Raw genomic sequence first — 114202 nt, 5'->3', positions numbered from 1 at the left:
ACCCGGCGATCAGGGGGGCGCTGGAAGCGTCACCCAAGGCGATCAGCCAGACATGATGCGCGAGGACATGATACGCGGCGACGGGAAGCGCGGCGACCGGATGCGGCACCGCGACCGAATGCGGGACATGATGATGCACCGGCAGACGATGCACCGCCAGATGATGAAGATCATGTTCGCCATCACCGATGCGGACAATGACGGCGCTCTTTCCTTCGAGGAGATCAGCACCATTCACAAGCGGGTGTTCGACAAGGTCGATATCAACCGCGACGGCAAGGTCACGCCGGAAGAGATACAGGGATTCTTCCACGATTAGGAAGGCTCCGCTACGCTGAATGAAAGCAGTTTTCCTCGCCGGGGAAGGTTACGGCCGCCCCGGCCCGTCTCGTGGGGGCCCTATGGCATCACTCCAGTTGAAGCGCGTCTACCAGGCGCCGGAGGCGTCCGACGGGACGCGCATTCTCGTCGACCGGCTATGGCCGCGCGGCGTCGCCAAGGAAAAGGCCGGCATCGACCTCTGGCTCAAGGACATTGCGCCCAGCGACGCGCTGCGCAAGCGGTTTCATGGGAAGCCGCAGGATTGGAATGCGTTCTGCGTCGCCTATGCGGAGGAGCTCGAGAGCGGGGCGGCGGGGGCGGCGGTGGCGGAGTTGCGCGAACGGTTGAGTGAGGGGCCGCTGACGCTGCTTTATGCGGCGCGCGACGAGGCCCACAACAATGCGGTTGCGCTGAAGGCGTGGCTGGAGCGGGGAGGGACATAGGCCGCTTAGATCACTATGATTTCAGGTCGGATCGGCCTAAAATCATGGAGGTAATCGATTCTAATAAGCAGGGCGGCACGCGGGCGGAAAACCGCATGCAGTTCTCCTCATCCCGCTCTGAAGACGTGGCCAGTGACCTTCACGGATCATTCGGAGCGTGGTTGCCGGTAGCAGCCCGGCATGCGGTAGCCGCATAGTAGCCATTCCTTGCATTCGCCGTGCCTGATACCGATCTATGCAGTGAAAGCTTCGACCCGTACTCCAACAATAAACCTGGCATACGTCCGCCCGGCCGACCGGCCGCGCCTGCGGAGGCCGCCTTAACGACTAGAGGAGCCAGCAATGCGGGATTCTGCCAAGACCCTGAATGAGATGACGCCTCGCGAGCGCGCAAACCTGATGACCCTCGTCGCAGACGCACTTGAAGCCACCGCGGACGAGGCACAGGAAATCGGCGATGATCGGTTTGCAGCAAACTCGATCAGTCTCGCCAGAATTATCAGCGGTTGCGCCGAAGACGTCGCGACGATGGATTTGCTGGCCGCGGAGCTTCTTTTGCAGCACGGTATCTCGCTGATCGCGCTGTTCCGGCGTGAAGCGCCGCCTGTTCTGCATTAGGTCGTGTGCCTATGCTGGCCAAGCGGACCGGCTGAGAATGTCAGTGAACGCGTTAGCGTGCGGCTCGATCACGGAACTGTGCCCCGGCAGACCCAGGCGACGTTCGCAAAGGAGCGCGGACCGTCGGGCCGGCCGGCCTCGTAGGCGTCGCGCACGGCGGCACCGGTGCGCGCCCGCTCCTCCGCATCAAGCGTTGCCACATATTTTCCGAGCGGCCCTTCGCCGGCGCCAACGGGCGCCCAGTAATCGTCGAAGTTCCCGTAATCCATGCGGATCATCAGCTCGCTTTCCGTAATGTTCGCGAGACCCTGCTCGACGAATGTCCGCTTCATTTCTCCTGGCTGCATCATCGGCTGGAAGCAGTAGCGGGCGCGAAGTCGGCGCCCGCCTTCGCTGAGCGCCGCCACTGTGTCGACCATCATGCGCATACCGGGCATTCCGCCGAGATGGTCCCACACCGCCGCCGCGACGACGCCACCCGGACGCACCACGCGGCGCATCTCGGCCACGGCCTTGCCCGCTTCGGGGACGAAGTGGAGCACGAGAAGGGCGAAGGCGCGGTCGAACGTCCTGTCTTCGAACGGGAGGGCGCAGGCATCCGCTTCTCTTATCTTTATGCGCGGATTGGTGTTGCGCCGGGTCGCCTCCTCCACGAAGACGGGTGAATAGTCGATCGCGGCGATCTCTTTGAGCCTGGCGGCATCCGCGAGCGCGAAGGTGAGACTGCCGGTGCCGCAGCCGACATCCAAGACCTTTTCGCCATCGGCGACGCCGGCAAAGTCTATGAATTTCGGCGCAAGCTTCCGGCTCCAGCGGCCCATAAGCTGCTCATAGCCGGCTGCATCATGCACGTTGAAGCTTGATGTCATCAGGGCCCCCTTCGCCGCGAGTGGTAATCTAGACCTGTGAAGAGGGGTTGCCAAGGCGGCACGCATCACGCGTCCCACTTATCTCAGCGAAGTTCTAGCTAAGCGATTCCCTTGAATGGACCAGGCCGAATAAGCCCCAGCCAGATAAAGAACACGTCGCGATCGGAGCTGCGGCGGACCTGGCCAGTCCATCTGCAACTCTGTTGTGTGGTCACGCCATTTCGCTGTTTGGGGAATGGGGGTTTCCACCGCCCTGGTCATCGTCCGACCACCCATCGTCTGGCCACCAACCCTTCCAGCACCAAGCACCTCTTCCGTCTGCGGCCGCGCCGGATACCGCCGCACCGGCTCAAGCGATCTGCTGAGCTCGGCGCCCTTGGGCGCGCAAGCCTGTTCCAACCCTTTAAAACTAAGCACCTCCGGACGGAAAACCGTTACACATTTTCCTGGAAGTGCTCTACTAAATGTCGGAAAGTCCCGCTTCCTCGATGTCCGCGGCTCCGAGCATCAGGAACTGGTTCAGCAGCCACGCCGCGGCCGGGCCCGGCGGGGTATCCCCGCGCCAGATGCCGCCGAAACGGTAGATGCCCCCTTGTGGTCCGGGATGGAAAGCCGGAGCAGCGCACCACTGCCAGGTCGGGTTGTATGAGTGGGAGAGGCATGTTTCCGCAGCCGATTCCCAGCGCAACCGCGCTGCTTCACGCCAAGATCCGCAAGCCGACGCGGGCTGTGCACGAAAAAATCCCCGCCTGCGGTCCGCTCCATGCGCCCGAGCGGGTGATGGGGTGCCGCCACTGGGGCCATTGATACGGAGCCCGCCGCGATGCACTCACGCCTCGAACGCCGGTCGCCAAGGGACCGGAGATGCCGATGATGGCGTTGTGGTCCAGTACTGCCGCGGTCACCGCCCCGAGCGCCTCGACATGCAGTCGGAGCGCTTCGGCGAAGGCTCGCAGCACCTTTCCCAGCCGCTCCTCGGCAGCATGACGTCGACGGCCATATCCACTTCTACTTCCAGCCCGTCATGCAGGGCCTTGACCTTGGTGCGCAGGCCGTCGATACCTTCGGCGAGCCCATGCGCTTTGGCGAGCACGGCGCGCCCGGCGGCCGTGAGTTGCGGTTTGCGCGTGCCCGTGATCGAATAGTTCAAGGTCCAGCTGCGATTCGAGATTGGCTACACCGTAGGTGATGACCAAGACGGCGTGGTTGAGCTTGCACGCGGCCCCGGCAACGCTTCCGCTATCGACCACCGCCAGAAAGACGCGGAGCTGCTCGAAGGTCGGAGTTCCTAGATTCGACACTTTCCAACCGCGCCACAGGGCGCAGGCCAACCTGGCCGACGACCTAGCAATGTTGGATGTACCGGGTACCTGGGTAGCTCCACGTAAGCCGCTCGCCATCCCTCCTCAAGACTTCTTGCCCCCGGGTTTCTTTTTCTCGAGGCTTCCCTTGAGCGCCGCCATGAGGTCGATGACGTTCCCGGCGTGGACCGGCTCTCCCTCCTTGGCTTTCGGCTTGGCTACCTTCTTCGCCGACTTCCGCTTGCTTTCTATAATTTCGAGCAGCTTTTCCTGAACGGGATCGCTGACCATGTTGGGATTCCACGGTTTGCTGCGCTCTTCGATCAGCGAGGTGACGAGGCTCATCAGTTTCGGATCGTTATCCCCATCGCCGATATCGGCGAAATAGTTCTCCGGCTTGCGCACCTCGTCGCCATAGCGAAGGGTCCATACGACGATGCCTTTGCCGCACGGTTCCAGCATCACGGCTCGTTCGCGGCGGCCGATCACGAGCCGGGAAATGCCGGCGACCTTCTCGGCTACCATGGCGTCGCGGATCACGCTGAATGCTTCGTGGCCGACTTCGTCCGAAGGCGTAAGGTAGTGAGGCTTCTCCAGCCAGATCCATTCGATCGTATCGCGCGGAACGAATTTCTCGATGTCGATCGTCCTCGCACTTTCGAGAGCGACACTCTCCAGCTCTTCGTCCTCGATCACGAGGAAATCGTTTTCACCGCGCTCGTAACCTTTCACCTCGTCGTCTTCGTCGACCTCCTTGCCGGTCACCGCATCGACATACCTGGACACGACGCGGTTGTTGGACGTGCGGTTGAGCGTGTGGAAGCGGACCTTCTCGGACTCGCTGGTCGCCGGCATCATCGAGACGGGGCAGGTGACGAGCGAGAGCTTCAGGTAGCCTTTCCAGTATGGGCGTGGGGGCGCCATCGTTCACCTCCCTAGCTGGCGCGGCGGCGCTGGGCGGGCGCGCTCTTTGCAGCCGTTTTCGTCTTGGTCTTTGCCGCGCTTTCCTTGCCCGCGCGCTTCTTCGAGGCTGCCGGGGGCTTCTTCATCCCTGCGCTTTGGCGGAGCGCCTCGAGCAGGTCATTGGCTTTCGAGACTTTCGGCGGTGCGCGTTTCGGCAGCGACTTGCCTTCGAGCTTGGCCTTGATCAGATCGGCGAGCGCGGCCTCGTAGCGATCGTCGAATTCTTCGGCCGAGAAAGTGCCCTTCTTCATGCCGATGATGTGCTTGGCGAGATCGAGCATCTCGCCCTCGATCTTGATGTCCGGAATCTCCTTGAAGGCCTCCTTAGCGCTCCGGACCTCGTAGTCGAAGTTCAGGGTCGTAGCGATCAGTCCCTTGTCATGCGGTCGAAGCAGAACGGTGCGCATGCGCCGGAAGAGGACCGTTTGGGCGATTGCGGCGACCTTCTTCTTGCGCATGCCTTCCCGAAGCAAGGCAAAGGCATCCGTGCCCATCTTGTCCGGTGTCAGATAATAGGGCTTGTCGAAATAGACCTTTTCGACGTCGTCGCAGGGAATGAATGCCTGGACCCGCAAGGTCTTGTCGCTCTCCGGAACGGCTGAGGCGACTTCCTCCGGCTCGAGCACCACATATCGCTCGTCGCCGATCTCGTAGCCCTTGACCTGATCTTCCTTTTCCACCGGCTTGCCGGAGACGCTGTCAATGAACTCGCGCCGCACCCGGTTTCCGGTCTCGCGGTTGACCGTGTGGAAGGCGATCCGGTCGGAGGTCGACGTCGCGGTATATAGCGCCACCGGCGCAGTGACTTCACCAAATCGGAGATAGCCCTTCCATTGGGCTCGTGCCGAGACTGCCATGGCTAACTCCCTGCATATCCAGGGGAGTCAACCGAATCGCATTCCGCTTTGTTCCGGTACGGGGCAAATCTCTTGAAAGATACGGAGCGAAGCAGAATGGGGATGACGAGGCTTGACAAACGATCGGCTCACAAAGCGTCGTTCAAGAATCTCGTCATCCCCGTTCAGATCAGCCCGCGTCCTTGGCACCGGCGTGTTGAGCAACTGCTGCTCCCAACGGAAGGCGATGCCGCTGCCGGCGGCATGCTGCACGAGCACCTCCGAAAGCTCGGCGGCATGTCCGGGGCCAGCCGCGCTGCCATTCCGCAGCCACCGCCAGCCAGGTCATCATGTTCGCGCCAGCCATGATCATGGGCTGGATGGCGACCTCGTGGGCCTCGACCGAAGTGCCGCCGGACGCATCGGTGACAACCGTCACGTCCCAACTTTCGCCGAGCGCCTGGATCGCCGGCGCAACGCATATCTCGGTCCACAGGCCCGCGAGGATGAGCTGCTTGCGGCCGGTGGCCTTGACCGCGTCCACGACCTTCTCATCCTGCCAGGTGTTGATGAACGTCCGATCGATCACCTCTTGGCCGGGAAACACGTCAGTGATCTGGGGGAAGATGCGGCCGCCCCGATCAGCGATCACGCTCGTCAGAATCGTGGGCACGGCGAAAGCCTTGGCAGCCTTCGCCAGAGCCGCCGCATTGTTGACCAGCATCTGCGGTTCGTGGCTGTTCACGTTTGTGAGCTGATAGGGCTGGTGGTCGATCAGAACGAGGACCGAGTCTTGAGGACGAAGAAGCGAATCAAGTCCGTTACGAGGGTCATGAAGACCTCCTTTCTCCGCCGCTATGGACGGCAATGGGTTTCACGGGAGACATGCGCCAGCGGGCGACGTTGCCTGGACGAAATTTGCTGTTCCTTCTGGTTGCGGCCGGACTCGGCATCGCCTGGCTCCCCGATTGCATCACACACGAATATGTGGCCTCCGGCACGCTCGTTCCGATTATGAGACGCTATCCGCACCTTCGGCAGGCGCGTATGTCGTCCGACCGCCGGGTCAGCACCCCGCTCGCAAAGTCCGGGTCCTCGTAGAAATGCTGATCGAGTACTTCGCACGAAATCCGGACGTTCGAGGTCTCGACCGTTAGAACACGAACAGGGCGAGCCTTATCAACGAATTGCGTTCGACGGTTGCTCCACTGCGAGCCGAATAGGAATTCGGCGATCGGGAGACCAATCCCCGCGTTGGGATGCCGATAGGGCCAACCTGAGGTGGTCTCTCGCACCGGGAACCTGAGCGATAGAATAGCTTGCTATTACTCAAATATTATTTTGGTTTCACGAGTTATAGAGAGGCGCCCAATAACTCATTGTCTGGGCAGCAGGCCGATTGGCCAAATTTCGATGACAACATATTCAGCCGCAAGAGCGCGGTATCTGGGAAATCATGGTCGATCTCAATCAGGGTTTTTCCAATCCGCTTTCCGACGAAGCGCTTTTCACCTGGCACAAGATGCCTGACCGGGGAGGGCGCATTGAAACGATTGGGGCGCACCGCGCCCATAGCGACCCGATGCAGGTGATATCGGGTAGAATCGGCCAGCCCAAAATCTATTTTGAGGCACCCCCATCCAAGCAGATAGATCGATGGCGGCGCCGGCAGCGATAAGGCCTCTTATGCAGGCGCATACGTCGGTGTGGTCGCAAGCTTGGCTAACCCTGCAGGCAGCACCAGCGAGGCGGCGGGCGATGTATCCCGTCGTCCTCGAACCCATCCCATGTTCGGAGATGGGATGAGAAGGGGCTTGCTTTCCAAAACACAAAAGACCCGCGATCCGGGGCCGAGGATCACGGGTTAGCGGTACGCATGATACGAGGTGCGGCTTTATTGGGCGAGGCTCGTCGCCTTCTGCGGTTGGCAACGAGCCTCTGGCCGCCATAAATGAGGCGGCTGCTAACCAGAAGCAAACCACAGATCAGATCCTCCACAGCTATCAGTGTTAACGGGCTCGTCCTTACGGGGAGGAAGAGGGTATCCCCCCTGCGTCTTGGAGCTGAAGCCACAGCCACACATTCATCCAGGAAGGCTTGCTTCAGCCTGATCTTTCGGTTTCGACCAAAAGCGAAATGGGCTCAATCGGTCTTGCGTTCAGAGCCTTTAGATTCTCGGCGGCCTGCGAGCTGCGCTGCAAAGTCCAGCAAATCGTAAGCCGCGCGGTGCGCCGCGATTTCCGAGAGGTCAGAAGCCGGTTCGTCTCGGCCGGCCCATTTCGCATCGCTATCGTCCATGTAGGGCATTGGCCGAAACACAGGAAACCGGAAAAATGGTCGCAACTCTGAAATGGAGGTTTGAATATGACCTCAACACGCTGGTGATCCTGTTCGGCTTTGGCTGCGGCCTCGTAGGGTGGGGCGCGCGACACGGCAGAGGGTGAATGCCAATCAGGATTCGCAGGCAATTCCATCGATGGCCTCGACAAGCGCCTGACGGACGTCTCCCTCCGGTAGATCGATAATCACGAGCCGAATATCGGCGGTGGAGAAGCAGGCGGCCGAAGCGGCTACCTCAATAAAGGCTGTCGAGAACACGCTCAACAGCCTTTCCATCGTTATGCGCGTGATGCGCGAGACCCTGCAGCGGATCGAGGCCAGTCAGCGGGACGGCGCGCAGCTCCGGCGTTAATGCCGGCACTGCTAGTGGTGTAACAGCCACCGTCTGCCGAGATATTCCAACGCTTTCAGGCGGGCGGTATCGCGTTCGTGGTTAACGCCAACCGACTTCCGTCGATATGGAATCGTTCTCTTTGGAGTGTCTGGCGCGGGTTTCTCGTCAGTGGATGCGCTTTCTTCCGGTAGGCTGTGGTCGTCTCGGTCTCGCATCCTTGAAAGTCCTGTAAAGCGTGCGCACCTCAGAGCTTCCCAGAAGGGACGACGCGGGGAGCTCTAAGGCATCACTCACACGAGCGGCAGACGAGAATGCCGCTCCGGGTGACAACTCCAATATGCCTCGATGATTTCGCTCAGCGCTCCGCCTAAGAACCTTTGCCATCGATGAGCCGGACTAAGGTTCGGCCGACATGGACACGAGACTTGCAGACCTAAAACGCAAGCCGCGGCTCCTCATCGAGCTTAACCAGCTCGGATATGAGGTGATCGGGGATGTGCAGCACCTATCCGCAGCCGATGCTCGGTACGGGTGGATGGGACTGCCGACTGCAGTTAGGCCATCGCCCCGGGCCTATGCGAAAACGAAGTCCGCCCTCGAGAAGTTGGCAGCGGTGAGACTGCCGTTGGGATCGTCCACCAGGATGGAGAACGCGTTCCCGGCAGAATTATAGCCCTTCACCAGCACGTCGCCGCCGGTGGCGTCGTAGGCGTAGATCGTACCTGCGGCGCCGGAATTGGAGTACTGCTTGACCCCGAGCCTCTCGATGGCAAGCAAGTCCAGGCCATCCTGAAAATCCATGACGGTATCCTGGCCAGATAGTGCCCCTAAGCCCTTGAAGACAAAGCGGTCGGAATCGGATCCGCCCCAGAGTATGTCGCTTCCCGCGTCGCCTGAGAGAACGTCTCGGCCTGCGTCACCCCGCAGTGTGTCATTGCCAGTGCCGCCAAAAAGGCGATCCTGATGGATGCCGCCGCTCAGATAATCGTCGCCGGCCCCGCTGGTCAGGATGTCATCTCCGTCATCCCCAAAGGCCCGGTCGTTACCGGCCCCCACCGAGATTCTGTCATTGCCGCTGCCACCATGGGCTTCGTCGCTTCCGCCCTCCGAATCCAACACATCGTTGCCGTCGCCGCCATCGAGATAGTTGTTTCCGTTGCCGCCATCGACGATGTCGTCGCCGATGCCGCCATAGACCCGGTCGTTTCCGGATTGGCCCTTTAGAGCGTCGTTGCCCCCTTCGCCATAGATGGTATCGTTGCCGGCGCCACCACCTACCGCCTGCTGCGTCAGCTTGCCCGTTGCGGGGTTCACCCGATTGTTGAAGCCGTCGTCTCCGGACCCAGCAAAAATAATGTCGTCGCCCTCGTCTGCGTCGATGTAATCTTCTCCCGCGCCACCAAAAATCTTGTCGTGTCCCCGACCGCCCAGCATCTGGTCATGGCCATGGCCGCCATCGAGAACGTCGTTGCCTTCCCCGCCGTCAAAGATGTCGTTCCCTATTCCACCCATGAACGCATCGTTCCCGAGGCCGCCGTCGAGCCGATCGTTACCCTCGCCGCCCTCGGCATAGTCATCGCCGACGCCGCCGACGATATAGTCATTGCCATCGCCGCCAAAGATCCTGTCATTGCCGACGCCGCCGTAGAGATAATCGTCGCCTGCATATCCCCATATCTGGTCGTCGCTAAGAAAGCCACGGATGACGTCAGACAGGCTAGTTCCATTGAGGATCATTTCTTCCCTCTAGATTTCGCGGAGCGGTAATTCGTGAGAAGGCTCAAAGTGACTAGCGGATCTTTTAAGGCTTAAAAACAAAGCGCACAATTCGGACAGGTGGACTAGACCACTTGTTTCTTGCTAGCGAAAGTCGAGGGGTGACCGAGCCAGCAGATTAGCCCGCAGACAAAAGCCCGAGGCGAGGGGCCTGGGCCTTCCATCGAGATGGAGTGTAGGGCTGGGGGCCATCCCAAACCCCTTATGGGTTTGTCTGTAATGCTACGGGCGACGGGCGGTGGCTTCAAGAACCTTGTGTGCCGTTCTGGTTAAGTGGTTAAGCGCCTGCCACATTCGGGCAAGAAATGCCTCAAAAAGAGAATTCCGAAGTTTTGCGTCTCGGTTCAGCCTGGCGACCTCTTTTTCGGAGTGTACGAACGAGGTCGACCCGTAACGCGGTGGCAAAGAGCGCCGGCCGTGCTGCAACCGCGTTTCACCTGCTAGTCGGCTTCCGTACCATCCGGCACAATTTCAACGTCCAGCAGAACGTCTCTGGTGACAGCTATCATATGGGCGGTCACGACTATGGCGGCTTTCGTCGCCGGGATCTTTATGAACGACTTCGTCGAGTTCCGGTCGGACACGCGGGCCACATCGAAGACGCGTCTCAACGAGCCATGGACTTACGTTTCTGCCGGAGCATCAGTTATAGGCGCCACTCGGTGGGGCTTGGTTCACTTCATAATGGAACGGGCCCGATGCATTGACTGCAGCATCTACAATGCGAGGCGCGCTCCATAATATAAGAGCCAATGAGACAATAATCGGAAGGGCGGCGGATAGCACATGGGTGTCTGGCCTCCGTGCCGATGCCCTCCGCTGGATAGAAGTAATTGCGGAATTCAGACTTTGTTTCACGCCAGAGAGATCAGTGTCTGCTAAAAGGAAGTCGCGTTCATTGGCCAGTTCGCTGAACTTGCGGGCGACCTCTTGGAAGTTTTCCTGCTCAATGGCAAGCGTTTTCCGTCGTTCTATTAGATATTCTTGAGCATTGCTCTCGATACTCCGAATAATCGCATTGTTCTCTGCGGCAAGCCTATCCAGCAGTGCCGATAGCTTGCTGAGCTTATCGTTAATCTCGTGTGCCTCCTTCGAGAGGGTATCGTTGTACAGATGACGCTTCTCAAGCATGTTTTGGGCGTGTTCAACAGCCCTTCCGACCGCCGCGCTCCTTTCTCCAACCGTCTGGCTCTCGCGCAGCGTCTTCAGAATGAAATGCACCAGGCAATAGAACGTGAACAGCGCTAAACCCAGGATCGTCCACTCCGCTGGAAGCCCCTCAATCTTGAATGGCAGAATGGTGCTGTCGCTCCACTTCGCATAGCCATGCGATATCAGCCCCAATAGCAGGCTCGATAAGAATAGCTCGACTCGGAGCCGTCCATGCCCGGCCGACCAATCGGGCGTCTCTGCTGACATCACCTTTCTCCCGAATTACAACACGACATGCCGTTGCGGGTCATAGATGTGAGTTTCGAGGAAAGCAAAAGGTCCAAAACCGGATCCGCCTAGCCCCGCTTCGGCGGGATTCTTTTCTGCCCTAGGGTAGATACTTTCTCCCAACAGTAAGGTGAATCATGGCTCGGGAAACCCTTTCCGTCGCCCTCGAACTCATGTTCGGGGATGAGAAGAGAAGGGGGCTTTTGCTTCCAAAACACAAAAGACCCGCGATCCGGGGCCGAGGATCACGGGTCAGCTGTACGCACGCCACCAGGGAGTATTTGGGCGAGGCTCGTCGCCACCCCCCGGTTAGCAACGAGCCTCCGGCCGCCGTAAATGAGGCGGCTGCTAACAGAAGCAAACCACAGATCAGGTCCTCCAACCATTCAGCTATCAGGCTTAACGGGCTCGTCCTTACGGGGAGGAAGAGGGTATCGCCTGCGTGCTGGAGCTGAAGCCACACCCACACATTCGTGCAGCCATTCGCCCTTCAAGCTTAATCCACAATCCAGAAAATTTTGGGCACGAGGGCGGCTATTCGATCGCCTGCGTCAGGCGCTCCCCGGGCGAGGCCCGGTCGCAGGAGGCAGGCGCCAGGCCTCTAACCGCCCCGTCCGCTCGAGACGGCGGGACGCCTGCGCGGCGTTACCACAATGCGCCGGCAGTCTCCATTCGCCCATTCGGGCTAAGTCAACTCTCAAACATTCCAATCAGGAGAAACCGATGAGCGCCATCACCGCTCAGCGTTGTTCGGCTGGCGGTCGGCGGTGTGGACCTATTCCACGGCCGAGCTGGGGAAGGTGCTGGCCGGCGAGCGCGCGCAGCCGAGCGCTGAGGAGTTCATCGCCGAACTGCCGGCGTTCGAATGGCCGTCTTAACACCACCGATCGCTCTTCTCTCCGTCCAGCATCGCGTTCGCATCATCCTCAATGCCGCGGCAGATTTGCTCATATTCCGCCAACAGCTCCTCGCGGCACGGGACTTCTTTGCGGAGCTTGTCCACCATCAATGCAGTGACCTCGTAGGTTCTGCAAAGGCTTTGGAAAGCCGGCGTCCGGGTCCTCGGGATTATGTCGCGATGCCGAGGCAGAGCGAGCCGGAGGCGTGCTCGGCCCGCCCTGATTAGGGGGATCCCAGAGTTCATCTGCTCTCGCAGCATGTCATCTTCGTCGGGATGGCTGCTGCTCCCATTAAATTCGTTCATCGCGGTTCTCTCTGAGGCAGTCGCCGAAGCTTTTTCGAAGATGCCGAACGGAGATCGTAGGAAGAAGTTCCGTGAAGCATTCCGACCCCATCAGGTGAGGTCCTCTATCGCCTCCAGGGCGAGGTCTTTTCAAGCAAGAAAGGAAATCAGATGGACAAAACCGTGCCACCCGGCGCGGCGATCCTGCTCGACTTCATCCGTGAAACGGAAGTTGGGCCGAGCTCAATTTCCTTTCCAACAGTACGATGAAAAGTGGCTCAACAAGATCTTCGTCGCCCTCGAACCGGGCACGAGGGCGGCCATTACAGTCGCAAGGCGAGTCCGGTGCAGTGGGTGCTCGTTTTCACGCAGCCAAGCGTCGAAGATTTCACGGCCGAGCTGCCGGCGTTTCAACGGCCGCAGTTGTAGGGGTTGGGTCTCGCGCCCATTCGGCGACAGCAATCGCTGAACTGAGCAATACCGCGGGAAGCGCCAGCGCAGCGAGGAACCTGATCACGCTCGTCCGATGAGATCGCTTGCCGTTCCGATCGTAAGACATTGTGCTTGCCTCTTCGTGAACCGAACGACAGCTCCGGCTCAACCATATGGGCACGGTTTCCGATGCTGGTCGAGTGAATTTCTCGCCATCGCTGTTGAGATCTGTCCATCAGACCAGGCGGGAATTTAGCTACTGGGTTCTTTGAGCATGCGCATCAGTAACCCTTTCAGTTCCGGCTCCTGCACACGTCTGGCGGCCTCCACTGGGGACAGCCACGCCACCTGCCTCTCTCCTTGCTCCGGGAACTTGTGGTGCAGTTCGTCCACCTTCAGCCTGAATACCTCAACGATCGATGCTGTTTTGTGTCCGTCGTCGAGAGTTTTTAAATAGGTGAAATACCCAAGTGCTCGCTTCTTCGCTTTTCCAGCTACGCCAGCCTCTTCCCACGCTTCTCTTTCAGCTGCCTGGTGTGGTTTCAGGTTCTTGATGGGCCAGCCTTTCGGGATCGTCCACCGACCCGAAGCGCGAGTTGTGATCAACAAAACCTCAACGGCGCCCATTTGGTTGGTTCGGTAACAGATTGCTCCGATCTGATGGGCGGCGCCATCCTTTGTTAGGGTGCTCGCATGTGGCGCAAGTCTCGCGAGGTAGCGTTCGGTTTTTTTCATGACGCATCCTCTATCTGCACCAGATAGAGCACTTCGAAATCCAAATAGAGCGTTTGCCAGAGAGGCGTTTATTCACCCTGCAGAAGTTCCATGAATGCTCCGTCTTTGCACCCAATGGAGCAGAAACGCCTTCACAAGTCGAGCTTGAAGGTCGGTGCGCAGATTCAAACCGTCCAAACCCCAAAAGGGAAATTCAGATGGATAAGACCGTGTCCCCGGCGCGACGATGCCGCTCGAGGGCAACCACCTTTGTTGCGGAACGTTTCGTTTTCAGGGGCGCACCGAAGGAGGAGTGCGATGCGCACTGCCGAACGCGTCAAGGTCATAGAATGTATCGCAACTTTCGCCGCCGTCGCTCTTGTCGCGTCGCTTGTCGCGGCGTTGCCACCCTGAATACGTCACTTTCAACGAAGGCCGGAGAATTGCCGCTGTGTCCGAATGTAAGTGACCGCGGCAGCTTCTAGGCTTCTGCATTCAGCTTCGCATCCAATCAGGGCCTCGTCGTCTTTCTCGGCGGCGCATCGAAGGCCGTCGCGGCGCAGACACGCATGCTCGTAAGCCACGCAGAGCTTCAGAAATACGGAGCTATTCATCATCCACGCGCTAGCACGCAGATCTGGGGCCGCCAAAAACAACCGGGCCATTCCTGCCTTCTGCGCATTCATGGCCGTGTTCGCTTTCGTTTGAGAGCCAATTCGTCTCAACGGGTGCGTCAAGGGAAAAGTTCCACCACGGTGACCGGCAACGGGATTGAGCAACCAAAGGAATCAAGTAGTTAAAAGGGGTCCAGCGCGGCTAAGGGGATTGGCTCGATCGGTCTTGCCGCTAGAGCTTTGAGGTCCTCGGCCAGGCCGGCAAGCTGCGCCGCAAAGTCCAGAAGTTTCGAATCCGCGCACTGTGCCGCGATTTCCGAGAGGGCAGAAGCTGGCTCTCTTCGGCCGGCACTTTTCGCTTCGCTATCGTCCATGTCCGAGTCCCATTTCCATTGATGTGGATCAATGTCGAGGCCCGTCAAGGCTGCGGCCGGTGACGAGCCTCGCGGCCGCCTACGAGGGGCGTGACGACCAGTTTCAGTTTAGGCCCAACTTTCATCGGTCACCATTAGCCAGTGTGGCTTAGCCCCGCTGACATCCCCAACGACAATCAGGAGAAACGAATGAGCGCCATCACCGCTCAGCACGTTCGCGCTGCCGCAAAGGGCAAAGTGAACGAGAGCAACCTCACGTCTGTGCTTGTGGCGCTGGACAGGTACGGCGACCGGTTCGGCATGGATCGGCCGCACCGGCTCGCCCAGTATTTCGCCCAGCTCATGCATGAAAGCGGCGACTTCCGATACGATCGAGAGATCTGGGGTCCGACGCCGGCGCAGCAGCGCTACGACACTCGCGCCGATCTCGGCAACACGCCTGAGAAGGACGGCGACGGGTATCTTTACCGCGGTCGCACCGGCATGCAGCTCTGGCAAGGACAACTATCGTCAGTTCCGCAACTGGTGCCTTGCCGCTGGCCTCGACTGCCCGGACTTCGTCAAAGATCCGGATGCAGTCAATTCCGATCCTTGGGAAGGCCTGGTTCCCTTGTTCTATTGGGACACACGCGACCTGAACCGCTGGGCCGACGAAGGGGACTGTGAGACCGTTACGAGAAAGATAAACGGCGGCAAGAATGGCTTGTCCGATCGCTTCGATCGATTGGCGCGGATCTCGCTCGTTCTTCTCGGCTACCGCGCCGACAACGTCCTTCAGTTTCAGGCCGACCAGCGCCTGCAGGTCGACGGCGACGTTGGTCCAAAAACGCGCGCTGCCATGCACACGGCGCTCGTGGCGCTCACCCCGGGCGAAGCTGCACGGCCGGAGGTCAAGGTCGCGCCGGTGACCGAGGAGAGGCCGGTTCCTGTTCCTGTCACACCGCCCAGCCTCGATGCGCCTTGGTGGAAGTCGAAAGAGGTCATCACCCCGTCTGTCATTGGCGGCGGCGCCTCGCTGCTCACCGCGATCGGCGGCATACCGTGGCAGAACCTCCTCCTGATCCTCGTCGCGTTCGGCGGCATTGCCGGCTTCCTATACTGGCGCAAGAACGCCGACCGGAAGGCCGTGGCAAAACAGGTCGAGGGGATGGCGTGATGTTCAGCCACCTCTCTTTGGCGGCTAGCGCTGCTGTCGGCGGCATCCTCGTCTTTATTGGCACGCAGACGGTCAACGCGCTCTGGATCATCCTCGGAGCGCGGGAAGAAGGCCGGAAACTCGAACGCGCCGAACTGGATTCCGCAACCAACAAAGCAATTGGAGAACTGCGTGATGAAGCTGATCGCGCTCGCTTTAACCGCCGCCTGTGCATTGAGCGCGCCGGCTGTACGTCAACGCAACAGGTCAGTGCGTCGAAAGACCGGCTCAACCAGGCGGCTAGGGCCGTCGTGGGAACTGCCTTGATCGGCGCGCAAGGCGCGACGCCGGCCGATCAGGACAAGATCGACGAGACAGTCGCGGGGCTATGCGGCGCCCGCGCCTGGACCCAGAGCGAATGTGCCCGCCACGACGCGGCGCAGCAGTAACCATCCAGCATTGCATACGAGGGGCAGGGCATTGGCTGAAACACAGGAAACCGAAAAGATGGTCGCAACACCGAAATGGAGGTTTGAATATAACCTCAACACCCTGGTGATCCTGTTCGGCTTTGCCGGCGGCCTCGTAGCGTGGGGCGCGACCTGGGAGAGGGTGAACGCCAATCAGGACTCGCAGGCGAATTCCATCGATCGCCTCGACAAGCGTCTTACAGCTGCCGAAGTGTCGCTCCGGCAGATCGACAATCACGAACTCCGGATCTCGGCGGTGGAGAAACAGGGGGGCGAAGCGGCCACCTCAATGAAGGCTGTCGAGAACACGCTGAACAGCCTTTCCTTCGATACATGTGTAATGCGAGAGATCCTTCAGAGGATCGAGGCCAGCCAACGCGACGGCGCGCAGCTCAGGCGTTGAAATGGCAGCGCCCCCGGCAAGGGAAGGCGCTGCCTGCTCAAGTCGGCTCCGGCAGTTGGAGGGCAAATTAGAAGCCGACGCGAGTTCGCGTTAACGCCACCTGTGTCACGCGACGCATGTAACAACAAGGCGCTGAAATGGTTCCAAAAAACTGGGCACCTGCTCAGAGTGCGACCCACGCAACGGCGAATAATGCAGTGACGGTAAGTAGAATTGCGATGCCAGCGACGTCGAGCGGGTCCATCCGGCTGCCTCTGTCTATCGCGCTCAACCCTGCAGGAGCGGTATGTTCCCGCCTGAAGCAGACGAGAGCCCAAGGGCGAGAAAGGCAGCGCCCCCGGCGAAACTGAAAAGGAGCGCTGCAGTTGGTTGACTTGTGCGATTGTCCGCTAAGCCAACATTCAGAGGAGAACATCCACTGATATAGGAACGCTCTTCAAACAGCGCGCTGGTTATAAAGTTCCGAAAAACTGGAACATGTCACTGGGCGTGAGATGCCCGCTCTTGTCCGTGGCCGGTGGCTCCTATCCTTCATCCATGTTTGATGGAGGAAAGCATGGCAGACAATCCAAAGAAGAAAGGCCGCGACCGCGAGCTCGTTTCAGAACAGGAGCACGAGGTCGCTTATCTCATGAGGACGGCGAAGGTGACACGGCAGAAGGCCCTTGAAGCTATCCGGGAAGCCGGGCCGAACCGAAAGAAGGTCATGGACTATCTTCAGAGCAAATGAAGCCATCAAAAAAAGTGAGTGCCCGCGCGAGGGAACGGGCGGGCACTCTGATCAGGTTGGGGGACCTGAATGCCGAAATGCTCGGCGCTAAGGTAATCCGTTCGAGTGCTTATTGCTGCGACGGGCTCAATCTATTTCAATCAACAACGGTCCGAAGTGCCCTCGACCCAAAGAGGTGTTCTACGGTGGTTCCGGGCGCAGACGGATGAGGGAGAGTAGAACGGCTCGGCGAGACAGGGTGAGGGCGGGATTCTTCCCGACATGCAGGAGATGCCATTTCGTGCAGCATTTCCCGATCGTGTACCCCGGATTGGAAGAGTGAAATCAACCTTACGGCGATATGCTCTGCATCCTCGCAGTCCCGGTTAAGCCCTCTTTCAATTACGAGCTGCGTAAAGATTTCCTTCAGAAGACTGACGTCATCAGGCAAAATTGCATCTAAATGCAGATGGTGATAAAGCATCGCGCGACCTCCGCATTGGGGCGAAAGCGCGATGATCTCTCAGCCAGCGGTGCCCGTGTCGTGTGCCGCTGATGGTCGTATGATGCGCCTCGAATGCGACCACAGCAAGACTGCTAATTGGTTCCCTTGAATGTACAGGGCGAACTGTGAGTGGCCCTATCCTTCATTCGTAAAGCGATTCAGGCAGTCTTCGCCCTTTCGAATTAATCCGGACGTCTTGCTGGACGGAGAAAGCCATTTGGCAAATATTGTATGTGCTCGCAGCGCGCTAAGGCACGAAGGTAACGAGATAGCTTTTCAGGAGCAATTTAGAGCAGACCCCGCCACGAGCCACGGGATGTTGGTGGCGGGGTTGCTTGCGCGGCGAAGGTCAATGCCGCGGCTGTGCCTCGTGGCGCGACTTCCACTCAGGCTGATGCTCAGAGCAGAACCAGTGCGGTTCCGCTCGACCGACGGCGACGCCGAAGCTGCCCCATCGGGTGCAGCCCGGATGCTCGCAGTAGTGGACATACGGCCCGGCTTCGTCGTGGGGCTTTGCGCCAAGTTCGTCACTCAATGGACGATCTCCTGTGGTCGCCTCCCCGATTTTTAAGGAGTTCGAGCATCGGTTGATTGTTCTTCTTTTGTTCTTGCATTATCTCATCCTCATGGTCGAGACCCGATGCAGTCAGGTTGCAGACCGTCATCGGCGGCGATCCGGATCACGACTGGGGGTACACCTCAGAAAAGGGGTGGGGCGAGCGGTCGTTCGCCGTACCCCGTGGAAAGGTCCTCGGCGGCTCCTCGGCCGTGAACGCTGGCGTCTGGATGCGGGCACCCGCAGTGGATTTCGTCCGCTGGGCGAAAGCTGGGTTGCCCCACTGGTCCATCAAGGACGTGCTGCCCTTTTTCCAATCGAGTGAGAGAACGGTGTCTGGCTCCGACGGATGGCACGGACGGTCTAGGACCCGAGCCGATCCATCAATTGGGCGACGACGAAATCTCGGATATGCAGCGCGCTTTCATTGCTTCGGCCGAGATGCAGTTCTGTACTGAAATGGCGCGCCGCGCCGGGTGAAGACGAGAACTATATCTACGCTATCGCCCTCCTTTAAGCACGGTTCGAATCCCGCACACTCCGGCCATTGTCACGGGCCGGTTCGTGGGTCGACATTCATCGAATGAGGGTATATACACGCACTATGTCTCGCTGCTACTGTTCCATGCTGCGCTTGGCGACCCGAAGGATAGGCTCGGTCTACGATCGGGCGCTCGCGCCGGTTGGCATTAATATCGCCCAGTTCTCCCTGCTGCGAACCATCCAGCGTCGGCAGCCCGTGAGCTTGACGGAGCTGGCCCGGAGCGTCGAGCTGGATCGCTCGACGCTCGGGCGCAATGTTCGGGTCTTGGAGCGTCTCGGCTTAGCGGCGATGGACCGCGGAAAGGATGATCACCGCGAGGCCGCCGTGAAGCTCACAGCCCGTGGAGTCGATATTCTCCAGCAGGCCGTTCCGCTCTGGGAGGACTGCCAACGCAAGATCGAGACCCAGCTCGGTCCTGTGAAGGTGACGGCATTGCAAGAGATACTTCGTTCCGTCTGATTTTTCGCCCATAAGCAGGCATATGCCCGTGTCTGGAGACATTCGTGACAGGTCGAACGCAGCAATCCTCGCAGTCATCTCCCCTGGCGGACCGTCGCCTGACAGACACCATTCCACTCCAATCGGGAGAAACCCCATGAGCACCACTGATATCATCCTCGCCCATCCGGTTCGCACCGCCATCGGGGCCTATAACGGGACGCTGAAGGGCGTGGCCGCCACCGAGCTCGGGGCGGTCGCCGTAAAGGAGACGCTCAAGCGCGCCGGCCTGTCCGGCGACGACATCGGCACCGTCGTCATGGGCAACGTCATCCAGGCCGGCAACCGGATGAACCCGGCAAGACAGGCGGCGCTCGGCGGCGGCCTGCCGGTGTCCGTGCCGGCGCTGACCGTCAACCGCGTCTGTGGCTCCGGCGCTCAGGCGATCCTGAGCGCCGCGCTGGAGATCGCCGCCGGAGCGAGCCATGCCGCCATCGCCGGCGGCATGGAGAACATGGACCGCGCGCCTTATCTCATGGATGGCGGGCGCTGGGGCTACCGCATGGGGCCCGCCCAGATCCTCGACAGCATGCTGACGGACGGGCTCAACGATGCGTTTTCCGGCGAGCACTCCGGCTGGCACACCGAAGACCTCGTCACCCAGCTCAAGATCACGCGCGAGGCGCAGGACGCCTTCGCGGCGCGTTCCCAGCAGTGTTTCGCTGCGGCACGCGATGCCGGAAAATTCTCGGAGGAGATCGTGCCGGTCGAGATCAACGGCCGCAAGGGAACCGAGATCTTCGACACCGACGAAGCGCCGCGCCCCGATACGACGGCGGAGACGCTCGCCAGGCTGAAGCCCGCCTTCCGCAAGGACGGGACGATCACCGCCGGTAACGCGCCCGGCCTGAACAGCGCCGCCGCTGCGATGATCGTCGCCGAGCGCGGCTTCGCCGAGACCAAGGGCATCGAACCGTTCGCGCGACTGGCCGGCTTCGGGGTCGCCGCCGTCGAGCCGGGTCTGTTCGGCCTTGGACCCGTTCCCGCCGTGCGCAAGGCGCTCGACCGCGCCGGCTGGACGCTCGGCGACATCGAGCGGATCGAGATCAATGAGGCCTTCGCGGCCGTGCCTCTGGCGATCATCAAGGAACTCGGGCTGCCCGAGGACATCGTCAATGTCGAAGGCGGCGCCGTCGCCCATGGCCATCCCATCGGCGCGACCGGCGCGATCCTGACCACGCGTCTCCTTTACTCCATGAAGCGTGACGGGCTGTCGAAGGGCATCGTCACGCTGTGCATCGGCGGCGGACAGGGCATCGCGCTCGCGCTCGAAGCGCTCTGATACCGCAGCGAAGGATCCTGCCATGCCCGTTTTCAACGCCCATATCCCCGCCGGCCGCTATTCCAGCGACCAGAAACGCGCCCTTGCCGACGCGCTCAACCAGTCCCTTGTCCAGGGCCTCGGAATCCCGGAGGACGACCGCTTCGTCATCCTCAGCGAGCACGGCCCCGACGAACTGTTCATCCATCCGACCTTCTTCGGCATGAAGCGCAATCCGGCCAATGCGATGATCGTCACCGTCATGGTTGGCGCTCATCGTCCCCTGGACGACAAGCGCAAGCTGGTGGCCGCCATCAACCGCCTTGTCGTCGAAGCCGTCGACATTTCGCCGGACGATATCTTCATCACGCTCATCCCGATCCCGAACGAGAACTTTTCATTCGGCCGGGGTGAGCTTCAGTTGGCGGACGCAGCACCGCGCTGGTAGGCCGCCGAGCCGATACAATTCGCCAGGGACCGGTGCTGAGCCCGCCTTTGCCCGGCGGATAAGGGAGTTAGACCGCATGACGACACCACCCTATCTCAATCGCCAGGTGCTCCTGGCTTCTAGGCCGGAGGGCGCGCCCACGCTTGAGAACTTCCGCTTCGAGGACCGGCCAGCGTCTGATCCGGCCGAAGGCGAAGTGCTGCTGAAGACCCTCTATCTCTCGCTCGACCCCTATATGCGCGGCCGAATGAGCGCCGCAAAGTCCTATGCCAAACCGGTCGAAGTCGGGGACGTGATGGAGGGCGGCACGGTCGCGCAGGTTCTTCTGTCCCGCCATCCTGGCTTTGCGGCCGGGGATATCGTCCTCTCCTATTCCGGCTGGCAGAGCTTCTCGGTCTCCGACGGCAGCGGCCTGCGGAAGCTCAACCCCACACAAGCGCCCATTACCACCGCGCTGGGCGTTCTCGGCATGCCCGGATTCACCGCCTATTCCGGCCTGCTCACGATCGGGCAGCCCAAGCCCGGCGAGACCGTCGTCGTCGCGGCGGCCAGCGGCCCGGTCGGCTCGCTGGTCGGGCAGATCGCGCGGATCAAGGGCGCGCGGGCCGTGGGCATCGCCGGCGGGGAGGACAAATGCGCCTTCGTGCGCGACGAGCTCGGCTTCGACGCCGTGGTCGATCATCGCTCTGCGGACTTCGCCACGGAACTCGCTTCCGCCTGTCCCGACGGCATCGATGTCTATTTCGAGAATGTCGGCGGAAAGGTCTCGGATGGGGTCTTTCCGCTCCTAAACGACTTCGCCCGCATTCCGGTCTGCGGCCTCATCGCTCAGTACAACCATGCCGGAGAGAGCTTTCCCGGCCCCGACCGCCTGCCCGGGCTGATGCGCGCGATCCTGAGCAAGAGCCTCCTTCTGCGGGGCTTCATCCAGCGCGAGTTCGTCTACCAGTATCCGGATTTCCTGTGCGACGTCTCCGCCTGGATCGCATCGGGTGAGGTTCGCTATCGGGAAGACGTTGTCGACGGACTCGACAACGCCCCGTCAGCCTTCATCGGCCTGCTCGACGGCCAAAACTTCGGGAAGCTCATCGTCCGGGTTGGTGACGCCGAATGACGGCCGCCAAAGCCGCATTGCGGTCTGCCCTCGGGTGAAGAAGGAAAGCGAGATGATATCCAGTTCGGAACCAGGGGACGCGGCAATTCGCGGAAGCATCCTGATTGCCGGTGTCGGGTCCGTCCAAGGCCTTGGGGCGGCCATCGCGCGCCGGTTTGGCAGGGAGGGCTATCCTGTCGTGCTCGCCGGACGCAATGCCGAGAAGCTGGAAGCGACCCGGTCCCGGTTGGACGCCGATGGCATCACCGTCCGCGCGACATCAGGCGATGTGGCGAACCAGGAAGATGTGAAGCGCTTCGTCGCCGCCGCCGAGGAGCAGGCGCCGCTCGCGGTCGCCGTCCACAACGCCGGCAGCAATCGCCCCGCGCCGTTCCTCGAGTTGGCGCAAGAGGAATTCGAGGCGCATTGGCGCGAACATGCGCTGGGAGCATACCATCTGGCGCGCGCAGCCTTGCCCGCGCTCCTCGCCCGCCAGAACCGCGATCAACCCTTCAGCCATGGGCCGAGCCTCATCTTCACGGGTGCGAGCGGCAGCCTCCGGGGCAAGGCGAATTACGCGCCGTTCAGCGCCGCGAAGGGCGCGCTTCGCAACCTCTCCCAGTCCCTGGCGCGCGAATTTGGCCCTTGGGGGGTGCATGTCGCGCATGTGGTGATCGACGGGGGAATCGCCGGCGAGCGCCTGCTGTCGAAGCGCCCGGAATTGCAGGACAGCCGTGGCCCGGATGGTCTTCTGAACATCGACGCGATCGCCGACGCCTACTGGACCCTGCACCATCAGCATCGCAGCGCCTGGACGCAGGAGCTGGATTTGCGGCCGTGGTCGGAGAGCTTCTGATCCCTCACCCATGGGCTGGATGGCTTACGTGATCAGATATGGAAGCTGACGACGACATTGACGGCCAGAGTCGAAGAACATTGTAACCGCGCACTGTTCGACCAGCCAGGACTCGGCGACACCGCAGTGAACATGCGGCTGGTTACTCAGCAGGTCGCATCCGAAGCACGACAAGGTTGCCGACTGAAATCTGCACTGGATCGTTATTCTGGTTCAGCGTTTTGGTCCGGACCTTGATCATGCCCTGATCCGGTTTCGACTTCGACGGTCGAACTTCGAGGATTTCGGCTTCGATCCGCAGTTCATCATCTGGCCGGACAGCGCGCGGCCACCGCAGTTCGTCAAATCCGGCGCCGATAATCCCGCCGGCAGGCTTCAATTCGCTCTCCACCAGCAAGCGCATGGTTATTGCGGCAGTGTGCCAGCCGCTGGCCGCCAGTCCGCGGAAAAAACTGCTCTGCGCCGCTTTGCTGTCGAGATGGAACGGCTGGGGGTCGAACGCGCCGGCGAACTGCTTGATCTCACTCTCCTCGATCCGCACTGGTCCGGCCGTGAAGGTCTGACCCACTGCAAAGTCCTCCAGATAGCGCAGGGACATCGCCGCTTTCCTCTTCCGTTTACGTCGTCATGGGGTCGATCAGGAGATTGGTGACGTCGGCTCCGGCCCGCAGCAGCCAGCGGCCCGGCGCCCTGGGATGTGAAATAGAGGGCAAAACCCATGGCGAAGAAGCCGTAAACGGCCGGTCCGGCCGAGCGTCATATCGTTCATCATGTGTATCCCTGTCGGATCGAGCCTCACCTGTCAGGCGGCCAGGAAGACCTTTGCCTTCGTCAGGAAGGCATCGTTGTACTGGAAGATGCCGCCATGCCCGGCGTCGGGGTAAAGGACGAGCTCGGCTCCGGGGATGCGGCGCGCCAGGTCCGACGAGTTCTCGCTCGGCACCATGATGTCATGATCGCCGTTCGCCACGAGGACGGGCTTGAGGATGGTGTCCAGCGGCTGCGACGCCTGTTGGCCCCCAGGCCTTGATCGCCTTCAACTGGCGCAGGAAGGCTGTTAGCGAAACCGCCTTGTCACGATCCCTCGTCCGCTCCTTCAATCGAGCAAGGAATTCGGAGGCGGCATGTCTGCCTGCCGCGCTTGATGTGAAGAAGAGATAGAATTTGGGATCGCGGAAGGTGAGCAGGCCTTTGATGATGAGCGGCCACGATACGGCGCCGACCCGTTCGATCCCGGTCCCACCTGCCGGACCCGTGCCGGCAAGGATGGCACGACGGACGAGATCGGGCGCGTCGAACAGGATCTGCTGCGCGACGAAGCCGCCAAGCGAAAAGCCAATCAGGTCGACCGATGTCAGTCCCAGCGCGCGGATCGTTGCGATCGTGTCGTTCGCCATCTCGGCCACGCTGAGCGGCGCCGTGCCGCCGGATGTGCCGATGCCGCGATAGTCGAGTGCATAGACAGGCCGATCGGCCGCCAGACCCTCGACGATGGGGAAATCGAAATTTTCGAGGTTCGCGCCCCAGTGGTTGAGCAACACCACCGGCACCCCGCCGTCAGGCCCGAGACGACGATAGGCGAAGCGCGTGCCGGCAGCCTCAACGTGACGGGTGGGCGCCGTCTTCCAGTCTGCACTGCGGATATGGGTGGCCATGGTGGAATCCTTGTTTCGGGAAATCGCGTCACTTCAGCGTGACGACGACCTTCCCCTTGGCGCGACCGGTATCGATGGTGGCGAAGGCTTCGTTCAATTGCTCGAAGGGGAAGACGCCATCGACCACCGGACGGATCGTGCCATCCTCGATCAGCTTCGCGATCCGGCCCAGTTGCCCGCCGTCGGCGTGCATGAACAGGAACGAATAGTCGACACCTGCCCGCTTAGCCTTGCGCCGGATACCAGCGCTCATCATGCGCAGCACGAGCCGAATCGCCACATTCAAGCCCCGGGCGCGTGCGAAGGCAGGGTCTGGCGGGCCGGAGATGGAGATCAGCTTGCCGCCGGGCTTCAGGACCCTCAGCGATTTCTCCAGCGTCGCGGCGTCGAGGCTGTTGAGGACGACGTCGTAGCCCGAGAGCTCTTCCTCGAACTTCTGGCTGCGATAGTTGATGACGATGTCCGCCCCCAGCTCCCTCACCAAAGCGGCGTTGGCGGCACTTGCCGTCGTCGCGACGGTCGCGCCGAGATGTTTGGCGAGCTGGATGGCGGAGGTGCCGACACCGCCCGATCCCGCATGGATCAGCACTTTCTGTCCCGGCTTGATCTGCGCGCGCTCGACCAGCACCTGCCAGGCGGTCAGCCCGACCAGCGGGATCGACGCCGCTTCCGCCATCGTCAGATTGGCGGGTTTGAGCGCGAGATCGGCTTCCTTGACGGCGATGCGTTCGGCGAAGGTGCCGATCTGTCCATCACGGGGACGGGCATAGACCGCGTCACCGGCTTTGAATCGCCGCACCTTCGCGCCGACCTGGACGACCGTCCCGGCCAGATCATGGCCGAGCACGAGCGGCGGCTTGTAGGGCAGAATCGGCTTGAACGCGCCGTCCCGGATCTTGGAGTCGAGCTGGTTGAGGCCCGCCGCCTCGACCGCAACCAGCACGTCGTCGGGACCGGGCACGGGCTCGGGCATGTCGCCGAGACGCAGCGCCTGTTTCTTGCCGTAGCGGTCGAGGATGAAGGCCTTCATGCTGTCTCTCCCATCGGTTCGAGAACCCTGACGGAATTCTCAGGCATTGACGTCGACGACAGTGCGTCCCTGGATCTTGCCTTCAAGGACGCGCCTCGCGATATCGGGCACGTCGGCGAGGCCGACCACCGTCGTCGTGCGGGCGAGCTTGTCGAGATCGAGGTCACGGGCCAGACGCGACCAGGCCTCGATGCGGACCTCCCGCGGCGCGTTGACGGAATCGATGCCGGCAAGCGTGACATTGCGCAGGATGAACGGCAGGACGGTCGCGGGAAGATCGAGGCCCTGGGCCAGACCGCACGCCGTCACGACGCCGCGATACCGGGTCTGGGCCAGCACATTCGCCAGCGTATGACTACCCACGGAGTCCACCGCACCGGCCCAACGTTCGCTCGCGACGGGCTTTCCTGGCTCCGAAAGCGTGCGGCGATCGATGACTTCGGCCGCGCCGAGCTCGCGCAGATAGTCAGCTTCTTCGAGACGGCCGGTCGAGGCGACCACGCGGTAGCCGAGATCAGAGAGCAGCGCGATCGCGATCGATCCGACCCCGCCGTTGGCGCCCGTGACGATGATATCGCCGCGATCGGGTGTGATGCCGCCATGTTCCAGGGCCAGCACGCACAGCATGGCTGTGTAACCGGCCGTGCCGATCGCCATGGCGTCCTTCGTTGAAAAGGGTTCTGGGATCTTGACCAGCCAGTCGCCGCTCAGCCGCGCCTTCTGAGCATAGCCGCCGTGGTGGGTCTGGCTGAGGCCCCAACTGTTCGCGACGACCTTGTCGCCCACCGCGATGCCGGGATAGGACGAGGCTTCCACCGTACCGGCAAGATCGATGCCCGGGACCAGCGGAAACTGCTTGATGACGTCGATCCGGCCGCTCAGCGCGCCCGCGTCCTTGTAGTTCACGGTCGAATAGTCGACCCTGACCGTGACATCGCCCGGCATCAGATCGGCGTCGTCGAAGTCGGTCACCTTCGTCGAGAGCGCTTCGTTCTCTCGCGTGGCCAGAAGTGCTTTGAAAGTCATTGCGCTATTCCTTTTGGGGTCGTTGATCACCGCGCGCATGCGATGACGGCGTCGATTGGGTTGCGTCGAAGGGGGATCGAAGCGTTGCGCCGGGCCGAAGCCCGACACCGCACCTGTCTCCGACCCAGCGTCACGCCTTGTCCAGGAACAGGCCGGTGTGTGCCACGAACAACTCGGGATACTGGAATTGCGATCCGTGCCCGGAATCGGGATAGACGATCAGCTGCGCATTCGGGATGTGCTGCTGCAGGTGGAAGGAATTGATCGTCGGCACCATGATGTCGTCATGGCCGTTGACTACCAGCGTCGGCTGACCGATCTCTTTCAGATAGGCGAAGCGCTCGCCACGTGGCTGGGTCCATTCTACGATCGCTGCCATCTGTGCCTGCATGGCCTCGGGCGAGGACGGCGGATCCTGGTCGTGACGTGCGTGCCGGCGTTCCCAGAAGGCGCGGCCCGCTGCCTGACTCGCCTCGGATGGCGAGAAGAACAGGAACAGGAAGTCATCGACGGTCGGAACGGGGTTGCCAGCGACCTGGAAGATGCGCGGATCGGGATTCTGGTCGCCGTTGCGCGGTCCTGTGCCGGTCAGAACGAGGCGACGGACCAGTTCAGGACAGCGATGGGCGAAGCTCTGCGCGACGAAGCCGCCGATCGAAAAGCCGAGCACGTCGACGATGGTGAGGCCAAGCGCTTTCACGAAGATCGCGACGTGATCTGCCATGCCGTCGATCGTCGTCGCGCTCTCGCCGGTTGAACTGGCGACGCCCGCATAGTTGAACAGGATCGCCGGCCGGCCGGCGGCAAGACCGTCGGTGACCAGCGGGTCCCAATTGTCCATCCCGCCCCGGAAATGCTGGAGAAACACAAGCGGCGTGCCGCTTTCGGCGCCGAAGCGGCGATAGGCGTAGCGGATGCCGTTCGCCTCGACGAACTGAGTAGGTGCGGTGAGATGGTTGTTGCTCGACATTGCAAAGATCCTTCCTTCAATGGGTTCGACGGCCACCTGTTCAGGCGGCGGTCGCCTCGGCCGAGATGGAGGGATAATCGGTGTAGCCCTCCGCGCCGCCGCCATAGATCGTGGCGGGGTTCATCTGGGCGAGCGGGGCACCGCTTTTCAGCCGTTCGACCAGATCGGGATTGGCGATGAAGTGGTGGCCAAAGGCGAAGAGGTCGGCCTTCCCCTCGCTGAGACGCGACTTGGCCAGCTCAAGATCGTAGCCATTGTTGGCGATGTAGGTGTTGCGGAACCGCTGCCTCAGCGCATCGAAATCGAAAGGCCTCGCATCGCGCGGCCCGCCTGTCGCGCCCTCGACCACGTGGATATAGGCGATGCCGAGACCGTCAAGCGCTTCGACGACGTGGTTGAATTGCGGCTGCTCGTCACTCGCCGGTACGATGCCGCTGGCCGGCGACACCGGCGAAATGCGGATACCCGTGCGCTGCGCGCCGATCTCGTTCGCCACCGCGGCCGTCACTTCGACCAGCAGCCGGGCCCGGTTTTCGATCGAACCGCCATAGGCGTCGGTACGCACATTGGCGGTTTCGCGCAGGAACTGGTCGAGCAGATAGCCGTTCGCGCCATGCACCTCGACCCCGTCGAAACCGGCATCAATCGCATTGGCGGCGGCGCGGCGGAAGTCCTCGACGATGCCAGGGATTTCCGTCAGTTCCAGCGCACGCGGCTCGGACACATCGGCGAAACCATTGTTCACGAACGTCTTGGTCTCGGCGCGGATCGCCGAGGGGGCGACCGGAGCCTCCCCGCCGTGAAGATCGACATGGCTCACGCGGCCCACATGCCAGAGCTGGACGAAGATGCGAGCGCCCTTGGCATGAACCACGTCGGTCACCTTGCGCCAGCCTGCGACCTGCTCGGGCGTATAGAGGCCGGGCGTATTCTGGTAGCCCTGGGCCTGCTTCGAAACCTGCGTCGCCTCGGTGATGATGAGCCCGGCGCTCGCGCGCTGCGCATAATAGTTTGCTGCAAACTCGCTCGGCACGAGGCCGGCGCCGGCGCGGTTGCGCGTCAGCGGCGCCATGACGATGCGGTTTTTAAGCGTGAGGCCGCCGAGGTCGTAGGCGCTGAACAGATCTGTATCGGTCATTGTCGCTGTCTTTCGTTTTGATGATCTAAATTCGCTCGGTTCGAGCGGCCCTCAGGCGCCGACCAGATAGCGTTCGGCTGGCCGGGACTGTCCGAAGCCTGAGATCATGGATTGCCGGGCTGCCTCGAAGGCCTCCCATTGTCCGAGGTCGTGCAGCGGCGGGATGGTGACGGCTTCGCGGCGATCGAAGCCAGCCAGCGCCGCGTCCACCAGATCGTCCACTTCCATCACGGCCGGCAGCGTGTCGACGTCGACCCCGGCGTGGCCCCAGATTTCGGTGCGGGTCGCCGCTGGAAGCACAGCCTGGACATAGACGCCCTGGGGTCCGAGCTGGAGGCTGAGCGCCTGGGAGAGATGCAGGACGAAGGCCTTGGTCGCACCATAGACCGGCATGCCGTATTCCGGCGCCAGGCCGACCGCTGAACCGATGTTTACGATCGCGCCTTCGCCCGCTGACGCAAGGCGCGGCGCTATGGCATGGGCAAGCCGCACCAAAGCGGTCGTGTTGAGCGCCACAAGCCGGTCGATGTCCTCCACGGCGTGCTCGATGAAGGTTCCCGCAAGGCTCGTTCCGGCATTGTTGATGAGGATTCCGATCCGCGCATCCTCGCCCAGCCGCGCCTCGACCGTTGCACGCTCCTGCGGATTCACGAGGTCCGCCGCCATGATGTCGATCGCGACGCTTGTCTCGCTTCGCAGCCGTTCCGCCACCGTCTCCATTCGCGCTGTGTTTCGGGCAACGAGCACGAGGTCATGGCCGCGCCGTGCGAAGCGCTCGGCATAGGTCGCGCCGATGCCGGTGGAGGCGCCGGTAATGAGGACGGATGGTTTGGCGGTCATGGCATTGCCCTTTCACGGCATCGAAACTATATTCATGATGATAGTCATCAATGTGCCAAATATGATAACCATCATCAAAATGTCAATGCCGCGCGGGAGATCAACGGAAATGAAAGTGAGCCAGGACCAGAAGGCGCAGAACCGCAGCCGCATCCTGACCGAGGCGGGACGCCTGTTCCGCGAGAAGGGCTTCGATGCCGTGAGCGTCGCCGAAGTGATGAAGGCGGCCGGGATGACCCATGGCGGCTTCTACGGACATTTTCAGTCGAAGGACGATCTGGTCGCCCAGACCATCGCTCATGCCGTCGGCAGCCAGTCAGTGATCGACGATCTCAGCGCCTGGATCGACACCTATCTCTCGGAACCCCATCGCGAGCATCCGGATCTGGGCTGCCCCATGGCCGCCCTCGCGGGGTTCATGCGGCAACAGGCCCCCGAGGCCCGCGCATCCATGGCGCAGGTCCTCGCCTCACAGATCGGCACCCTCACAGAGATCATGCCGGGTGAGGATCCCGCCACGCGCCGCAGAGCGGCGATCGGCAGTTGGTCGGCGATGGTCGGCGCGCTCATCCTCGCCCGGTCGATCGACAACCCCGCGCTGTCGGCCGAACTCCTATCCGAGACACGGGCATGGATCGACGACAGAAAGGCACCCGACAAGCCGATCCCGGCGCAGAAGGGCCGCGCGGCATGAATATGCGGGCGTTCAACGTTAGCGTGGAATCGGCAAGAATATCGGGTTGCCGACGGTAAGTCGTTCGCCAAAAAAGGCGATTTTTTGGAATTGGCGGGCAGCGCCCGATGAAAGTGAGCACTACGAAATCGTCATAAGTCTATGTTCTCATTCAAGGCATCAGGCTTTGTGCGGCAATCGGCGGCCATCGGCGGGGAATGTGTATTTAATGGCGGCTCTATCGGACAATCGGCGGAGCTTATCCGCTTCAAATCCGATCTTTACCGCCGAACGCACCAGCATTGCTGTAAGCTTGGAATGCCTCTGACGTGCCCCCCTGATTTCCACCAGCGCCGATTAGAGCCCGGCGGCTTTGTTGCGCATGAGCGCGGGGTGAGCAATGGCCTGCGGAGCGGAGCCCGTATGGCGTAGCGCAGCAGGCCATTGCTGATGCAGTTCAGCGGCGAACGCCGCTGGGGTCTCGTATCCCAGGGCTGAGTGCGGGCGCTCCTGGTTGTGGTCCTCCGCCCAGGCGGCGATCACCACGCGGGCATGATCCAGGCTGAGGAACAGCGTCTCGTTGAGCAGCTCGTCGCGCATGCGGCCGTTGAAGCTCTCGACGTAGCCATTCTGCATTGGCTTGCCCGGGGCGATGTAATGCCACTCGACGCCGAACTCCCCGCACCAGGCCAGGACCGCGTTCGACGTCAGCTCGGTTTATCACTGACGATCATCCCTGGCTTGCCGCGCTCAGCGATCAGATCCGTAAGCTCCCGCACGACCCTACGCCCCGAGATCGACGTGTCCGGCACCGCACGCAAGCACTCGCGGGTCACGTCGTCGACGATGTTGAGCACTCGGAACCGGCGTCCCGAGACCATCTGATCATGCACGAAATCCAGGCTCCATCGCTGGTTGGGCAACGCCAGCACAGGCGCCGGCGCCCGCGCGCCGACGGCACGACGGCGGTTGCGTCGTCGTCGGACCGCCAGCTTCTCCTCGCGATAAAGCCGCTGGGTCTTCTTGCGGTTGATCACCAGGCCTTCGCGCCGCAGCAGGATGTGCAGCCGGCGATAGCCGAACCGGCGGCGCTGCTGCGCAAGCTCGCGCAGCTTCAACCGAAGGTCGGCATCATCATCCCGCTGCGACCGATAACGCATGCTCTTCCGGTCAGCGCCGATAACACGGCACGCCCGCCGCTCGCTCATCCCTAGGGCTGCCTGGAGACGAGCGACCGCCTCTCGCTTGGCAGCGGGCGTCACCAATTTTTTGCGAGAAGGTCCTTCAAGCCGGCGTTGTCCAGCATCGCCTCGGCCAGAAGCCGCTTGAGCTTGGCGTTCTCGTCCTCGAGTGCCCGCAGCCGCTTCGCCTCGGAAACCTCCAGGCCGCCATACTTGGCCTTCCAGTTGTAGATCGTCGCTTCAGACACACCGTGCCGCCGCGCCAGGTCGCCGGTCTTGGCGCCAGCCTCGGCCTCCTTCAGCACCGCAATGATCTGCTCTTCAGACCATCGGCCAAGTAGCGCGGCGGCGTCCACTCGGTGTTGCTGATCGCGTAGGTCAGCGCGAACGTTGACTTCTTATGCTTCTTTGCCAGCTTACCAGCAGCCACGGCCCGCTCGTCGGCGGTGGCACCGCTCACCCCAAACATCCCAGCATTTGCCAGAATGAAGGCGTCCTCGAAGGTCCGGCCACACGGCCCTGCCGCGACCAGTTCTGTATGCCCTTCCCGAGAGATGGGTGACATTTCATTCCGGAGACATGGGTTACACATTCGGCCTTTGCGAGGAGAGCAAAGGTGCCTTTGCAGGAGTGCAACCGCATGGACGAACGTCTCAAATTCGTTGCGCGGGTTCTGGATGGCGAGAAGATCGCGGTGCTTTGCCGCGAGTTCGGCATCTCCCGCAAGACCGGCCACAAGATCATCAGCCGCTATAATGCCTGCGGGCTGGAAGGACTGACCGACCGCTCGCGGCGTCCTTACCGGCACGCCAATCAGCTTCCATTCCAAATCGAGAAGCTGATTGTGCGTGCCAAGCAGGAGAAGCCGAATTGGGGCGCACCGAAGATCAGGGAACGACTGGCGCGGGCTTTACCCGGACGTGCAAATGCCGGCGATCTCAACCGTGCACGCGGTGCTCGACCGCAACGGGCTGGTCGAGCACCGCAAGCGACGGCGAAACAGGGCACAGGGAACACCACTCTCCCAACCGTGTCGAGCGAACGACTTGTGGTGCGCCGATTACAAGGGTGAGTTCATGCTCGCCGACAAGCGCTACTGCTATCCGTTGCCGATCACCGATTTCGCCAGCCGCTACCTCCTGGCCTGTGAGGCGCTTCACACCACCAAGGAGGTTTACGCTTTCACCGTGTTCGAGCGCAGAGTTCGGCTTACCCCGTGCGATCAGAACCGACAACGGCGTGCCCTTCGCCAGCCCCAATGCACTGTTCAATCTTTCCCGGTTATCGGTGTGGTGGCTCAGGCTTGGCATCGACATTGAACGTATCAAACCAGGCAATCCGCAGCAGAACGGCCGCCATGAGCGCATGCATCCGGCCTTGAAGCTAGAGACAACCAAACCGGCCGGTGCCAATTTCCTGCAGCAGCAGGCCCGCTTCGACGACTTCGTCGAAGAATTCAACATCGAACGGCCCCATCAGGCCTTAATATGGCCTGCCCAGCCGAGTGCTACAGCGTTTCACCGCGCCCCTACCGCGGACTGCCGAGTCTGGGCTAGCCTTTCCACGACCAGGCGGTGACCGTCACCACATGCGGGCGCATCTGCTACAAACGCAAGAAGATCAACTTAAGCCAGGTCTTCGCCGGGCAGACCGTCGGAATCAAACAGGTCGAAGACCAAATATGGCTCACCAGCTTCATGCAGTATGATCTGAATTATTTCGATGACGAGACATGCAGACTGGAACCACTTCAAAACCCGTTCGGGCCGAAAGTGTTACCTATGTCTCAGGAATAAACCGTAACCTATGTGTCCAGAATGGACCGGCGATATTTGGCGCACCCGACAGGATTCGAACCTGTGACCTTTGGAATCGGAATCCAACACTCTATCCAGCTGAGCTACGGGTGCATCCGTTTGGCGGCAGGGCCGCCGAAGCAGGCTGTGAGCGGTTCTTAGCCTAGCTTGCGCGCCGCTTCAATGGTGATTGACTGAGTTTGCAGCGGAAATTTGCGTTTGGTGTCCGCGCGAAGCGGCTTGCGCGAAGAAAATGCCGCGTCCGTCGACGCGGCATTGGGGGCGTTCGTGTCGCCTCACGCCATCTGCATGGCGCCGGGGCCGGGGATGGCCTTGGGGGGCACCTTGCCCATGATGATCATGCCGAGCACCTCGTCCTTGGTCACGTCCTCGGTGCGGGCGTGGCCGACGACCTGGCCGTTTTTCATGACGGAGACGCGGTCGGCGAGGTCGAAGACGTCGTGGATGTCGTGGCTGATCAGGAAGATGCCGATGCCCTCGCGCTTCAATTGCTTGATGAGCTCGCCCACCTGCGCGGTTTCCTGCGGCCCGAGCGCCGCGGTCGGCTCGTCCATGATCAGGATGCGGGCGTCGAAGAGGATGGCGCGGGCGATCGCCACCGATTGCCGCTGGCCGCCGGAAAGCGCCTTCACCGGCTCCTTGAAGCGCTGGAAGTTGGGGTTGAGCCGGCCCATCACTTCGCGGGCCTTGGCTTCCATCGCCACGTCGTCGAGCGTGCCCCAGGGGGTGCGCAGTTCGCGGCCGAGATAGAGATTGGCGGCGGCGTCGACATTGTCGGCCACGGCGAGCGTCTGGTAGATCGTCTCGATGCCGTATTTCTTGGCGTCGCGCGGATTGTTGATCTCGGCCGGCTCGCCGTTGATCAGGATCTCGCCTGCATCGCGCTTGTAGGCGCCGGAGAGAATCTTGATGAGCGTGGACTTGCCGGCACCGTTATGGCCGAGGAGGGCGACCACCTCGCCGGGGTAGAGATCGACGGAAGCATCGTCCACCGCGTGGATGCCGCCGAAGGAGATGGAAATGTTCTTCATTTCCACGAGCGGAGTGCGTTGTTCAGTCATGTTCGAACTCCTGATTATTTTGCGCGGGCGCGGTAGACGGTGTCGAGCCAGACGGCGGTGACGAGCACGACGCCGACGACGATCCGCTGGAAGGGCGTATCGATCCCCAGAAGGACCATGCCCGACTGCAGGGATTGCATGACGAGCGCGCCGATCATCGCGCCGGCAATGGTGCCGACGCCGCCGGCAAGCGAGGTCCCGCCGATGACTGCGGCCGCGATCGTGTAGAGCTCGTCGAGCTCGCCCTGGGCATTGGTCGCCGCGTTGAGGCGCGCCGTCGAGATGGCCGCTGCGATGGCGCAGAGCACGCCCATCAGCGTGAAGATCTTGACGGTGACCCAGCGCGTCTTGATGCCGGCGAGCTCGGCCGCTTCGGGGTTGCCGCCGAGTGCGAAGACGTAGCGGCCGAAGCGAAGGCGGGTGGCGATGAAGGTCATGACGATGCCGACGACGATCGCGACCAGGACAGGAATGGCAATGCCGTGCGAGATCTGCAGGCCTCCGTCAGGCCAGTCGATGCCGTTCGCATCGGCATATCTGCGGGCGATATTGACCGGCCAGTAATAATGGTTGGCCACGGCGACTGCGCCAAGCACCAGGGCGCAGCCGAGGATCGACAGGAAATATTCGGCCCAGACAGGGCGCAGCGGGAAGCCGAAGCGCTTGCGCTGCTTGCGCGAATTCAAAATGGCGCCGACGATGGCGATACAGGCGAGGAAGCCGACGATCCAGCTTGCCGTCGCGCCGATGGAACCCTCGGTGCCGCCGCCCATGAGACGGAAGGTGGCGTCCATCGGCGCAACCGTCTGGCCGCTCGTCACGAACCAGGTTGCGCCGCGCCAGACCAGCAGGCCGCCGAGCGTCACGATGAAAGCGGGAACGTTGAGGAAGGCGATGATCGATCCGTGAAGCGCGCCGATGGCTCCGCCGACCGCGATGCCGCAGGCAAGGGTGATCGCCCAGGTGGCGGGATGGCCGAGGCCGAGATATTGCGGCAGGACCTGCGCCTGCAGGACGCCCATGATCATGCCGCAGAAGCCGAGCACGGAGCCGACCGAGAGGTCGATGTTGCGGGTGACGATGACCAGCACCATACCGGTCGCCATGACGGCGACGGATGAGGTCTGGACGGTCAGGTTCCACAGGTTGCGCGGTTTCAGGAACAGGCCGTCGAACAGTCCGCCGGTCATCACCTGGAAACCGAGCCATATGATGATCAGCGCGCCGACCATGCCGAGCAGCCGGGTATCGATTTCGGTGGCACGGAAGAAGCGTTTCACCGGGTTTTCGTCCGTCGTGCGGGCGCGGCCGGCCTGCGTGCCCGGTATCTGATCGGCCCGTGTCTGGTTGGCTTTTGTGATGTCGGCCATGGCCATGCCATCCCCCACTTATCTGTCGATGTCGTTCGATCCGCTTCGCACCTTGCAAGAGCGCCGCAACGGTGTGCGTTGCGGCGCTCTTGAAGACCAGAGATCGGCCATTTCGTTGCGGTTATTTGCAGGCAGCAACGTCGCTCTTGGCGCCCTGGCAGGCTTCTTCCTTGGAAATCCAGCCGGCGTCGATGACGACGTTCAGATTGTCCTTGGTGATCGCCAGCGGCGCGAGAAAGACGGACTTCATGGCGACGCCCTTCGGCCCGCCGTTGAAGGTCTGCACGCCTTCGACTTCGTCCATGGTTTTGCCGCCGGCAAGCGCCACGGCGATTTCGGCTGCCTTCTTGCCGAGCTCACGGGAGTCCTTCCAGACCGAAACCGTCTGCGTGCCGAGCGCCACGCGGTTCAGCGCAGCCTTGTCGGCATCCTGGCCGGAAACCGGAACCGAGCCCGCAAGGCCCTGGGCGTCGAGTGCCGCGATCGCGCCGCCGGCAGTGCCGTCGTTGGAGGCCACGACCGCGTCGACCTTGTTGTCGTTGGCGGTCAGGAACTGCTCCATGTTCTTCTGGGCGTTCTCCGGCTTCCAGCCATCGGTATAGGCTTCGCCGACATTCTTGATCTTGCCCGCGTCGATCGCTTCCTTCAGGACTTCCAGCTGCCCGGAGAAGAGGAAATCGGCGTTCGGATCGGCGGAGGACCCCTTGATGAAGACGAAGTTGCCTTCCGGCTTCTGCTTGAATACCTCGCGCGCCTGAAGGCGGCCGACTTCCTTGTTATCGAAGGTGATGTAGAAGGCGTCGGGATTTTCGATCAGGCGATCATAGCCCACGACCGGAATTCCCTCGGCGGCTGCCTTCTCGATCGCCGGGCCGATTGCGTCGGAGTCCTGCGCAAGCACGATGAGCGCGTTGGCGCCCTGGGCGATCAGCGACTCGATGTCGGTGAGCTGCTTGGCGGCGGAAGACTGCGCGTCGGCCGAGATATACTTGTCGCCCGAAGCTTCGAGCGCGGCCTTGATGGCGGCCTCGTCGGTCTTCCAGCGCTCTTCCTGGAAATTGGACCAGGAAACGCCGATGACCAGATCCTTGGCGATCGCCGCGGAATGCATGGACGCTATGATGGCAGCCCCCGCCATCAGCTTCAAAATGGATTTCATCCTATCCTCCCAAATGGCCCGGCCGCGCGCACGAACCTCCCGCACGCATCCCCGACGAGCCTCCAGATGCTGCCGTCTATCGCGTCGCCGCGTTTTTTCTCGACAGTCGAGAAAATAAATGTCAGAGTTTCCGCAAGCTGTCAACAAGGCCGCCGAAACGTGTGTTTCATTGCCGCAGCGCGTTGAAATCGCTACGGAAAACATGAATGCGCCTTGTCTTCTCGGCCGTCAGATGCTTTGGGAGGGGCATGTCTTCGAGGGACCCGCTAACGCTAATGCATGTTTCACTTGATCGCACCGGTTCAGGGATTGAACATGCGGCACCTTGAAGAGCTGCAGCGCCCTTTGAGCGCCTCGTCGGGCGCGCGGCGCTGCAAGGCGAACCGATGCTGACCAAATCCAGCACCGAGCTTGTGCGTCAGCAGAACAGCGCCCTCGTTCTCGCGGCGCTCCGCCGTAAAGGCTCGCTCTCCCATACGGAGATTGCGGCTCAGACGGGTCTTGCCTCGGCGACGATCTCCGTCATCACCGCTGAGCTGGAGCGCTCCGGGATCATCGCCAAGACCGAGCAGCACGTCCAGGGCGGCCGCGGCCGCCCGCGGGTTCTTTTCGAGCCGAGACGCGGCTGCGGCTACGTGATCGTCGTGCGCATTTCCTCCGACGTCGTGCAATACTCGCTTGCGGACTATGGCGGCATCCTGCTCGACCGTTTCGAGGATGCGCGCAGCCATGATCTTCGCGGCACTGCCGCTTTCGGGGAGGTTCTGGCAGCAGCGCTCGAACGCCTGCTCGTCCGCTCGAATATCTCGAAGGACGAGGTGCTTGCCGTTTCGATCAGCAGCAAGGGGCTCGTGGCGGGCGGTGGCGCGCGGCTCATCTGGTCGCCGGTTTTCGGCAGCGAGCAACTCGACTTCGTGGAACTGCTCCGGCCCGCCTGGCGCGCGAGGATCATGCTGAGCAACGAGTCGCTGCTGGTGGCGCACGCCCTCGCGGTAAGGGAAGAGGAAAGAGAGAGCGGTTTCCATGCGCTTGCCGCCGTCTCGCTCGGTCACAGCATCGGGCTTGGGCTCGCCAGAAGAGGCAAGTCCGGCGAGCTCGATGTCTCGGCGCCGGATTTCGGTCATATGCTGCATCAGGCGTCCGCGGGGCTTTGCCGCTGCGGCAGCTATGGCTGCATCGAGGCGGCAGCGGGCTTCTACGGGATCCTGCGCACGGCCTTCGAGGTGCCCTCCGACACGATACCGGCGAAGTTCGTGCCGCTTTCGGAGATGGACAAGATCGCCGCGAGCGCGCGCCAGGGGAATCGGATGGGCGGCTATGCCTTCCGCCAGGCCGGCTTGGCGCTCGGAAACGGCATTTCGCGGATGCTCAGTCTCTACGAGCCGATGCCGATCTTCGTGACGGGGCCGGGCACGCGCTATTTCGATCTTCTGGAGAAGGGATTGGAGGAGGGCCTCGCGCATTCGCTGCAGGTCCGCCTGCAGGGCATGCCGCAGATAAGGGTGGTCCCGGACGAGCAGCGGCTTGTTTTCGACGGTCATCTCGATCGGGCCCTCGGTGCGATCGACGGAAACATTGCAGCAGCGGGACATCCGTGAGGCGGCCGGTCTGCCGGGTCGCTGTCGCAGAGTTCCGGCTGACGCGAGTGCTGCGCAGTCTTCAATTTACGGTTATTTAGAGTCTCGTTGCCAAGCTGTCTTCGGCGTGGGGGACGGCGATGTTTTCAGCGATTGCATACATACGCGATGATCATGACTGGCGCCTGATCGTGGTGGCGGCGGTCGTCTGCCTTGCCGGCAGCGTCGCGACGATGCTGCTTCTCGAGCGCGCCCGGCGCAGCGCAGGCAGTCAGCGGCACCTCTGGATTGCGGTCTGCGCCTTTGCCTGCGGCGTCGGCGTATGGTCGACGCATTTCATCGCGATGCTCGCCTATGACGGGGGAATCCCCATCGCCTACGGCGTCGGCGGCACGAGCTTTTCCATCGCGGTCGCGATCGCGGCGTCCTGGGTTGCCTTTTCGGTCGGTCTGGCTGGAACCTCGCGCCATGCTCCGGCCGTTGGCGGTTTGCTGCTCGGGCTCGGATTTGCCGCCATGCACGTGAGCGGCATGCGCGCCATCGAGGTCCAGGGACGGGTCGCATTCGATCCGGAAACGAGTTTCGCCGCCGTTCTTCTCGGCACCTTGATCGCCGGGCTCGCCCTGCATTCGTTCCAGGCGCTGCGCGGCGTGCGCGCCCTCGCCGCATCCATCCTGCTCCTGGTGGCCGCGATATGCGTCCTGCACTTCACGTCGATGAGCGGCGTCGTCCTGATCCCCGACCCGAGCGTCGCGGCAACGCACGTCTTCGATCCGTTCTGGCTGGCGGGCGGCGTCATCGCCGCATCGACCACGCTCATTCTCATGGCCTTCGGCGCTCTCTTCGTCGACAGGCACCTGACGGACCTCAAGGGGCTCGCCAATGCCTCGCTGGAGGGCATGGTAATCCTTCGCGGCGGCGAAGTCATCGAAGTGAACGAACGCTTCGCCACTCTCAGTGGTCGAAAGCCCGCCGAGCTCGTCGGCAGGCAACGGCGGGAGCTGTTCGCCGAGGCGCCCGAAAGACGGAGCCCGAACGACCTCGGGGCCGGAGAGGGGGCAAGCGAGGGAGAGCTCCTTCACGCGGACGGCGGGTACGTGCCCGTCGAAAGGCTCTGCCGAACGATCGAATACAAGGGCCGGCAATGCGACGTGATCTTCGTGCGGGATCTGACGGCGCGCAAGGATGCCGAACGGACGATCGAACACCTCGCTCACCACGATGCGCTGACGGATCTTTCCAATCGAAGCTCCTTCGACCGCCGCCTGAGGCAGGCCTTGGCCGCCGCCGTTCACCACGATGACGCGCTGGCGGTTCTGTGTCTCGACCTCGATCGCTTCAAGGCCGTGAACGACATTTTCGGCCATGGGGAAGGCGACCGTATTCTCAGGAAGGTGGCCGATATCCTCCGGGCGGCGGCAGGAGAGGCCGACACGATCGCGCGGCTGGGCGGCGACGAGTTCGCCATCGTCCAGACCGGGGCGGCGCAGCCGGAAGCGCGACTACTGGCGGACCGTATCCTCAAGCTCTTTTCGGAAGAGATGGATACGCGGCGCGATCCGATGGCGGTCGGGGTCAGCATCGGCGTAGCGATCTGCCCGGGCGACGGCACCACCGCCGAGCGGCTTTATGGCAATGCCGATACGGCACTCTATCGGGCGAAGCAGACCGGCAAGGGCATCGCGTGTTTCTTCGACGCCGAGATGGACGCAGCCGTGCGCACGCGCCGGCAGATCGAAAACGATCTGAGGCATGCGGTCGTCAGGCGGCAGCTCTTCCTCGAATATCAGCCGCTGGTCGACGTGCGGGACGACAGGATCGTCGGCTATGAGGCGCTGTTGCGCTGGCGCCATCCCGATCGCGGTCTTGTCGGGCCAAATTTGTTCATTCCGATCGCCGAGGAGAGCGGCTCGATCATTCAGATCGGCGAATGGGTGCTGGAAGAGGCCTGCAGTGAGGCGGTGCGTTGGCACGAGCCGCTGCCGGTCTCGGTCAACGTCTCACCGGTACAATTCCTCCTCCCGAACCTTTTCGACCGGATCGAATCCATCCTGATGCGGACCGGGCTGGAACCGAGGCGGCTCGAACTGGAGATCACCGAAGCCGCGCTGATGCATAACCGCGACGACGTCCTTGCAACTCTGGTCCGGCTGCGTCTCCTTGGCGTCCGGATCGTGATGGACGACTTCGGCACCGGCCACTCCTCGCTCAGCAATCTCCAGACGTTTCCATTCGACAAGCTCAAGATCGACTGCAGCTTCACCGCCTCGCTCGACAAGGATCCGGCAGCCCATGCCATAATTCGCGCGATCATCGCTCTCGGCCACAGTCTCAACCTTCCCGTCGTCACCGAAGGCGTCGAGACCGAGCGGCAGAGACAGATCATCGTCGACGAGGGTTGCCGGCACATCCAGGGGTTTCTGACGGGCCGGCCCGGGCTGGCGCCGAGCGTGGACGCGGCCTCATCATCCTCCACGATGCCGCATCGGGTAGGGGCTTAACTCGTCATGAGACAAAAAGGCCGGCCAGCGCCCGGCCTTTCTCCACGATAAGGCGGCAGGCCGTCAGGCGATGCTGATCTGGCGCTTTTCCGCAACCGAGCGGACCGCCGCATCGGCGAGCGCCAGCGCGGCAAGGCCGTCGTTGCCCGACGGCGCGATCTCGGCGCCTTTTTCTATTGCGGCTATGAAGCTTTCGATCTCGTTGGCGTAGGCTTCGGTATAGCGCGTCATGAAGAAATCGTGCAGCGGCGGGCGCGTGTAGCCATCGCCGGTCGCGATCTCGATCGAAACGGGGCGCTGGTTTTCAGCGGCGACGGCGCCCTTGGAGCCGTGAACCTCGATACGCTGGTCGTAACCATAGGTGGCGCGGCGCGAGTTCGAGATGATCGCCTGCTTGCCGGATGCCGTCTGCAGGATGACCGAGACGCTGTCATAGTCGCCGGCGTCGCCGATCGCCTTGTCGATGAGCACGGCCGCAGTCGCGGTGACCGAAACGGGCTCCTCGCCGAGGAGGAAACGCGCCATGTCGAAATCATGGATCGTCATGTCCCGGAAGATCCCGCCCGAACGCTTGATGTAGTCGACCGGCGGCGCACCGGGATCGCGCGAGGTGATCGTCACCATCTCGACCTCGCCGATGCGCCCGTCGTCGATCGCCTTGCGCACGGCCATGAAATGCGGGTCGAAGCGGCGGTTGAAGCCAACCATCAGCTTGGCCTTGGTGTCGGACACGACCTTCAGGCAGGCCCTGACGCGCTCGGCGTCGAGATCGATCGGCTTCTCGCAGAAGATTGCCTTGCCGGCACGGGCAAAGCGCTCGATCAGATCGGCATGAGTATCCGTCGGCGTGCAGATCACCACGGCGTCGATGTCGGCGGCAGCTTCGATCGCATCGATCGTCCGGACTTCGCATCCATAGGCGCCGGCGATCGCTTCCGCGGCGGCCGGAAAGGCATCCGCCACCGCGACAAGGCGGGCATCGGCATTGCCGCTGACGGCTTTCGCATGAACCTTGCCGATACGCCCGGCGCCCAGAAGACCAAATCTCACTGTCATCACTGTCGTCCTTGAATTCCGGTGTGCGACCGGGTTGGCACACGATGATTGACGCTCATCGCGCGAAGGCGTCGCGGGGCATCCGCAGAGGAACTGGAATGAAACGGCCAATTGTTGAATACACGGAATATTTATTCCAATCGCCTTGGCACCGTCAAGTGTCAACCGCCTGGAGCTGGGTAGCAACTACCCATGCGTCCGGAAACCGACCAATGTTCGGCCCAACTTTTATGATTGTGATCTAGCAACTCAGAGGCGATCAGGGCTTCTTGTCATCGAGGAACGGCGGGACTTCCGGCCGTTCGACGAACCTTCGCGAGGCCATGTTTCCCTTCCGTTTAAGACGCGAGGCTGCATCAAATCACATCCAAACCTTTGTCGACCAGAGACACAAAGGGCCGTACAGCTCGAACGCCTGGTGATAGAGCGACACAACAGACTCAGGCGCGGCCCCGCGAAGGGCCCCACTACCTGCTACCTATTTGCAGAAATATGCAGTAGATGAACTTGCCATAAGTCTCCCCAGAGGAACCAGAATGATCAAATTCATCGATCCGGATCATCCCTTCTATCGTCCCTTGTGGATCCGGCTGCTGATCATCCTGTTCTGCGCTGTATGGACGGCGGTGGAGTTCTACGGGGGGCAGGTGATGTGGGGGACGATCTTTCTGGTCGTGACCGCCTATGCGGGCGCGTCCCTCCTCGTCTTTTACCGGCCGAAGGAGGAGAGCCAGAGCAAAGGCGAAACCACCGGCGAAACCACCGGCGACACGACCGACGGCACGAACTGACGCTTATCCAGTCACCGTCGGCTTTTCGATTCGCCTCAAAGCCTCGTCGATGAGCATGTTGGCGAGCTTCATGCGCAAGGTCGCATTGAGCCGCGCTTCCACTGGCAGCCTGTCGGGATGATTCGCGGCGGCGAAACGCCTTCGCTTGGCCGCGAGCGTCAGCGCGGTTTCCGCTTCTCCGAGCGCGAGCTCGGAAGCGACTTCCGCAAGGCTGGTGCGCTTGAGATAGTCGGGCATGGAGAAAGGTTCGGATCGCTCATCCGCCGCCAGTGCGCGATAGGCCTGTTCCACGGCGCCGCGGGATGCCCAAGCGTGGGCCGAGCTTTCGGCAATGAAGCCCGGCGCCGCGCCGATGACGGTGCCCCGCCATCCGTCCCTTGCCTCGTTCGTCAGCTCTTCGTCCCGCTCGGCCTTGAGGCGCTCGAGCACCGAGTGGAATACCGACATGCCGAACATCAAGTCTCTCCGGGCAGGCACTTGGTTGGCAGGATCTTGCGATATCAAGATTATGCGGACCTGATCACGCCCTGCTCTGCTTCAGGATCAGATCGTAAAGCAGCTTTGCGCTCGGGGGGAGAGCCCGGCCTTCCGCCGTGATCAGCCCATAGGGTTTGATGCGGATCGGAAATTCGGTCGGCAAAATCCGGATCTCGCCGGCTTCCGTGCCGTTGCCCGCCACCAGCCTGGCGACGTCGAGCGCAACCGGAGCGATCGCATTGGTGTTCCGCACGATCGACAGCGTCAGGATGGTCGATGAAGTATTGATGACCGTTGCCGGAAGCCGGACGCCGGCGGAAGCGAAACTGTCTTCGACCGCGCGTCGAAGCAGTGTACCGGGCGGCTGGAACACCCAGTCGTAGGCCGGGAGGTCGTGGGCGCTGGCTGACGCCTTGTCCAACAGCGGGTGGCCCTCCCGGACGATGAGGCAGACCTCCTCGAAACCGATTTCGACCAGGTTGAACAGCCGCGGATTGAGGTCGTCGGGGATCCGCCCGACGATGAAATCGTGCCGCGCCGCCAGAAGCTCCCGCGTCAGCACGTTGCTGTTGTCGATCTGCACGTTGATCTCGATGCCGGGATAGGCCGTCGACACCTGGCGGATCGCCGGCACTGCGAGATTGAGTCCCGGGCCGGTGACCGATCCGAGCGAGACCGATCCGCCGCTGCCGGTCTTCAGCTCGTTGATCTCGCGCGCAGCCTCGCGCAACTCGAGAAAGATGGTGCGGGCCCGGCGCGCCAGGGCCTCGCCGTAGCGGGTCAGTTCGACGCCGCGCGCCACCCGCTCGCAGATCGGCGCCTTCACGATCGCTTCGATCTCCGCGAGCATGCGCGATGCCGCCGGCTGCGAAATCCCGAGCGAATCGGCCGCGGCGCTGATGCGCCGATGGTCGTCGATCGCCAGGATGAGCCGCAAGTGGTTGATCTTCAATCCGGAGCGGAAAAGCCCCGTTTCCAGCAGTTCTCCTGTGAGCCCGGCTGCATTCTGCCTGCCATCGAGCATCGCATTCGGTTCCGTTTTCAAGAGTTTCAAAAATCACACTCTTTTAGGGTGGTATATCAATTTTGGTATGCGTGCAAAGCGATATTGTATTTGACAGTTATGGCAATTGATTCCAGTTTCCCAGCATATGCGCCAGCGCATGCGGGAGTATGATAAGACGGGGAGGGCTTCCTTTATCTTGAACCACCGCCGGGGGTCACGCTCCGCGACGGTGGTCGCTGCGCATAGACGGAGGCCCCGTGCCTGCCGGTTCAACACTCAGGGAGAGATCTGATGAAATTCTTTACTTCGCTTCTCGCGGCTGCGGCGATCACGGTCGCCGGCTTCGCTGCGCCGGCAGTCGCCCAGGAAAAGGGCATGGTCGGCATCTCCATGCCGACCAAGACGTCGACGCGCTGGATTTCCGACGGCGAGACCATGGAGAAGCTGTTCAAGGAGGCCGGCTATACGCCGGACCTGCAGTTCGCCGACGATGACATTCCGAACCAGTTGGCGCAGATCGAGAACATGGTGACCAAGGGCGCGAAGGTCCTCGTCATCGGCGCCATCGACGGCACGACGCTCTCCGACATCCTGCAGAAGGCTGCCGATGCCGGCGTCAAGGTCATCGCCTACGACCGCCTGATCCGCGATTCCGGCAATGTCGACTACTACGCCACCTTCGACAACTTCCAGGTTGGCGTGCTGCAGGCGACCTCGCTCGTCGAGGGTCTGAAGCTCGACAGTGCCACCGAGCCGAAGAACGTCGAACTTTTCGGCGGCTCGCCGGACGACAACAACGCCTTCTTTTTCTACGACGGCGCGATGTCCGTCCTGCAACCTCTGATCGACAGCGGCAAGATCGTCGTCAAGTCCGGCCAGATGGGCATGGACCAGGTCGGCACGCTGCGCTGGGATGGCGCCGTGGCTCAGGCCCGCATGGAAAACCTTCTGTCGTCCGCCTATACCGATGCGAAGGTCGATGGCGTTCTGTCGCCCTATGACGGTCTGTCGATCGGCATCATCTCGGCTCTGAAGGGCGTCGGTTACGGCTCCGGCGACATGCCGATGCCAATCGTCACCGGTCAGGACGCCGAACTGCCGTCGGTCAAGTCGATCCTCGCCGGCGAGCAGTATTCCACGGTCTTCAAGGACACCCGTGAACTGGCCAAGGTCACCGTCAACATGGTCAACGCGATCATGGATGGCAAGGAGCCGGAGGTCAACGACACGAAGACCTATGAAAACGGCGTCAAGGTCGTTCCGTCCTACCTCCTGAAGCCCGTTTCCGTCGACAAGTCCAACGCCAAGGACGTTCTCGTCGGTTCCGGCTACTACACGGAAGATCAGCTCAACAACTGATGCGGCGAACCGGGAGGGTGCGCGACACGCTCGCGCACCCTCTTAATCCAGGCGGCATGCGTCTCGTGGCAATGTCGCTGTAGCACTTTGGCCCGCCGCGTGGTTTTATTTCGTATCGGAGCCGGTCGAAACAACCGCGCAGCACGGGAGAGCGCCTGCAGTCTCTCGGACTGCAGCTGGAATGGCTGAGTATGGACAATATCATTCTTGAAATGCGGGGCATTACGAAGACGTTTCCGGGCGTCAAGGCCCTGGACAATGTCTCGTTCAAGGTCCGCGAAGGCGAGATCCACGCGCTTGTCGGGGAAAACGGCGCCGGCAAGTCGACCTTGATGAAGGTGCTGAGCGGAGTCTATCCGGCCGGCACCTATGAGGGCGAGATCCATTACGACGGCGAGCTTCGCCAGTTCAGCACGATCTCGGACAGCGAAGAGCTCGGCATCATCATCATCCATCAGGAACTGGCGCTCGTTCCGCTGCTTTCGATCGCCGAGAACATCTTTCTCGGCAACGAGGTGGCCGAAAAGGGCGTGATCCACTGGCCGCAGACCTTTGCCCGCACCCAGGAGCTCCTGAAGAAAGTGGGCCTGAACGAGTCCCCCGCGACGCTGATCACCGACATCGGCGTCGGCAAGCAGCAGCTGGTGGAGATTGCCAAGGCGCTTTCGAAGAAAGTCCGCCTGCTGATCCTCGACGAGCCGACCGCATCCCTCAACGAAAACGACTCCGACGCGCTTTTGAAGCTGCTCATGGAGTTCCGCAGCCAGGGCATGACGTCGATCATCATCTCTCACAAGCTCAACGAGATTAAGAAGGTTGCCGACCAGATCACCATCCTGCGTGATGGCGGAACGGTAGAGACGCTCGACTGTCACAAGGAAGACATCAGCGAGGACCGGATCATCAACGGCATGGTCGGCCGGGCCATGGAAGACCGCTATCCGCCGCGTGAACCGAAGATCGGCGACACGCTGCTCGAGGTGAAGAACTGGAACGTCTACCATCAGCATCACCGCGACCGGCAGTTCCTGCATGACGTCAGCTTCAAGGTTCGCGCCGGCGAGGTCGTCGGCATCGCCGGGCTGATGGGCGCCGGCCGCACCGAGACGGCGATGAGCGTTTTCGGCAAGTCCTGGGGCCACAAGATCACCGGCGAGGTGACGATGCATGGCCGGCCGGTGGACGTGAGCACGATTCCCAAGGCCATCAAGGCAGGTCTTGCCTATGTAACGGAGGACCGCAAGCAGCTCGGTCTCGTGCTGATCAACAACATCATGCACAACACCACGCTCGCCAATCTGCATGCGGTCGCATCGAACGGCGTCATCGACGAGCGCAAGGAACGGAAGGTCGCCGCCGAATATCGCTCGAAGCTCCGCATCCGTTCCCATTCGATCTATCAGGAGACGGTCAACCTCTCTGGCGGGAACCAGCAGAAGGTCGTCCTGTCCAAGTGGCTGTTCACCAATCCCGAAGTCCTCATACTCGATGAGCCGACGCGCGGTATCGATATCGGCGCGAAGTATGAGATCTACACCATCATCAACCAGCTCGCGGCCGAGGGCAAAGGCATCCTGATGATCTCGTCGGAGATGCCGGAGCTGCTCGGGACCTGCGATCGCATCTATGTCATGAACGAGGGGCGCATGGTGGCCGAGCTTTCCAAGGAGGAAGCAAGCCAGGAATCCATCATGCGCGCCATCATGCGTTCAGGGGAGAAACACTAATGGTCGCCGATACGAGCACCGAAACCACCAAACCGTCGATCGGTGACTACCTCAGGAACAACATTCGCGAATACGGCCTGCTGGTCGCGCTCGTCATCATCATGCTGTTCTTCCAGTTCGTCACCAACGGCGTCCTCTTCAGGCCCGTCAACATCACGAACCTGGTGCTGCAGAACTCGTTCATCGTCATCATGGCGCTGGGCATGCTGCTGATCATCGTTGCCGGGCACATCGATCTGTCGGTCGGCTCCATCGTGGCCTTCATCGGCGCGATTTCGGCGATCATGCTCGTCAAATGGGGCTTGCCTGCCTTTGTGGTCATTCCCGCCTGCCTGATCGTGGGCGGTATCATGGGCGCGGCGCAGGGCTACTGGGTCGCCTATCAGAAGATCCCGTCCTTCATCGTCACGCTCGCAGGCATGCTGGTGTTCCGGGGAATGACCTATGTGGTCCTCGGCGGCCGTCCGATCGGACCGTTTCCGAAGGACTTCCAGATACTTTCGACCGGATTCGTTCCCGACTTTCTTTACTTCCTCAGCCCGAGCCCGGAGACGATCAAGAACATGGTCGCCCTGGTCGCCGTGCTGTTGCTCGTCGGCTATGCGATCTTTGCCGGGGTTCGCAATCGCCGGATCAACGAGCAGCACGGCACGGAGAACGAGCCGTTCGTGTTCTTCGCGATCCAGATGGCGGTCATCAGCCTGGTGGCACTGTTCCTCGGCTTCCAGCTTTCGACCTATCGGGGCCTGCCCAACGTCCTGGTCGTCATGGGCGTGCTGATCGCCGTCTACACCTTCGTCACCACGCGTTCGACGATCGGCCGCCGGATATACGCGATGGGCGGCAACGAGAAGGCGACCAAGCTCTCCGGCATCAATACCGAACGGCTGACCTTCTACGCCTTCGTGAACATGGGCGCGCTCGCGGCGCTTGCCGGCATGATCATCACGGCCCGTCTGAACTCGGCGACCCCGAAAGCCGGCGTCGGCTTCGAGCTCGACGTGATCGCGGCCTGCTTCATCGGCGGTGCGTCCGCCTCGGGTGGCGTCGGCAAGATTACCGGCGCGGTGATCGGCGCTTTCATCATGGGCGTCATGAACAACGGCATGTCCATCATGGGCATCGGCATCGACTACCAGCAATTGATCAAGGGCCTCGTGCTGCTCGCAGCCGTGTTCTTCGACGTCTACAACAAGAACAAGGGCAAGGGCTGACCGGCTTCCGCTCGGCCCCCGATGATCGCAACAGAAAAACGCGGCATGTTTGCCGTAACTGGGTGGCGTGAGCCACTCTCGGGCGAAGCGCTGCTTTTCCGCAAGGGAAGGCATCGTGGAAGCCAATTCATCAGGAAGGACAGAACGTGCTGATTTCTCAGGTCAGGAAAGAAGACGGTTCGGTTATCGTCGCCGTGCGTGCCCCGGGCGAGACGGCGCGTGCCGTCAGGGGAGCGGAGAGCGTCTATGCTCTGGCGATGGAAGCGGCCAATAGCGGCCGGAGCCTCAGGGACGTCGTCGACGCCAAGGGCTTTGGCGAAACGATCGATCTCGAGGAAGCCTATTCCCAGGGGCGGCTGCTTTCGCCGATCACGCATCCCGATCCCGCCCATCTGCATCTGACGGGGACCGGGCTCACGCATCTTGGCTCCGCTGCAACGCGCGACGCGATGCACAAGAAGGCGACGGAAGCCGCCGAGGAAACGCTGACCGACTCGATGAAGATGTTCCGCATGGGCCTCGAAGGCGGTAAGCCGAAGTCCGGTGAGAAAGGCGTGCAGCCGGAATGGTTCTACAAGGGCAACGGCACCACGGCCGTGGCCCCGGGCGAGCCGCTCGTGTCTCCGTCCTTCGCGGAGGATGGCGGCGAGGAGCCCGAAATGGCCGGCATCTATGTGATCTCCGACAAGGGCGTCCCCTTCCGGCTCGGCTTTGCGGTTGCCAACGAGTTCTCAGATCACAAGACCGAGCGGGTCAATTATCTGTGGCTCGCACATTCGAAGCTCCGGCAGGCGAGCTTCGGGCCGGAAATCCGCATCGGCGCGGCTCCCGAGGATATTCGCGGGGCATCGCGCATCCTTCGCGGCGGCAAGGTGCTGTGGGAGAAGCCTTTTCTTTCCGGTGAGGCGAACATGTCGCACAGCTTCGCCAATCTCGAATATCACCATTTCAAATACGGACTCTTCCGCGCACCGGGAGACATCCACGTCCACATGTTCGGCACGGCGACGCTCTCTTTCGGTGACGGCATCCGCACGGAGGAGGGAGACGTATTCGAAATCGAAGCCAAGGAATTCGGCCTGCCCCTGCGCAATCCGCTGGCGATCGCGGCGGAGGAAGAGGTCGCTGTCCATCAGCTCTGACATATCGCCAATGGCAAGCCCGAGGCCGTGAACCATCACGGCCGCTTGCGGCAAGAAGACAAGGAGGCTGAAGCCCATGACACTTCACCAGAACCTGATCGCCGGCGAATGGGTCGGCGGAGACGGCGTTGCGAACATCAATCCGTCGAACACCGATGATGTCGTCGGAGAATATGCACGCGCGAGCGCCGAAGACGCGAAAGCCGCGATCGCGGCGGCAAAAGCTGCCTTTCCCGCGTGGTCGCGCTCCGGCATTCTCGAGCGCCATGCGATCCTGAAGAAGACCGCCGACGAGATCCTGACGCGCAAGGACGAGCTGGGGCGCCTTCTCTCGCGCGAAGAGGGCAAGACGCTCGCCGAGGGTATCGGCGAGACGGTCCGCGCCGGCCAGATCTTCGAGTTCTTCGCCGGCGAGACTTTGCGTCTTGCGGGTGAGGTCGTCCCGTCGGTCCGGCCGGGGATCGGCGTCGAGATCACCCGCGAGCCGGCCGGCGTCGTCGGCATCATCACGCCTTGGAATTTCCCGATCGCCATTCCCGCCTGGAAGCTCGCCCCGGCGCTTTGCTACGGCAACACCATCGTCTTCAAGCCGGCCGAGCTGGTTCCGGGCTGTTCGTGGGCGATCGTCGACATCCTCCACCGCGCCGGCCTGCCGAAGGGTGTGCTGAACCTCGTCATGGGCAAGGGCTCGGTCGTCGGCCAGGCGATGCTCGACAGCCCGGACGTCCAGGCGATCACCTTCACCGGCTCGACCGCGACGGGAAAGCGGGTCGCCGTCGCCTCGGTCGAACATAACCGCAAGTACCAGCTGGAGATGGGCGGCAAGAACCCGTTCGTCGTGCTCGACGATGCCGATCTCACCGTCGCCGTCGAAGCGGCGGTCAACTCCGCTTTCTTCTCGACCGGCCAGCGCTGCACCGCCTCGTCGCGGATCATCGTCACCGAAGGCATCCATGACCGGTTCGTCGCCGCCATGGGCGAGCGGATCAAGGGTCTCGTCGTCGACGACGCGCTGAAGGCCGGCACCCATATCGGACCGGTGGTCGATCAGAGCCAGCTCAACCAGGACACCGACTATATCGCCATCGGCAAACAGGAAGGCGCCAAGCTTGCCTTCGGCGGCGAGGTGATCTCGCGCGACACGCCCGGCTTCTATCTGCAGCCGGCGCTGTTCACCGAGGCGACCAACGAGATGCGCATCTCGCGCGAGGAAATCTTCGGGCCGGTCGCGGCCGTCATCCGCGTCAAGGACTACGACGAGGCGCTCGCCGTCGCCAACGACACGCCGTTCGGCCTGTCTTCGGGGATCGCCACCACCAGCCTGAAGCATGCGACGCATTTCAAGCGCAATGCCGAGGCCGGCATGGTGATGGTCAATCTGCCGACGGCGGGCGTCGATTTCCACGTGCCGTTTGGCGGCCGCAAGGCTTCCTCTTACGGCCCTCGTGAGCAGGGCAAATACGCCGCAGAGTTCTACACCAACGTCAAGACAGCCTACACGCTTGCCTGAAGAAAACAGGGCGTAAAGCCGGCGTGTCCAGCCCGCGCAGGGCGCAAGGAAGGAAGAAATGAAGAAGAAAGCTGAGTGGCCGCGCAAGCTCCGTTCGCAGGAGTGGTTCGGCGGTACTGGCAAGAATGCCATCATGCATCGCTCCTGGATGAAGAACCAGGGGCTTCCCGCCGACACCTTCGACGGGCGGCCGATCATCGGCATCTGTAACACCTGGTCGGAACTCACGCCGTGCAATGCGCATCTGCGCGACCTCGCCGAGCGCGTGAAGCGCGGGGTTTACGAGGCGGGAGGCTTCCCGGTGGAATTCCCGGTCTTCTCGACCGGCGAAAGCACGCTCCGCCCGACGGCGATGATGTTCCGCAACCTGGCGGCGATGGATGTCGAGGAATCGATCCGCGGCAATCCGGTCGATGGCGTCGTCCTGCTCGGCGGCTGCGACAAGACTACGCCCAGCCTGTTGATGGGTGCGGCAAGCGTCGACATTCCGGCGATCGTCGTCTCCGGCGGCCCCATGCTCAATGGAAAGTGGCGCGGCAAGGACGTCGGGTCCGGCACGGCGATCTGGCAGTTTTCCGAAATGGTGAAGTCCGGCGAGATGTCGCTTGAGGAGTTCATGGACGCCGAGCAGGGCATGGCCCGTTCCGCGGGAAGCTGTATGACCATGGGCACGGCCTCGACCATGGCGTCGATGGCCGAAGCGCTCGGCATGACGCTTTCGGGCAATGCGGCCATTCCCGCCGTCGATGCGCGCCGCCGGGTGATTTCGCAGCTTACCGGCCGTCGCATTGTCGAGATGGTCAAGGAGGACTTGAAGCCCTCCGATATCCTGACCAAGGAGGCCTTCGAAAACGCCATCCGCGTCAACGGCGCCGTCGGCGGCTCGACCAATGCGGTGCTGCATCTGCTCGCGCTTGCGGGCCGTGTCGGCGTCGATCTTTCGCTGGACGATTGGGACAGACTCGGCCGCGATGTGCCGACCATCGTCAACCTCCAGCCTTCCGGCAAATATCTGATGGAGGAGTTCTATTATGCCGGCGGTCTGCCGGTCGTGATTAAGGCGGTCGCGGAGATGGGCCTCCTGCACAACGACGCCATCACCGTCAGCGGCGACACGATCTGGAACGACGTCAAGGGCGTCGTGAACTACAACGAGGACGTAATCCTGCCGCGGGAAAAGGCGCTGACGAAATCGGGCGGCATCGCCGTCCTGCGCGGCAATCTGGCGCCGCGCGGTGCTGTTCTGAAACCTTCGGCCGCTTCGCCGCACCTTATGCAGCACAAAGGCCGTGCGGTCGTATTCGAAAGCATTGAGGACTATCACGCACGCATCAACCGTGAGGATCTCGACATCGACGAGACCTGCATCATGGTACTGAAATATTGCGGCCCCAAAGGCTATCCGGGCATGGCCGAGGTCGGCAATATGGGCCTGCCGCCGAAGGTCCTGAAGAAGGGCATCACCGACATGATCCGTATTTCGGATGCTCGCATGTCGGGTACGGCCTACGGCACCGTCATCCTTCATACCGCGCCGGAAGCCGCGGAAGGCGGACCCCTGGCGCTCGTCGAGAATGGCGACCTGATCGAGGTCGACATCCCGAATCGCACGCTCCATCTCCATGTCTCCGACGAGGAACTTGCACGACGCCGTGCGGCCTGGGTATCGCCGGTAAAACCGCTCACGGGCGGTTATGGCGGCCTCTATATCAAGACCGTGACGCAGGCTGACGCCGGCGCCGATCTGGACTTCCTAGTCGGCGCGCGCGGATCGGTGGTCGAGCGCGACAGCCACTGATGCCGTGAACCCGGGGAGCCGTCGGGTACGAATCTCCCCGCGACGTCATCACCAGACGGGGCAGTCGCATACTGCCCCGCCTTGAACAGTTGTATGCTCTACGCCAGTTCGTGAAACTTATGCGCGTGTTGGGAAGTTTCCTCAATCGGGCAATCGCATCCCCGTCGCAAGAGGAAGTGAACATGCGGAAGAAAGCCTTCGTTCTCTCTGTCGGTCTCATAACGAGTCTGACCTTTATTCCCAGGACCCCCGGCTTTGCACAAAGCGTCGGAGGCAATGGTGGCCTGAACGTCGGGGTGTCTCTCGGAGGTTCGAGGGGCGTCAATGCCAATGTCGGCGCATCGCTGGGCGGATCCAGAGGTGTCAGCGCCGATGTCGATGCGTCCGTCGGAGGATCGCGCGGGGTCAACACTTCGGCCACAGCATCCGTCGGCGGCAGCCGCGGCGTCAACGCCAATGCCAATGCAAGTGCGGGCGGCAGCCGCGGCCTCAATAGCACTGTCAGTGCATATGTCGGCGGCGGCAACGGCATCGACGCCGATGCGGACGTCTCGCTCGGCGGCAGCCGCGGTCTCAACGCCAATGTGAGTGCGAATGCCGGCGGCGGAAGCGGAGTCGGACTGGACGTTGGCCTCGGGCTTGGCGGTGGCAGCTCGGGCGGCGGCGGAGGTGGACCCGACAACGGCGGCGGCGGTGGCGGACCGGGTGCCGGTGGCGGCGCGGGCGGAATAGGCAACCCCGGCCAAACTCCGATCGCAGCTTTCAACGCCATGTCCCCCAACGAGCGGCGCACGGTGCTGAAGCGCTGCCGCGATGTCGTCAATGGCGGCTATGACCGGGGATTGGTCGCACTCTGCCGTATCCTGCAGTCCAATGCATCGCGCTGAGTGGAGCGGAAGACTTACCTGGATCATTTCACGGTTTCATTGAAACGGTGAAATGATCCAACCTCTCTTCGATAACACCGCGGGCCAGTTCCGCTTCAATTCTGAGCTTGGCTCTGCCCTTGTTGCTCGACCGTCACGGCCACCTTCAGAGTCTCGGTGCCTGTGCCGTGCACCAGTCCCGACACCGGCGCGGCATCGCGGTAGCATAGCCCCGAGGCGATGCGGACATAGCGGTCGTCCGGGCAGACCTTGTTGGCGGGATCGAATCCCACCCAGCCAAGGCCGGCAATGTGCACGTCGGCCCAGGCGTGGCTTGCGGTCTGCTGCGGATGGTCCTCCATCATGAGGTAGCCAGAGACGTAGCGTGCGGGCAGGCCAAGGGTCCGCGCGGCAGAGATCAGGATATGGGCATGATCCTGACATACGCCCTTGCCGCGCTCCAGTGCCTCCTCGGCGGAGGTCCCGACCTGGGTCTCACCCTGTTCGTAGCGTACGGTCTCGTGAATGATCGTCATCAGCGCGTGCATGCGCTCGAGTTCGGTGGCGCCTCCGGCGGCTTTCGCGAGCTCGCGGATCCGCTTGCCCGGCTTGGTGAGCGGGGTTTCGCGGGCGTAGAGCCACAGCGGCACATAGGACTGGTGAGCGCCGACTACGCCGGCCCGGTCTTCCGTTTCGACTTCGCCTTTCGCCTCTATGCAAAGGGTCGTCCGATCGGCGTCGAGGCTGACGAGATGCGTGCGGTTGCCGAACTGGTCGTCATAGCTCACTTCTATGGCGGCGCCGTCCACGAGCGTCTTCCAGTTCCGGACGGTCTGGCCCGGCAAATTTACCGGCGTGAGGCGCAGGCGCTGCAATGCATATTGTACCGGTTCGTCGTAATGATACTCGGTCGTGTGGCTGATTTTCAGATACATCTACGCCCCCTGAAGCTCATTGATAGAACCGGTAACCATCGGAGATTTCCCGGCCGAGGCGATTGTTCTGGTTGATGAACTCCTTGAGATATTGGTGTAGCCCCTGATCCATAATTTCCGCGATCGACTGGCTGCGCAGCAAGCCGAGCGTCTGCTCGGCGGTCTCGTGGGCCGCGTGCCGCTCGCCGTATTCGCGCGCGAGATAACCGAGATTGGAGACTAGCTTGTCGTAGCAATAGGCCAGCGAGCGCGGCATGCGGCCGTTTGCGATCAGGAAGTCGGCGATATTTGCGGGCCTGAGTTCGGCATCATAGACCCAGCCATAGGAGCGGTGTGCGGAGACCGAGCGCAGGATCGACTCCCATTGGACGTTGTCCATGGACGATCCGACCGCGGAGACTGCCGGCAGAAGCACGTAATATTTGACGTCGAGGATGCGGGCGGTGTTGTCGGCTCTCTCGATGAAGGTGCCGATGCGAGAGAAGTTGAATATCTCGTTCCTGAGCATCGTGCCGTGGAAGGCGCCCCGGATAAGCCCGGCCCGCCGCTTAATCGTGTCGATGATCTCCGGCATGTCGGTGGTCTTCGCCCTCCTGGCGAGGATTCCCTTCATTTCGATCCAGCATTCGTTGATCGCTTCCCATGTCTCGCGCGTGAGCGCCGTGCGGACCATGCGGGCGTTGTTGCGGCCGGCCTCGATGCACGACATCACGCTTGACGGGTTGGTGCGGTCACGCAGAAGGAAGTCGATCGCGTCGCCGCTCGTCAATCCTTCGTGGACCTGATCATAGAGTTCGCGCACGTCCGCGCTTTGCAGCACCCCGTCCCAGTCGTCCTCGGCCGCTTCGCTGCGCGTGAGCGACATGCGCAATCCGGCATCGATGAGGCGGGCGCTGTTCTCCGCGCGCTCGATATAGCGGAACATCCAGTAGAGGCCGTTTGCAGTTCTTCCCAGCATGGCCTCAGTCCTCCAGCACCCAGGTATCCTTGGTCCCGCCGCCCTGGCTGGAATTCACCACCAGGGAGCCTTCTTTCAGGGCCACGCGGGTCAGGCCGCCCGGAATGATCTGAACCTTGTCGGAGACGAGCACATAGGGACGCAGATCGACGTGGCGCGGCGCAATGCCCTTGTTGACCATGATGGGCACCGTCGAGAGCGACAATGTCGGCTGGGCAATGTAGTTGCCGGGACGGGATTTGAGCTTCTCGGCGAAGGCTGCACATTCCTTTTTTGTCGCGGTCGGGCCGACGAGCATGCCGTAGCCGCCGGAGCCGTGAACCTCCTTGACGACGAGCTCGGCGAGATGTTCGAGCACGTATTTGAGACTCTCTGGTTCCGAGCAGCGCCAGGTGGGCACGTTCTCGAGAAGGGGTTTGCGGCCGGTATAGAATTCGACAATTTCCGGCATGTAGGAATAGATCGCCTTGTCGTCGGAAATGCCGGTGCCGGGGGCATTGGCGATGGTGATATTGCCGGCGCGATAGACATCCATGATCCCCGGTATCCCGAGGGCGGAATCCGGGCGGAAGGTGAGGGGGTCTAGGAAATCGTCGTCGACGCGCCGGTAAAGCACGTCTATCGCCTCGTACCCGCGTGTCGTGCGCATCTTTACCCTGCCGTCGATGACGCGCAGGTCCGAGCCCTCCACCAGTTCGACGCCCATCATATCCGCCAGGAATGCGTGCTCGTAGAAGGCCGAGTTGTAGATCCCGGGCGTGAGGACGGCAACGCGCGGCTTGCCCTCGCAGCCGGCCGGAGCGAGCGAGGAAAGGCTCTGGCGAAGCAGATTGGGATAGTTCTCTACCGGCCGCACGCGGTTCTGGTGGAACAGCTCCGGAAACATCTGCATCATCGTTTCCCGGTTTTCCAGCATGTAGCTGACGCCGGACGGCGTGCGGGCATTGTCCTCCAGCACATAGTACTGGTCTTCGCCGGTGCGTACGATGTCGGTACCGACGATGTGGGTGTAGACGCCGCCCGGCGGCCGGAAGCCGATCATCTGCGGCAGGAAGGTGTCGTTCTTCTCGACCAGTTCGCGCGGGATGCGCCCGGCGCGGATGATTTCCTGCTTGTGGTAGATGTCGTCGAGAAAGGCGTTGAGCGCGATGACGCGCTGTTCGATGCCTTGGGCGAGCCGGCGCCATTCGCGCCCGGAGATGATGCGGGGTATGAGATCGAAGGGGATCAGTTTTTCGGAGGAATCCGCGTGTCCGTAGACTGCGAAGGTGATGCCCGTCTTACGAAAAATCTTTTCGGCTTCCTTCGATTTCGCGATGAGCCGGTTTCTGTCCTGACTGGCATACCATTGATGATAAGTCGAATATGGCTGGCGCGGGCTGCTGTCCGCATTGATCATTTCGTCAAATGCCAAAGGCTGGTCCCCTTATTTTCGACCATTTGAATACAACGCAGAGTGCAATGCAAGAAGCGTGCACATTTGCCGTCGAAGAAATTTGGCGGGTGGCGGCGCGGCCGGATGCGGCCGTATTCGGCGTTTCCGGGCGAGAACCGGGGCAGCGGCACGCGCAGCCTGGGCTTCCGCTGCGCAGAAAAAACGGGCTGATGCCCGGATTTTAGGCCCTTAGGATTCGAGGAGACGCGTTCAGTAGGTTGTGGAGCGGCGGTTCCTATTCGCTGATGCTATCCATCAGAAAAATTCCTTTGACGGGGCGCTATCGCCGCTCTATCGCGGCAGCGGCGATCCTGCGCGGATCGTCGTGAATCCATTCGCTCAGGAAAGATTTCATGCTCGCCCGCCTGGCCCCGGCCATCTTCGTGCTGCTCTGGTCGACAGGCTGGGTCGTTGCAAAATATGCGGCCATCTTCGCCGATCCGCTGACCTTCCTGGCGCTGCGCTACAGCTTCGCCATTCTGCTCTTCATCGGCTTCTGTCTCCTGAGCGGTGCGCGGTGGCCGCGCTCCGCCACGGCGATCGGCCATGCCGTCGTGTCCGGCATCTTCCTCCACGGCCTCTATCTCGGTGCCGTATGGTGGGCGATCGGGCAAGGTGTGCCCGCGGCGATCTCCGGCATCATTGCCGGCTTGCAGCCCCTGATGACGGCTGCGGTCGCGCCTTGGCTGATCGGCGAGAAGCTGGCGGGTCAGCAGAAGTTGGGTCTTATCCTCGGCTTTTGCGGCATCGCGCTTGCGGTTGCGCCGAAAATGCTGGCGATCGACGCGGCCGCAACGCCGATCCACCTGCTGCCGCTAGCCGTCAACGTTCTCGGCATGGCCGCCGTCACCTACGGGACGCTCTATCAGAAACGTTATCTGCAGACTGGCGACATCCGGTCGATTGCAGCGCTGCAATATGTGGGAGCGCTCCTCGTCACCATCCCCCTGGCGCTCATGCTCGAGGACCTGCGGGTCACCTGGAATATCGAACTTGTCGCGGCGCTCGCCTGGTCGGTCCTGGGCCTCTCGATGGGAGCGATCGCGCTCCTGCTCTATCTCATTCGCCGCGGGCAGGTATCGCGCGCGGCATCGCTCATCTATCTGGTGCCGCCGCTTGCCGCCGGCGAGGCGGCGCTGTTCTTCGGAGAAGCGCTGACCTGGCCGATGATCATCGGCACCGTAATTGCCGTGACAGGGGTCTATCTCACCAACCGAACGGCCGCGGGGGGAACAGCGGCGAGCGAGCCTGCAAAGGAAATGCCGGCGGTTTGACGAGCTCTATGGCGAGGTGCACTCGCACCACTGAACGCGCGCCGTCCGGTGTCGTCGGTCGCAACTTTCCGTGACCGGCTTCCATTGGACGCCGACCTGTGCCAGCTTACGCGCATGTTCGTCGTCGTCGCGCTCCGGCGCTTCCTGTGTCTGCTCGTCTTGCTCGCGGTCGTGATCGGCCCCGTGAGCGTCGGCGCGGCCACGAGCGCGATGGCCCCGTCGGACATGCAAATGGAGGCCATGGCAAGCACGGGTGTCTCCGAGGACATGTCCTGCTGCCCGCGGCAACCGCCCCTAAAGAACGACTGCGGAAGCGCATGCCCTCTAGGGCTGGTCTGCGCCGGCAACATCCTTGCACACGCGAACCGGGCCGAAGGCTGGAGCGTCTACCGCGACGCGCGCGACGCGTCGCACGCCCTCCTGGAGGACAGCGAACTTTCGTCGGCCACCATCGACCCCCCGGCGCGGCCTCCCAAAGCCTGAATCTCACTCTTCGAATCGACGGAACTGCTCCGCCCGACAGAGGTGGGGCGTCCGACCATCGACGTTTTCCAAGGACGCGGCCGACAGGCCCGTCGGGTGAGAGTTCACATGACTGCAATCCATCTTATGCCGAGAGCAGGCCTCGCCTGCCTTGCCCTGGCGCTTTTCTTCACGAACGCCTACGCCGCCGCTACGGACTACCGGTTCGAGCTCGTCGAGCCCGAGATTGCCGAGGGACCGGAAGCGATCGTCGCCGTCCGTCTCATCGACGAGAGGACGAAAGAGCCGCCGGTTTCCGGCGCGATCATTTTTGCGACCCGGCTCGACATGGCGCCGGAAGGTATGGAGGCGATGACCACCGCCGTCGAAGCCATGCCTTCGACAGAGCCCGGAGTTTACCGGTTCAGGACCGATCTCGGCATGGAAGGTGGCTGGCGCTTCAAACTGGCGGCCAAGCTCCAAAGGGAGGCCGAAACCGTTCAGGGTGAACTCCTTCTGAAGGCGATCCCGTGAAGACGCTCAAATTCCTGGTTCTGGTCGGCTCCCTCGTCCTGGCAGGCGAAGGAGGCTACGTAGCCGGGACAGGCGGCCTTACCCAACAGTTCTTCCTTGGGCAACTGCACGAGAACCCACGCCGCCTGCGGCAAAGCCGGCGGGCAAGATCATCTACTACCGGCACCCGGACGGGGTGCCGGAATGTTCGGCGGCGCCGAAGCAAACGGCGGACGGGCGCCCGTTCGTCGCGGTCAGGCAAAGCGAGGATGTCTCTTTCGAACCGCTGGAGGCGGTTGCGGAGGGTCCGGCCGCCAGCGAGCGAAAAATCCTCGATCTATCTCGATCAGGTATTGCGGGAGCGGCGCGCGGCTTGCGCGGCCGAGGGGCGTTCCCTGACGCATTCCGATCTGCAGGAGGCAATCATGGTGGGGGCGGTCGAGCGTGTCCGGCCGAAGATGATGACCGTCGTCGCCATCATGGCGGGGCTTGTGCCGATCCTTTGGAGCACCGGGTCCGGGTCGGAGGTCATGCAACGGATCGCCGTCCCGATGATCGGCGGAATGGTATCCTCGACGATCCTCACCCTGGTGGTCATTCCGGCCGTTTACGGCTTGGTGAAGGGCTGCCGGCTGTCCTCGTCGAGTGCACCGAAGAAAGTCAGTCAATTCAATGCCGCACAACCAATGTTCAAAGGAGAGCAACCATGAGAAGAAGAGAGTTTCTGTTTTCCGCGGCCGCGGCCGCGTCGGCTTGGACGATCGGGCCTGCCTTTGCGGCCGGCCGGGAAATGGTCGTCTACAAGGACCCAGATTGCGGTTGCTGCCATGCATGGGCCGAGGCGATGAAGGGAGCCGGCTTTGCGGTAGGCATAAAGGACGTCGACGATCTGTCTGCGGTAAAGCAGCGCTATGCGATACCGGATGAGATGCAAGGCTGCCATACGGCTGTCGTCGGCGGCTACTACGTGGAAGGCCATGTACCGCTGGATGCCGTGGAAAGGCTCCTCGCCGAGCGCCCGGACATTGCCGGCATCGCGGTCCCGGGCATGCCCGTCGGATCGTTGGGCATGGGGGACGACCCTCGCGCATCCTATGACGTGTTCGCGGTGAAGAGAGACGGCACCAGCGCGATCTATCAGTCCGTCAGACCCAAAGGCTAACTGGCGCAGGTGACGCAGGGCAGTGTCGAAACGGCGGGCATCTACCCGCCGTTCCACGACGTCATTGCGCCTAAGGGCGTTCAGCGCATGAAACACCAAACGCTCTAAGTCTTTGACGCTGCGCACTTATCCTCGAAGTGCTCTCGAGCGGGATGAGGAAAAGTGTGTGCGGTTTTCCGCCCGCATCCCGCGTCTCAACTTCTTGGAACCGATCACGTTCATGTTTTTAGGTCGACCCGACCTAGATCTAGCGCTGATGGCCGCGACCGTCGGCACGCTGCGGTCGATTGCCGCCGCCGTTGCGTTCGCCTGACTGTTCGCTCCCACGGCGGCCGGCCTGCTGAGGTCCGGGCCGCCCATGGTGCTTCTGCGCCTTGTGATTGCGGTGGCCTTCCGGCCGTCCGTCCGCCGGTCCATGCCCGGCAGCACGCTGGTCGCGGCGCTCGTGCGAGCGCTCGTCGCGCAGCAGTTCATCGCCGGCGAATCCGCCGGCTGCCGCCTGGCGCTGCGGCCGATCGCGGCGGGGTCCGCCCTGGCGCTGCCCTGCGCTATTGGCGCGAGGCTGGCCGTTACCACGAGGCTGACCGTTGCCGCGACCGCCACGTCCCTTGGAGGGGCGCGCCTGGTCGGCGGGTGCTTCGCCGCTGGCGACGGCGATCTGGATGCCCATCAGCTTTTCGATGTCACGCAGCAGGCGGATTTCGTCCGGCGCACAGAATGCGATCGCGATGCCGTCGCGGCCGTTACGGGCCGTGCGGCCGATACGGTGCACATAGGCGTCGGGCACTTCCGGCAGGTCGTAGTTGTAGACGTGGGTGACGCCTGGAATGTCGATCCCGCGAGCGGCCACATCCGTCGCCACGAGCACGCGGATCTCACCGTCGCGGAATGCCTTCAGCGCGCGCTCCCGCTGGCCCTGGCTCTTGTTGCCATGGATCGAGGCGGCCTTGAAGCCGACATGGTCGAGATGCTTCATCAGCTTCTCGGCGCCATGCTTGGTGCGGCTGAAAATCAGCGACAGCCCATCGGGATTGGCAGTCAGCGTCTGCTTCAGGATCGTCGTCTTCAGGTCCTTGCCGGGGACGAAATGCACATATTGTTCGACCTTGTCGGCGGCCTTACCCGGAGGCGAGACTTCGACCTTGACCGGATCGGTCAGGTATTCGCCGGCAAGCTCGGCAATCAGCTTCGGCATGGTTGCGGAGAAGAGCAGCGTCTGACGATTCTTCGGCACCAGCTTGGAAATCTTGCGCAGGTCGTGGATGAAGCCGAGATCGAGCATCTGGTCAGCCTCGTCGAGAACGAGGTAGCGAGCCTGTGTCAGCGTCACCGCCTTGCGAGAAACGAGGTCGAGCAGGCGGCCGGGGGTCGCGACGAGAATGTCGACGCCACGGGCGAGCTGTTCGGTCTGCTTGTTGATCGAAACGCCACCGACGACGAGGCCGATCTTGAGCGGGCTCTTCTTTACGAAAAGCTTCAGGTTGGCCGCGATCTGGTTCACCAGTTCACGGGTAGGTGCGAGCACGAGAGCGCGAATGTTGCGCGGATCGGGACGTCTGCCATCGGCTACGAGCTTTTCGATCATCGGCAGGCCGAACGCAGCGGTCTTGCCGGTGCCCGTCTGCGCAAGACCGATGAGGTCATGGTCTTTCAGGACCAGCGGAATGGCTTGAGCCTGGATGGGCGTCGGCTTTTCGAAACCATTGGCGGAGAGTGTCGCCACGATGTGCTCGGAGAGGCCAAGCTCTTTGAAAGTGGACAATGCATATACCTTTCGGGGCGCCAAACGCTCTCGCCGGAACGGCAGGATGCGGTTCCGGTGTCATCTGGCGTCAAGAACCCCGCGTGAATTGGGAACTTGTGGGTTAATAGAAAATCGTCAGGCGCCTGTGCTGCCGCGGAGGGCGGCGATGTTTCGCGCTTTTCCTTCTTCACGGCTTCGAAGTGATGCCGAGGGCGCGCTCACGCGGCGGCCGGAAGGTGACGCAGGCCTTAGATCGTTGTTTTGCGCCGGAAAGTCAAGCCGCATCTTTTCGCCGCTGCGAAGGCAGCGCCGTCTATCACGCCGGCAGGCGCAAAACATCGTCACGGCGAAAGGGCATGACCACGCGCCGAGTTCCGCGGCGATAGCCGGCAAAGAAGCAGCGCGTCATGTATGTTCCCCTTGCAGAAGAAGGGCCTGAGCGTACAATCTGGCCGCTTGGCCTCGCCGATTGCCGGCTGCTGACGGGCTCGTGATGCGAGCAGGCCACGCCGACACGGAATGCGCAGATATTCGGCGGCAAGGAACCTGACGCGGCCTCAGCCGTTCTGTCCGTGAGCCTCGCCAACCTATCTGCCATCGACACGGGGAGACAATAGTGCGGAACCGAATCTGGATACTGACAGCCGATGGAAACACGGCGCGCATCGTGAAGGACGTCAACCTGCTGAAGGATGGCAGGCAGCAGCCGGAGGAGGAGACATTCCAAATCGAGACCAAGCGTCGTCAGGACATCATGGCCGACAGGCCCGGGCGCAGCCATTCGTCGGTCGGTCACGGCCGCTCGGCGATGGAGTATAGCAGCGACCCCGTACGGGAGGAGCAGCATCGCTTCGCCATGGAGATCGCCGGGAAGCTCGACCACTATGCCCACGACCATGCCTTCGAGAACCTCGTGATCTGCGCGGCGCCCAGGACGCTCGGCGACCTGAGGAAGCTGCTCTCGCACCAGGTCAAGGAAAAGACACTTGCCGAAATCGACCGCAATTGCGTCGCCGTCCCCACCGATCAGTTGATCGCGACGGTCAAGTCCGTGGTCTTTCCGGGATAAGCCCAACCGGATCCGGGAAATCAGGATTTGTCGCCGCGCAGCATCTCACGCTTGCCGGCAAAGCCGGGGCGGCGCTCGACGGTGAAGCCCGCGGCCGCCAGGTTGCGGCGGACGAAGCCGGCTGCCGCATAGGTCGCGAAGCTGCCGCCTGAGACGGTCGTGTCGAACACCAGCCGCATCAGTTCTTCCGACCACATGTCCGGATTGCGAGAGGGGGCGAAACCGTCGAGATACCAGGCGTCGAAGTCCGGAGGGGACGCTGAAACGCCGTCGAGCGCCGCGCCGATCACGACGGTGAGCCGTACCTGCCCGGTAAAGGCGATGTCTACCTGGCCGGCCGGGTTCGTGGGCCAATTGGCAACGAGCGCTTGCCGCTCCTCGTCGATTTCCGGCCAATGCGCCAGCGCGCGGTCGATCTCCCCGGCTTGCATGGGAAAGCGCTCGAAGGAAACGAACTGGAGGCTCCCCGCCGCCGGCGACTGTTTCCACTGGCGCCAGGTTTCGCAGAAATTGAGCCCCGTGCCGAAGCCGAGTTCGCCGATCGTGAATGTGCCGCCCGCTTCCCAGCGTTCCGGCAGCCGGTTGCCGGCAAGAAAGACGTGGCCGCATTCGAGCCGTCCGTCGGTGCGGCAATAAAAGTGATCGCCAAATTCCTTCGAATAGGGCATATCGCCCTCGTGCCATTCGAGGTTTTGCCGCGAGGATGAAGGGCTCTGGCCGGGATCGGTTCCTGTCATGGTGAACCCGATAATTCTCCGGCCCGGGAAGGTCAATCGATGTGCGAAGTTTTGATCGTGGGCGGCGGCGTCATGGGGCTCTGGGCCGCCGTGATGGCTGCCCGCGCCGGCCTCGCGACGCGGCTTCTCGAGCGCAGACTGATCGGTTCCGGCGCCAGCGGCGGTCTCCTCGGCGCGCTCATGCCGCATATGCCCGACCGCTGGAACGACAAGAAGCAGTTCCAGTTCGATGCCCTGGTGTCGCTCGAAGGCGAGATCGCCGCCCTTGAAACAGCCACGGGCCTCTCGGCAGGCTATCGTCGCTCCGGCCGTGTCATGCCCCTTGGCAAGCCGCATCTGCGGGAGATCGCCCTTGGTCGCGAGCAGGATGCGGCGCAGAATTGGCATACTCCGGCACGCCGGTTCCATTGGCATGTCCGCGACGCCGATGCAGGCGGTTGGCCGGCCGCCGATGCGGCGCCCTTCGGTGTCGTCCATGACACGCTGGCCGCCCGGCTGGCGCCGCGCAGCCTGCTTGCGATGCTGCGGGCCGCATTGGAGCAATTTCCGCATGTCCGGCTCGAGGAAGGGGCGGAAGTCGTCTCGCTCGATCCGGCGCGCGGCCGGATTTCACTCGCGGACGGGCGCGATTTGACCTGCGATCGCCTGATCCTCGCCGCGGGCGTCGAAAGCTTCTCCTTCATCGACGGTTTGACCGAGCCGCTGCGGGCACCGAGCGGCGGTGCGGTCAAAGGCCAGGCGGCGCTGCTTCGCGCCGATATCGATCCGGCTTTGCCCATCATCTTTGCCGACGGGCTCTATGTCGTCCCGCATGAAAGCGGCCAGGTGGCGGTCGGCAGCACGAGCGAGAACCGGTTCGAGGAACCCTATTCCACCGATGGCCAGCTCGATGCCCTGCTTGCCCGCGCAACGGCTCTTGCGCCCGCTTTGCGCGGCGCCCCGGTGGTCGAGCGCTGGGCGGGCCTGCGCCCCAGATCTACGGGGCGCGAACCCATGGTCGGCCGTCACCCCGATCACGAAAGGGTCTTCGTGTTGACGGGCGGATTCAAGGTGAGCTTTGGACTGGCGCATGCTCTGGCGCGATCCGCGGTCGACGAGATTGCCGGCCGTCCAGCCAGCGCGCTCCCCCAAACTTTCCAATGTGCGCACCATATCGCGGCATTGCGATAGGCGAGGCTGGCTTCACGACCCCGTATGGCCTGCGTAATTCGTCAATCTGTCACGCAAATCACTTAACACGCCGCCATTGGATCTCGAACGGGACGCGGGCGGAGCGCACGTTTCCTTATTCCGCTTCCACGGACTTCCGGAGCTTGCGCCATGCGCTATGCGATCTGTTTCACCCCGCCGATGGGAGACCCGCTTTCTGCGGCAGCTGCCAGCTGGCTCGGCCGCAGCGTCTATTCCGGGGAGGCCGTGGAACTGCCGTCGATTGCCGGCCTTGCGGTTTCGGAGATGGCCTTTTACACGGCCGTTCCACGCCGCTTCGGCTTTCATGCAATGATCATGGCGCCCTTCCGCCTGAGGCCGGATATGGACGAAGCGCAATTGCTCAAGGCCATGATGCTTTTCACGAGCGGGGAGACGCCGTTCCAGATCGAGCGGCTGGAGGTTGCGCGCCTCAGCCAGTGCTGGGGGCTGATGCCAGAGGTGCCCAGCCAGTCGATGCATCTGCTCGCCGCCCGAGTCCTGCAGGCGCTCGACCGGTTTCGCGCTCCGCTGAGTGAGGACGATATCGAACGGGCGGACCCGGACAGGCTCACGGCTCCGCAATTCACCAACCTGCATCGCTGGGGCGATCCCCATGTGATGGACGAATATCGCTTCCACATGCCGCTGACCGGCCCTCTGAACGTCGATGTGGGGCGGCGGGTTGAGGCCCCCTTGCGCGGATTGTTCGAACCGCTGCTGACCGAGCCGCTCCTGATCGGCAGCCTCGCCCTGTTCATCGAGCACGAGCCCGGAGCGCCGATGCGCGTGCATTCGCAGCATCCGCTTGGAAAGATTTCAGCGCGCCCGCGGGCCAAGGCAGGACTCTCGGTCGGGCAGCGCCCCGGCACGGACACTCTTGCCACGCCGCCGGTCGCGGTGACCGCCTCGCTCCCCGGCAGGCCGTAACCTCGGAATCGCCATTTTTCTCATCTCGACAATCCGGTGCGGGATGCTACCGTTCCGGAAAAGTCGAAGGGTGAAATCATGTCCGAGAATTCCTATCCGCGCGACCTCGTCGGCTACGGGCGCAGGCCGCCTGAGGTGCGTTGGCCGGGCGACGCCAATATCGCCGTGCAGTTCGTGCTGAACTATGAGGAGGGCGGCGAAAGCTGCATTCTCGACGGCGATCCGGCGTCCGAGTGTCTGCTGTCGGAGATCGTCGGCGCTCAGCCATGGGCTGGACAGCGCAACCTCAATATGGAGTCGATCTACGAGTATGGCGCCCGCGCCGGCTTCTGGCGGTTGTGGCGGATGTTCACGAACCGGGGCGTGACGCTGACGGTCTATGGCGTGACGCTCGCCATGGCACGCAATCCGGAAGCCGTCGCCGCCATGAAGGAGGCCGGCTGGGAGATCGCCAGCCACGGCCTGCGCTGGCTCGAATACAAGGACGTTCCGGAAGACATCGAGCGCCAGCACATCCGCGAGGTCGTGCGGCTGCACACCGAACTGACCGGCGAGCGCCCGCTCGGCATCTACCAGGGCAAGCCCTCGGCAAATACGCTCAAGCTCGTGCTGGAGGAGGGCGGTTTCCTCTATTCCTGCGATTCCTACGCGGACGAGCTTCCCTATTGGGTCCCCGGACCGACGCCCGGCAATCCGCATCTCATCATTCCCTATACGCTCGACGCCAACGACATGCGCTTTGCGACCAATCAGGGCTTCAATTCCGGCGACCAATTCTTCACCTATCTCAAGGACACGTTCGACGTGCTCTATGCGGAGGGCAGGGAAGGCAGCCCGAAGATGATGAATATCGGCCTGCACTGCCGTCTGGTCGGGCGGCCCGGTCGCGCCGCGGCGCTTGCGCGGTTCATCGACTATGTGATGTCCCACGACAAGGTCTGGGTGCCGCGCCGCATCGACATCGCGCGCCACTGGTACGAACACCACAAGCCCAACGGTACGCGCTGATGTCGGAGCGCGATGATTTCATCCGGCGCTTCGGCGGCATCTTCGAGCACTCGCCCTGGGTCGCGGAACGCGCCTATGATCGCGCGGCTTCTTCCGGATTGACCGCTGGCAACGTCCATTCGGCGCTCTGCAACGCGTTCCGCGCGGCTTCCCCGGCCGAACGGCTTCGGGTATTACGGGCTCATCCTAATCTTGCAGGCAAGCTGGCGGTGGCGGGCGAGCTCACGGCCGCTTCGAAAGCCGAGCAGGCGTCTGCCGGTCTCGACCGGCTCTCCCCCGAAGAGCATTCGCGCTTCACCGGGTTGAACACGACCTACACCAAGAAATTCGGCTTTCCCTTCATCATCGCGGTGAAGGGGCTGACGAAGGAAGACATCCTCGCCGCTTTCGAGAGGCGCATTGACAATTCCAAGGAAGAGGAATTTGAAACGGCCTGTGCCGAGGTGGAGCGGATCGCCCGCCTGCGGCTCCGATCCATGCTTCCGGGAGACGACAATGCCTGACACCATTCCTGATCTGTCCGTCTGTGCGGCCGGGACGCCACGTTTCGCGTCCGGGCCTTCGCGCGTCAACGCGCAGAGAGCCGGAACGGCAGGCTGATGTCGCATATGCTTTCGATCGAGCCTCTGACCAGGGAGGCTTTCGCGCCGTTCGGCAGCGTCATCGAGGCCGACCCGGCCTCGATGCGCTTCATCAATGGCGGCAATACCGAACGGTTTCACGCGCTCGCGCGCGTCGATGCGGCGGGAGAGGGTGCCGGCGTCATCATCAACATCTTTCGCGGGCAGCCCCGGGTATTTCCCTATTCCGTGACGATGATGGAGCGCCATCCGCTCGGCAGCCAGAGCTTTTCGCCGCTCCGGGACCGGCCGTGGCTGGTTGTAGTCGCCGAGGATGAAGGCGACCGTCCGGGCCGGCCGAGGGTCTTCATTGCGGGTGGCAGGCAGGGCGTCAACTACGGCCGCAATGTCTGGCATCATCCGCTGATGTCAGTGGGCGCCGTCAGCGAGTTCATCGTCGTCGACCGCGAGGGGCCGGGTAACAACCTGGAAGAATTCCACTACGACGAGGCTTTCGTCATTCCCGATCCATCCAAAGGGTGAATGCGATGAGCAAGCCAGGCCGCCTGACGACCCACGTCCTCGACACCGCGCTCGGCAGACCGGCCCACGGGCTGAAGATCGATCTCTACCGCCTCGAAGGCGATGCGCGGCACCTGATCCGTAGCGTTCATACCAACAGCGACGGCCGTGTCGGTGGACCGCTCATGGAGGGGGCCGGGTTGACGACCGGGACCTACGAACTCGTCTTCCACGCCGGCGACTATTTAAGGTCAACCGGAGTTACGCTTCCGGATCCCGCCTTTCTCGAGCTCGTTCCCCTGCGCTTCGGCATTGCAGATGCCGACAGCCATTACCACGTGCCGCTGCTGCTTTCGCCCTACGGGTACTCCACCTATCGCGGCAGCTGATGGCGCGTCGGTAGGCCGCAACCCGATCACGGGCTGACAAAACGCGCTACGAGAAGAAAAGTTACGTAAATCATTATCGCATGAATACATATAAGTAGCCACCGTGGAATGTATAATTATGTATACTTGATGATAGCGTCTATTAGTTAAAGCATTAAAAACCAAGCAAGTAGAAAGAACCAGATATAAAGTCATCCCCGTTACCTCGCTTCGTGGCTCTGCAGGCGCGCACTCGCCATATCCCGCGAGTTAACAACTTCCGGCTACGCGACGATCGACTCATGAGGGTTGATGGTGCGGCTCCGGACGTGCCTACTCGGCGATGATGTCGCGGCCGACCTCGGTGATGCGGCGTTTGCCGCAGAGCGCCATGGTGGTGTCCATCTCTTTGCGGATGATGTCGAGCGCGAGCGTCACGCCTTCCTTGCCGAGCGCGCCGAGGCCGTAGAGGAAGGGGCGGCCGATATAGGTGCCTTTCGCACCGAGCGCGATCGCCTTCAGGACGTCCTGGCCGGAACGAATGCCGCCGTCGAGGTGTACCTCGATCTGGTCGCCGACGGCCTCGACGATGCGCGGCAGCATGCTGATCGAGGAATGCGCGCCGTCGAGCTGGCGTCCGCCATGGTTCGAAACGATGATTGCGTCGGCGCCGGTCTTCGCCGCAATTTTTGCGTCTTCCGGATCGAGAATGCCCTTGAGGATCAGCGGACCGCCCCAGCGCTCCTTGATCCACTCGACGTCCTTCCAGGAAAGCTGCGGGTCGAACTGTTCGTTCGTCCAGGCCTGAAGCGAGGAGAGATCGGCGACGCTCTTGGCATGGCCGACGATGTTGCGGAAGGTACGGCGGTTGGTGCCGAGCATCTTCATGCACCAGCCGGGCCGCGTCGCCATCATCCAGAGGTGTTTCGGCGTCAGTCGCGGCGGCGCGGACAGGCCGTTGCGAAGGTCCTTATGGCGCTGGCCGAGGATCTGCAGGTCGAGCGTCAGGACGAGGGCGGAACACTTCGCGGCCTTGGCCCGGTCGATCAGATCGAGCACGAATTCGCGCTCGCGCATGACATAGAGCTGGAACCAGAACGGCTTCGTCGTCACCGAGGCGACGTCCTCGATCGAGCAGATGCTCATGGTCGACAGCGTGAAGGGAACGCCGAAAGCCTCGGCCGCCTGAGCCGCCAGCATCTCGCCGTCGGCATGCTGCATGCCCGTCAGGCCGGTGGGGGCGAGCGCAACCGGCATCGAGACCTTCTGCCCGATCATCGTCGTTTCGAGCGAGCGGTCGGACATGTCGACCAGCACCCGCTGGCGCAGCTTGATCCCGGCGAAATCCTCCTCGTTGGCGCGGTAGGTTCCCTCCGTCCATGCGCCGCTGTCCGCATAATCGAAGAAAAGCTTCGGCACGCGCCGTCTGGCCAGGGCCTTGAGGTCCCGTATTTCGAGAATCTGCGTCATGGATCGGCCTCATCGAGTGAATGACAGCCGAGCCCTTATCATGATTTCGGAGGGCTTGTAATAGTTGCAGAAAGCGAGAGGTCAAAAAATCTTACCTCTTGTTTTCAACTCTGCTCAGGCTGCGCCATGGGTTGATTTGCAGGGCCTGCCGGCGACGTAGGTCTCGACCACGGCGCGGTCGTCGCCCATCGTCTGCAGGAGAAAGAGTTCGTCGGCCAGCGAATTGACCACTTCGGCTCTGAGCGCCATTGCAGGCGTTGCCGCCATGTCGAGTACCGTAATGTCCGCATCGGTGCCGGGCTCCAGCGTGCCGATACGGTCGGCGAGAGACAGTGCCTCGGCATTGCCGCGGGTCATCATGTAGAAGCTGTCGAAGGGGTTCAGCCTTTCGCCCTGCAATTGCAGGATCTTGTAGGCCTCGTCGAGCGTCTTCAGCATCGAGTAGCTGGTGCCGCCGCCGATGTCCGAGGCGACGGAAACGCGCACCGGTTTTTGCCGGCGCTTGAGCGCCCGCAGGGGAAACAGGCCGGAGCCGAGGAAGAGATTGGACGTCGGGCAGAAGACGGCGACCGAGCCGGTCTCGCTCATCGCATCCGCTTCGCGCTCGGAGAGGTGGATGCAATGTCCGAACAGGCTTTTCGGCCCCAGCAGCCCGTAGCGGGCGTAGACGTCGGTATAGTCGGTCGCTTCCGGATAGAGTTCCGAGGTATAGGCGATTTCGTCGCGGTTCTCGGAGAGATGCGTCTGCACATGCAGGTCGGGAAACTCGCCGACGAGAAATTTCGCGACCTCCATCTGCTCCGGCGTGGAAGTGATGGCGAAACGGGGGGTGATGGCCACATGGTTGCGGCCCTTGCCGTGCCAGTCGGCGATGACAGCGCGGGTCTCGTCATAGCTCATCTCCGGCGTGTCGAGCAGGCCCTGCGGCGCATTGCGGTCCATCATCACCTTGCCTGCGATCATGCACATGCCGCGCTTCAGGCTCTCTGCGAAGAAGGCGTCGGCGGAGGTCTTGTGGACCGAACAGTAGGCCGTCGCCGTCGTCGTGCCGTGGCGGATCATCTCGTCGAAGAAATGGCGGGCGATCCGCTCCGCATGCGCCGTCTCGACGAAACGGCATTCCTCGGGAAAGGTGTAGGTGTTCAGCCATTCGAGCAGATCGGCCGCGTAGGAGGCCATCACCTGCATCTGCGGGAAATGCAAATGCGTGTCGATGAGGCCCGGCACGATCAGGTGCGGGCGATGGTCGATCTCGGGGACCTCCTCAGGCGCTGCCGCCTTGACCGCTGCATAGGAGCCGGATGCCATGATCACGCCGTTCTCGACGAGAAGGGCACCGTCGCTTTCGTAGGCATAGGCGGCACTGTCGTCGATGCCTTGAGGTTCGCGATGGAAGCTCAGCAGGCGGCCGCGAATGAGGGTGGATGTCATCGTGTCTCCCCGACGGCGCTTTCGAACCAGGCCGTCACCAGCCTGCGCTCTTCCGCCGTCATGTCGCTTATGTTGCCGGGCGGCATGGCATGGCTGCGCCCCGCCTGGATATAGATTTCCCGCGCGCGGGCAGCAATCTCGGCGTCGCTTTCGAGCGTGACGTCGTTGGGAGCCCGCACAATTCCTTCATAGACCGGCTCGGCCGCGTGGCACATGCTGCAGCGGGTCGAGATCGTCTCCTTGATTGCGGGAAAATGCGCGTTTTCGGCAAAGCGCCGGAAGGCCGGTGCCGTGTCGGCCCGTTCTTCTCCCGTCAGTATTTTCGGCGCCGTCGAGAGCCACATGATCAGGATGAACAGGAGCGTGGTGACAAGCCAGGTCCAGGTGGGCCTGCCCTTGCGCGCATGCGTGGTGTTGAACCAATGACGGATCGTAACGCCCATCAGGAAGACGAGCGCCGCGATGATCCAGTTGAAGGCCGTCGCGAAGGCGAGCGGATAGTGGTTCGATAGCATGAAGAAGATGACGGGCAGCGTCAGATAGTTGTTGTGCAGCGAGCGCTGCTTCGCCTGCGCGCCGAGCCTTGGATCCGGCATGCGGCCGGCGATCAGGTCGGCGACGACGATCTTCTGGTTGGGGATGATGATCAGGAAGACGTTGGCCGACATGATCGTGGCGGTGAAGGCGCCGAGATGCAGGAAGGCGGCGCGGCCGGTGAAGACCTGGGTATAGCCCCAGGCCATGGCGACCAGTACCAGATAGAGCAGCGCCATCAGTCCCCAGGTGCTTTTCCCGATCGGCGATTTGCAGAGAAGGTCATAGAGGACCCAGCCGAGACCGAGCGAGGCAAGCGAGATCAGGATCGCGGTGGTGGCCGAAATGTCCAGGACATGCCGGTCTATGAGGAAGAGGTCGGCGCCGCCATAATAGACGATGCAGAGCATGGCGAAGCCGGAGAGCCAAGTCGCGTAGGACTCCCACTTGAACCAGGTGAGGTGCTCCGGCATGGCGGCTGGCGCCACGAGATATTTCTGGATGTGATAGAAACCCCCGCCATGGACCTGCCATTCCTCGCCATAGGCGCCCGGGGGCAGATGGTCGCGTTTTACGAGACCGAGATCGAGCGCGATGAAATAGAAAGACGAGCCGATCCAGGCGATGGCAGTAACGACATGCAGCCAGCGGACGGCGAAGGCCAGCCATTCCCAGGCAATGGCGAATTCATACATTCGAGGTCCCTTTTCTCTCCGTTCGCACAACCTTGCGAGAAAAACGGGAAGCGGGGAAGGGGCGATCTCCGTAGTTTCACGGTGTTGGGCGTCCTGTCCGAAAGTCGCTTCCGATACTTCAGTGCGGGTCTCGACGAGCGTCCGGAGCGAGCTTGCCAAGAATCCAGTCTCGGAAAGCGCGGATCTTCGGGGTGTTGCGGCGGGCGTGCGGATAGACGAGCCAGTAATCGTGGCCGTCGCTGCATCGCAGTTCGAACGGCTGGTAAAGCCTGCCAAGCGCCACGTCGTCGGTATAGAATTCAGGCATCAGGATCGCGACGCCTTGGCCGGCGACCGCCGCCCTGGCTTCGAAGGCCTGGGCGCCGAGCCGGCTTGCCGGACGGCCGTCGAGATCCGGATCGTCCACCCCCGCAGCGCGAAACCACAAGGACCACCACGGATCTCGAGGGTCGATGATGCGGAGCTTCAAAAGGTCCCGCGGCGTCCGCACGCCGCCGATCGTCTCCGCAAGGGCTGGGCTGAGCATCGGTGCAAACTCCACCCGCATCAGCCGATGGCTGACGAGGCCGGGCCAGTCGCCCTTGCCGGAGCGGATCGCGACGTCGACCGACTCCTTGTTGAAATCGATGATCGCGTCGTTCGCCACCAGACGCACTGCAATATTCGGATGATAGAGTTGGAACGTTCCGATTTCCCGGGCGAGCCATTGCGAGGCAAAGGTCGCCGTGGAGTTGATCAGCAAGGCCGCTTCCGTATTCCCGCGCGCCGAGGCGACCGCCTCCTGCAGCATCTCGAAGGCTTCCGTCACTTTCGGAGCCAGGTGCTGCCCAACCTCCGTGAGCGTGATCTGCCGCGGACGTCTCAGGAAGAGCGGCTCACCGATATTCTCCTCGATCAGCTTGATCTGGTAGCTGACCGCCGTCTGGGTCATGCCGAGTTCGTCGCCCGCCTTGGTGAAACTGCCGAGCCGCGCGGCCGCCTCGAAGACCTTCAGCGCATTCAGCGGAAACTGCTTCGACATCTTCATGGATAAGTTCTCTTGATGCATGCAGACGGATGTTCGATTGGAATCGGAGCATCTATCCGGGCATCCTGCAAGTCAACTTCACCGCTTTGAAAAGGTGCTCAGATGTCCTGCGATCTTACAGAATTTACTGAAAGAAAGCCGATTCTCCCACTGAACGGGATCATCCGGTTTGCCGCTTCGGCACTGCGCCGCATAAGAGGCCGGAGCTTAAGCCTCGACCTCGAATCCACATCCGAATACATGAAAAAGGACTTGGGGTTTCTCGACGGCCGCATGGCCCGGCAGGACGACGACCTGCTGCGGTAGAGAGGCTGTTCATTCGAACTGTTCGCTGCAGTTCAAGGCCTGTTGAGATTCGGGATACCCCGCCGTGGCTTGTTTGATCTCCTCATCCCTGTGCTCGTCACAGGGATCCAGCCACACCAACTCCTTGGGCTGAAAGAATTCCTCCCGCGCCGCAGACGCGGGGCTGCTCCCATCTCTGTGACGAGCACAGAGATGAGGGTGAGGAGAGATTGCAGTTCTCCATCTCGCAGCAGCCGTCATAAACTCAAGATGAATCTCAACGGGCCCTAGACCGCATGCGGGCGGAAAACCGCACTCCTCATCCCGCTCTAAGCCGCTCCACCGCCATCAGGACGCGCTCGGGCGTTGCCGGCGTATCGAGCCGGGGGCACTCGCGATAGCCGGCGATGCTGGCGACGGCCATCGACAGAGCCTCGACCACCGAAATCGGCAGCATGAGGGGCGGCTCTCCTACGGCCTTCGACTTGCCGATCGTCTCTTCCACATTTTCCGACCATTCGGCGAGGCGCACGTTGAAAGTCTTCGGCCGATCCGAGGCAAGGGGTATTTTGTAGGTCGAGGGCGCATGCGTCCTCAGCCGTCCCTTCTCGTCCCACCAGAGCTCTTCCGTCGTGAGCCAGCCCATGCCCTGAACGAAGCCGCCCTCGATCTGGCCGAGATCGATCGCCGGATTAAGCGAACGGCCGACGTCATGCAGCACGTCGACGCGATCGACCATGTATTCGCCTGTCAGCGTATCGATCGAGACCTCGGAAACGGCCGCGCCATAGGCAAAGTAGTAGAAGGGTGTGCCGCGGCCGGCGGCCCGGTCCCAATGGATGCCAGGCGTCGCATAGAAGCCGGCGGCGGAGAGCTGGACACGTGCACCGTAGGCCTCCTGCACGAACTGCGCAAAGGGCACGAGCTCGTCGCCGATCCGGACATGATTGGCCACGAAGGTGACGTTTTCGGCCGTTGTCTGCCAGCGCTCGGCCGCAAAGGCGACGAGCCGCTCCTTGATCTGACGCGCAGCATCGAAGGCGGCCATGCCGTTGAGGTCGGAGCCGGAGGAGGCGGCTGTCGCAGACGTATTCGGCACCTTGCCGGTCGTGGTCGCGGTTATTTTCACCCGGTCGATGTCGATCTGGAAACTGTCTGCAAGGACCTGCGCCACTTTCGTATAGACGCCCTGGCCCATCTCGGTGCCGCCGTGGTTGAGGTGAACCGAGCCGTCCGTGTAGATGTGGACGAGGGCGCCGGCCTGGTTCAGATGTGTGAGGGTGAAGGAGATGCCAAATTTCACCGGCGTCAATGCAATCCCCTTGCGGATAACCCGGCTCGATCTGTTGAATTCGATGATCGCCGCCCGGCGCGCCTGATAGTCGGCGCTCGCTTCCAGCTCATCGACGATCCGGCGGATGATGTTGTCTTCGATCTTCTGGTGATAGGGCGTGACGTTGCGGCCGGAATGCGGGTCGCCATAGAAGTTCAGCTTGCGGATTTCGAGCGGGTCCTTCCCGAGCGCGTAAGCGATCTCCTCGATGATCCGCTCGCCGCCGAGCATGCCCTGCGGCCCGCCGAAGCCGCGAAAGGCGGTGTTGGAAACCGTATTGGTCTTAAGCGGTTGCGAGGTGAGCTTCACATGCGGATAGAAGTAGGCGTTGTCCGCATGGAAAAGGGCGCGGTCGGTGACGGGACCGGAGAGATCGGCGGAGAAACCGCATCGCGCGGCATAATTCGCCTGGACCGCCCGGATGCGTCCCTCCTCGTCGAAGCCGACATCGTAATTTACCAGGAAATCGTGCCGCTTGCCGGTGGCGGTCATGTCGTCGTCCCGGTCCGGGCGGAACTTGACGGCGCGGCGAAGCTTGCGCGCGGCGACGGCGGCGAGTGCTGCAAACTGGTTGCCCTGCGTTTCCTTGCCGCCGAAGCCGCCGCCCATGCGGCGGACATTCACCGTGATGGCGTTGGAGGGAACGCCGAGCACCTGCGCGACCATACGCTGGACTTCGCTCGGATGCTGCGTCGATACCCAGACGGTCATTTCGTCATCCTCGCCGGGAATCGCGAGCGCGATATGGCCTTCCAGATAGAAGTGCTCCTGGCCACCGATTCGCATGTGCCCCTGGATGCGGCGAGGCGCCCGCTCGAGCTCGCCTTCGGCGTCGCCGCGCTCGAGCGTCAGCGGCGGGGTCACCAGCTCGCCGCCGGTTGCCACGGCATCGATGACATCGATCGCCGGCAGGAAGTCACGATAGGTGATCCTGGCGAGCCGCGCGGCGCGGCGGGCGACGTCGCGCGTTTCGGCGATGACCGCGAAAGCCGGCTGGCCATGGAACTCCACCCGCCCGTCGGCAAGCACCGGCTCGTCGTGCAGATGGGTGGGGCTGATGTCGTTGGAATGCGGCATGTCCCTGGCCGTGAGCACGCAGACGACGCCGGGCACGGCGGCGACGGCGGCGAGGTCCATCTCCAGGATTTCCGCATGCGCCCGGTCCGTGAGGCCGAGCGCGCCATGCAGGGTGCCGGCGGGTTCCGGCATGTCGTCGATATAATCGGCGGTGCCCGCCACATGCTTGTGGGCGCTGTCGTGACGGAGCGGTGCGTGCATCGGTCCGGTGATTGTGGCGCGGCTCTCCAGGGTGGACTTATCCATGCCGGGGCCTCCTGACGAGGAATTTGCCCCTCATCCGCCTGCCGGCGCCTTCTCCCCGCAGGCGGGGCGAAGGGATAAGCGGTGCGCGCTCGTCCTCTCTGCGAGCCCGTTCGTCGACTGGGAGGAAGGAAGCGGCGTACTCGTCCCCTCTCCCCGCAAGCCAACCGGTCAGGGGCAATTCCGATCCGCCAATATCGCGACAGGCGCTCATGCCACTTCCTCGAGCCGCTGCAACCGGACCGTCTCTCCGATGCTCTCGAGGAAGAAGCGCATCAGCAGGTTTTTTGCCGCAAGCATGCGATAGGCACCGGTGGCCCGCAAGTCGGTGATCGGCTGATAGTCGGTCTCGAAGGCGGCCTGCGCAGTGCGGACCGTCTCCTCCGTCCAGGCCTGACCGATCAGCGCTGCTTCGACGGTCTTCGCCCGCTTCGGAGTTGCCGCCATACCGCCGAAGGCTATCCGTGCGGTTTTCACCCGGTCGCCGTCGAGCGAGATGCGGAAGGCGCCGAGCAGGGCGGAAATGTCCTCGTCGCGGCGCTTCGAGATCTTGTAGGCGGCAAAGCGCTCGTCCGCGGGCAGAGCCGGGACGAAGAGGCTCTCGACGAATTCACCGGGCCTGCGATCCTGCTTGCCATAGGCGATGAAGAAATCCTCGAGCGGCAGCGTCCGCTGGCCGTCCTTCGAGCGCAGCGTAACCGTCGCGCCGAGAACGATCAGGGGCGGCGGGCTGTCGCCGATCGGCGAGCCATTGGCGATATTGCCGCCGATCGTGCCCATGTTGCGCACCTGGTCGCCGCCGATGCGGTCGAGCAGCCGGCCCAACGACGGATAGGCTGAAGACAGGGCCTCGTGCGCCGCCGTATAGCTCACGCCTGCACCGATCGTCAGGCCTGCTGTCGAGCTTTCGATCCGCTGCAATTCGGCGATGCCATTGATGAAGACCACCGGATTGAGCGAGCGCATCTGCTTCGTCACCCAGAGCCCGACATCGGTGCAGCCGGCGACGATGGTCGCGCCTGGATGATCAGCGAGAACACCTGCCAGGTCCGCAGCGTCGACGGGTACGATCAGACAGTCCGTGCCGCTGCGGACGACGATCGTCTCCGTTTGCCCCATCGCCTGAAGGCGCGCCGTAACCGCTTCCCGCGTGCGGGTGATCGGGTCGAAGAGAGCGGCCGGGCGCTCCGCCGCCGCGGCTTCCGCCGCGCGCACGATCGGTTCGTAGCCGGTGCAGCGACAGAGATTGCCCTGCAGCGCCTTTTCTATCGCCGCGCGGCTCGGTTTTTCATTGGCAAGCCAGAGCCCGTAAAGCGACATCACGATCCCCGGAGTGCAGAAGCCGCATTGGGAGCCGTGAAAATCCACCAGTGCCTGCTGCACCGGATGCAATGTGCCGTCTGAGGCAGCCAGGTGCTCGACCGTCACGACATGCGTGGCATTCAGCGAGCCTGTGAAGCGGATGCAGGCGTTGACGCTTTCATAGACGAGGTTTTCGGCTCCGCCGCCGTCCTTCGAAAGCCGGCCGACGAGCACGGTACAGGCGCCGCAGTCGCCCTCCGCGCAGCCTTCCTTGGTGCCGGTGAGGCGGCGCTCCAGCCGCAGAAAGTCGAGCAGCGTCGCTGTCGGCGCGACGTCGGAAAGGGCGATCTCGGTGTCGTTCAGGATGAAGCGGATGCTGTCGGATGCCTGTGCCATGCCACTTCCTTATCCCTCAACCGGCTTTCCCTCAGCCGTCGATTACTGCGCCGTCCAGCCGCCATCCATCGAGACATGCGTCCCGGTGATCTGGGCGGCATCGTCGCTTGCAAGATAAAGCGCCAGGGAGGCAACCTGTTCGACGGTGATGAACTTTTTCGTCGGCTGTCCCTTGAGCATCACCTCGTTGATCACCTGCTCCTCGGTGATGCCGCGCGTTCTCGCCTGATCCGGTATCTGCTTTTCGACGAGCGGCGTCAGAACGTAGCCGGGGCAGATCGAGTTCACGGTGATGCCGCTCTCCGCCACCTCCAGCGCCACGGTCTTCGTCAACCCCATGATACCATGCTTGGCGGCGACATAGGCGGACTTGAAGGGGGAGGCCACGAGGCCATGAGCGGACGCGATATTGATGATCCGGCCCCAGCCCTTCTTCTTCATCGGCGGAATGGCGCCACGAATGGTGTGAAAGGAGGAGGAGAGATTGACGGCGATGATCCGGTCCCATTGCTCGACCGGAAAATCCTCGATCTTTTCGACGAACTGCACGCCGGCATTGTTGACGAGGAGATCGGCGCCGCCGAAGCGATCGGCAACCATCGCCGTCATGTCGGCGATTTCGGAGGGCTTGGTCATGTCGGCCGGGTGATGAAGCACCGTACCGGAGCTCAGGCCTGCGACTTCATCCGTGACTGTCCTGATCTCGTCCGGCGCACCGAAGCCGTTCAGCACGATATTGGCACCGGTCTTCGCCAGGGCCCGGGCGATCGCCAATCCAATGCCGCTCGTGGAACCCGTTATCACCGCAGTCTTGGTCATTCCCGCTCTCTCCGTCCTGATGCCGCACAGGTCTTTTGCGACGCAACAGCGTCAGCCTACGCGCAAATGCGCGGCAGTGACAATTGTGTTTTTCCGCCCGGCAAAGCAGAGTCCGTGTCCGCGGGAGCACTTGGCAAAAGTTGCGTTTTGTTTTCGTTTGACATTCGTTTTTCTATCGTATTGAAGTCGTTCGAATGTCGCCCTCGAGGAAGGGCGAAGGGGGCGGAGTGAGGAAAGCGTATGCGGGCTTCCGGTCGCATTCCGGTCGGCCTTTTCAATCGCGTGCCGAGGAGGGGCATATGGGCGGATATATTCTCGCGATCGATCAGGGCACGACGTCCACGCGCGCGATCGTCTTCGACGGCAACCAGAAAATCGCGGGCGTCGGGCAGAAAGAGTTCAAGCAGCACTTTCCGAAGTCGGGCTGGGTGGAGCACGATCCGGAGGAGATCTGGCAGACGGTTGTCAGCACGGTCAAGGAAGCGATCGATAAGTCCGGCATCACCGCGAATGATATTGCCGCGATCGGTATCACCAACCAGCGGGAGACGGTTGTCGTCTGGGATCGCGAGACCGGCAAGCCGATCCACAATGCCATCGTCTGGCAGGACCGCCGCACTGCCGCCTTTTGCGACAAGCTCAAGAAGAAGGGACTGGAAAAGACCTTCGTGAAGAAAACCGGTCTGCTGCTCGATCCCTATTTTTCGGGAACGAAGCTCAACTGGCTGCTTTCCAATGTGAAGGGCGCGCAGGCGCGCGCAGCCAAAGGCGAACTCTGCTTCGGCACCATCGACACCTTCCTGATCTGGCGGCTGACGGGCGGCAAGTGCTTCTGCACCGACGCGACGAATGCCTCGCGTACCCTCTTATACAATATCGCCGAGAATGCCTGGGACGACGAGCTCACCGAGATCCTGCGCGTGCCGAAGGAGATGCTGCCGGAAGTGAAGGACTGCGCGGCCGACTTCGGCGTGACGGAGCCCTCCCTCTTCGGCGCGGCGATCCCGATCCTCGGCGTTGCCGGCGACCAGCAGGCGGCAACGATCGGTCAAGCCTGTTTCAAGCCGGGCATGCTGAAATCGACCTACGGTACCGGCTGCTTCGCCTTGCTCAACACCGGCAAGGACATGGTCCGCTCGAAGAACCGCCTTCTGACCACCATCGCCTACCGCCTCGACGGCGAAACGACCTATGCGCTCGAAGGCTCGATCTTCGTAGCCGGTGCTGCCGTGCAATGGCTGCGCGACGGGCTCAAGGTAATCAAGGCGGCCCCCGATACGGGCTCGCTTGCCGAGAGCGCCGATCCCTCGCAGGAGGTCTATCTGGTGCCGGCCTTCACCGGTCTCGGAGCGCCCCATTGGGATCCGGATGCGCGAGGCGCGATCTTCGGCATGACGCGCAATACCGGCCCGGCAGAGTTCGCACGGGCGGCACTTGAGGCCGTCTGCTACCAGACCCGCGACCTGCTCGAGGCCATGCACAAGGATTGGCGCCGCAACGGCAATGATACGGTCCTGCGAGTCGATGGCGGCATGGTCGCCTCAGACTGGACGATGCAGCGCCTGTCGGACCTGCTCGACGCTCCGGTCGACCGCCCGGTCATCCTCGAAACCACCGCGCTCGGCGTCGCCTGGCTTGCCGGTAGCCGCGCCGGCGTCTGGCCAAACCAGGAGGCGTTCGCCAAGTCCTGGGCGCGCGACCGCCGCTTCGAGCCGCACATGGACGAGGCCACGCGCAAGGTGAAGCTCAAGGGCTGGCGCAGCGCAGTCAAGCGGACGTTGATTGCTGCCTGAGTGTTGAACCTTCCACGTTGCGCTTCAGCGCTGCGGCAGAAGCCCTTCCCAACGATCCTCTTTCCTGTGGCAAGCACAGGAATGAGGGAAGAAAACACACGCCCGGACCCATATCCATGGAAATATATGGAGCCCGCGCTGTGCGCGTGCTGCCGTCCGGGACCTTTGCGCGTCGTCACGCTCGCCTGAGTTCCCCCTTGACTCATTCATAGCCCGGTGGCTATACATCAACCCAGAGCCAACCGGGTATATGTCCCAAATGTCCGACGCGCACGACATGCTCTTCAGAACGCTTGCCGATCCCACTCGCCGGGCTCTCTTCGAGCGGCTGTGCCGCGAAGGGGAGAGGACGGTCGGGGCTCTGACGGCTCGCGCCGGTGTCTCGCAGCCGGTCGTCTCCAAGCATCTCGGCGTCCTGAAGCAGGCCGGATTGGTGCGCGACCGCCACGAAGGCCGCCACACCTATTATAGCGCGCAACTCGGTGCGCTCGCGCCGCTGGTCGACTGGACGCGTGAGATGGCCGGGTTCTGGCAGAGCCGCTTCGACGATCTCGAAGATCTACTGAAAAGGATGGACCAATGAACGAAACACGTTCCGTCGTCGTCGAGCGGGAGATCGCTCATCCGCCAGAGAAGATCTGGCGCGCGCTCACCCAACCACACCTGATGGAGGAGTGGCTGATGAAGAACGACTTCAGCCCTGTCGTCGGGCACCGTTTCAACCTGCGCGGTGAGTGGGGTGGCGTGTTGGACTGCGAGGTCCTCGTCGTGGAGCCGAACAAAAGGCTGAGCTACGCCTGGAATTTCGCCCATGAGGATCCGGCCTACGACTTGAAGAGCGTGGTGACCTTCACCCTCGTCCCGACAAGCACGGGAACCCAGTTGCGCATGGAGCAGGTCGGATTCCGGCCGGATCAGCGGCAGGCCTATGGCGGCGCCAAGGCCGGATGGCAGCAGTTCTTCGAAAATCTGGAGCGCGTTCTCGCGGGTTTGAACTGAAACCCGCCTGCCGGGCCGGTCGGGGCTGGCTCGCTTCATGTCAATGGGAGATCATTCAATGGATTGGAACGCCTGGATACGTCAGATCCACCGGTGGTTATCCATCGTCTTCACGGTAACCGTCATCGCCAACTTCGCCGCCATCGGATTGGGAGAACCTCCTGCATGGGTGGTCTATTCCCCGCTGCTCCCGCTCTTCCTGCTGCTTTTCACCGGCCTCTATATGTTCGTGCTACCCTATGCCGCGAGGTGGCGCAGCGGCAGGCCTGCGGCGCAATGAGGTGAAGAGATGGCCAGCAAGACCCCGGTGAAGAGCGAGAATGTTGCACAGAAGGCGGCCGCCAAGCCGGCCTCGGGACAGCCGACCCTGCTCTCGGGCGGCAACCCGCAGATCGCGAAGGGCTATGGCGATGCCCCCGTGCAGGCCTACATCACGGCCATGCCGGGCTGGAAGAGCCATATCGGGCGCCGCCTCGATGCTCTGATTGTGGAGGCCGTTCCCGGCGTGCACAAGGCGGTCAAGTGGAACTCGCCTTTCTACGGCGTCGAGGACGATGCCTGGTTTCTCAGCTTTCACTGCTTCACCAAATACATCAAGGTGACGTTCTTCCGCGGCGCTGCGCTCGATCCTGTCCCGCCCGGCAAGTCCAAATATCCGGAAGTACGTTACCTCGACATTTACGAGGGCCAACTAGACCAAGCTCAATTCTCCGCCTGGGTAAGGCAGGCCAGCCGGTTGCCCGGTGAACGAATGTGAGCGACAACAACCATCAGGAAAGTGACGGCCATGGACAACAGGACGAGCGGCTCGAACGGAGAAGAAGCACCTCCCTCCAAACTGATAGATGCGAAAATCGACGCCCTTGACGATTGGCGTGGCGAGACGCTCGCCCGGATCCGGAAACTCATCCGGCGGGCCGACCCGGAAGTGATCGAGGAAGTGAAGTGGAGAGGGGTCCCCGTGTGGGAACACGCCGGGATAATCTGCACCGGCGAAGTCTATAAGGCGGTCGTGAAGACGACCTTCGCGAAAGGTGCCTCGCTGGAAGACCCTTCAGGCCTTTTCAACTCCAGCCTGGAAGGCAATACGCGGCGTGCCATCGATTTCCGTGAGGGCGAGGAGATCGACGAAGAGGCGTTCATCGCGCTCATTCGCGCCGCGGTGGCGCTGAATACGTCAGCACGCCCAGGCGCCCGTTCGCAAAAGAAGCCGAAGAGCGCCTGACCCCGATGGACATGGGCTGGAAACAGTGCGTTTTCCAAAGGCGCATTTGCGGCCTGGTCCTGCGCCGATTATCTCTAGCGCAACGCTAGATCTCGCAGGAAGCCAGCCATGGAACTCGGACTCTATACATTCGCCGACGTCGATCCGAATGCAGCCGACAAGGGAGCCGAGGGGCGCCGGCGTCTTGCCGATCTCCTGGAGGAGATCGAGCTTGCCGATCAGGTGGGCCTCGACGTTTTCGGCCTCGGCGAGCATCACCGGCCGGACTATGCGGCGTCGGCACCCGCGGTGATCCTCGCGGCGGCTGCCGCGTGCACCAGCCGCATCCGGCTGACGAGCGCGGTGACGGTGTTGAGCTCCGACGATCCCGTCCGCGTCTTCCAGCAATTCGCCACCCTCGACCTCCTGTCGAACGGACGCGCCGAGATCATGGCGGGACGTGGCTCCTTCATCGAATCATTCCCGCTCTTCGGCCAGTCGCTGGACGATTACGACCAGCTTTTCTCCGAAAAGCTCGATCTGCTTTTGGCGCTGCGCGATAGTGAAAGGGTCACCTGGTCGGGTGCGCTGAGATCTCCGATCAACGATCGCGGCGTTTATCCGCGCCCGCTGCAGGACCCGCTGCCGCTCTGGATCGCGGTCGGCGGCACGCCGCAGTCGGTTGCGCGTGCCGGTGCGCTCGGTGTGCCGATGGCGCTGGCGATCATCGGCGGCGAACCGGCACGCTTTGCGCCGCTCTTCCAGCTCTACCGCGAAGCTGCGCGCCGCTCGGGGCAGGATCCGTCGAAGCTGAAGACGAGCATCAACGTCCACGGCTTCATCGCGGATACCACGCAAGAAGCTGCAGATCAGTTCTATGGGCCGCAAGCCGAGGTGATGAACCGCATCGGACGCGAACGCGGCTGGGGGCCGACCAACCGCGCCCACTTCGATCAGGCGATCAGCCCGACGGGCAATCTCTTCCTCGGCGATCCGGAAACGGTTGCCAGGAAGATCGTTGCGCATCGGAAGCTCTTCGGAAACGACCGCTTCCTGCTGCAGATGGCGATCGGTCCGATGCCGCATGACCGGATCCTGCACGGCATCGAACTCTACGGCACCAAGGTCGCGCCTCTGGTACGCGAGATGCTGGCGGAGGAGCGCGCTTCTTAAGCCGCGTCGCCACTGGCATATGCGGCGTCGTAGCGCTAAAAGTGGCCGCGAAAGCGAGACATCCATGACCCTCAACAACGACGAAGACCTCGAAAGGCTGAAGGAAATCGGCCGCATTTGTGCCAATGCGCTCCAGGCGATGGGCGAGGCGCTGGAACCGGGCATCACCACGGCCGAGCTCGACGCGATCGGCCGCAAGGTGCTGGAGGAGGCCGGCGCCCGTTCGGCACCCGAGCTTTGCTATGATTTTCCCGGCGCGACCTGCATCAGCGTCAACGAGGAAATCGCCCACGGCATACCCGGCCGCCGGGTGATCCAGCCGGGCGATCTCGTCAATATCGACGTTTCGGCCGAAAAAGGCGGGCTCTTCGCCGATACCGGTGCGTCCTTTCCCGTGCCGCCGGTCAAGACCGAGATCGACCGGCTCTGCCGCGACGGCAAGCGGGCGATGTGGGTGGGCCTGAAACAGGTCAAGCCGGGCCAGTCGCTTGCCACGATCGGCAATTCGATCGGCGAGTTCGCGCGCAAGAACCGCTATTCCCTCGTCGCCAATCTGGCGAGCCACGGCATCGGCCGGTCGCTGCACGAGGAACCGAGCGAAATTGCAACCTGGCCGGACCCATCCGAGCGGCGGCGGATGACCGAGGGCATGGTTTTCACGGTCGAACCCTTCCTGTCGATGGGGGCGCAATGGGCCGAAGGCGGCGACGACGACTGGACCCTCTACAGCGAACCGCGGGCACCGACTGTCCAATATGAGCACACGGTGGTCGTCACCCGCAGCGGGCCGCTGGTCGTGACGCTGCCGGGTTAGGGCGACTTAGGAGAAGTGTGCGACGGAAGTCTCACCCCCCTCTGCCCTGCCGGGCATCTCCCCCGCAAGGGGCGAGATCAGATGGTGGAAGCGCTCTGCGTCAACGTCAGTCTCGCAACAAGTTTAAGCTTATTTTAGAGGCAGGGAGATCGCCTCCCGGCAGGGCAGAGGGGGGTATCACACCCGCTCCCGCTTTTCTCAGCGCGCATCATTCGATTCCATCAATGAACCGTTCAATTATAATGATTTGCCGCTCTCTTGCTGCGATGCAATAAAAGGGCATGAGCACTCTCCAAAGGCAGGACCGTAGCGAACCGGCGTCCAGGCACTCGACAGAGCCGAGCGGCTTCGAGTCCGCCGGCAGCGGTTCGAGGGGAAGTCTCGCAGCGACCGCGATCGCCGGTGCGATCGCCATGGCGGTGGCCATGGGCTTCGGCCGGTTCTCCTATACGCCCATCCTGCCGGCGATGATGACCGACACCGGCCTTTCGCCTGGTGATGCAGGTCTAGTCGCCTCGGCGAATTTCATCGGATATCTCGCAGGCGCGGTGCTTGCCGGCTATGGCTGGGCGCACGGCCGCGAACGCGGGGTCGGTCTTGCGGCGCTCGTCGCGACGACCCTGCTGCTGGCCGCCATGGGGCTTACATCCTCTGTGCTCGCCTATTCCATCATCCGCTTTCTTGCGGGCCTGGCGAGCGCCTTTGCGATGATCTTCATCTCGGGGATAGTGCTGGGGCAGGGGCTCGCCGCCAGGTCCGAGCACGTTCCCTCGGTGCATTTCGGCGGCGTCGGTTTCGGCATCGCGCTTTCCTCTATCGCGGTCTGGGCTGCGCCGCTCGCAGGTGTCGCCGGCTTTTCGATGTCGCAGGCCGACTGGTTCATGGGCGCGCTGGTTGCGCTCGCGGGAACTGTCCTGGTGGCCGCGCTGCTGCCGGCGAGCCGTCATGCCGCCAATGGCGGCCGACCGGAGGTGCCGCTCGTCCGTTCGCGATCGCTCATGGCGATGACGCTCACCTATGGCTTTTTCGGCTTCGGCTACGTGATCACCGCCACCTTCCTCGTCGCCATGGCGCGCGACTCAAGCGGCGGCCACAGCGTCGAGTTCCTCGCCTGGCTGATCACCGGCGTTAGCGCTGCGCTGTCCGTCTATCTCTGGCGTTTCGCCGTGCCGCGCTTGGGGCTGGCCGGCGTCTATGCGATCGGCCTGCTGGTCGAGGCGGCGGGCCTCGTGCTGACGGTCTCCTTGCCCTCGCCTTATGCGCCGCTTGTCGGCGGGCTGATGCTCGGCGCCACCTTCATGATGGTCACGGCCTATGGCCTGCAGATCGGCCGGCAACTCGCCCCCGAAAGCCCGCGCCGGGCGCTCGCCTTCATGACCGCCGCCTTCGGGATCGGCCAGATTGTCGGGCCGCTGGTCGCCGGCTGGCTCGCGGAGCGGACCGGAAGCTATGCTTTGCCGACCTTGGTCGCGGCCTTCGTTCTCATGATCTGCGGGATCGTCGTTCTCGCCGAATTGCGCAGGATAAATGAAGCCCTGGCACGATGACGGGTCCTCACTAAGCCGGGCAGACAGCGTCGGCAGCCACATGAAATAACAGTAACATTCGCATTCCGTAATTGTTGCGCAATGTGAATTGCCCTAGTTTCGGCGCATCAGGAGGCAAGTCCTTGACCTCCCCGAAACGAGAGTGCCGTCCCTTGTTCCAATCCTTCTTCCCCAAGCCGAAGCTGTTTTTCATATCATCCGCCGTCTGGAGCCTTCTTGCCGTTCTCGTATGGTATGGCGGCGGACGGGATATCGGCGCCTATCTCGGCTTGCCGCCGCTACCGCCCGGTCAGGAGCCTATCATCGGGGTGTCCGTTTTCTGGTCGGCACCCTTTCTCTGGTTCTACATCTATTATGCGGTGGTCGTAGGATTATTCGCCGCGTTCTGGTTCGCCTACAGCCCGCATCGGTGGCAGTATTGGTCGGTCCTCGGCACGGCGCTGATCATCTTCAACACCTACTTTTCCGTTCAGGTCAGCGTCGCCTTCAATGCCTGGTACGGCCCGTTCTATGATATGATCCAGCAGGCGCTCGCGCGAACGGCACCGATCACGGCAGAACAACTCTACATGGGTATGATCGGCGTCTCGGGCATTGCCTTTCTGGCGGTGACCGTAGGCGTGCTGAACCTCTTCTTCGTCAGCCACTACATCTTTCGCTGGCGTACCGCGATGAACGAATACTATGTCTCGCATTGGCCGAGGCTGCGGCAAGTCGAAGGCGCATCGCAGCGTGTACAGGAAGACACGATGCGATTTTCCAGCACGATGGAAAGGCTGGGCGTCGGCCTGGTGAGCTCAGTTATGACGTTGATCGCCTTTCTCCCGGTTCTCTTCAAGTTTTCCGAGCAGGTAAACGTGCTGCCGGTCGTCGGCGAAATACCGCATGCGCTCGTCTGGGCCGCCATCTCCTGGTCGCTGTTCGGAACGGTCTTCCTCGCCGTGGTAGGTATCAAGCTTCCGGGCCTCGAATTTCGCAATCAGCGCGTCGAAGCGGCATACCGAAAGGAACTCGTCTATGGCGAGGATCATGAGGACCGCGCCGATCCGATAACGCTCGCGCAGCTTTTCGACAATGTCAGGCGCAACTATTTCCGCCTCTACTTCCATTACATGTACTTCAATATCGCGCGCATTTTCTACCTGCAGGCCGACAACATATTCGGCACTCTCGTGCTGATACCGGCGATTGTGGCGGGAAAACTCACGCTCGGCGTCATGAATCAGGTTTTGAACGTTTTTGGGCAGGTTCGGGAGTCATTCCAATACCTGGTCGGTTCCTGGACGACGATCGTCGAGCTCCTGTCGATCTACAAACGCCTTAAAGCCTTCGAGTCGGTATTGGTCGACGAGCCGCTGCCGGAAATCGACCGGCAGTTCATCGACGCTGGCGGTAAGGAAGAGCTGGCTCTGTAACGGCGGGCATCAGAAGGCGGAGCGATCCGCCTTCCTTCTCGCAGCCTCGATAATCGGCAACGCTTCGGCATAGCTGACGCAGGCGACGTCCGGCTTGCTGCAGGTTTCCGAGAGAAAGCGATCGAGCGCCCGCCAATAGGCGCCGCCGTTCATCTCGACGAAGTGGAAGCCGAGCTGAAGAGGGATCCGCTCGCCTTCATATTCCTTCCGGAAGGCATTGCGGAACGCCGCAAGCGTCCGCTCCTCGAAGCGGGCGCTGTCGCGTTTGTTCTCGACTCCCATCGAATGGCGGACGAAGAGATTGTAGTCCATGCCGATAACCGGCCGGTGGGAAGGACCTTCGGGAATGAGCGGCAGGCCGAAGCGCGGCAGACCGCCGGCGAAGCTGGGCCAGCCGGGCCCTTTGGTCACGAGGCTCGCATCATAGCTGAAACCGAACGCCTCGAGTGCAGGCACCAGGCCGTCGCTGAGTGACAGGTAGGGTGCGCGAAAGCCCTTGATGCCGTTCTTCGCGAAATCGGCCCAGCCTTCCGGCTCGGCCTCCGGCTTGCCGGCTTTCTTCCAGGCTTCGGCGAGCGCCACGCGGAAGGCGGAAAACTCCCGCTCCCAATCGGCCTTGCTCCAGCCTTTGCCGTCGAAATGGCCGCAGGCGTGGCTGCCGAGGTCGTGACCTTCGCGATGCGCCTGCCAGATGTGGCCGACGCGGACCGCGATCTCTTCGCGGCTTTGTGCGAAGCCGACATTCGAACGTCCCTGCTTCTGTCCGGGCGCCCGGTAGGTCTGCTTCCCGTCGGCCTTCGTCATCAGGAAGGTGCAGGAGAGGAAATAGGTGAAATGGGCGCCCGTTCGCCTTGCCATGGCAAGGCTTTTCTCCCAAAGCGCGTTGTCGTGCGCGCCGTCGAAGGAGACGACGACGAGCTGTTTGCCGCTCGGCGACGGGGGTGCCGGCGGCGGATCGGCGAGGGCGAGAGCGGGAAAAAGAGCGAGTGATAAAGCCAGAGAAATACGAATCATGTTTCAACTGTGACGTTTGGTTTCGTCGCAGTTGTCCGCAAATTGCGGCAATCCTTTGATTGGGCTGGAAAATAGGCGCTATCGAAGGTAGTGCGTAGTTAGGTGGACCGGCAAAGCGCGGCGCTGTAGCGGTCCGACATCTCGAACAAGCGGTGACCCATGGCCATACTCGTTCTCGGCATCATCATATTTCTCGGCATGCACCTCGTCCGCGTGATTGCGCCCGGCTTTCGTGCCGGCATCATCGAAAGCCGCGGCAAGGGCACATGGATGGGGCTCTACACGATCGTCAGCCTAGTCGGCCTCTGTCTGATCATCTACGGCTTCGGTCAGGCGCGTGGCGAAACGGGCATGCTCTACGATCCGCCGATATTCCTGCGCCATATCGCCCTTCTGCTGATGCTCATCGCCTTCATCGTGCTTGCCGCCGGCTTCCTTCCGGCGGGCCGCATCGCCGTCGCGCTGAAGCATCCCCAGGTCCTCTCGATCAAGATATGGGCGCTGGCGCACCTCCTTGCGAATGGCGAGACGTCCTCGGTCCTGCTCTTCGGTTCCTTTCTCGCCTGGGCGGTGATCCTGCGCATCTCGCTGAAACGGCGCGAGCGCGCGGGCGAGAAGGTGCTTCCAGTGTTCAAATCGGCGCGCAACGACGTCCTGGCGGTCATTATCGGCCTCGTCGCCTTTGTGCTCTTCGTCTGGAAGCTGCATGAGCTTCTGATAGGCGTTCAGCCGGTCGTCCTCTAAATGTCGATCTCCCCCTTACATCAGGCGTAAAATCGGGTAGAACGCGCCAACTTCTTCAGATCAGGGCCGGGTGGCCGGGACGGGACATGGTAAACCAGGACGACAGCTTTATCCGCGAGGTCAACGACGAACTCCGTTCGGACCAGATGAAGGCCGTCTGGACGCGCTTCGGCGGCATCATCATCGGGATTGCCGTTCTGATCGTGCTCGGCACCGTCGGCAAGGTCGGATACGATTACTGGCAGGAGGCCTCCTCGTCGCAATCGGGCGACACCTTCCTCGCGGCGCTCAACCTTGCCCGGGAGAACAAGTCGGACGAGGCGCTCGCCGCTCTGACGGAGCTCGAGAAGGACGGTTACGGATCCTATCCGGTTCTGGCGCAGCTGCGCGTTGCGACGCTGCAGGCGCAAAAGGGTGAAACGGATGCGGCAGTCGCCGCGTTCTCCGGGATCGGCAGGGATACGCGTATTCCGGCCGCGCTCCGCGATGCGGCTCGGCTGCGGGCGGCTTATCTGCTTATCGATGCGGGAACCTACGAGCAGGTGTCATCCGAGGTCGAGCAACTGGCCGTTCCGCAGAATGCCATGCGTCATTCGGCGCGCGAGGCGCTCGGCCTTTCGGCCTACAAGGCCGGCGACTATGCCAAGGCGAAGAGCTGGTTCCAGCAGATCGTCGACGATGCGCAAAGCCCGCGCAGCATCATGAATCGGGCGCAGATGCTGCTGGATGTGATCGCGTCGACAGGCAAGGCCTGACGCTAGAAGCATGTCGCCCAAAAGTGCGCAGCGGTTTTGGGATGACGACATGCACAAGAAAAGCATGTCGCCCGAAGTGCCTAGCGGTTTTCGGGTAGCGGCATGCACAAAAACAGAAACTTAAAGCGCGTCGCGTGAATTCCACTGAACGCGAGGCGCTTTAGCATGGATGTCAAGATGAGCTTCACCGTCGCCATTATCGGGCGCCCCAATGTCGGCAAGTCCACCTTGTTCAACCGCCTGGTTGGCAAGAAGCTGGCGCTCGTCGACGATACGCCGGGGGTTACCCGCGACCGGCGTCCGGGCGACGCGAAGCTGGTCGACCTCAAGTTCCGCATCATCGATACGGCCGGTCTCGAGGAATCGTCACCCGACAGCCTGCAGGGGCGGATGTGGGCGCAAACCGAGGCGGCCATCGACGAGGCGGATCTGTCGCTCTTCGTCGTCGATGCCAAGGCCGGCCTGACGCCGGCAGATCAGACGCTCGCCGAAATGCTGCGCCGCCGGGGCAAGCCCGTCGTCGTCGTCGCCAACAAATCCGAGGCCCGCGGCTCCGAAGGCGGCTTCTACGACGCCTTCACGCTCGGCCTCGGTGAACCCTGCCCGATCTCGGCCGAACACGGCCAGGGCATGCTCGATCTGCGCGACGCGATCGTCGCCGCACTCGGCGAGGAGAGGGCGTTCCCGCCGGCGGAAGACGTTGCCGAGACGAATGTGGATATCCGCCCCGTTGCCGGTGAAGGTACCGAGGACGAGGAGGTCGAGTCCGCCTATGACGAAACCAAGCCGCTCCGGGTGGCGATCGTCGGCCGGCCGAATGCCGGAAAGTCGACTCTGATCAACCGGTTCCTTGGCGAAGACCGGCTGCTGACGGGGCCGGAGGCGGGCATTACCCGCGACTCCATCTCCGTCGAATGGGACTGGCGCGGCCGCACGATAAAGATGTTCGATACGGCCGGCATGCGCCGCAAGGCGAAGGTTCAGGAGAAGCTCGAAAAGCTCTCGGTTGCGGATGCGTTGCGGGCGATCCGCTTCGCCGAGACCGTCGTCATCGTCTTCGACGCCACGGTCCCTTTCGAGAAGCAAGACCTGCAGATCGTCGATCTGGTGCTGCGCGAGGGGCGTGCAGCCGTGCTTGCTTTCAACAAATGGGATCTCGTCGAGAACTGGCAGGCACTGCTTGTAGACTTGCGCGAAAAGACCGAGCGGCTGTTGCCGCAGGCGCGCGGCATCCGTGCAGTGCCGATTTCCGGGCACACCGGCTATGGCCTCGACCGGCTCATGCAGGCCATCATCGAAACGGACAAGGTCTGGAACCGGCGCATCTCCACGGCGCGCCTCAACCGGTGGCTGGAATCGCAGCAGGTGCAGCATCCCCCGCCGGCCGTCTCGGGCCGCCGCCTCAAGCTCAAATACATGACGCAGGTCAAGGCGCGGCCACCGGGTTTCATGGTTTCCTGCACACGCCCCGAGGCGGTGCCGGAGTCCTACACCCGCTACCTCATCAACGGTTTGCGAAACGATTTCGACCTGCCGGGCGTGCCGATCCGCGTGCATTTCCGCGCGTCGGAGAATCCCTTCGAGTCGAAGGCGCGCAAAAGGCGCTGAGAGCCCGGCGGCAGCAGAAGAACTCACGATTCGTTTCGCACTGCGGCGTTTTTTGATGCGATATGCGGCGTAATTAGAGTAAATCTATGTAGCAGGTGAATTGATTTCCTTGCCGCCACTTTAGGCTTGATCTATAACTGAATCCTAGGATGCCGAAGTAAGCGAGCCGTGGCAGATTGGCTCGGCAGGCTGGGAAACGGCACTTGGCTCTCGAGAGTTGGACGATCCGCGTGATCGGGATCGATGTGTCTGGGTCGCGGTCGCGGATAAGATCGCGTGCTTTTCTCGTTTTGCCGTGATCCTTCTCGAAAGCGATGTTCTCATGCTGACAAAAAAAGGAAAGTACGGGTTGAAGGCGATGGTCGATCTTGCCCAGCTTCAGCCGGGCGAAACGGCTTTCATCACGGAAATCGCCCTTCGCAACAACTTGCCGAAGAAGTTTCTCGACACGATCATGCTCGAACTCAGGAATGCCGGCTTTCTTCGCTCGAAGAAAGGCCCGGGCGGCGGCTACGCGCTGGCGCGGCCCGCATCCGAGATCCGGGTCGGCCAGGTGATACGAACGCTCGACGGACCGCTGGCGCCGATCCGTTGTGCGAGCCGCACGGCCTATGAAGTCTGCGACGACTGTTCGGACCCGGAAACCTGTCACGTGCGCCGTTCGATGATCGTTGTCCGCGATGCCGTGGCTGACATCCTCGACAACATGACGCTCGCGCAATTTGCAGCAAGCGAGAGAGAAGCCGCCGTAGCCCCGCTTCTCAGCGAAGCGGGCTGAGCGCGCGGCCCCTTCGATACGTCTTATAAGCCGGGCCCATGCCCGTTACATCGGTGTAACGCCACTCCTCCCCAACGCCTCATTCCTGTGCCCTGTCACAGCATCCGGACAGCTCAAGTCCTTGGGCTGAAAAGACTCTTCCGCGCCGCAGATACGGCGCTGCTGGATCCCTGTGACGAGCACAGGGATGAGGGCGGAGGTGCGGTCCGTCGATCCGTCCTATAAGCCGGCCTTTCATACCCGCAGCAGACATCGGTGTAACGCCACTCCTCCCCAAACCCTCATTCCTGTGCCTGTCACAGGAATCCAGCCAGCCCAAGTCCTTGGGCTGAAAAGGCTTTTCCGCGCCGCAGACGCGGCGCTGCTCTCATCCCTGTGACAAGCACAGGCATGCGAGCGGAGGGCGCTGTCCCCCGCGGCAGACATTGGTAACGTCCACTCCTTGAAGTCATCAATGCGACCGTTCGTCCTCACAGCAACCCGCTGCGCGGCTTTACGCCCTTGAGGTGGTAGTTGCCGACGAGGTGATGTTTCCAGCGCACCGGGTCCTGCAGCGTGTGGGCGCGGGCGTTGCGCCAATAGCGGTCGAGATTGAGCGCGACTTTCGCAGAGGCGGAGCCGGCGAGATCGAAAAGCGCATTGGCTGCCTCCAGCGCGGCCTCGGCGGCAAGGACCTTGGCGGCGGTAACCGAGAGGCTGGCTTCGACCGCGTGTTCCTCGGTCGGATCGACCTGAGCGGTATCGACCTTGCGACCGGCATGCTCGATGAGCGCGGTGGCCGCCTCGAGGCGTATTGCGACTTCGCCGACCCTGGCGGTCGTCAAAGCATCCTCCGATGCCCGCTCCATGCCGTTTCCCTTGGCAGCTGCCGCGTCTCGGACGAGATCGAGGGTCTCCCGGAAGGCCGCCCGCGCGATACCGAGATCAACGCCGGCATGGATGATCTGGCCGACGGAACCGATCGTATTCGGTCGCTCGAAGCCGCGGTGATGCGGCACGACAGAACCGAGATCCACGTGAACGTTTTCAAGGACGGCGGTGCCGCTGCCGGTGACGCGCTGTCCGAAACTGTCCCAGTCGTCGATGATCCGGACGCCGTCCGCTGCGCGCGGAACGAATGACATGGTCATGCGGTCGGCGGCGTCGAGCGCGGAGATCGCGAGCCAGTCGGCGAAGAGAACGCCCGTACAATATTGCTTCCGGCCGTTGATGCGGTAGCCCGCGCCATTCCCGGTGATCCGGGTTTTGTCGTCGCCGATGATCTTGTCGCCGCTTTCCGAAAGTGCGCTGCCGAATCGGTCGCCTGCCATGGCGCGACCGAAGAAGAACTGTTTCTGCTCTTCGGTGGCATGCTGACGCAGCGCCTCGAGGACGTAAAAGTGGCCTTGCGGAATCTGACCAATGGAGCTGTCGGCCTCCGACAGGATCGCCGCTATCTCGGCAAGCACGACGTTGGAGACGTCGATGCCCTCGTATTCCGATGGAATGCTGATCGCCAGCAGTCCCGATTGGGCCAACTGGTCGAGTTCGTCGTGAGGAAGGACGCGCTCCAGGTCGCGCTCGCTGGCGCGGTCGGAGAACCGGAGCGCCAACTCCCTTGCAATCGCCAGGGCCTCTTCCTCGCTCTCGATGCGGTGCGGCGTCGGCTTGGTCTTTCCGGCGAATTGCGAGATGTTCCCCATCCTTGTCCCTCCGTGGAGCATTGCCGCCGCCCTTTAGTATGGAGCAGGCGCTATTTTCTTCCAGTCCCTCCCGGAGGCGGTCGCGCAGGTGGACGCTCGGTAGGGGTGATTGCTTTGGAGAAAGAAAATTCCCTCGCAACAACAGAGGGTTATGCGTGACTACGGCGTGCCGTTGCCGTCCCCTCGACAAAATAGCTTGCCGTTAGGTAACTTTGCAATAGAATACAAAAATTATAGATTACTCCCGAAAAGGATGACCATAGGCCGAAACGTTGCCGCATGTTTCTTACGTCGGAGTCGATTTGAGGGTACAACATGCAAGAACTGGAAGCCCTGCAACGGTCATTGCGCGCTAGGCGGTATTCGGCCGGAGAATTATTTCGCTTGAAGCGGGAAGGAGGCGGCGCAAGGCGTTCTTTGGCCGGCGCGTCGTTCCGGAAAATCCCGACGGGCGAGCGGTATACGACCCCGTGAAATTCACTTGAGCTTTTGTGTGTCTCGAAGTCCTGCTTAAGAGTTGCCCCGATCACGGAGCGACAGCCAGCTCGCGAAAGGAGCTCACATGACCGTTCTTGGATTGTTTGCCGGCAGGTCAGCAACGGCCGCCTCGTCCTCGAAGCCGGAGATTGCGATCGTCGGCCGTGGATTTTCCGGCATCATGATGGCGATCGCGCTGATGAAGTCGATGCGGGGATCTTTCCACCTCACCATGTACGACCCGCATCCATCCATCAGCGGCGGCCAGGCCTTTTCCGCGGCGCAGCGCTGCGAGATTCTCAACAGCCGGGTGCGCGACCTCTCGGTCGCGGCCGGCCAGCCCGACGATTTCAACGACTGGCTTTGCGCCAACGATGAGTTCCGAACAGCCGTTCCGGCGGCCATTCCGGGCTTCCGGCAGATTTTCGTGCCGAAAGGCATCTTCAGCGACTACGTGCATCAGCGCTTTTCCGAGGCGCTTGCCCGACGTTCCGACATCACGGTGAGGTTCTCCCACGAGCCGGTCACAGGCTTGCGGAAACTCGCAAGTGGTCGCTTCAGCCTTGTGCGCGACGGCGGACATGACACATGCGACATCGTCATTCTTGCAACGGGCTTCGGCGTGCATCCGCGCGACCTCGAGGTTTCTGACGAGGAGCGACCGCTTGTGCGGACGCGCCGCCTCGTCGACCCGCGCCACGCGGTCCTGCTCGGGAGCGGCATTCGCGTGGTCGACCAGCTTTTCCAGATGCGCGATAACGGTTATGCGGGAAAAGTCACGCTCGTTTCGCGCCACGGCTTCCTGCCGCAGAAGCATACGCAGCTCGCGGCGGCCCCGAGTTTCCCCGTCGATCCGATGCCGCAGGGCCTGCGCCGGATCGTTCGGTTCGTGCGTCAGGCCTGCGCCGAAGCCGAAGCGAAGGGGCAAAGCTGGCAGTCCGCCATGAACGGCCTGCGCCGGCGGGCGCGCTCGCTCTGGCAATCGCTCTCGGCGCAGGAAAAGCGGCAGTTCAACCGTCACCTGCGGGCCATCTACGACAGCCACAGAAACCGCCTCCCGGCGGCTGTCCACGCGCGGCTGCAGCAGGAACTTGCCGAGGGGCGGACCGTGCTTCGCCGCGGGCGGGCGGGGCGGCGACTGCCGGAAGGCATCATGGTGCGCTGGGCGGGCCAGCATGCTGAGGAACTGCTCAGGGCCGATCAGGTGATCGAATGCCGCTGTTCCGCCCCGGACCTTGGCACGCCCTTGCTCCGGAGTCTTTTTGCGGGTGGGCTTGCCGAACCCGATGAGCTCGAACTCGGCATCGCGGTCAGTCCGACGGGAGAAGTCTTGAGCCCAGGTGGACGCACGCCGAACCTCTTCGCGATCGGTCCGCTCGGATTGGGGAGCCTGCCCGACATCGACCTCGTACCTGAGATCGTCACCCAGACCTATGCGGCGGCACGGCTCATCGCGACAGGCAGGCGGCTCGCGCTGAAAGCCGGATAGACGCGACCTCGGCGGCCGGATTGGTGGTCGACGAATGCCGATCACCCGGACCGCTGTGGGCAGTAGCGGCCAGGCAAATTCACACGGTAGACTCAACGACGGCACGGTCGTCGCTGCGCAGCAGGTCTTCGATATGATGGATGCCGTCGACCATTACATCACGCGCCCGACCGTCGCAATCATCGGCGGCGGCTTCACCGGTGCCGTGGTCGCGACGCACCTGGCGCGGGATCGCGCCATGGATGGCTGGCAGATCGCCGTCTTCGAGCCGCGGGAGCGGCTGGGATGCGGCCTTGCATATGATACCGCGGAGCCCGCGCATCGCGTCAATGTCCCGGCCGCGCGCATGAGCATCGATCCGGACGATCCCGACCATTTCATGCGCTGGCTCGAGCTTCGGGGCGAACCGCGCGACGATCCCGAGGCGCTTGCCCGCGACGGCCATCTCTATCCCGCCCGGCAGCTCTTCGGTCGCTATGTCGCCGAGGCGATCGCGCCGTTCCTGGAACACGGGCGCATCGCACACCATCGCGAGAGGGTGATCGCCGTCGAGCGTCAGGGAGCGGCCTGGGCGGTTCGCGGCGACGGCGGGACGCTAAGCCGCGCCGACGTGCTGGTGGTGGCGACCACGCATCCGGCCCCGGAGGCGCCCGCGGGCATCGGCGCTGTCCTCGCCGGGCACCCACGTTTCGTACCGGATTCGACCGAGCCGGATGCGCTCGACAGGATACGGTCCGGTGACCGCGTGCTGATCATCGGCACGGGACTGACTTCCGCCGACGTGATCGCCACTCTGCGCAGGCGCGGGCACAAAGGGCCGATCACCGCCTTTTCCCGCAGGGGTCTGCGTTCGCGTGGACATGCCGACCGGGCGCAGGACCCCTATGGCGACTTCGTCTCGCGGCCTTGGAGATCGGCAGCGAAGTTGCTCTCCCAGGTGCGCCGGACGATCCTCGATGCGGAAGCGGAAGGCTTTACATGGCATGCGGTCCTCGATGCGCTCAGAGCACAAGGCGGTGAGATCTGGCGCAATCTGCCCATGACCGAGCGGCGGCGGCTTGTCCGTCACGTGCGGCCTTTCTGGGATGTGCACCGTTTTCGTGTAGCTCCGCAAATCGATGCGGTCGTGAGCGCGGGGCTGAGGGACGGCGATATACGCGTCCTCGCCGGTTCGATCGCTCATATTGCGCGCGTCGGCAAGAATGTCGCGGTTACTTTCCGGAGGCGGCGGGCCGGCGGAACGGAAGAAGGGGAATTCGACGCCGTGGTGATCACCACCGGCCCGGCGCACCGGTCGATCCTGCAAAGCCAGTCCTGGCTGGAGTCGCTCGGAGCCGCAGGCTATCTGCGCCCCGACACGGTCGGACTGGGCCTCGCCTGCAGCGAAACCAGCAGGGCGCTCGACAGCGAAGGCAGGGAGGTGGACGACCTCTTCGTCGCCGGTCCTCTCGCCCGCGGCACCTTTGGCGAACTCATGGGCCTGCCGCAGGTCAACGACCACGCCATTTTCGTGGCGGCGCAGATAGCCGCGCTGGCACAGGCGCGCCGGTTGCACCGGGGCGCGCGTCCGCACTCGGCCGCGGCACCGGCCGGCTGACGCCCGTCCCGGCAACGCCGATGCAACTTCTGCGGCAGCATGCCTGCGGCATCGCTTACGCTTTCCGCGATTCTGCACTATATTGGGATGCGTTGATTTTCGACGAAAGGTGGAGCGGGCGAGGTGGTTTGCGGCTATCCGCCTGCGCCCGCAGACGAGAAGCCGTGAGGTATCGACGGCGAATGGCCCGCATCCTCATCCTGTTGTTCAGTCTCCTGTCGGCCTTCGCATTTCCTGTCACGCCGGTGCCCGGAGCCGAGCGCACGGCGCTCGTCCTGCACGTCAACGGCGCGATAAGCCCCGCCGCGGCAGAATATGTGACGCGCGGCCTTCAGCAGGCCAGGGATCGCGGCGCCGCGCTGGTGGTCCTGCAGATGGACACGCCCGGCGGACTGGATACGTCGATGCGCGACATCATACGCGCCATCCTCGATTCTCCCGTGCCGGTCGCGAGTTTCGTCTCTCCCAGCGGAGCGCGGGCGGCAAGCGCCGGCACCTATATCCTTTATGCCAGCCACATTGCGGCCATGGCGCCGGGGACGAATCTGGGCGCCGCGACGCCGATCGCCATCGGCGGAGGATTGTTTGGCAATGACGAGCAGGAAGGCGAGGAAAAGCCTGGCGATCCGGACAAGCCGGAGCCTCGCAAACCGGCCAATGCCGGCGAAGCGAAACTCATCAACGATGCGGTCGCTTATATCCGCGGCCTCGCGGAGTTGCGCAACCGCAACGTCGACTGGGCGGAGCGGGCCGTGCGCGAGGCCGCGAGCCTTTCCTCCGCCGCAGCCGCGCGCGAGCAGGTCATCGACTTCACCGCCGTCAGCGTCGACGACCTCTTGAAGCAGGCCCACGGCCGCGCCGTCCGCATCGGCCAATCCGACGTTCGGCTCGATACGTCCGGGCTCGCCATAGAGGATCTGCCGCCGGACTGGCGGACGCGCCTGCTGTCGGTGATCACCAATCCGAACGTCGCACTCCTCCTGATGATGGTCGGAATCTACGGGCTCATCTTCGAGTTTCTCGCGCCCGGCACAGTGGTGCCGGGTACAATCGGCGGCATAAGCCTCCTGCTCGGTCTCTACGCGCTTGCGGTGCTGCCGGTGAGCTATGCCGGCGTCGGCCTCATCCTCCTCGGGGCGGGGCTGCTGGTGGCGGAGGCGCATGCGCCGTCTTTCGGCGTGCTCGGCCTCGGCGGTACCGTGGCCCTGGTGCTGGGCGCTGCCATTCTCTTCGATACGGATATGCCCGGACTGCAGGTGTCCTGGCCTGCACTGAGCGGTATTGCGATAGCCAGCCTCGCGTTCAGCCTGCTGGTCGCCCGTCTCGCCCTTGTTTCGCGTCGGCACAAGGTCGCCACCGGCGCGGAAGAGATGATCGGCATTTCCGGCAAGGTCGACAGTTGGGCGGGAGCGGACGGCTACGTGATCGCGCATGGCGAGCGGTGGAGGGCCGTCAGCAGTGAATCGCTTGGCCCGGGAGAGGACGTGATGGTCGTCGGCCGTGAGGGCCTCACGCTCAAGGTGGCGCGCAACGCTGCGCCCGGAGGAGATGGAGACCGCTCATGACCTGGCTTGGAAATCTTGCGCCCTTTGCCGCCGCGCTCCTGTTCCTGCTGATCGTCGTCGCCTACGCGATCAGGATCCTCAGGGAATATGAACGCGGCGTGATCTTCACGCTCGGCCGTTTCACCGGCGTCAAGGGGCCGGGGCTGATCCTGCTCCTTCCCTATGTGCAGCAGATGGTGCGCGTCGATCTCAGGACCCGTGTTCTCGACGTGCCCAGCCAGGACGTTATCTCGCGCGACAATGTTTCGGTGCGGGTCAGTGCAGTGATCTATTTCCGGGTCATCGACGCGGAGAAATCGACGATCCAGGTCGAGGATTTCATGGCCGCGACGAGCCAGCTCGCCCAGACGACGCTGAGATCCGTACTCGGCAAGCACGATCTGGACGAGATGCTGGCGGAGCGCGACCGTCTGAACGAGGACATTCAAAAGATCCTCGACGTGCAGACCGACGCATGGGGCATCAAGGTCGCTACTGTCGAGATCAAGCATGTCGACATCAACGAATCGATGATCCGGGCGATCGCGCGCCAGGCCGAGGCCGAACGCGAAAGGCGCGCCAAGGTCATCAATGCCGAGGGCGAGCAGCAGGCCGCGGCGAAACTGCTGGAAGCGGCCGAAATTCTCGCCCGGAAACCGCAGGCGATGCAATTGCGCTATCTCAGCACCTTGAATGTCATCGCCGGCGAAAAGAACTCGACGATAATCTTCCCGTTCCCGATGGAGATCGCCGACATGCTGGCGACGAAGAAGGAGGGTTCCTCCTAGAGCGGGATGAGGAAAAGTGTGTGCGGTTTTCCGCCCGCGTCCCGTCCAACTTTTTGGAATCGATCACGTTCATGTTTTTAGGTCGACCCGACCTAAAAACATCGTGATCTAAGGCCTGTTGAGATTCATAGGTGAGGTCAAGCCGCTTGTTGTCTCCCCCCTTGTGGGGGAGATGGCCGGCAGGCCAGAGGGGGTTGAACGCCAAACTCTGCATGCCGCCGAAGACGATTTGCCGGGAGGATACCCTGCGGCATTCCGAAGATGCGGTCATACGACTGCGTCACGTAGTCCTGATGGGCGAGCGGGAGAGCAGACCCCCTCTGGCCTGCCGGCCATCTTCCCCACAAGGGGGGAGAATATATGCGGCGGGCCCTCGCTCCCACTTCTGCGTTCTGCCCGTGGCATCGTTTTGGGCATGCGAAGTCAAAACCGCTTATCCGTCCCAAGGCAATGGCCGTGAGAGGATCAGATGTGTATATGCCCTAGTGTGCTTGTCACAGGGATGAGGAGAGCAAACAAGCCGCTGCGGGTTGCCCGAATCTCAACAGGCCTTAGAGCGGGATGAGGAAAAGTGTGTGCGGTTCCGTCGCAAGTGCGCAGTTTCAAACGGACAGGTCGAAATGCCGAAGAAAAGTGCGGGCGTTCTGCTTTATCGATACGAAGCGGGCAACCTCCTGGTTCTGCTCGTCCATCCGGGCGGGCCTTTCTGGATGAACAGGGACCTCGGGGCCTGGTCGATCCCGAAGGGTGAGTATGATGCCGATGAAGAGCAGGAAACCGCTGCGCGCCGGGAGTTCCTCGAGGAGACCGGCATCGCGATAACCGGCCCCTTGGAGTTTCTCGGCGAGGAGCGCCAGAAGGGCGGCAAGCTCGTCACGGCCTATGCGCATGAGAGTGAATTCGACGTAGCCAGCCTGCGCAGCAACGTGTTCGAGACAGAGTGGCCGCCGCGGAGCGGCAGGATGCAGGTCTTCCCGGAGGTCGACCGCGCCGGATGGTTCACGCTCGAGGAGGCGCGCAGCAAGATAAATGTTTCGCAACGGCCGTTCATCGATCGGCTGGAGGCATCGCGGAACGCCAACCGCTCCGCGGGCTCCGCCTCCTGAGCGGTTGCGTTCACCCGGTCTGCATCAATGGGCAGCGCGCAGGCCCGGTTGCGAGACCTCCCTCCGGCGGAAGGCCACCTGGATCACGTCGGAACGGCAAGGTGCCGCCTCGACACCCGGCACGATCTCGACAGGAACTCCAAGGCCTTCAAGCGCTGCGATCTCCTCGACGGTACCGGCAAGCGCCATCGGGTTCCCGGACCGAAGGCGCACAACGCGCTTCCCTTCCCCGACGAGAGCCGCGATGTCTCTGCTTCGACCCTTGACGCTCGGCGCGACGGGGACGCGCCTTGCCTCCCGGCGCGCCAGTTCCAGGACGTCGTCAGGGATCCATTCGTCAAAGAGGATCACGTCGGCGGCTTGCAGGGCGCGAACCGCCTTCAGGGTAAGGAGTTCCGCGTCGCCGGGTCCGGCGCCGACGATGGTGACGCGGCCGATGGCGGAGGGGCGCGTGACCAGACGATCCATCTCCGCCATCAGCCGCGTCTCTACACCCTCCTCCGGTGCATCCAGAAAGACCCGGTCGACGAAGCGCTCCCAGAAGGCGCGGCGCGCGGCGCCTGGTTTCAGCCGCGCGTTCACGCGGTCGCGGATCGCCTGCGCCACCGTCGCCCAATGTTTGAGTGCCGGCGGCAGCAGGGCTTCGATCCGCCGGCGGATCGCCTGTGCCAGGATCGGTGCCGCCCCGTCGGTCGAGATCGCGACGACCACGGGCGAGCGGTTCACGATCGATCCGAACTGGAACGCGCAGAAGGCCGGTTTGTCGATGACGTTAACGGGTACCCCGGCGCCCCGCCCGGCTCGGAAGAATGCTTCTGCTTCGGACCGATCGTCGCAATCGGCAATGGCGATTGCCGCGTCGCGAAAAACACCCTCATGCCACGCCTGGTCGTGGTGAATGATCAAGCCGTGCTCATGCGCGGGCCCACGGGCGAGGAGGTCTAGAAAGACATCGCTCAGCGACGCACGTGGCGCGTAGACGTGAACTTCCGCGCCGCAGGCCGCCAGCAGCTCTGCCTTCCACGCGGCCGCATCGCTGCCGCCGGCGACGACGGCCTGTTTGCCGTTCAGGGGCCAGAAGAGCGGCAGCGTCGCGAGTGCGGTCACGCGCTGAGGCTTTTGGGCCAGATCACTCCGCAGCGAGGGTGAGGCAGCCATTTATGATCCCCTTGATCTCGGCGCGGCAGGAGCCGCAGTTGGTGCCGGCGCTGAGCCTCTCGCCCACCGCTTCGACGCTGTGGCAACCGTCGCGGACGGCGGCAGTGATCTGGTTGACGCCGACGCTGAAGCACGAGCAGACGGTCGCGCCCGGATCGGGCGTGTCGGCGCCCGGGCGGCCGGCGGTTACCGCGAAGCGCTTGGCGAGATTGTGGTGTGAAGCGTCGAGCTGCGATACCGCCCAGCTGCGCGCGACGGCGACCGGCCGCGGAGAAAGGAACAGGGAAGCGAGCAGCCGGTCCCCTTCGAAAAAGGCCAGGCGAAGCTCGCCGGAGGTGCGGTCCGTATAGCCGATCGGTTCGATCCCGGCGGCGATCGCAAAGGTCTTCCGGCACCAGTCGAGCCAGTCGGCATCCGTTTCGGCGAAGGCGAGTTCCACCCGCCACCCGCCCTCGGCCCTGGCGAGCGCCCAATAGGCGGCGTCGAGTTCCCTTGGTTTACGCGCCGAAACCGCGAAGCCATAGGCGGCGGCCGCAAAGCGGCTCGCACGGACCGGCATGTTCTTCGACGCCGGCTGGCCGGAGACCGGGTCGGTGACCGGCGCCACCAGCGCATCGATCCGCGCCTTGGAGGCGAACTGGTCGTTCCAGTGCATGGGCACGAAGAAATTGCCTTCCGCCTGCCGGTCGGTGACCAGCGCCCGGACGATCGCCGCCCCGTGCGGACTTTCCAGGGTGACGAGGTCGGCGTCGCTGATGCCGGCGCCCTGTGCGTCACGCGGATGAATCTCGACGAATGGCTCGGCGAGATGGCCCGACAGCCGGGCGCTCTTGCCCGTGCGCGTCATGGTATGCCAGTGGTCGCGCACCCGGCCGGTGTTGAGCGTGAAGGGGAAGGCATCGTTAGCACTTCTTGGCTGTGGCACCTCGACCGCGACGAGGCGCGCGCGGCCATCCGGATGATAGAACGCGCCCTCGGCAAAGAACCGCTTCTTCTGCGGCGCGCTGCCCTGGGGCTGCGGCCACTGAAACGGCCTCAGTCCGTCATAGGCGGGGCCGTCGATCTCCGCATGGGCGCTGATGTCGAAATCGCGGCGTCCTTCGTTTTCGAACCCCGAAAGCGCGGCATGCTCGGCGAAGATCTCGGCTGGTGAACCATGGGTGAAGGCCGCGGCGAAGCCCATGCACCTTCCGACTTCGGCGAGTTGCCACCAGTCGGGCCGCGCTTCGCCGGGGGCTGCGAGAAAGGGGCGCTGGCGCGAGATGCGGCGCTCGGAATTGGTGACCGTACCGTCCTTCTCGCCCCAGCCGAGCGAGGGCAGGAGCACGTGGGCGTGGCGGGCCGTGTCGGTATCTCTCACGATGTCGGAGACGACCACGAAGGGACAGGCTTTGATCGCCGCTTCGACGGCATCGGCGTCGGGCATCGAGACGACCGGGTTCGTCGCCATGATCCACAGCGCCTTGATGCGCCCGTCTGCGACCGCGCGGAACATGTCCACCGCCTTGAGGCCGGGCTTGCTCGCCACAGAGGGCGCGCCCCAGAAGCGCCGTACCTGATCCCGGTGGAGCGATTTCTCGATGTCCATATGGGCGGCAAGCATATTTGCCAGCCCCCCGACCTCCCGCCCGCCCATCGCATTGGGCTGCCCGGTCAGCGAGAAGGGTCCCATGCCCGGCCGGCCGATGCGGCCGGTCGCGAGATGGCAGTTGATGATGGCATTGACCTTGTCGGTCCCGGCGGCAGACTGGTTGACGCCTTGACTATAGCAGGTCACGACCTTTTCGGTCGTTTCGAAGAGCCGGAAGAAGGCGCGAAGCTGCGCCACAGTCAGCCCGGTCGCCGTGGAAAGTGCGGGAAGATCGAGCCTTGATGCGGCCGCGACGGCCTCGTCGAAGCCGCTCGTGTGATTCGAGATATAGTTCCGGTCGACCGCACCGCTTGCGGCGAGATGGGCAAGCAGGCCGTTGAAGAGGGCGACGTCTCCGTCGGGCGCGATCGCCAGATGCATGTCGGCGATGTCCGCGGTCATCGTGCGCCGAGGGTCGATGACGACGATCTTCATCTCCGGGCGGTTTGCCTTGGCTGCGGAGAGACGCTGATAGAGAACCGGATGGCACCAGGCCAGATTGGAGCCCGTCAGCACCACGAGTTCGGCGAGCTCCAGGTCCTCGTAAGCGCCCGGCACCGTGTCGGAACCGAAGGCCCGGCGGTGGCCCGCGACGGAGGAGGACATGCAGAGCCGGGAATTGGTGTCGATATTCGCCGAGCCGATGAAACCCTTCATCAACTTGTTGGCGATGTAATAGTCCTCCGTCAGCAATTGTCCCGAGACGTAGAAGGCAACCGAATCGGGACCGTGCTCGGCGATACTGCGCGAAAAGCGTTCGGCAACGAGGTCGAGCGCCTCGCTCCAGCCTGCGCGACGGCCGCCGATTTCCGGGTGAAGGAGGCGGCCGTCGAGATCGAGGGTCTCGGCGAGCGCCGACCCTTTCGAACAGAGCCTGCCGAAGTTGGCGGGATGTTCCGGATCGCCCTTGACGCTCACTGCGCCGTCATCCCCCACACGGGCAATGACGCCGCAGCCCACGCCGCAATAGGGACAGGTGGTCTTGATCTCCTGCGCCATTCTTATTCCGCCGCTGCCAGTGCGAGGCTCTCGAGAGCGACGAACAATGCGCCATTGTCGTTGCGGATGGGGATCGTGCGCACCTCGCCCTCGTCGGCACCGAGCGCCTTGCCGGTCTCGAGCGAGATCACCCAATTGTGCAGGGGGCAGGTGACGGCCGTGCCGTGCACGATCCCCTGGGAAAGAGGGCCGCCCTTGTGCGGGCAATGGTCCTCGATAGCGAAGACCTCGTCATGGGCGGTCCGGAAGACCGCGATCTTGCCTGTGGGCGTCCTGACGCAGCGGGCGCCGCGCAGCGGGATGTCGTTGATATCGCCAATTGCAATCCAGTTCATCGTCATCGATTACTCCGCTGCCTGATTGAAGCCGACCGTCGCCATCGGCCGGAACTCGTGCTTGTCCTTGCCGGAGACCCGTTCCGACCAAGGGTCGACCTGGGCGAATTTCTGGCTGAAGACGAAGCGGTCGAAATAGGCCTTGCGCTTTTCCGCATCGTCCATGATCTGTCGGCGGATCTCGTCGAGGCCGACGCGCTTTGCCCATTTGTAGATGCGCTCGAGGTAGCGGGCCTGCTCGCGATACATCTGCGTCAGCGCGACGATATGTTCGAGCGCCTCGTCCTCGGTCCTGACCAGACCCAGAACCTCGGTGCCCTTGATGTCGAGGCCGGCGGCACCTGCGAAATGGATCTCGAAGCCGGAGTCGACGCAGATGACGCCGACGTCCTTGCAGGTCGCCTCCGCGCAATTGCGCGGGCAGCCGGAGACGGCCATCTTCAGCTTGGCCGGCGTCCAGGAGCCCCACATGAATTTCTCGATGCGGATGCCGAGGCCGGTCGAATCCTGCGTGCCGAAGCGGCACCAATCGGAGCCGACGCAGGTCTTCACCGTTCTGAGCCCCTTGGCGTAGGCCTGACCCGAAACGAAGCCCGCCTGGCCGAGATCGGCCCAGACGGCGGGCAGGTCCTCCTTCTCGATGCCGAGCAGGTCGATGCGCTGACCGCCGGTCACCTTCACCAGCGGCACGTTGAACTTGTCGACGACATCGGCGATGGCGCGAAGTTCCTTCGAATTGGTGACGCCGCCCCACATGCGGGGTACGACGGAATAGGTGCCGTCCTTCTGGATATTGGCGTGGACACGCTCGTTGATGAAGCGCGACTGGTAATCGTCGGCATATTCATCCGGCCAATCGCAGACGAGGTAATAATTGAGGGCGGGGCGACACTTCGCGCAGCCGCAGGAGGTCTTCCATTCCAGTTCCTGCATGACGGCGGGAATGGATTTCAGCTTCTTCGCCTTGATCAGGCGCCGCACGTCGTCATGGCCGAGATCGGTGCAGTTGCACATCGGCTGCACCGCAGCCGGATTGTAGGTGTCGCCGAGCGTCAGCGACATGATCTGCTCGACCAGGCCGGTGCAGGAACCGCAGGAGGCGGAAGCCTTGGTGTGGGCGCGCACGTCGTCGAGCGAGGTCAGGCCCTTGGAGGTGATCGCTCCGACGATCTTGCCCTTGCACACGCCGTTGCAGCCGCAGATTTCCGCATCATCCGGCAAGGCTGCAACGGCCGCCGTAGGGTCCAGCGGAGATCCCCCCTGATAGGCCTGGCCGAAGATAAGGGTGTCGCGCATTTCGGAGATGTCCGTCCCGCGCTTCAAAAGGTCGTTGAACCAGGCACCGTCGGCGGTGTCCCCATAGAGCACGGTACCGATGATGCGGTTGTCTTTCAGTACCAGCCGCTTGTAGATGCCGGCAGTGGCATCACGCAGCACGATCTCCTCGCGTCCGTCTGCATCGGCGAAGTCGCCGACCGAATAGAGGTTGATGCCCGTCACCTTCAGTTTCGTCGGCGTGTCGGAATGCGCGAAGGCGGCGCGACGGTCGCCGGAGAGGTGGGAGGCGGCGACGCGCGCCATTTCGTAAAGGGGCGCGACGAGGCCGTAGACCATGCCGCCGACTTCGGCACACTCGCCGAGTGCCATGATGTCCCCGTCGGACGTCTGCATTCCGGCGTCGACGACGATGCCGCGATTGACGGCGAGCCCGGCTTCCTTGGCAAGACCGGCATTCGGCCGGATACCGACGGCCATCACGACCAGCGTCGCCGGAATGATCCGGCCATCGTCGAGTTCGATGCCCTCGACCTTCTCCTCGCCGAGGATGCGCTTCGTGTTCGCCTTTGTGACGACTTTGATGCCGCGCTCTTCGACGGCCTTCTGCAGGAGGTAGCCTGCGGCCGGATCGAGCTGGCGTTCCATCAGTGTCGGCATGACATGCAGAACGGTGACGTCCATGCCGCGTGCCTGAAGACCTGCTGCCGCCTCCAGCCCGAGCAGGCCGCCACCGATGACGACCGCCTTTTCGCGAGATTGCGCCGCGAGCAGCATCGCCTGCACATCGTCCAGGTCGCGATAGGTGATGACGCCGCGCAGTTCCTTGCCCGGCACGGGGATGATGAAGGGCACCGAACCGGTGGCGATCACCAGCTTGTCATAGCTTTCCGTGACGCCGTGGTCGGAGGTGACGGTCTTGGCGTCGCGATCGATCGCAATGATCTTGTGGCCCTTGTAGAGGGTGATGCCGTGCTTGATGTACCATCCGTCGCCATGGATGATGATCTCCTCATACTCCTTCTCGCCGGATAGCACCGGCGAGAGCATGATGCGGTCGTAATTGACGCGCGGCTCGGCGTTGAAGATCGTTACGGCATAACGCCCGGGCGCCTTTTCGAAGAGCTCTTCCAGCATCCGGCCCGGAGCCATGCCGTTGCCGACGATGACGAGTTTCTCGCGTGCAGTTTCAGTCATGTGGTCACTCCGCAGCTTCTACGAAGCGGGCGCTCATAGAAAAATTCGAGCAGTGCTTCGCGGCAGTTCAGGTCGGTTCGATTTGGCCGGCCGAAACCGGCATAAAAAAACGCCGCTCGGAAATTGCGCTCCGGGACCGGGAGGAAACCCTTACGGAGGCAAAGACCTTGCGACGTCGGTGTCTTCGGCAGGCGTATGCGGCGCCTGAGCTCGCTTCAATCGCCATTGACCGAAGCAGTTGTAGGAATGCAAATGCTGTGCCAGATCTCCGCCCTTCGGCTATTACCTTGAAAACTCTGAAGAAGACGGAAAACGCCCTTTGTCGCGAAGTAAGCCGTTTGCTTTAAAAGTAAGCCGTTTGCACTCGGTGATGAAATTTTGTGCCGTTCGCAATGATCAGCCGATTGGTGCACCGGTCTCGCCGCGCCCTTTCTTGTGCCAGCGCAGTCATCCTCGGCGTGACCCTGGTCAAGGATGACGCGCGGAGGAGCCCAGGATCGCGGGCCGAGGATGGATCGACTGCCGGGCTCTCCGAGATCCGGACGGTCCGAAAATTTATTTAGGAATAGATTGTTCGCGCGAATTGAGCCGTCGCGATGTGGAAGCCGTCGAGGTTTTCTCTGTTTTGAAGGCCATCGAGCGACGATTCATCGCTTGACGCCATTCGTTCATTTGTGAATATATTATTCAAACTTGTGAAAGTCCAGAGGCGGAGTCCGGAATAGGGAGGACAGCATGAAAACCTTGATCGCTGCGGCCGCGATGGCTGCATTGTCGTTCTGCGGCATTGCCAACGCGCAGGAATACAGCCTGCGATTCTCGACCTCGCAGGTGAATCCCAACGAGCCCATCATCAAGGCGATGAAGACCTATGCTGAGCGTGTCGGTGAGCGTTCCGGCGGACGCATCGCCATTACCGTCATGACGGGCGATCAGCTCGGCGCGCAAAAAAAGGTCAATGAGATGGTGATGAGCGGCGCAAGCCTGCTCAGCGCCACCGATTATGGTCAGCTAGGCCAGTTCGTGCCGGATCTGTCGATCCTCGCCGGCCCCTATGTCTATCCGGATCTGGCGGCGACGGACCGTCTCTTCGCTTCGGATCTCTACAAGGACCTTTCCGGCAAGCTGGAGGCGCGGGGCATCAAGATCATCATGCCGAACGGCCTGTTCGGCTACCGTCACATCATCGCCAACAAGCCGGTTCGCTCACCCGCGGACCTAGCCGGCGTCACCATTCGCGTCCCCTCGTCGCCGATCATGATGGCGACCTTCGGCAACTACGGAGCAAGGCCGACGGAATTGCCGTGGGGAGACGTCTACAATGCGTTGCAGACCGGAGTCGTCGACGCGGCCGAGGGTCCCTTCGGCTCGATCGCCGGGGCGAAGCTGAACGAGACCCGCAAGGTCATTTCGAAGACCGGCCACCAGATCATGTTCACGGCCTGGGTGGCCTCCAGCCAGTTCTTCAACAGCCTGCCCGAAGACCTGCAGAAGATCCTCCTGGAGGAAGGGCAGACGATTGCCAAGGAACTGACGCAGATGACGCTGGAGACGGACGATGCCTATGCAAAGCAGCTCGCCGCCTCCGGCGTGGAGATCGTGACGGATGTCGACATTCCGTCATTCATCGAGGCCTCGCGTGCTGCCTATGAGAAGGTGCCGAACATCACGCCCGGCATCTATGATCAGGTGCAGAAGGCGATGGCAGAGTAGGAGACGCCGGTTTCGAAGAGTTAGAGCGGGATGTGGGCGGAAGACCGCGTACACTTTTCTTCACCCCGCTCTTGGACGCAGCTGCCGCGGGGCCGCGTCTTCGCCGGCGTGATCGCGCCCCGAATGCCAAACGGGCCTGCATCGACGCCAGTTCGGATTGCCCCTAAACAATCGAGGCATCATGGAAAGCTCACGCTCGCCGGAGGAGACAATTCCTCTCTTCAGCCTGCACCGCGCCGATGAGGCAATCGGCGTCGCGGCGCTCCTCGTCATCGTCTTCTCGATCCTCTGGGGGGTCGTCAGCCGTTATGTCTTTCCGCAGCCGGCCGCCTGGACCTATGAACTCGCGATGATGGTCTTCGCCTATCTCGTCTTCTTCGGTGCCGTCGCGGGCGTCCGTCTCGGCACGCATGCGGCGATCGACGTGCTTGTCGCGGCCCTCCCGGACAGCTGGCGGAAAGCCGTCGCCTGGTTCAACTATCTGCTGCTGGCGCTCTTCTTCATCGTCATGACCATCCTCTTCGCCTGGCAGGCCTGGACCTCACGCAATGTGCATACGATCGCACTCGATCTGTCGCGCAGCCTGTCCTATGCGCCTCTGGCGCTCGCCTCCGCCGGGATGTTCGTCCAGCATCTGATCGTCGAGAGGCCCTGGGTCGCCCGTCAGCACCGCAATTTGGAATCGCTGATATGACCCTATTCCATCTGGCCGGCCCCTCGCTTCTCGTCGTCGTCCTGTTTCTGCTGTCGACGCCGATCACCTGGGCCATGGCGATCGGAGCGTTCGCCTTCTTCCTCATCAATATGGACATGATCCCGCTCGCCAATTTCGCGCAGGAAATGGCGGAGGGCAGCCAGTCCGTGTCCTTGTTGGCGCTGCCGCTGTTCGTTCTTGCCGGCTGCATCATGAACGCCTCGGGCATCACCCGGCGCCTTTTGGCGCTTGCGGACGTGCTGGTCGGCCACATGACGGGCGCGCTGGCGCAGATGTGCACCGTGCTCGGCACCTTGCTCGGCGGACTTACCGCATCTGCCAATGCCGATGCGGCGATGCTTGCCAAGACGCTCGGGGTCGAGATGTCGCAACGTGGCTACAGCCGGGCCTTCGCCGCGGTCATCACATCGTCGGCGGCTATCATCACGAGCCTCATTCCACCGTCGATCGGTCTTATCGTCTATGGTTTTCTGGCGGAGACGTCCATCGGCCGGCTCTTCGCAGCGGGTGTGATGCCTGGCCTCGTCCTGGCGACCGGGCTCATGGTCACCACCTATTTCATCGCCCGCAAGCGTGGTTACAAGCCGTTGCGCAAGGAGCGTGCCACCCGCGCGGAGGGCGTCCGGGCGCTGATCGACGGGCTCTGGGCGCTGTCGATCCCGGTAGTGATCTTCGCCGGTACGCGATACGGTCTTTTCACCACCACGGAAGCCGGTGCGGTGGTGGTCGTCTACGTGCTCTTCGTCGCCGTGTTCGGCTACCGCGAATTCACCTTCCGCCAGATCCCGGAGGTTCTTGCCGAGGCCGTGCGCGATTCGGCCGTGGTCATGATCATGATCTGCGCGGCGGCAGCCTTCGGTTTCTATCTCGCCTGGGAGCAGGTGCCGCAGGCCATGTCCGGCTGGCTCGGCGAAGCCACCGACAATCCGCTCCTGATGCTGCTCCTCATCAACGTCCTGCTGATCGTCATCGGCACGGCGATCGAGGGGTCGGCGGCGCTGATCATCCTGACGCCGATGCTGATCCCGATCATCGACGGCGTGGGCATCGATCGCGTGCATTTCGGCGTCGTCTTCATCACGAACCTGACCATCGCCGGCATCACGCCGCCGGTCGGGGGGTTGATGTACATCTCGTCCATGGTGCTGAAAGTGCCGATGATGGCCTATGCCCGCGAGGTGCTGCCCTACCTGGCGATGATGATGGTCATTCTCGTCATGCTGAGCATGTTCCCGCAGCTGTCGCTTTGGCTGCCGAACCTGGTCTATGGGACGACGGCGGTCCAATAGCGCGACGAAATACGACCTCTGCGCCACGGCGGCGCAGAGGTCGGAAACGGCCCTGGTAATTCCGGCCTTCTTACGCAGGTACTGATCATGGATGAGTTCACGCCCACCGTCGGAGTTTCTTCGACACGTCCCGCCGACATGCCGGAAGACCATTCCGCTTTGCCGGTCTGGAACGCCGAAAACTGGTTCTACGAGGATTGGCCCGTCGGTCAGCGCATCCGGTCGTTACGCCGGACGATCGGCGAGAGCGATAGCCATCTCTTCAATACCTTGGTCGTCGACATCCATCCTTATGTCCAGGACCAGATGTTTGCGGAGCGGGAAGGCATCTTCGGCCGTCGCCTCGTTGCCGGCGCCTTCGTGTTCTCGGCCGGTCTCGGCCTCGTCGCTACCAACTGCGTCAACGCCTTTTCCTATGGCTACGACAAACTGCGGTTCATCAAGCCGGTCTTCATAGGCGACACGATCTACACGATCCGCACCAACATGGAAAAAACGCCCCGCTACAAGGACCTTGGGCTCATTCGCGCCAGCTACCAGGTCTTCAAGAACGAGGGCGAGCTGGTGCTCTACTGCGAGCATCTGCAAACGGTGAAATACAAGAACCCGGCGGATTTTGCCGGCAAGACCGGGAAGTAGAGAGCAGAAACCGAAGAAAACGAGCTTCCGCTTGCCGGCGTCGTCGTAATCGACATGAGCTCGTTTCTCGGCATCCTGTTGCGCGCCGTTTCTCGTGGCGCAGGCATTATCCTCAATCGTTCGCCGACATATCCACCGATCGCATATAGTCATGCGAACACGGAATAAAAACGTTTATATTTTCCGTTGAAATCGTTTTTATCAACTGATACGGCTTTCGTCGGGAGGCCGATCATGGAAAACACGCAGTCGCCGCGCGCACGGCCGGGGATCAAGGCTTTGGCCGAGGCTACGGGCTATTCCATTGCGACCGTGTCGAAGGCGCTCAACGGCTCTCCCATGGTTGCGCCGGCCACGAAGGCGCTCATCCATCGCGCCGCTGCAGAGATCGGCTATCGTGCCAACGCCCGCGGCATGGCGCTGAGGACCGGCCGGACCTGCCAGGCTGCCGTGCTCATGCCGGTAACGGCTGCGCGCGACTATGAATGGGACGGCGTCGAATATACCCAGATCCTCAGCGGCATCAGTCAGGCGCTGGAAGGCAGCGACTATCGCATGTCGGTCCACGTCGTGCGCAACGTGGAGGACGGCTGCGAGGTGGCGCGCCGGATCATCGATGAGGGTCTGGCGGACGGACTGATATTCTCAGGCATACGCGCGGACGACCCGCGCATCGATCTTCTGGTCGAGAGCCGGTTTCCCTTCGTCTCTCTTGGTCGCTGTCGGAAGCCCCTCGACTACGCGCATGTCGACATCGACAACGAATGGGCGGCCCATGCGGCGACCGCCCGGCTGATTGCCGGCGGACACCGGCGGATCGCGCTCGTCAATCCGCTCCGGCATCTCTCCTACGCCGAGGACAGGGTGGACGGCTTCATGCGGGCTTTTCGCGAGGCGGGCCTATCGCCGTCCGACGATCTGATCGCCGAAGGCGACCTTTCTACCCATTTCGGCCGCGAGAGCGCGCTCGGGCTTCTCGACGCGGCGCGGCCGCCGACGGCCTTCGTCTGCAGCAACGAGTCGACCACGCTCGGCGTGCTTTCGGGCCTGGGCTCGCGTGGACGGCGGATCGGCGTCGATGTCGACGTGGTCGCCTATGACGACATCAATGTCAGCGCCTATTTCACGCCGCCGATCACGACCTTCTATCAGCCCATCGAAGTTCTCGGGCGAACCCTCGGGGAGTTCCTGCTGCGGCGCATGGCGGGAGAGGATGCGCGGACGTTGAAACAGGTTTTCAGGCCAAGGCTGATCGAGAGGCAGCCCGA

At 62.5% G+C, this 114202-nt stretch carries 98 protein-coding genes, 1 tRNA gene and 11 pseudogenes (2 of these 110 cut by a window edge); 64 read left to right on the top strand and 46 right to left on the bottom strand.

Features of this window, described 5'->3' with window-relative positions; all coding sequences use genetic code 11:
• From PZL22_RS02290 to PZL22_RS02280, 3 genes are all read left to right on the top strand, one after another.
• Positions 1-319 carry the 3' portion of an EF-hand domain-containing protein gene (locus PZL22_RS02290; RefSeq protein ID WP_003526192.1) on the top strand. The gene continues 149 nt to the left of window position 1, outside the view, so only the last 319 of its 468 coding nucleotides appear in the window; the start codon falls outside the window, past its left edge; the stop codon is at positions 317-319.
• Positions 320-401: 82 nt separating this feature from the next.
• Complete coding sequence (locus PZL22_RS02285; protein WP_003526191.1) at positions 402-764, top strand: DUF488 domain-containing protein; 363 nt, start codon at positions 402-404, stop codon at positions 762-764.
• A gap of 342 nt (positions 765-1106) precedes the next feature.
• On the top strand, positions 1107-1382 hold the full coding sequence (locus PZL22_RS02280) for a hypothetical protein (protein WP_003526190.1): 276 nt from the start codon (positions 1107-1109) through the stop codon (positions 1380-1382).
• A gap of 68 nt (positions 1383-1450) precedes the next feature.
• Here PZL22_RS02280 and PZL22_RS02275 read toward each other — a convergent pair whose 3' ends face one another.
• From PZL22_RS02275 to PZL22_RS02255, 5 genes and pseudogenes are all read right to left on the bottom strand, one after another.
• Positions 1451-2251, bottom strand: coding sequence for a class I SAM-dependent methyltransferase (locus tag PZL22_RS02275; RefSeq protein ID WP_284718438.1), 801 nt, complete (start codon positions 2249-2251; stop codon positions 1451-1453).
• A 460-nt stretch (positions 2252-2711) separates the two neighbouring features.
• Positions 2712-3552: pseudogene (locus tag PZL22_RS02270) on the bottom strand (LysR family transcriptional regulator).
• A gap of 105 nt (positions 3553-3657) precedes the next feature.
• Positions 3658-4476, bottom strand: coding sequence for a non-homologous end joining protein Ku (gene ku / locus PZL22_RS02265; RefSeq protein WP_003535354.1), 819 nt, complete (start codon positions 4474-4476; stop codon positions 3658-3660).
• 11 nt (positions 4477-4487) lie between these two features.
• Entirely contained in the window at positions 4488-5372 is an 885-nt protein-coding gene (gene ku, locus PZL22_RS02260; RefSeq protein ID WP_003535355.1) for a non-homologous end joining protein Ku, read from the bottom strand.
• A 180-nt stretch (positions 5373-5552) separates the two neighbouring features.
• A pseudogene (locus PZL22_RS02255) lies at positions 5553-6219 on the bottom strand (isochorismatase family protein); the annotation flags it as partial.
• A 68-nt stretch (positions 6220-6287) separates the two neighbouring features.
• On the opposite strand from PZL22_RS02255, the pseudogene PZL22_RS02250 reads away from it, so the two are divergent.
• A pseudogene (locus PZL22_RS02250) lies at positions 6288-6508 on the top strand (LysR substrate-binding domain-containing protein); the annotation flags it as partial.
• A 926-nt stretch (positions 6509-7434) separates the two neighbouring features.
• On the opposite strand, the pseudogene PZL22_RS02245 reads toward PZL22_RS02250, so the two are convergent.
• A pseudogene (locus PZL22_RS02245) lies at positions 7435-7649 on the bottom strand (hypothetical protein).
• Between the two features lie 35 nt (positions 7650-7684).
• On the opposite strand from PZL22_RS02245, the pseudogene PZL22_RS02240 reads away from it, so the two are divergent.
• Positions 7685-8043 (top strand): annotated as a pseudogene (locus PZL22_RS02240) (hypothetical protein).
• 555 nt (positions 8044-8598) lie between these two features.
• Here the strand turns inward: PZL22_RS02240 and PZL22_RS02235 are convergent.
• From PZL22_RS02235 to PZL22_RS02215, 6 genes are all read right to left on the bottom strand, one after another.
• Positions 8599-9762 carry a calcium-binding protein gene (locus PZL22_RS02235; protein ID WP_003535367.1) on the bottom strand — a complete coding sequence of 388 codons (1164 nt, stop codon included), beginning with the start codon at positions 9760-9762 and terminating at the stop codon, positions 8599-8601.
• Positions 9763-10443: 681 nt separating this feature from the next.
• Positions 10444-11220 carry a hypothetical protein gene (locus tag PZL22_RS02230; RefSeq protein WP_003535371.1) on the bottom strand — a complete coding sequence of 259 codons (777 nt, stop codon included), beginning with the start codon at positions 11218-11220 and terminating at the stop codon, positions 10444-10446.
• A gap of 895 nt (positions 11221-12115) precedes the next feature.
• Positions 12116-12445, bottom strand: coding sequence for a hypothetical protein (locus PZL22_RS31535; RefSeq protein WP_003535376.1), 330 nt, complete (start codon positions 12443-12445; stop codon positions 12116-12118).
• 663 nt (positions 12446-13108) lie between these two features.
• On the bottom strand, positions 13109-13591 hold the full coding sequence (locus PZL22_RS02225) for an NUDIX hydrolase (protein WP_003535378.1): 483 nt from the start codon (positions 13589-13591) through the stop codon (positions 13109-13111).
• Positions 13592-13995: 404 nt separating this feature from the next.
• Positions 13996-14256 carry a hypothetical protein gene (locus tag PZL22_RS02220; RefSeq protein ID WP_033049222.1) on the bottom strand — a complete coding sequence of 87 codons (261 nt, stop codon included), beginning with the start codon at positions 14254-14256 and terminating at the stop codon, positions 13996-13998.
• A gap of 110 nt (positions 14257-14366) precedes the next feature.
• Positions 14367-14558, bottom strand: a complete 192-nt coding sequence (locus PZL22_RS02215) for a hypothetical protein (protein WP_003535383.1) — start codon at positions 14556-14558, stop codon at positions 14367-14369.
• A gap of 189 nt (positions 14559-14747) precedes the next feature.
• Here PZL22_RS02215 and PZL22_RS31345 point away from each other — a divergent pair.
• The 4 genes and pseudogenes from PZL22_RS31345 to PZL22_RS02190 all read left to right on the top strand — a co-directional run bounded on the left by PZL22_RS31345 (position 14748) and on the right by PZL22_RS02190 (position 17296).
• Positions 14748-15714 (top strand): annotated as a pseudogene (locus tag PZL22_RS31345) (peptidoglycan-binding protein).
• Positions 15715-15888: 174 nt separating this feature from the next.
• Positions 15889-16142 (top strand): annotated as a pseudogene (locus PZL22_RS02200) (hypothetical protein).
• A 58-nt stretch (positions 16143-16200) separates the two neighbouring features.
• Complete coding sequence (locus PZL22_RS02195) at positions 16201-16566, top strand: hypothetical protein (protein WP_003535388.1); 366 nt, start codon at positions 16201-16203, stop codon at positions 16564-16566.
• 556 nt (positions 16567-17122) lie between these two features.
• Positions 17123-17296, top strand: coding sequence for a DUF3606 domain-containing protein (locus PZL22_RS02190; protein WP_003535390.1), 174 nt, complete (start codon positions 17123-17125; stop codon positions 17294-17296).
• An 833-nt stretch (positions 17297-18129) separates the two neighbouring features.
• Here PZL22_RS02190 and PZL22_RS02185 read toward each other — a convergent pair.
• Positions 18130-18315, bottom strand: coding sequence for an EsV-1-7 cysteine-rich motif-containing protein (locus PZL22_RS02185; RefSeq protein ID WP_003535394.1), 186 nt, complete (start codon positions 18313-18315; stop codon positions 18130-18132).
• 233 nt (positions 18316-18548) lie between these two features.
• Here PZL22_RS02185 and PZL22_RS02180 point away from each other — a divergent pair, with 233 nt between their 5' ends.
• From PZL22_RS02180 to PZL22_RS02155, 6 genes are all read left to right on the top strand, one after another.
• On the top strand, positions 18549-18794 hold the full coding sequence (locus tag PZL22_RS02180) for a GMC family oxidoreductase N-terminal domain-containing protein (RefSeq protein WP_324280297.1): 246 nt from the start codon (positions 18549-18551) through the stop codon (positions 18792-18794).
• 167 nt (positions 18795-18961) lie between these two features.
• A complete protein-coding gene (locus tag PZL22_RS02175) occupies positions 18962-19339 on the top strand; it encodes a MarR family winged helix-turn-helix transcriptional regulator (RefSeq protein WP_411974187.1) in 378 nt (125 codons plus the stop codon).
• 136 nt (positions 19340-19475) lie between these two features.
• Complete coding sequence (locus PZL22_RS02170; protein WP_127515713.1) at positions 19476-20660, top strand: acetyl-CoA C-acyltransferase; 1185 nt, start codon at positions 19476-19478, stop codon at positions 20658-20660.
• A gap of 22 nt (positions 20661-20682) precedes the next feature.
• On the top strand, positions 20683-21087 hold the full coding sequence (locus PZL22_RS02165; RefSeq protein ID WP_003535409.1) for a tautomerase family protein: 405 nt from the start codon (positions 20683-20685) through the stop codon (positions 21085-21087).
• Between the two features lie 76 nt (positions 21088-21163).
• Positions 21164-22201, top strand: a complete 1038-nt coding sequence (locus PZL22_RS02160) for an NADPH-dependent curcumin/dihydrocurcumin reductase (protein WP_284718436.1) — start codon at positions 21164-21166, stop codon at positions 22199-22201.
• 52 nt (positions 22202-22253) lie between these two features.
• Complete coding sequence (locus PZL22_RS02155; protein WP_003535414.1) at positions 22254-23036, top strand: SDR family NAD(P)-dependent oxidoreductase; 783 nt, start codon at positions 22254-22256, stop codon at positions 23034-23036.
• A 142-nt stretch (positions 23037-23178) separates the two neighbouring features.
• On the opposite strand, the gene PZL22_RS02150 is transcribed toward PZL22_RS02155, so the two are convergent.
• The 7 genes and pseudogenes from PZL22_RS02150 to PZL22_RS02120 form a co-directional block, all read right to left on the bottom strand.
• Positions 23179-23634, bottom strand: coding sequence for a MaoC family dehydratase (locus tag PZL22_RS02150; RefSeq protein WP_003535416.1), 456 nt, complete (start codon positions 23632-23634; stop codon positions 23179-23181).
• A 204-nt stretch (positions 23635-23838) separates the two neighbouring features.
• Positions 23839-24691 (bottom strand): annotated as a pseudogene (locus PZL22_RS02145) (alpha/beta fold hydrolase).
• A gap of 28 nt (positions 24692-24719) precedes the next feature.
• The gene (locus tag PZL22_RS02140) at positions 24720-25721 is read right to left on the bottom strand and encodes an NADP-dependent oxidoreductase (protein WP_003535419.1); all 1002 of its coding nucleotides are present in this window, start codon (positions 25719-25721) and stop codon (positions 24720-24722) included.
• A gap of 39 nt (positions 25722-25760) precedes the next feature.
• Entirely contained in the window at positions 25761-26747 is a 987-nt protein-coding gene (acuI, locus tag PZL22_RS02135; protein ID WP_003535421.1) for an acrylyl-CoA reductase (NADPH), read from the bottom strand.
• A gap of 130 nt (positions 26748-26877) precedes the next feature.
• Positions 26878-27717 (bottom strand): alpha/beta fold hydrolase, encoded by an 840-nt coding sequence (locus PZL22_RS02130; RefSeq protein ID WP_127515712.1) that lies wholly within the window; start codon positions 27715-27717, stop codon positions 26878-26880.
• Positions 27718-27757: 40 nt separating this feature from the next.
• Entirely contained in the window at positions 27758-28855 is a 1098-nt protein-coding gene (locus PZL22_RS02125; protein ID WP_127515711.1) for an alkene reductase, read from the bottom strand.
• A gap of 51 nt (positions 28856-28906) precedes the next feature.
• The gene (locus PZL22_RS02120) at positions 28907-29695 is read right to left on the bottom strand and encodes an SDR family NAD(P)-dependent oxidoreductase (protein ID WP_003535571.1); all 789 of its coding nucleotides are present in this window, start codon (positions 29693-29695) and stop codon (positions 28907-28909) included.
• A 109-nt stretch (positions 29696-29804) separates the two neighbouring features.
• Between PZL22_RS02120 and PZL22_RS02115 the strand changes: the two genes are divergently transcribed.
• Positions 29805-30389 carry a TetR/AcrR family transcriptional regulator gene (locus PZL22_RS02115; RefSeq protein ID WP_050543938.1) on the top strand — a complete coding sequence of 195 codons (585 nt, stop codon included), beginning with the start codon at positions 29805-29807 and terminating at the stop codon, positions 30387-30389.
• Positions 30390-30725: 336 nt separating this feature from the next.
• On the opposite strand, the pseudogene PZL22_RS02110 reads toward PZL22_RS02115, so the two are convergent.
• Positions 30726-31905 (bottom strand): annotated as a pseudogene (locus PZL22_RS02110) (IS3 family transposase).
• A gap of 260 nt (positions 31906-32165) precedes the next feature.
• Between PZL22_RS02110 and PZL22_RS02105 the strand changes: the two are divergent.
• A pseudogene (locus PZL22_RS02105) lies at positions 32166-33345 on the top strand (helix-turn-helix domain-containing protein).
• Between the two features lie 37 nt (positions 33346-33382).
• Here the strand turns inward: PZL22_RS02105 and PZL22_RS02100 are convergent.
• From PZL22_RS02100 to xylF, 4 genes are all read right to left on the bottom strand, one after another.
• A tRNA-Arg gene (locus tag PZL22_RS02100) sits at positions 33383-33459 on the bottom strand.
• A gap of 182 nt (positions 33460-33641) precedes the next feature.
• Complete coding sequence (locus tag PZL22_RS02095) at positions 33642-34427, bottom strand: ATP-binding cassette domain-containing protein (protein ID WP_003535549.1); 786 nt, start codon at positions 34425-34427, stop codon at positions 33642-33644.
• Between the two features lie 14 nt (positions 34428-34441).
• Positions 34442-35803: a sugar ABC transporter permease gene (locus tag PZL22_RS02090; protein ID WP_003535548.1), complete on the bottom strand. Its 1362-nt coding sequence runs from the start codon at positions 35801-35803 to the stop codon at positions 34442-34444.
• A gap of 115 nt (positions 35804-35918) precedes the next feature.
• Complete coding sequence (gene xylF, locus PZL22_RS02085) at positions 35919-36956, bottom strand: D-xylose ABC transporter substrate-binding protein (RefSeq protein ID WP_003535546.1); 1038 nt, start codon at positions 36954-36956, stop codon at positions 35919-35921.
• 386 nt (positions 36957-37342) lie between these two features.
• Here xylF and PZL22_RS02080 point away from each other — a divergent pair, with 386 nt between their 5' ends.
• Positions 37343-38554: an ROK family transcriptional regulator gene (locus PZL22_RS02080; RefSeq protein ID WP_003535544.1), complete on the top strand. Its 1212-nt coding sequence runs from the start codon at positions 37343-37345 to the stop codon at positions 38552-38554.
• Positions 38555-38673: 119 nt separating this feature from the next.
• A complete protein-coding gene (locus PZL22_RS02075) occupies positions 38674-41034 on the top strand; it encodes a bifunctional diguanylate cyclase/phosphodiesterase (RefSeq protein ID WP_003535542.1) in 2361 nt (786 codons plus the stop codon).
• A 63-nt stretch (positions 41035-41097) separates the two neighbouring features.
• Here the strand turns inward: PZL22_RS02075 and iolG are convergent, their stop codons facing one another.
• Entirely contained in the window at positions 41098-42090 is a 993-nt protein-coding gene (gene iolG / locus PZL22_RS02070; protein ID WP_003535539.1) for an inositol 2-dehydrogenase, read from the bottom strand.
• Between the two features lie 536 nt (positions 42091-42626).
• Here iolG and PZL22_RS02065 point away from each other — a divergent pair.
• Complete coding sequence (locus PZL22_RS02065; RefSeq protein ID WP_003535537.1) at positions 42627-42881, top strand: hypothetical protein; 255 nt, start codon at positions 42627-42629, stop codon at positions 42879-42881.
• Between the two features lie 3 nt (positions 42882-42884).
• Here PZL22_RS02065 and PZL22_RS02060 read toward each other — a convergent pair whose 3' ends face one another.
• Both PZL22_RS02060 and PZL22_RS02055 read right to left on the bottom strand, forming a co-directional pair.
• Positions 42885-43337, bottom strand: coding sequence for a hypothetical protein (locus PZL22_RS02060; protein WP_003535535.1), 453 nt, complete (start codon positions 43335-43337; stop codon positions 42885-42887).
• A gap of 64 nt (positions 43338-43401) precedes the next feature.
• Entirely contained in the window at positions 43402-44382 is a 981-nt protein-coding gene (locus PZL22_RS02055) for a LysR family transcriptional regulator (protein WP_013850489.1), read from the bottom strand.
• Positions 44383-44655: 273 nt separating this feature from the next.
• On the opposite strand from PZL22_RS02055, the gene chvE reads away from it, so the two are divergent.
• The 7 genes from chvE (at position 44656) to PZL22_RS02020 (ending at position 54001) form a co-directional block, all read left to right on the top strand.
• A complete protein-coding gene (gene chvE, locus PZL22_RS02050) occupies positions 44656-45723 on the top strand; it encodes a multiple monosaccharide ABC transporter substrate-binding protein (RefSeq protein WP_003535531.1) in 1068 nt (355 codons plus the stop codon).
• A gap of 191 nt (positions 45724-45914) precedes the next feature.
• Positions 45915-47450, top strand: a complete 1536-nt coding sequence (gene mmsA, locus PZL22_RS02045; RefSeq protein WP_003535529.1) for a multiple monosaccharide ABC transporter ATP-binding protein — start codon at positions 45915-45917, stop codon at positions 47448-47450.
• Entirely contained in the window at positions 47450-48664 is a 1215-nt protein-coding gene (gene mmsB / locus PZL22_RS02040) for a multiple monosaccharide ABC transporter permease (protein ID WP_003535527.1), read from the top strand. Before mmsA ends, mmsB begins: the two co-directional genes overlap by 1 nt.
• Before the next feature lie 146 nt (positions 48665-48810).
• Positions 48811-49806: an AraD1 family protein gene (araD1, locus tag PZL22_RS02035; RefSeq protein WP_003535524.1), complete on the top strand. Its 996-nt coding sequence runs from the start codon at positions 48811-48813 to the stop codon at positions 49804-49806.
• Positions 49807-49882: 76 nt separating this feature from the next.
• The gene (locus tag PZL22_RS02030) at positions 49883-51316 is read left to right on the top strand and encodes an aldehyde dehydrogenase family protein (RefSeq protein WP_284718435.1); all 1434 of its coding nucleotides are present in this window, start codon (positions 49883-49885) and stop codon (positions 51314-51316) included.
• Positions 51317-51374: 58 nt separating this feature from the next.
• Positions 51375-53114: an L-arabinonate dehydratase gene (gene araD / locus PZL22_RS02025; protein ID WP_003535949.1), complete on the top strand. Its 1740-nt coding sequence runs from the start codon at positions 51375-51377 to the stop codon at positions 53112-53114.
• Positions 53115-53296: 182 nt separating this feature from the next.
• A complete protein-coding gene (locus PZL22_RS02020; RefSeq protein WP_003535947.1) occupies positions 53297-54001 on the top strand; it encodes a hypothetical protein in 705 nt (234 codons plus the stop codon).
• A gap of 95 nt (positions 54002-54096) precedes the next feature.
• Here PZL22_RS02020 and PZL22_RS02015 read toward each other — a convergent pair whose 3' ends face one another.
• The 3 genes from PZL22_RS02015 to PZL22_RS02005 are packed head-to-tail and all read right to left on the bottom strand — an operon-like array spanning position 54097 to position 57272.
• Positions 54097-54915, bottom strand: coding sequence for a transglutaminase family protein (locus tag PZL22_RS02015; RefSeq protein ID WP_003535945.1), 819 nt, complete (start codon positions 54913-54915; stop codon positions 54097-54099).
• Between the two features lie 16 nt (positions 54916-54931).
• Positions 54932-55873 carry an alpha-E domain-containing protein gene (locus PZL22_RS02010; RefSeq protein WP_003535943.1) on the bottom strand — a complete coding sequence of 314 codons (942 nt, stop codon included), beginning with the start codon at positions 55871-55873 and terminating at the stop codon, positions 54932-54934.
• Positions 55874-55877: 4 nt separating this feature from the next.
• Positions 55878-57272, bottom strand: coding sequence for a circularly permuted type 2 ATP-grasp protein (locus PZL22_RS02005; protein ID WP_013850494.1), 1395 nt, complete (start codon positions 57270-57272; stop codon positions 55878-55880).
• A 389-nt stretch (positions 57273-57661) separates the two neighbouring features.
• Here PZL22_RS02005 and PZL22_RS02000 point away from each other — a divergent pair, with 389 nt between their 5' ends.
• The 5 genes and pseudogenes from PZL22_RS02000 to PZL22_RS01980 all read left to right on the top strand — a co-directional run bounded on the left by PZL22_RS02000 (position 57662) and on the right by PZL22_RS01980 (position 60719).
• Positions 57662-58582 carry a DMT family transporter gene (locus tag PZL22_RS02000; RefSeq protein ID WP_003535940.1) on the top strand — a complete coding sequence of 307 codons (921 nt, stop codon included), beginning with the start codon at positions 57662-57664 and terminating at the stop codon, positions 58580-58582.
• 30 nt (positions 58583-58612) lie between these two features.
• Positions 58613-59065 (top strand): hypothetical protein, encoded by a 453-nt coding sequence (locus PZL22_RS01995; protein WP_164817837.1) that lies wholly within the window; start codon positions 58613-58615, stop codon positions 59063-59065.
• A gap of 108 nt (positions 59066-59173) precedes the next feature.
• Complete coding sequence (locus PZL22_RS01990; RefSeq protein WP_003535936.1) at positions 59174-59578, top strand: FixH family protein; 405 nt, start codon at positions 59174-59176, stop codon at positions 59576-59578.
• 314 nt (positions 59579-59892) lie between these two features.
• Positions 59893-60267: pseudogene (locus tag PZL22_RS01985) on the top strand (efflux RND transporter permease subunit); the annotation flags it as partial.
• On the top strand, positions 60264-60719 hold the full coding sequence (locus PZL22_RS01980; protein WP_127516785.1) for a DUF411 domain-containing protein: 456 nt from the start codon (positions 60264-60266) through the stop codon (positions 60717-60719). The pseudogene PZL22_RS01985 and the gene PZL22_RS01980, both read left to right, overlap by 4 nt.
• Positions 60720-60966: 247 nt before the next feature.
• Here PZL22_RS01980 and PZL22_RS01975 read toward each other — a convergent pair whose 3' ends face one another.
• Complete coding sequence (locus PZL22_RS01975) at positions 60967-62481, bottom strand: DEAD/DEAH box helicase (protein ID WP_284718434.1); 1515 nt, start codon at positions 62479-62481, stop codon at positions 60967-60969.
• A gap of 598 nt (positions 62482-63079) precedes the next feature.
• Here PZL22_RS01975 and PZL22_RS01970 point away from each other — a divergent pair.
• Positions 63080-63532: a host attachment protein gene (locus PZL22_RS01970; RefSeq protein ID WP_003535926.1), complete on the top strand. Its 453-nt coding sequence runs from the start codon at positions 63080-63082 to the stop codon at positions 63530-63532.
• A 20-nt stretch (positions 63533-63552) separates the two neighbouring features.
• Here PZL22_RS01970 and mnmC2 read toward each other — a convergent pair whose 3' ends face one another.
• The gene (mnmC2, locus tag PZL22_RS01965) at positions 63553-64269 is read right to left on the bottom strand and encodes a tRNA (5-methylaminomethyl-2-thiouridine)(34)-methyltransferase MnmC2 (RefSeq protein ID WP_003535925.1); all 717 of its coding nucleotides are present in this window, start codon (positions 64267-64269) and stop codon (positions 63553-63555) included.
• A gap of 39 nt (positions 64270-64308) precedes the next feature.
• Between mnmC2 and PZL22_RS01960 the strand changes: the two genes are divergently transcribed.
• The 6 genes from PZL22_RS01960 to uraH all read left to right on the top strand — a co-directional run bounded on the left by PZL22_RS01960 (position 64309) and on the right by uraH (position 68866).
• Complete coding sequence (locus PZL22_RS01960) at positions 64309-65439, top strand: NAD(P)/FAD-dependent oxidoreductase (RefSeq protein WP_003535923.1); 1131 nt, start codon at positions 64309-64311, stop codon at positions 65437-65439.
• Between the two features lie 150 nt (positions 65440-65589).
• Positions 65590-66387, top strand: coding sequence for a DUF1045 domain-containing protein (locus PZL22_RS01955; protein WP_003535921.1), 798 nt, complete (start codon positions 65590-65592; stop codon positions 66385-66387).
• A gap of 78 nt (positions 66388-66465) precedes the next feature.
• Complete coding sequence (gene puuE / locus PZL22_RS01950; RefSeq protein ID WP_003535918.1) at positions 66466-67395, top strand: allantoinase PuuE; 930 nt, start codon at positions 66466-66468, stop codon at positions 67393-67395.
• Complete coding sequence (gene uraD, locus PZL22_RS01945) at positions 67395-67898, top strand: 2-oxo-4-hydroxy-4-carboxy-5-ureidoimidazoline decarboxylase (protein WP_003535916.1); 504 nt, start codon at positions 67395-67397, stop codon at positions 67896-67898. Before puuE ends, uraD begins: the two co-directional genes overlap by 1 nt.
• Positions 67899-67994: 96 nt before the next feature.
• Positions 67995-68498, top strand: coding sequence for an ureidoglycolate lyase (locus tag PZL22_RS01940; RefSeq protein ID WP_003535914.1), 504 nt, complete (start codon positions 67995-67997; stop codon positions 68496-68498).
• Positions 68499-68503: 5 nt separating this feature from the next.
• Positions 68504-68866 carry a hydroxyisourate hydrolase gene (gene uraH / locus PZL22_RS01935; protein WP_284718433.1) on the top strand — a complete coding sequence of 121 codons (363 nt, stop codon included), beginning with the start codon at positions 68504-68506 and terminating at the stop codon, positions 68864-68866.
• Between the two features lie 312 nt (positions 68867-69178).
• On the opposite strand, the gene PZL22_RS01930 is transcribed toward uraH, so the two are convergent.
• The 4 genes from PZL22_RS01930 to PZL22_RS01915 all read right to left on the bottom strand — a co-directional run bounded on the left by PZL22_RS01930 (position 69179) and on the right by PZL22_RS01915 (position 74002).
• A complete protein-coding gene (locus tag PZL22_RS01930; RefSeq protein ID WP_284718432.1) occupies positions 69179-70315 on the bottom strand; it encodes an alpha-hydroxy acid oxidase in 1137 nt (378 codons plus the stop codon).
• Between the two features lie 114 nt (positions 70316-70429).
• On the bottom strand, positions 70430-71746 hold the full coding sequence (guaD, locus tag PZL22_RS01925; RefSeq protein ID WP_284718431.1) for a guanine deaminase: 1317 nt from the start codon (positions 71744-71746) through the stop codon (positions 70430-70432).
• Positions 71743-72975, bottom strand: coding sequence for a urate hydroxylase PuuD (locus PZL22_RS01920; RefSeq protein ID WP_127516787.1), 1233 nt, complete (start codon positions 72973-72975; stop codon positions 71743-71745). Before PZL22_RS01920 ends, guaD begins: the two co-directional genes overlap by 4 nt.
• Before the next feature lie 118 nt (positions 72976-73093).
• Positions 73094-74002: a LysR substrate-binding domain-containing protein gene (locus tag PZL22_RS01915; RefSeq protein WP_003528533.1), complete on the bottom strand. Its 909-nt coding sequence runs from the start codon at positions 74000-74002 to the stop codon at positions 73094-73096.
• 102 nt (positions 74003-74104) lie between these two features.
• On the opposite strand from PZL22_RS01915, the gene PZL22_RS01910 reads away from it, so the two are divergent.
• Positions 74105-74308 carry a hypothetical protein gene (locus PZL22_RS01910; protein WP_127615574.1) on the top strand — a complete coding sequence of 68 codons (204 nt, stop codon included), beginning with the start codon at positions 74105-74107 and terminating at the stop codon, positions 74306-74308.
• A 298-nt stretch (positions 74309-74606) separates the two neighbouring features.
• On the opposite strand, the gene xdhB is transcribed toward PZL22_RS01910, so the two are convergent.
• The 3 genes from xdhB to PZL22_RS01895 form a co-directional block, all read right to left on the bottom strand.
• On the bottom strand, positions 74607-76943 hold the full coding sequence (gene xdhB / locus PZL22_RS01905) for a xanthine dehydrogenase molybdopterin binding subunit (protein ID WP_284718430.1): 2337 nt from the start codon (positions 76941-76943) through the stop codon (positions 74607-74609).
• Positions 76944-77150: 207 nt separating this feature from the next.
• A complete protein-coding gene (xdhA, locus tag PZL22_RS01900; protein ID WP_284718429.1) occupies positions 77151-78638 on the bottom strand; it encodes a xanthine dehydrogenase small subunit in 1488 nt (495 codons plus the stop codon).
• Between the two features lie 42 nt (positions 78639-78680).
• Positions 78681-79457 carry a 3-hydroxybutyrate dehydrogenase gene (locus tag PZL22_RS01895; protein WP_003528537.1) on the bottom strand — a complete coding sequence of 259 codons (777 nt, stop codon included), beginning with the start codon at positions 79455-79457 and terminating at the stop codon, positions 78681-78683.
• 299 nt (positions 79458-79756) lie between these two features.
• Between PZL22_RS01895 and glpK the strand changes: the two genes are divergently transcribed.
• The 10 genes from glpK to bacA all read left to right on the top strand — a co-directional run bounded on the left by glpK (position 79757) and on the right by bacA (position 88402).
• A complete protein-coding gene (glpK, locus tag PZL22_RS01890) occupies positions 79757-81250 on the top strand; it encodes a glycerol kinase GlpK (RefSeq protein ID WP_003528538.1) in 1494 nt (497 codons plus the stop codon).
• A gap of 259 nt (positions 81251-81509) precedes the next feature.
• The gene (locus PZL22_RS01885; RefSeq protein ID WP_003528544.1) at positions 81510-81833 is read left to right on the top strand and encodes an ArsR/SmtB family transcription factor; all 324 of its coding nucleotides are present in this window, start codon (positions 81510-81512) and stop codon (positions 81831-81833) included.
• Positions 81830-82249: an SRPBCC family protein gene (locus PZL22_RS01880; protein ID WP_003528545.1), complete on the top strand. Its 420-nt coding sequence runs from the start codon at positions 81830-81832 to the stop codon at positions 82247-82249. Before PZL22_RS01885 ends, PZL22_RS01880 begins: the two co-directional genes overlap by 4 nt.
• A 58-nt stretch (positions 82250-82307) precedes the next feature.
• Positions 82308-82529, top strand: a complete 222-nt coding sequence (locus PZL22_RS01875; protein WP_284718428.1) for a hypothetical protein — start codon at positions 82308-82310, stop codon at positions 82527-82529.
• A gap of 9 nt (positions 82530-82538) precedes the next feature.
• Positions 82539-83006, top strand: coding sequence for a DUF1801 domain-containing protein (locus PZL22_RS01870; protein WP_003528547.1), 468 nt, complete (start codon positions 82539-82541; stop codon positions 83004-83006).
• Between the two features lie 30 nt (positions 83007-83036).
• Positions 83037-83474, top strand: coding sequence for a DUF1801 domain-containing protein (locus tag PZL22_RS01865; RefSeq protein ID WP_003528548.1), 438 nt, complete (start codon positions 83037-83039; stop codon positions 83472-83474).
• Between the two features lie 108 nt (positions 83475-83582).
• Entirely contained in the window at positions 83583-84626 is a 1044-nt protein-coding gene (locus PZL22_RS01860) for an LLM class flavin-dependent oxidoreductase (RefSeq protein WP_003528549.1), read from the top strand.
• A 64-nt stretch (positions 84627-84690) separates the two neighbouring features.
• Positions 84691-85440, top strand: a complete 750-nt coding sequence (gene map, locus PZL22_RS01855) for a type I methionyl aminopeptidase (protein ID WP_004434765.1) — start codon at positions 84691-84693, stop codon at positions 85438-85440.
• Between the two features lie 281 nt (positions 85441-85721).
• Positions 85722-86987 carry an MFS transporter gene (locus PZL22_RS01850; RefSeq protein ID WP_033048572.1) on the top strand — a complete coding sequence of 422 codons (1266 nt, stop codon included), beginning with the start codon at positions 85722-85724 and terminating at the stop codon, positions 86985-86987.
• 152 nt (positions 86988-87139) lie between these two features.
• Positions 87140-88402 (top strand): bacteroid development protein BacA, encoded by a 1263-nt coding sequence (gene bacA, locus PZL22_RS01845; RefSeq protein ID WP_004434772.1) that lies wholly within the window; start codon positions 87140-87142, stop codon positions 88400-88402.
• A 9-nt stretch (positions 88403-88411) separates the two neighbouring features.
• Here bacA and PZL22_RS01840 read toward each other — a convergent pair whose 3' ends face one another.
• Positions 88412-89416, bottom strand: a complete 1005-nt coding sequence (locus PZL22_RS01840) for a polysaccharide deacetylase family protein (RefSeq protein ID WP_004434778.1) — start codon at positions 89414-89416, stop codon at positions 88412-88414.
• Between the two features lie 159 nt (positions 89417-89575).
• On the opposite strand from PZL22_RS01840, the gene PZL22_RS01835 reads away from it, so the two are divergent.
• The 4 genes from PZL22_RS01835 to PZL22_RS01820 all read left to right on the top strand — a co-directional run bounded on the left by PZL22_RS01835 (position 89576) and on the right by PZL22_RS01820 (position 93301).
• Positions 89576-90160: an NnrU family protein gene (locus PZL22_RS01835; RefSeq protein ID WP_004434780.1), complete on the top strand. Its 585-nt coding sequence runs from the start codon at positions 89576-89578 to the stop codon at positions 90158-90160.
• An 86-nt stretch (positions 90161-90246) separates the two neighbouring features.
• A complete protein-coding gene (locus tag PZL22_RS01830; RefSeq protein ID WP_004434781.1) occupies positions 90247-90915 on the top strand; it encodes a tetratricopeptide repeat protein in 669 nt (222 codons plus the stop codon).
• Positions 90916-91092: 177 nt separating this feature from the next.
• Positions 91093-92523, top strand: a complete 1431-nt coding sequence (der, locus tag PZL22_RS01825) for a ribosome biogenesis GTPase Der (RefSeq protein WP_004434784.1) — start codon at positions 91093-91095, stop codon at positions 92521-92523.
• Between the two features lie 322 nt (positions 92524-92845).
• The gene (locus tag PZL22_RS01820; RefSeq protein WP_015242948.1) at positions 92846-93301 is read left to right on the top strand and encodes an RrF2 family transcriptional regulator; all 456 of its coding nucleotides are present in this window, start codon (positions 92846-92848) and stop codon (positions 93299-93301) included.
• A gap of 470 nt (positions 93302-93771) precedes the next feature.
• Here PZL22_RS01820 and PZL22_RS01815 read toward each other — a convergent pair whose 3' ends face one another.
• Complete coding sequence (locus tag PZL22_RS01815; protein ID WP_127597498.1) at positions 93772-94983, bottom strand: SfnB family sulfur acquisition oxidoreductase; 1212 nt, start codon at positions 94981-94983, stop codon at positions 93772-93774.
• A gap of 562 nt (positions 94984-95545) precedes the next feature.
• Here PZL22_RS01815 and PZL22_RS01810 point away from each other — a divergent pair.
• The 5 genes from PZL22_RS01810 (at position 95546) to PZL22_RS01790 (ending at position 101984) form a co-directional block, all read left to right on the top strand.
• On the top strand, positions 95546-96949 hold the full coding sequence (locus PZL22_RS01810; protein ID WP_004434805.1) for an FAD/NAD(P)-binding protein: 1404 nt from the start codon (positions 95546-95548) through the stop codon (positions 96947-96949).
• Positions 96950-97082: 133 nt separating this feature from the next.
• Positions 97083-98546 carry an FAD/NAD(P)-binding protein gene (locus tag PZL22_RS01805; RefSeq protein ID WP_033048580.1) on the top strand — a complete coding sequence of 488 codons (1464 nt, stop codon included), beginning with the start codon at positions 97083-97085 and terminating at the stop codon, positions 98544-98546.
• Positions 98547-98728: 182 nt separating this feature from the next.
• Positions 98729-100111 carry an NfeD family protein gene (locus PZL22_RS01800; RefSeq protein ID WP_004434811.1) on the top strand — a complete coding sequence of 461 codons (1383 nt, stop codon included), beginning with the start codon at positions 98729-98731 and terminating at the stop codon, positions 100109-100111.
• Entirely contained in the window at positions 100108-100878 is a 771-nt protein-coding gene (locus PZL22_RS01795) for a slipin family protein (protein ID WP_004434817.1), read from the top strand. Before PZL22_RS01800 ends, PZL22_RS01795 begins: the two co-directional genes overlap by 4 nt.
• A 620-nt stretch (positions 100879-101498) precedes the next feature.
• A complete protein-coding gene (locus PZL22_RS01790; protein ID WP_004434820.1) occupies positions 101499-101984 on the top strand; it encodes an NUDIX hydrolase in 486 nt (161 codons plus the stop codon).
• Positions 101985-102008: 24 nt separating this feature from the next.
• Here the strand turns inward: PZL22_RS01790 and PZL22_RS01785 are convergent, their stop codons facing one another.
• Genes PZL22_RS01785 through nirB form a run of 4 tightly spaced genes read right to left on the bottom strand, consistent with a single transcriptional unit; the run spans position 102009 to position 108578 of the window.
• Positions 102009-103142, bottom strand: coding sequence for a siroheme synthase family protein (locus PZL22_RS01785; RefSeq protein WP_164817836.1), 1134 nt, complete (start codon positions 103140-103142; stop codon positions 102009-102011).
• The gene (locus PZL22_RS01780; RefSeq protein WP_284718427.1) at positions 103114-105771 is read right to left on the bottom strand and encodes a nitrate reductase; all 2658 of its coding nucleotides are present in this window, start codon (positions 105769-105771) and stop codon (positions 103114-103116) included. The genes PZL22_RS01785 and PZL22_RS01780 overlap by 29 nt, the downstream gene beginning before the upstream one ends.
• A 2-nt stretch (positions 105772-105773) precedes the next feature.
• Positions 105774-106112, bottom strand: a complete 339-nt coding sequence (nirD, locus tag PZL22_RS01775) for a nitrite reductase small subunit NirD (protein WP_004434827.1) — start codon at positions 106110-106112, stop codon at positions 105774-105776.
• A 3-nt stretch (positions 106113-106115) separates the two neighbouring features.
• A complete protein-coding gene (gene nirB, locus PZL22_RS01770) occupies positions 106116-108578 on the bottom strand; it encodes a nitrite reductase large subunit NirB (protein WP_127516795.1) in 2463 nt (820 codons plus the stop codon).
• A 735-nt stretch (positions 108579-109313) separates the two neighbouring features.
• Here nirB and PZL22_RS01765 point away from each other — a divergent pair.
• From PZL22_RS01765 to PZL22_RS01745, 5 genes are all read left to right on the top strand, one after another.
• The gene (locus tag PZL22_RS01765; RefSeq protein WP_017271848.1) at positions 109314-110291 is read left to right on the top strand and encodes a C4-dicarboxylate TRAP transporter substrate-binding protein; all 978 of its coding nucleotides are present in this window, start codon (positions 109314-109316) and stop codon (positions 110289-110291) included.
• 181 nt (positions 110292-110472) lie between these two features.
• Positions 110473-110985: a TRAP transporter small permease gene (locus PZL22_RS01760; RefSeq protein ID WP_127598393.1), complete on the top strand. Its 513-nt coding sequence runs from the start codon at positions 110473-110475 to the stop codon at positions 110983-110985.
• Complete coding sequence (locus tag PZL22_RS01755) at positions 110982-112295, top strand: TRAP transporter large permease (RefSeq protein ID WP_004434837.1); 1314 nt, start codon at positions 110982-110984, stop codon at positions 112293-112295. The genes PZL22_RS01760 and PZL22_RS01755 overlap by 4 nt, the downstream gene beginning before the upstream one ends.
• 87 nt (positions 112296-112382) lie before the next feature.
• Positions 112383-112934 (top strand): MaoC family dehydratase, encoded by a 552-nt coding sequence (locus tag PZL22_RS01750; protein ID WP_004434840.1) that lies wholly within the window; start codon positions 112383-112385, stop codon positions 112932-112934.
• Between the two features lie 234 nt (positions 112935-113168).
• On the top strand, positions 113169-114202 hold the 5' portion of the coding sequence (locus tag PZL22_RS01745; RefSeq protein ID WP_004434843.1) for a LacI family DNA-binding transcriptional regulator. It continues 34 nt past the right edge of the window; only the first 1034 of its 1068 coding nucleotides appear in the window; its start codon is at positions 113169-113171; its stop codon lies off the right edge, out of view.

The sequence above is a fragment of the Ensifer meliloti genome (genome assembly GCF_030064585.1).
Lineage (GTDB): Bacteria > Pseudomonadota > Alphaproteobacteria > Rhizobiales > Rhizobiaceae > Sinorhizobium > Sinorhizobium meliloti.
This window is presented reverse-complemented; position numbering and strand designations above follow the sequence as displayed.

Coding starts and splice junctions, on each gene's coding strand:
- PZL22_RS02055 (WP_013850489.1), bottom strand. CDS start 44,382: ATGCTCGATGGCAGGCAGAATGCAGCCGGGCTCACAGGAGAACTGCTG.
- PZL22_RS02120 (WP_003535571.1), bottom strand. CDS start 29,695: ATGACCGCCAAACCATCCGTCCTCATTACCGGCGCCTCCACCGGCATC.
- PZL22_RS01940 (WP_003535914.1), top strand. CDS start 67,995: ATGTCGCATATGCTTTCGATCGAGCCTCTGACCAGGGAGGCTTTCGCG.
- PZL22_RS01880 (WP_003528545.1), top strand. CDS start 81,830: ATGAACGAAACACGTTCCGTCGTCGTCGAGCGGGAGATCGCTCATCCG.
- acuI (WP_003535421.1), bottom strand. CDS start 26,747: ATGACTTTCAAAGCACTTCTGGCCACGCGAGAGAACGAAGCGCTCTCG.
- PZL22_RS02015 (WP_003535945.1), bottom strand. CDS start 54,915: ATGTATCTGAAAATCAGCCACACGACCGAGTATCATTACGACGAACCG.
- PZL22_RS02140 (WP_003535419.1), bottom strand. CDS start 25,721: ATGAAGGCCTTCATCCTCGACCGCTACGGCAAGAAACAGGCGCTGCGT.
- PZL22_RS02030 (WP_284718435.1), top strand. CDS start 49,883: ATGACACTTCACCAGAACCTGATCGCCGGCGAATGGGTCGGCGGAGAC.
- PZL22_RS01840 (WP_004434778.1), bottom strand. CDS start 89,416: ATGATTCGTATTTCTCTGGCTTTATCACTCGCTCTTTTTCCCGCTCTC.
- PZL22_RS01915 (WP_003528533.1), bottom strand. CDS start 74,002: ATGAAGATGTCGAAGCAGTTTCCGCTGAATGCGCTGAAGGTCTTCGAG.
- iolG (WP_003535539.1), bottom strand. CDS start 42,090: ATGACAGTGAGATTTGGTCTTCTGGGCGCCGGGCGTATCGGCAAGGTT.
- PZL22_RS02175 (WP_411974187.1), top strand. CDS start 18,962: ATGCTGCGCTTGGCGACCCGAAGGATAGGCTCGGTCTACGATCGGGCG.
- PZL22_RS02215 (WP_003535383.1), bottom strand. CDS start 14,558: ATGGACGATAGCGAAGCGAAAAGTGCCGGCCGAAGAGAGCCAGCTTCT.
- PZL22_RS01870 (WP_003528547.1), top strand. CDS start 82,539: ATGGCCAGCAAGACCCCGGTGAAGAGCGAGAATGTTGCACAGAAGGCG.
- PZL22_RS02155 (WP_003535414.1), top strand. CDS start 22,254: ATGATATCCAGTTCGGAACCAGGGGACGCGGCAATTCGCGGAAGCATC.
- guaD (WP_284718431.1), bottom strand. CDS start 71,746: ATGACATCCACCCTCATTCGCGGCCGCCTGCTGAGCTTCCATCGCGAA.
- mnmC2 (WP_003535925.1), bottom strand. CDS start 64,269: ATGACAGGAACCGATCCCGGCCAGAGCCCTTCATCCTCGCGGCAAAAC.
- chvE (WP_003535531.1), top strand. CDS start 44,656: ATGAAATTCTTTACTTCGCTTCTCGCGGCTGCGGCGATCACGGTCGCC.
- PZL22_RS02160 (WP_284718436.1), top strand. CDS start 21,164: ATGACGACACCACCCTATCTCAATCGCCAGGTGCTCCTGGCTTCTAGG.
- PZL22_RS02190 (WP_003535390.1), top strand. CDS start 17,123: ATGGCAGACAATCCAAAGAAGAAAGGCCGCGACCGCGAGCTCGTTTCA.
- PZL22_RS01760 (WP_127598393.1), top strand. CDS start 110,473: ATGGAAAGCTCACGCTCGCCGGAGGAGACAATTCCTCTCTTCAGCCTG.
- PZL22_RS02275 (WP_284718438.1), bottom strand. CDS start 2,251: ATGACATCAAGCTTCAACGTGCATGATGCAGCCGGCTATGAGCAGCTT.
- PZL22_RS01955 (WP_003535921.1), top strand. CDS start 65,590: ATGCGCTATGCGATCTGTTTCACCCCGCCGATGGGAGACCCGCTTTCT.
- PZL22_RS02150 (WP_003535416.1), bottom strand. CDS start 23,634: ATGTCCCTGCGCTATCTGGAGGACTTTGCAGTGGGTCAGACCTTCACG.
- nirB (WP_127516795.1), bottom strand. CDS start 108,578: ATGACTGAAACTGCACGCGAGAAACTCGTCATCGTCGGCAACGGCATG.
- PZL22_RS01820 (WP_015242948.1), top strand. CDS start 92,846: ATGCTGACAAAAAAAGGAAAGTACGGGTTGAAGGCGATGGTCGATCTT.
- PZL22_RS01800 (WP_004434811.1), top strand. CDS start 98,729: ATGGCCCGCATCCTCATCCTGTTGTTCAGTCTCCTGTCGGCCTTCGCA.
- PZL22_RS02095 (WP_003535549.1), bottom strand. CDS start 34,427: ATGACTGAACAACGCACTCCGCTCGTGGAAATGAAGAACATTTCCATC.
- PZL22_RS02230 (WP_003535371.1), bottom strand. CDS start 11,220: ATGTCAGCAGAGACGCCCGATTGGTCGGCCGGGCATGGACGGCTCCGA.
- PZL22_RS02195 (WP_003535388.1), top strand. CDS start 16,201: ATGGTCGCAACACCGAAATGGAGGTTTGAATATAACCTCAACACCCTG.
- PZL22_RS02010 (WP_003535943.1), bottom strand. CDS start 55,873: ATGCTGGGAAGAACTGCAAACGGCCTCTACTGGATGTTCCGCTATATC.
- xylF (WP_003535546.1), bottom strand. CDS start 36,956: ATGAAATCCATTTTGAAGCTGATGGCGGGGGCTGCCATCATAGCGTCC.
- der (WP_004434784.1), top strand. CDS start 91,093: ATGAGCTTCACCGTCGCCATTATCGGGCGCCCCAATGTCGGCAAGTCC.
- PZL22_RS02170 (WP_127515713.1), top strand. CDS start 19,476: ATGAGCACCACTGATATCATCCTCGCCCATCCGGTTCGCACCGCCATC.
- PZL22_RS02130 (WP_127515712.1), bottom strand. CDS start 27,717: ATGTCGAGCAACAACCATCTCACCGCACCTACTCAGTTCGTCGAGGCG.
- mmsB (WP_003535527.1), top strand. CDS start 47,450: ATGGTCGCCGATACGAGCACCGAAACCACCAAACCGTCGATCGGTGAC.
- PZL22_RS01885 (WP_003528544.1), top strand. CDS start 81,510: ATGTCCGACGCGCACGACATGCTCTTCAGAACGCTTGCCGATCCCACT.
- PZL22_RS02285 (WP_003526191.1), top strand. CDS start 402: ATGGCATCACTCCAGTTGAAGCGCGTCTACCAGGCGCCGGAGGCGTCC.
- PZL22_RS01830 (WP_004434781.1), top strand. CDS start 90,247: ATGGTAAACCAGGACGACAGCTTTATCCGCGAGGTCAACGACGAACTC.
- PZL22_RS02280 (WP_003526190.1), top strand. CDS start 1,107: ATGCGGGATTCTGCCAAGACCCTGAATGAGATGACGCCTCGCGAGCGC.
- PZL22_RS01750 (WP_004434840.1), top strand. CDS start 112,383: ATGGATGAGTTCACGCCCACCGTCGGAGTTTCTTCGACACGTCCCGCC.
- PZL22_RS02090 (WP_003535548.1), bottom strand. CDS start 35,803: ATGGCCATGGCCGACATCACAAAAGCCAACCAGACACGGGCCGATCAG.
- PZL22_RS02165 (WP_003535409.1), top strand. CDS start 20,683: ATGCCCGTTTTCAACGCCCATATCCCCGCCGGCCGCTATTCCAGCGAC.
- PZL22_RS02065 (WP_003535537.1), top strand. CDS start 42,627: ATGATCAAATTCATCGATCCGGATCATCCCTTCTATCGTCCCTTGTGG.
- PZL22_RS02080 (WP_003535544.1), top strand. CDS start 37,343: ATGCTGACCAAATCCAGCACCGAGCTTGTGCGTCAGCAGAACAGCGCC.
- PZL22_RS01930 (WP_284718432.1), bottom strand. CDS start 70,315: ATGACGCAGATTCTCGAAATACGGGACCTCAAGGCCCTGGCCAGACGG.
- PZL22_RS02020 (WP_003535947.1), top strand. CDS start 53,297: ATGCGGAAGAAAGCCTTCGTTCTCTCTGTCGGTCTCATAACGAGTCTG.
- PZL22_RS01980 (WP_127516785.1), top strand. CDS start 60,264: ATGAGAAGAAGAGAGTTTCTGTTTTCCGCGGCCGCGGCCGCGTCGGCT.
- ku (WP_003535355.1), bottom strand. CDS start 5,372: ATGGCAGTCTCGGCACGAGCCCAATGGAAGGGCTATCTCCGATTTGGT.
- ku (WP_003535354.1), bottom strand. CDS start 4,476: ATGGCGCCCCCACGCCCATACTGGAAAGGCTACCTGAAGCTCTCGCTC.
- PZL22_RS31535 (WP_003535376.1), bottom strand. CDS start 12,445: ATGAACGAATTTAATGGGAGCAGCAGCCATCCCGACGAAGATGACATG.
- mmsA (WP_003535529.1), top strand. CDS start 45,915: ATGGACAATATCATTCTTGAAATGCGGGGCATTACGAAGACGTTTCCG.
- PZL22_RS02060 (WP_003535535.1), bottom strand. CDS start 43,337: ATGTTCGGCATGTCGGTATTCCACTCGGTGCTCGAGCGCCTCAAGGCC.
- uraD (WP_003535916.1), top strand. CDS start 67,395: ATGTCGGAGCGCGATGATTTCATCCGGCGCTTCGGCGGCATCTTCGAG.
- PZL22_RS02075 (WP_003535542.1), top strand. CDS start 38,674: ATGTTTTCAGCGATTGCATACATACGCGATGATCATGACTGGCGCCTG.
- PZL22_RS01765 (WP_017271848.1), top strand. CDS start 109,314: ATGAAAACCTTGATCGCTGCGGCCGCGATGGCTGCATTGTCGTTCTGC.
- PZL22_RS01835 (WP_004434780.1), top strand. CDS start 89,576: ATGGCCATACTCGTTCTCGGCATCATCATATTTCTCGGCATGCACCTC.
- PZL22_RS02220 (WP_033049222.1), bottom strand. CDS start 14,256: ATGAATGCGCAGAAGGCAGGAATGGCCCGGTTGTTTTTGGCGGCCCCA.
- uraH (WP_284718433.1), top strand. CDS start 68,504: ATGAGCAAGCCAGGCCGCCTGACGACCCACGTCCTCGACACCGCGCTC.
- PZL22_RS02225 (WP_003535378.1), bottom strand. CDS start 13,591: ATGAAAAAAACCGAACGCTACCTCGCGAGACTTGCGCCACATGCGAGC.
- PZL22_RS01990 (WP_003535936.1), top strand. CDS start 59,174: ATGACTGCAATCCATCTTATGCCGAGAGCAGGCCTCGCCTGCCTTGCC.
- PZL22_RS01895 (WP_003528537.1), bottom strand. CDS start 79,457: ATGACCAAGACTGCGGTGATAACGGGTTCCACGAGCGGCATTGGATTG.
- map (WP_004434765.1), top strand. CDS start 84,691: ATGACCCTCAACAACGACGAAGACCTCGAAAGGCTGAAGGAAATCGGC.
- PZL22_RS01780 (WP_284718427.1), bottom strand. CDS start 105,771: ATGGCGCAGGAGATCAAGACCACCTGTCCCTATTGCGGCGTGGGCTGC.
- PZL22_RS01920 (WP_127516787.1), bottom strand. CDS start 72,975: ATGTATGAATTCGCCATTGCCTGGGAATGGCTGGCCTTCGCCGTCCGC.
- PZL22_RS01860 (WP_003528549.1), top strand. CDS start 83,583: ATGGAACTCGGACTCTATACATTCGCCGACGTCGATCCGAATGCAGCC.
- PZL22_RS01910 (WP_127615574.1), top strand. CDS start 74,105: ATGTCCTGCGATCTTACAGAATTTACTGAAAGAAAGCCGATTCTCCCA.
- PZL22_RS01850 (WP_033048572.1), top strand. CDS start 85,722: ATGAGCACTCTCCAAAGGCAGGACCGTAGCGAACCGGCGTCCAGGCAC.
- PZL22_RS01810 (WP_004434805.1), top strand. CDS start 95,546: ATGACCGTTCTTGGATTGTTTGCCGGCAGGTCAGCAACGGCCGCCTCG.
- PZL22_RS02000 (WP_003535940.1), top strand. CDS start 57,662: ATGCTCGCCCGCCTGGCCCCGGCCATCTTCGTGCTGCTCTGGTCGACA.
- PZL22_RS01960 (WP_003535923.1), top strand. CDS start 64,309: ATGTGCGAAGTTTTGATCGTGGGCGGCGGCGTCATGGGGCTCTGGGCC.
- PZL22_RS01785 (WP_164817836.1), bottom strand. CDS start 103,142: ATGGCTGCCTCACCCTCGCTGCGGAGTGATCTGGCCCAAAAGCCTCAG.
- PZL22_RS01875 (WP_284718428.1), top strand. CDS start 82,308: ATGGATTGGAACGCCTGGATACGTCAGATCCACCGGTGGTTATCCATC.
- xdhA (WP_284718429.1), bottom strand. CDS start 78,638: ATGGCACAGGCATCCGACAGCATCCGCTTCATCCTGAACGACACCGAG.
- glpK (WP_003528538.1), top strand. CDS start 79,757: ATGGGCGGATATATTCTCGCGATCGATCAGGGCACGACGTCCACGCGC.
- PZL22_RS02235 (WP_003535367.1), bottom strand. CDS start 9,762: ATGATCCTCAATGGAACTAGCCTGTCTGACGTCATCCGTGGCTTTCTT.
- PZL22_RS01755 (WP_004434837.1), top strand. CDS start 110,982: ATGACCCTATTCCATCTGGCCGGCCCCTCGCTTCTCGTCGTCGTCCTG.
- PZL22_RS01815 (WP_127597498.1), bottom strand. CDS start 94,983: ATGGGGAACATCTCGCAATTCGCCGGAAAGACCAAGCCGACGCCGCAC.
- xdhB (WP_284718430.1), bottom strand. CDS start 76,943: ATGGATAAGTCCACCCTGGAGAGCCGCGCCACAATCACCGGACCGATG.
- nirD (WP_004434827.1), bottom strand. CDS start 106,112: ATGACGATGAACTGGATTGCAATTGGCGATATCAACGACATCCCGCTG.
- PZL22_RS01790 (WP_004434820.1), top strand. CDS start 101,499: ATGCCGAAGAAAAGTGCGGGCGTTCTGCTTTATCGATACGAAGCGGGC.
- araD (WP_003535949.1), top strand. CDS start 51,375: ATGAAGAAGAAAGCTGAGTGGCCGCGCAAGCTCCGTTCGCAGGAGTGG.
- PZL22_RS02125 (WP_127515711.1), bottom strand. CDS start 28,855: ATGACCGATACAGATCTGTTCAGCGCCTACGACCTCGGCGGCCTCACG.
- puuE (WP_003535918.1), top strand. CDS start 66,466: ATGTCCGAGAATTCCTATCCGCGCGACCTCGTCGGCTACGGGCGCAGG.
- PZL22_RS02115 (WP_050543938.1), top strand. CDS start 29,805: ATGAAAGTGAGCCAGGACCAGAAGGCGCAGAACCGCAGCCGCATCCTG.
- PZL22_RS01805 (WP_033048580.1), top strand. CDS start 97,083: ATGATGGATGCCGTCGACCATTACATCACGCGCCCGACCGTCGCAATC.
- PZL22_RS02005 (WP_013850494.1), bottom strand. CDS start 57,272: ATGATCAATGCGGACAGCAGCCCGCGCCAGCCATATTCGACTTATCAT.
- PZL22_RS01795 (WP_004434817.1), top strand. CDS start 100,108: ATGACCTGGCTTGGAAATCTTGCGCCCTTTGCCGCCGCGCTCCTGTTC.
- PZL22_RS01865 (WP_003528548.1), top strand. CDS start 83,037: ATGGACAACAGGACGAGCGGCTCGAACGGAGAAGAAGCACCTCCCTCC.